The sequence below is a fragment of the Rhizobacter sp. SG703 genome (genome assembly GCF_012275445.1).
GTDB lineage: Bacteria > Pseudomonadota > Gammaproteobacteria > Burkholderiales > Burkholderiaceae_C > Rhizobacter.
Genome location: NZ_JAAZQK010000002.1, coordinates 451,872 through 564,278, shown reverse-complemented (window position 1 = coordinate 564,278; position 112,407 = coordinate 451,872). Strand labels below are relative to the sequence as shown.

Annotated in this window: 106 protein-coding genes (2 of these 106 running past the window's edge); 55 read left to right on the top strand and 51 right to left on the bottom strand. The window is 68.4% G+C overall.

Going from position 1 to position 112,407, the window contains the following annotated elements; genetic code table 11:
- Positions 1-718, top strand: the 3' portion of a protein-coding gene (locus tag FHT26_RS05530) for an alkaline phosphatase (RefSeq protein ID WP_168559143.1). The gene continues 1,280 nt to the left of window position 1, outside the view; 718 of the gene's 1,998 nt are visible here — the last part of the coding sequence; its start codon lies off the left edge, out of view; it ends in the stop codon at positions 716-718.
- A gap of 165 nt (positions 719-883) precedes the next feature.
- Here FHT26_RS05530 and FHT26_RS05525 read toward each other — a convergent pair whose 3' ends face one another.
- Positions 884-1,573, bottom strand: a complete 690-nt coding sequence (locus FHT26_RS05525) for a P-loop NTPase family protein (protein ID WP_168559142.1) — start codon at positions 1,571-1,573, stop codon at positions 884-886.
- A 222-nt stretch (positions 1,574-1,795) separates the two neighbouring features.
- Here FHT26_RS05525 and FHT26_RS05520 point away from each other — a divergent pair, with 222 nt between their 5' ends.
- Complete coding sequence (locus FHT26_RS05520) at positions 1,796-3,778, top strand: PhoX family protein (protein WP_168559141.1); 1,983 nt, start codon at positions 1,796-1,798, stop codon at positions 3,776-3,778.
- A 92-nt stretch (positions 3,779-3,870) separates the two neighbouring features.
- On the opposite strand, the gene polA is transcribed toward FHT26_RS05520, so the two are convergent.
- Positions 3,871-6,699 (bottom strand): DNA polymerase I, encoded by a 2,829-nt coding sequence (polA, locus tag FHT26_RS05515; RefSeq protein WP_168559140.1) that lies wholly within the window; start codon positions 6,697-6,699, stop codon positions 3,871-3,873.
- A 110-nt stretch (positions 6,700-6,809) separates the two neighbouring features.
- On the opposite strand from polA, the gene FHT26_RS05510 reads away from it, so the two are divergent.
- From FHT26_RS05510 to FHT26_RS05490, 5 genes are read left to right on the top strand one after another with little or no spacing between them, the layout of a single operon-like run.
- Positions 6,810-7,676, top strand: a complete 867-nt coding sequence (locus FHT26_RS05510) for a DNA ligase (protein WP_246867718.1) — start codon at positions 6,810-6,812, stop codon at positions 7,674-7,676.
- A gap of 58 nt (positions 7,677-7,734) precedes the next feature.
- Complete coding sequence (locus FHT26_RS05505) at positions 7,735-8,073, top strand: hypothetical protein (protein WP_168559139.1); 339 nt, start codon at positions 7,735-7,737, stop codon at positions 8,071-8,073.
- A gap of 2 nt (positions 8,074-8,075) precedes the next feature.
- Entirely contained in the window at positions 8,076-9,035 is a 960-nt protein-coding gene (locus tag FHT26_RS05500) for a homoserine kinase (RefSeq protein WP_168559138.1), read from the top strand.
- 36 nt (positions 9,036-9,071) lie between these two features.
- Positions 9,072-9,881, top strand: coding sequence for a BPSS1780 family membrane protein (locus FHT26_RS05495; protein ID WP_168559137.1), 810 nt, complete (start codon positions 9,072-9,074; stop codon positions 9,879-9,881).
- Positions 9,878-10,648 (top strand): SDR family oxidoreductase, encoded by a 771-nt coding sequence (locus FHT26_RS05490; RefSeq protein WP_168559136.1) that lies wholly within the window; start codon positions 9,878-9,880, stop codon positions 10,646-10,648. The genes FHT26_RS05495 and FHT26_RS05490 overlap by 4 nt, the downstream gene beginning before the upstream one ends.
- A gap of 535 nt (positions 10,649-11,183) precedes the next feature.
- Here FHT26_RS05490 and argH read toward each other — a convergent pair.
- Positions 11,184-12,590 (bottom strand): argininosuccinate lyase, encoded by a 1,407-nt coding sequence (argH, locus tag FHT26_RS05485; RefSeq protein WP_168559135.1) that lies wholly within the window; start codon positions 12,588-12,590, stop codon positions 11,184-11,186.
- Positions 12,591-12,722: 132 nt separating this feature from the next.
- Here argH and FHT26_RS29725 point away from each other — a divergent pair, with 132 nt between their 5' ends.
- From FHT26_RS29725 to FHT26_RS05475, 3 genes are read left to right on the top strand one after another with little or no spacing between them, the layout of a single operon-like run.
- Positions 12,723-13,862, top strand: a complete 1,140-nt coding sequence (locus FHT26_RS29725) for a sensor histidine kinase (protein ID WP_246867717.1) — start codon at positions 12,723-12,725, stop codon at positions 13,860-13,862.
- Positions 13,859-14,671: a LytR/AlgR family response regulator transcription factor gene (locus tag FHT26_RS29720; RefSeq protein WP_349238092.1), complete on the top strand. Its 813-nt coding sequence runs from the start codon at positions 13,859-13,861 to the stop codon at positions 14,669-14,671. Before FHT26_RS29725 ends, FHT26_RS29720 begins: the two co-directional genes overlap by 4 nt.
- Positions 14,668-16,020, top strand: a complete 1,353-nt coding sequence (locus FHT26_RS05475; protein WP_168559134.1) for a hypothetical protein — start codon at positions 14,668-14,670, stop codon at positions 16,018-16,020. The genes FHT26_RS29720 and FHT26_RS05475 overlap by 4 nt, the downstream gene beginning before the upstream one ends.
- 13 nt (positions 16,021-16,033) lie before the next feature.
- Here the strand turns inward: FHT26_RS05475 and FHT26_RS05470 are convergent, their stop codons facing one another.
- From FHT26_RS05470 to FHT26_RS05460, 3 genes are all read right to left on the bottom strand, one after another.
- The gene (locus FHT26_RS05470; RefSeq protein ID WP_168559133.1) at positions 16,034-16,876 is read right to left on the bottom strand and encodes a dioxygenase family protein; all 843 of its coding nucleotides are present in this window, start codon (positions 16,874-16,876) and stop codon (positions 16,034-16,036) included.
- Positions 16,877-16,951: 75 nt separating this feature from the next.
- Entirely contained in the window at positions 16,952-17,176 is a 225-nt protein-coding gene (locus tag FHT26_RS05465; protein WP_168559132.1) for a tautomerase family protein, read from the bottom strand.
- 6 nt (positions 17,177-17,182) lie between these two features.
- Positions 17,183-17,896: an SDR family NAD(P)-dependent oxidoreductase gene (locus FHT26_RS05460; protein WP_168559131.1), complete on the bottom strand. Its 714-nt coding sequence runs from the start codon at positions 17,894-17,896 to the stop codon at positions 17,183-17,185.
- 135 nt (positions 17,897-18,031) lie between these two features.
- Here FHT26_RS05460 and FHT26_RS05455 point away from each other — a divergent pair, with 135 nt between their 5' ends.
- Both FHT26_RS05455 and FHT26_RS05450 read left to right on the top strand, forming a co-directional pair.
- Positions 18,032-18,979 carry a LysR family transcriptional regulator gene (locus FHT26_RS05455; protein WP_168559130.1) on the top strand — a complete coding sequence of 316 codons (948 nt, stop codon included), beginning with the start codon at positions 18,032-18,034 and terminating at the stop codon, positions 18,977-18,979.
- Positions 18,976-21,534, top strand: coding sequence for an ABC transporter permease (locus tag FHT26_RS05450; protein ID WP_168559129.1), 2,559 nt, complete (start codon positions 18,976-18,978; stop codon positions 21,532-21,534). Before FHT26_RS05455 ends, FHT26_RS05450 begins: the two co-directional genes overlap by 4 nt.
- A gap of 93 nt (positions 21,535-21,627) precedes the next feature.
- Here the strand turns inward: FHT26_RS05450 and FHT26_RS30280 are convergent, their stop codons facing one another.
- From FHT26_RS30280 to FHT26_RS05370, 16 genes are all read right to left on the bottom strand, one after another.
- On the bottom strand, positions 21,628-23,178 hold the full coding sequence (locus tag FHT26_RS30280; RefSeq protein WP_168559128.1) for a methyl-accepting chemotaxis protein: 1,551 nt from the start codon (positions 23,176-23,178) through the stop codon (positions 21,628-21,630).
- A gap of 17 nt (positions 23,179-23,195) precedes the next feature.
- Complete coding sequence (locus FHT26_RS05440; RefSeq protein ID WP_168559127.1) at positions 23,196-23,714, bottom strand: chemotaxis protein CheW; 519 nt, start codon at positions 23,712-23,714, stop codon at positions 23,196-23,198.
- Between the two features lie 62 nt (positions 23,715-23,776).
- A complete protein-coding gene (locus FHT26_RS30275) occupies positions 23,777-25,324 on the bottom strand; it encodes a methyl-accepting chemotaxis protein (RefSeq protein WP_168559227.1) in 1,548 nt (515 codons plus the stop codon).
- A gap of 77 nt (positions 25,325-25,401) precedes the next feature.
- A complete protein-coding gene (locus FHT26_RS30270; RefSeq protein WP_168559126.1) occupies positions 25,402-27,336 on the bottom strand; it encodes a methyl-accepting chemotaxis protein in 1,935 nt (644 codons plus the stop codon).
- A gap of 45 nt (positions 27,337-27,381) precedes the next feature.
- Positions 27,382-27,897, bottom strand: a complete 516-nt coding sequence (locus FHT26_RS05425; protein WP_168559125.1) for a chemotaxis protein CheW — start codon at positions 27,895-27,897, stop codon at positions 27,382-27,384.
- A gap of 103 nt (positions 27,898-28,000) precedes the next feature.
- Positions 28,001-29,827: a methyl-accepting chemotaxis protein gene (locus tag FHT26_RS30265; RefSeq protein WP_168559124.1), complete on the bottom strand. Its 1,827-nt coding sequence runs from the start codon at positions 29,825-29,827 to the stop codon at positions 28,001-28,003.
- Entirely contained in the window at positions 29,824-31,371 is a 1,548-nt protein-coding gene (locus tag FHT26_RS30260; RefSeq protein ID WP_168559123.1) for a methyl-accepting chemotaxis protein, read from the bottom strand. Before FHT26_RS30260 ends, FHT26_RS30265 begins: the two co-directional genes overlap by 4 nt.
- 37 nt (positions 31,372-31,408) lie before the next feature.
- On the bottom strand, positions 31,409-31,861 hold the full coding sequence (locus FHT26_RS05410) for a cache domain-containing protein (protein WP_168559122.1): 453 nt from the start codon (positions 31,859-31,861) through the stop codon (positions 31,409-31,411).
- Between the two features lie 781 nt (positions 31,862-32,642).
- A complete protein-coding gene (locus FHT26_RS05405) occupies positions 32,643-34,433 on the bottom strand; it encodes a methyl-accepting chemotaxis protein (RefSeq protein WP_168559121.1) in 1,791 nt (596 codons plus the stop codon).
- A 10-nt stretch (positions 34,434-34,443) separates the two neighbouring features.
- Positions 34,444-36,246, bottom strand: a complete 1,803-nt coding sequence (locus tag FHT26_RS05400) for a methyl-accepting chemotaxis protein (protein WP_168559120.1) — start codon at positions 36,244-36,246, stop codon at positions 34,444-34,446.
- A 57-nt stretch (positions 36,247-36,303) separates the two neighbouring features.
- Positions 36,304-37,854: a methyl-accepting chemotaxis protein gene (locus tag FHT26_RS05395; protein WP_168559119.1), complete on the bottom strand. Its 1,551-nt coding sequence runs from the start codon at positions 37,852-37,854 to the stop codon at positions 36,304-36,306.
- 34 nt (positions 37,855-37,888) lie between these two features.
- Complete coding sequence (locus tag FHT26_RS30255) at positions 37,889-39,448, bottom strand: methyl-accepting chemotaxis protein (protein ID WP_168559118.1); 1,560 nt, start codon at positions 39,446-39,448, stop codon at positions 37,889-37,891.
- Between the two features lie 59 nt (positions 39,449-39,507).
- Positions 39,508-41,055, bottom strand: a complete 1,548-nt coding sequence (locus tag FHT26_RS05385; protein WP_168559117.1) for a methyl-accepting chemotaxis protein — start codon at positions 41,053-41,055, stop codon at positions 39,508-39,510.
- A 44-nt stretch (positions 41,056-41,099) separates the two neighbouring features.
- Complete coding sequence (locus tag FHT26_RS05380; RefSeq protein ID WP_168559116.1) at positions 41,100-43,247, bottom strand: chemotaxis protein CheA; 2,148 nt, start codon at positions 43,245-43,247, stop codon at positions 41,100-41,102.
- Between the two features lie 67 nt (positions 43,248-43,314).
- Positions 43,315-43,677 carry a response regulator gene (locus FHT26_RS05375; RefSeq protein WP_047511098.1) on the bottom strand — a complete coding sequence of 121 codons (363 nt, stop codon included), beginning with the start codon at positions 43,675-43,677 and terminating at the stop codon, positions 43,315-43,317.
- 60 nt (positions 43,678-43,737) lie between these two features.
- Positions 43,738-44,205 (bottom strand): hypothetical protein, encoded by a 468-nt coding sequence (locus tag FHT26_RS05370; RefSeq protein WP_246867716.1) that lies wholly within the window; start codon positions 44,203-44,205, stop codon positions 43,738-43,740.
- A gap of 201 nt (positions 44,206-44,406) precedes the next feature.
- On the opposite strand from FHT26_RS05370, the gene FHT26_RS05365 reads away from it, so the two are divergent.
- On the top strand, positions 44,407-45,561 hold the full coding sequence (locus FHT26_RS05365; RefSeq protein WP_168559115.1) for a hybrid sensor histidine kinase/response regulator: 1,155 nt from the start codon (positions 44,407-44,409) through the stop codon (positions 45,559-45,561).
- Positions 45,561-46,202: a response regulator gene (locus FHT26_RS05360; protein WP_168559114.1), complete on the top strand. Its 642-nt coding sequence runs from the start codon at positions 45,561-45,563 to the stop codon at positions 46,200-46,202. The genes FHT26_RS05365 and FHT26_RS05360 overlap by 1 nt, the downstream gene beginning before the upstream one ends.
- A gap of 537 nt (positions 46,203-46,739) precedes the next feature.
- Here FHT26_RS05360 and FHT26_RS05355 read toward each other — a convergent pair.
- From FHT26_RS05355 to motA, 4 genes are all read right to left on the bottom strand, one after another.
- A complete protein-coding gene (locus FHT26_RS05355; protein WP_168559113.1) occupies positions 46,740-47,369 on the bottom strand; it encodes a protein phosphatase CheZ in 630 nt (209 codons plus the stop codon).
- A gap of 37 nt (positions 47,370-47,406) precedes the next feature.
- A complete protein-coding gene (cheY, locus tag FHT26_RS05350; protein WP_168559112.1) occupies positions 47,407-47,799 on the bottom strand; it encodes a chemotaxis response regulator CheY in 393 nt (130 codons plus the stop codon).
- Between the two features lie 69 nt (positions 47,800-47,868).
- Entirely contained in the window at positions 47,869-48,819 is a 951-nt protein-coding gene (gene motB, locus FHT26_RS05345) for a flagellar motor protein MotB (RefSeq protein WP_168559111.1), read from the bottom strand.
- Between the two features lie 25 nt (positions 48,820-48,844).
- Complete coding sequence (motA, locus tag FHT26_RS05340) at positions 48,845-49,705, bottom strand: flagellar motor stator protein MotA (protein WP_168559110.1); 861 nt, start codon at positions 49,703-49,705, stop codon at positions 48,845-48,847.
- 273 nt (positions 49,706-49,978) lie between these two features.
- Here motA and FHT26_RS05335 point away from each other — a divergent pair, with 273 nt between their 5' ends.
- Positions 49,979-50,155, top strand: coding sequence for a hypothetical protein (locus FHT26_RS05335; RefSeq protein WP_168559109.1), 177 nt, complete (start codon positions 49,979-49,981; stop codon positions 50,153-50,155).
- Between the two features lie 385 nt (positions 50,156-50,540).
- Here the strand turns inward: FHT26_RS05335 and flhC are convergent, their stop codons facing one another.
- The 4 genes from flhC to FHT26_RS05315 all read right to left on the bottom strand — a co-directional run bounded on the left by flhC (position 50,541) and on the right by FHT26_RS05315 (position 55,168).
- Complete coding sequence (gene flhC, locus FHT26_RS05330; RefSeq protein WP_168559108.1) at positions 50,541-51,080, bottom strand: flagellar transcriptional regulator FlhC; 540 nt, start codon at positions 51,078-51,080, stop codon at positions 50,541-50,543.
- A 44-nt stretch (positions 51,081-51,124) separates the two neighbouring features.
- The gene (gene flhD / locus FHT26_RS05325) at positions 51,125-51,448 is read right to left on the bottom strand and encodes a flagellar transcriptional regulator FlhD (protein ID WP_073468943.1); all 324 of its coding nucleotides are present in this window, start codon (positions 51,446-51,448) and stop codon (positions 51,125-51,127) included.
- Between the two features lie 244 nt (positions 51,449-51,692).
- Complete coding sequence (locus FHT26_RS05320; RefSeq protein WP_168559107.1) at positions 51,693-53,195, bottom strand: class I SAM-dependent methyltransferase; 1,503 nt, start codon at positions 53,193-53,195, stop codon at positions 51,693-51,695.
- Positions 53,192-55,168: an O-linked N-acetylglucosamine transferase, SPINDLY family protein gene (locus tag FHT26_RS05315; protein WP_168559106.1), complete on the bottom strand. Its 1,977-nt coding sequence runs from the start codon at positions 55,166-55,168 to the stop codon at positions 53,192-53,194. The genes FHT26_RS05320 and FHT26_RS05315 overlap by 4 nt, the downstream gene beginning before the upstream one ends.
- Positions 55,169-55,614: 446 nt before the next feature.
- Here FHT26_RS05315 and FHT26_RS05310 point away from each other — a divergent pair, with 446 nt between their 5' ends.
- From FHT26_RS05310 to FHT26_RS05270, 9 genes are all read left to right on the top strand, one after another.
- Entirely contained in the window at positions 55,615-56,454 is an 840-nt protein-coding gene (locus tag FHT26_RS05310; RefSeq protein WP_168559105.1) for a flagellin domain-containing protein, read from the top strand.
- A 315-nt stretch (positions 56,455-56,769) separates the two neighbouring features.
- Positions 56,770-57,615 (top strand): flagellin domain-containing protein, encoded by an 846-nt coding sequence (locus FHT26_RS05305; RefSeq protein WP_168559104.1) that lies wholly within the window; start codon positions 56,770-56,772, stop codon positions 57,613-57,615.
- A gap of 181 nt (positions 57,616-57,796) precedes the next feature.
- Complete coding sequence (gene fliD, locus FHT26_RS05300; protein WP_168559103.1) at positions 57,797-59,212, top strand: flagellar filament capping protein FliD; 1,416 nt, start codon at positions 57,797-57,799, stop codon at positions 59,210-59,212.
- Between the two features lie 353 nt (positions 59,213-59,565).
- Positions 59,566-59,985 carry a flagellar export chaperone FliS gene (fliS, locus tag FHT26_RS05295; protein ID WP_168559102.1) on the top strand — a complete coding sequence of 140 codons (420 nt, stop codon included), beginning with the start codon at positions 59,566-59,568 and terminating at the stop codon, positions 59,983-59,985.
- A gap of 65 nt (positions 59,986-60,050) precedes the next feature.
- Positions 60,051-60,350: a flagellar protein FliT gene (locus FHT26_RS05290; RefSeq protein ID WP_056804615.1), complete on the top strand. Its 300-nt coding sequence runs from the start codon at positions 60,051-60,053 to the stop codon at positions 60,348-60,350.
- A 43-nt stretch (positions 60,351-60,393) separates the two neighbouring features.
- A complete protein-coding gene (locus FHT26_RS05285; RefSeq protein ID WP_246867738.1) occupies positions 60,394-61,140 on the top strand; it encodes a flagellar brake protein in 747 nt (248 codons plus the stop codon).
- Positions 61,141-61,185: 45 nt separating this feature from the next.
- On the top strand, positions 61,186-62,061 hold the full coding sequence (locus tag FHT26_RS05280) for an alpha/beta fold hydrolase (RefSeq protein ID WP_210427253.1): 876 nt from the start codon (positions 61,186-61,188) through the stop codon (positions 62,059-62,061).
- Positions 62,062-62,102: 41 nt separating this feature from the next.
- Positions 62,103-62,819 carry an alanyl-tRNA editing protein gene (locus FHT26_RS05275; RefSeq protein ID WP_168559101.1) on the top strand — a complete coding sequence of 239 codons (717 nt, stop codon included), beginning with the start codon at positions 62,103-62,105 and terminating at the stop codon, positions 62,817-62,819.
- The gene (locus FHT26_RS05270; RefSeq protein WP_168559100.1) at positions 62,816-64,891 is read left to right on the top strand and encodes a hybrid sensor histidine kinase/response regulator; all 2,076 of its coding nucleotides are present in this window, start codon (positions 62,816-62,818) and stop codon (positions 64,889-64,891) included. The genes FHT26_RS05275 and FHT26_RS05270 overlap by 4 nt, the downstream gene beginning before the upstream one ends.
- Before the next feature lie 43 nt (positions 64,892-64,934).
- On the opposite strand, the gene FHT26_RS05265 is transcribed toward FHT26_RS05270, so the two are convergent.
- The 5 genes from FHT26_RS05265 to FHT26_RS05245 are packed head-to-tail and all read right to left on the bottom strand — an operon-like array spanning position 64,935 to position 66,850.
- Positions 64,935-65,204 (bottom strand): DUF2277 domain-containing protein, encoded by a 270-nt coding sequence (locus FHT26_RS05265; RefSeq protein WP_168559099.1) that lies wholly within the window; start codon positions 65,202-65,204, stop codon positions 64,935-64,937.
- A gap of 10 nt (positions 65,205-65,214) precedes the next feature.
- Positions 65,215-65,481 (bottom strand): hypothetical protein, encoded by a 267-nt coding sequence (locus tag FHT26_RS05260; RefSeq protein WP_168559098.1) that lies wholly within the window; start codon positions 65,479-65,481, stop codon positions 65,215-65,217.
- Positions 65,481-65,981, bottom strand: coding sequence for a membrane protein insertion efficiency factor YidD (gene yidD / locus FHT26_RS05255; protein ID WP_168559097.1), 501 nt, complete (start codon positions 65,979-65,981; stop codon positions 65,481-65,483). The genes FHT26_RS05260 and yidD overlap by 1 nt, the downstream gene beginning before the upstream one ends.
- A 34-nt stretch (positions 65,982-66,015) precedes the next feature.
- On the bottom strand, positions 66,016-66,450 hold the full coding sequence (locus FHT26_RS05250; protein ID WP_246867715.1) for a GNAT family N-acetyltransferase: 435 nt from the start codon (positions 66,448-66,450) through the stop codon (positions 66,016-66,018).
- Positions 66,451-66,469: 19 nt separating this feature from the next.
- The gene (locus FHT26_RS05245; RefSeq protein WP_168559095.1) at positions 66,470-66,850 is read right to left on the bottom strand and encodes a nuclear transport factor 2 family protein; all 381 of its coding nucleotides are present in this window, start codon (positions 66,848-66,850) and stop codon (positions 66,470-66,472) included.
- 155 nt (positions 66,851-67,005) lie between these two features.
- Here FHT26_RS05245 and FHT26_RS05240 point away from each other — a divergent pair, with 155 nt between their 5' ends.
- The gene (locus FHT26_RS05240; RefSeq protein ID WP_168559094.1) at positions 67,006-68,286 is read left to right on the top strand and encodes an ATP citrate lyase citrate-binding domain-containing protein; all 1,281 of its coding nucleotides are present in this window, start codon (positions 67,006-67,008) and stop codon (positions 68,284-68,286) included.
- A gap of 15 nt (positions 68,287-68,301) precedes the next feature.
- Positions 68,302-71,016, top strand: a complete 2,715-nt coding sequence (locus tag FHT26_RS05235) for a CoA-binding protein (RefSeq protein WP_246867714.1) — start codon at positions 68,302-68,304, stop codon at positions 71,014-71,016.
- Between the two features lie 16 nt (positions 71,017-71,032).
- Here FHT26_RS05235 and FHT26_RS05230 read toward each other — a convergent pair whose 3' ends face one another.
- Genes FHT26_RS05230 through FHT26_RS05205 form a run of 6 tightly spaced genes read right to left on the bottom strand, consistent with a single transcriptional unit; the run spans position 71,033 to position 73,658 of the window.
- On the bottom strand, positions 71,033-71,401 hold the full coding sequence (locus FHT26_RS05230; RefSeq protein WP_168559222.1) for a VOC family protein: 369 nt from the start codon (positions 71,399-71,401) through the stop codon (positions 71,033-71,035).
- 24 nt (positions 71,402-71,425) lie between these two features.
- A complete protein-coding gene (locus FHT26_RS05225) occupies positions 71,426-71,800 on the bottom strand; it encodes an SRPBCC family protein (protein WP_349238090.1) in 375 nt (124 codons plus the stop codon).
- Positions 71,716-72,318 carry a GNAT family N-acetyltransferase gene (locus FHT26_RS29665; protein ID WP_246867713.1) on the bottom strand — a complete coding sequence of 201 codons (603 nt, stop codon included), beginning with the start codon at positions 72,316-72,318 and terminating at the stop codon, positions 71,716-71,718. Before FHT26_RS29665 ends, FHT26_RS05225 begins: the two co-directional genes overlap by 85 nt.
- Positions 72,319-72,334: 16 nt before the next feature.
- Positions 72,335-72,973 (bottom strand): pyridoxamine 5'-phosphate oxidase family protein, encoded by a 639-nt coding sequence (locus FHT26_RS05215; RefSeq protein WP_168559092.1) that lies wholly within the window; start codon positions 72,971-72,973, stop codon positions 72,335-72,337.
- Between the two features lie 40 nt (positions 72,974-73,013).
- Positions 73,014-73,256, bottom strand: a complete 243-nt coding sequence (locus FHT26_RS05210; protein WP_210427251.1) for a hypothetical protein — start codon at positions 73,254-73,256, stop codon at positions 73,014-73,016.
- Between the two features lie 42 nt (positions 73,257-73,298).
- Complete coding sequence (locus tag FHT26_RS05205) at positions 73,299-73,658, bottom strand: hypothetical protein (RefSeq protein ID WP_168559091.1); 360 nt, start codon at positions 73,656-73,658, stop codon at positions 73,299-73,301.
- A gap of 144 nt (positions 73,659-73,802) precedes the next feature.
- On the opposite strand from FHT26_RS05205, the gene FHT26_RS05200 reads away from it, so the two are divergent.
- The 5 genes from FHT26_RS05200 to FHT26_RS05180 all read left to right on the top strand — a co-directional run bounded on the left by FHT26_RS05200 (position 73,803) and on the right by FHT26_RS05180 (position 80,113).
- The gene (locus FHT26_RS05200; RefSeq protein WP_246867712.1) at positions 73,803-76,958 is read left to right on the top strand and encodes an error-prone DNA polymerase; all 3,156 of its coding nucleotides are present in this window, start codon (positions 73,803-73,805) and stop codon (positions 76,956-76,958) included.
- A 107-nt stretch (positions 76,959-77,065) separates the two neighbouring features.
- Positions 77,066-77,866, top strand: a complete 801-nt coding sequence (yaaA, locus tag FHT26_RS05195) for a peroxide stress protein YaaA (protein ID WP_168559089.1) — start codon at positions 77,066-77,068, stop codon at positions 77,864-77,866.
- Positions 77,867-77,877: 11 nt separating this feature from the next.
- Positions 77,878-78,738: a 2OG-Fe(II) oxygenase gene (locus FHT26_RS05190; RefSeq protein WP_168559088.1), complete on the top strand. Its 861-nt coding sequence runs from the start codon at positions 77,878-77,880 to the stop codon at positions 78,736-78,738.
- 86 nt (positions 78,739-78,824) lie between these two features.
- Positions 78,825-79,847, top strand: coding sequence for a CaiB/BaiF CoA transferase family protein (locus tag FHT26_RS05185; RefSeq protein ID WP_168559087.1), 1,023 nt, complete (start codon positions 78,825-78,827; stop codon positions 79,845-79,847).
- A 77-nt stretch (positions 79,848-79,924) separates the two neighbouring features.
- A complete protein-coding gene (locus tag FHT26_RS05180) occupies positions 79,925-80,113 on the top strand; it encodes a hypothetical protein (protein WP_168559086.1) in 189 nt (62 codons plus the stop codon).
- Between the two features lie 193 nt (positions 80,114-80,306).
- On the opposite strand, the gene FHT26_RS05175 is transcribed toward FHT26_RS05180, so the two are convergent.
- Both FHT26_RS05175 and FHT26_RS05170 read right to left on the bottom strand, forming a co-directional pair.
- Positions 80,307-80,849, bottom strand: a complete 543-nt coding sequence (locus FHT26_RS05175; RefSeq protein WP_168559085.1) for a hypothetical protein — start codon at positions 80,847-80,849, stop codon at positions 80,307-80,309.
- A 145-nt stretch (positions 80,850-80,994) separates the two neighbouring features.
- Positions 80,995-82,497: a DEAD/DEAH box helicase gene (locus tag FHT26_RS05170; RefSeq protein ID WP_168559084.1), complete on the bottom strand. Its 1,503-nt coding sequence runs from the start codon at positions 82,495-82,497 to the stop codon at positions 80,995-80,997.
- A gap of 312 nt (positions 82,498-82,809) precedes the next feature.
- On the opposite strand from FHT26_RS05170, the gene ettA reads away from it, so the two are divergent.
- Complete coding sequence (ettA, locus tag FHT26_RS05165) at positions 82,810-84,474, top strand: energy-dependent translational throttle protein EttA (RefSeq protein WP_168559083.1); 1,665 nt, start codon at positions 82,810-82,812, stop codon at positions 84,472-84,474.
- A 148-nt stretch (positions 84,475-84,622) separates the two neighbouring features.
- On the opposite strand, the gene FHT26_RS05160 is transcribed toward ettA, so the two are convergent.
- The gene (locus tag FHT26_RS05160) at positions 84,623-85,045 is read right to left on the bottom strand and encodes a hypothetical protein (protein ID WP_168559082.1); all 423 of its coding nucleotides are present in this window, start codon (positions 85,043-85,045) and stop codon (positions 84,623-84,625) included.
- 85 nt (positions 85,046-85,130) lie between these two features.
- Positions 85,131-85,457 (bottom strand): flagellar hook-basal body complex protein FliE, encoded by a 327-nt coding sequence (gene fliE / locus FHT26_RS05155; RefSeq protein ID WP_168559081.1) that lies wholly within the window; start codon positions 85,455-85,457, stop codon positions 85,131-85,133.
- A gap of 146 nt (positions 85,458-85,603) precedes the next feature.
- Between fliE and fliF the strand changes: the two genes are divergently transcribed.
- The 13 genes from fliF (at position 85,604) to fliR (ending at position 96,790) form a co-directional block, all read left to right on the top strand.
- Positions 85,604-87,295: a flagellar basal-body MS-ring/collar protein FliF gene (gene fliF / locus FHT26_RS05150; protein ID WP_168559080.1), complete on the top strand. Its 1,692-nt coding sequence runs from the start codon at positions 85,604-85,606 to the stop codon at positions 87,293-87,295.
- Between the two features lie 33 nt (positions 87,296-87,328).
- Positions 87,329-88,324, top strand: a complete 996-nt coding sequence (gene fliG, locus FHT26_RS05145; protein ID WP_168559079.1) for a flagellar motor switch protein FliG — start codon at positions 87,329-87,331, stop codon at positions 88,322-88,324.
- Positions 88,308-89,087 (top strand): FliH/SctL family protein, encoded by a 780-nt coding sequence (locus tag FHT26_RS05140; RefSeq protein ID WP_168559078.1) that lies wholly within the window; start codon positions 88,308-88,310, stop codon positions 89,085-89,087. The genes fliG and FHT26_RS05140 overlap by 17 nt, the downstream gene beginning before the upstream one ends.
- Positions 89,084-90,523, top strand: coding sequence for a flagellar protein export ATPase FliI (gene fliI / locus FHT26_RS05135; RefSeq protein WP_168559077.1), 1,440 nt, complete (start codon positions 89,084-89,086; stop codon positions 90,521-90,523). The genes FHT26_RS05140 and fliI overlap by 4 nt, the downstream gene beginning before the upstream one ends.
- Before the next feature lie 25 nt (positions 90,524-90,548).
- Positions 90,549-91,025, top strand: coding sequence for a flagellar export protein FliJ (gene fliJ, locus FHT26_RS05130; RefSeq protein WP_168559076.1), 477 nt, complete (start codon positions 90,549-90,551; stop codon positions 91,023-91,025).
- 62 nt (positions 91,026-91,087) lie between these two features.
- The gene (locus FHT26_RS05125; RefSeq protein WP_168559075.1) at positions 91,088-92,323 is read left to right on the top strand and encodes a flagellar hook-length control protein FliK; all 1,236 of its coding nucleotides are present in this window, start codon (positions 91,088-91,090) and stop codon (positions 92,321-92,323) included.
- A gap of 136 nt (positions 92,324-92,459) precedes the next feature.
- Entirely contained in the window at positions 92,460-93,068 is a 609-nt protein-coding gene (locus tag FHT26_RS05120; protein WP_168559074.1) for a flagellar basal body-associated FliL family protein, read from the top strand.
- 34 nt (positions 93,069-93,102) lie between these two features.
- Entirely contained in the window at positions 93,103-94,107 is a 1,005-nt protein-coding gene (gene fliM, locus FHT26_RS05115) for a flagellar motor switch protein FliM (protein ID WP_047500482.1), read from the top strand.
- Between the two features lie 28 nt (positions 94,108-94,135).
- Positions 94,136-94,534 (top strand): flagellar motor switch protein FliN, encoded by a 399-nt coding sequence (gene fliN / locus FHT26_RS05110; protein WP_369820469.1) that lies wholly within the window; start codon positions 94,136-94,138, stop codon positions 94,532-94,534.
- Positions 94,535-94,537: 3 nt separating this feature from the next.
- Positions 94,538-94,891, top strand: coding sequence for a FliO/MopB family protein (locus tag FHT26_RS05105; RefSeq protein WP_168559073.1), 354 nt, complete (start codon positions 94,538-94,540; stop codon positions 94,889-94,891).
- Between the two features lie 22 nt (positions 94,892-94,913).
- A complete protein-coding gene (gene fliP, locus FHT26_RS05100) occupies positions 94,914-95,672 on the top strand; it encodes a flagellar type III secretion system pore protein FliP (protein WP_490362772.1) in 759 nt (252 codons plus the stop codon).
- A gap of 13 nt (positions 95,673-95,685) precedes the next feature.
- Complete coding sequence (gene fliQ / locus FHT26_RS05095) at positions 95,686-95,955, top strand: flagellar biosynthesis protein FliQ (RefSeq protein WP_056802470.1); 270 nt, start codon at positions 95,686-95,688, stop codon at positions 95,953-95,955.
- A 73-nt stretch (positions 95,956-96,028) separates the two neighbouring features.
- Positions 96,029-96,790: a flagellar biosynthetic protein FliR gene (fliR, locus tag FHT26_RS05090; RefSeq protein ID WP_168559072.1), complete on the top strand. Its 762-nt coding sequence runs from the start codon at positions 96,029-96,031 to the stop codon at positions 96,788-96,790.
- 176 nt (positions 96,791-96,966) lie between these two features.
- On the opposite strand, the gene FHT26_RS05085 is transcribed toward fliR, so the two are convergent.
- Positions 96,967-98,220 carry a hypothetical protein gene (locus tag FHT26_RS05085; protein WP_168559071.1) on the bottom strand — a complete coding sequence of 418 codons (1,254 nt, stop codon included), beginning with the start codon at positions 98,218-98,220 and terminating at the stop codon, positions 96,967-96,969.
- Positions 98,221-98,477: 257 nt separating this feature from the next.
- Between FHT26_RS05085 and flhB the strand changes: the two genes are divergently transcribed.
- The gene (gene flhB, locus FHT26_RS05080) at positions 98,478-99,647 is read left to right on the top strand and encodes a flagellar biosynthesis protein FlhB (protein ID WP_168559070.1); all 1,170 of its coding nucleotides are present in this window, start codon (positions 98,478-98,480) and stop codon (positions 99,645-99,647) included.
- Positions 99,644-101,725 carry a flagellar biosynthesis protein FlhA gene (gene flhA, locus FHT26_RS05075; RefSeq protein WP_168559069.1) on the top strand — a complete coding sequence of 694 codons (2,082 nt, stop codon included), beginning with the start codon at positions 99,644-99,646 and terminating at the stop codon, positions 101,723-101,725. The genes flhB and flhA overlap by 4 nt, the downstream gene beginning before the upstream one ends.
- A 37-nt stretch (positions 101,726-101,762) precedes the next feature.
- Here flhA and FHT26_RS05070 read toward each other — a convergent pair whose 3' ends face one another.
- On the bottom strand, positions 101,763-102,659 hold the full coding sequence (locus tag FHT26_RS05070; protein ID WP_168559068.1) for a hypothetical protein: 897 nt from the start codon (positions 102,657-102,659) through the stop codon (positions 101,763-101,765).
- 458 nt (positions 102,660-103,117) lie between these two features.
- On the opposite strand from FHT26_RS05070, the gene flhF reads away from it, so the two are divergent.
- The 4 genes from flhF (at position 103,118) to FHT26_RS05050 (ending at position 107,766) form a co-directional block, all read left to right on the top strand.
- Positions 103,118-104,806, top strand: a complete 1,689-nt coding sequence (gene flhF, locus FHT26_RS05065) for a flagellar biosynthesis GTPase FlhF (protein WP_168559067.1) — start codon at positions 103,118-103,120, stop codon at positions 104,804-104,806.
- A gap of 65 nt (positions 104,807-104,871) precedes the next feature.
- A complete protein-coding gene (locus tag FHT26_RS05060; RefSeq protein ID WP_168559066.1) occupies positions 104,872-105,654 on the top strand; it encodes a flagellar biosynthesis protein in 783 nt (260 codons plus the stop codon).
- A gap of 20 nt (positions 105,655-105,674) precedes the next feature.
- Positions 105,675-106,388, top strand: a complete 714-nt coding sequence (locus FHT26_RS05055) for an RNA polymerase sigma factor FliA (protein ID WP_168559065.1) — start codon at positions 105,675-105,677, stop codon at positions 106,386-106,388.
- Positions 106,389-106,407: 19 nt separating this feature from the next.
- Positions 106,408-107,766, top strand: coding sequence for a methyl-accepting chemotaxis protein (locus tag FHT26_RS05050; RefSeq protein ID WP_168559064.1), 1,359 nt, complete (start codon positions 106,408-106,410; stop codon positions 107,764-107,766).
- On the opposite strand, the gene FHT26_RS05045 is transcribed toward FHT26_RS05050, so the two are convergent.
- Positions 107,756-108,550: a hypothetical protein gene (locus FHT26_RS05045; RefSeq protein WP_168559063.1), complete on the bottom strand. Its 795-nt coding sequence runs from the start codon at positions 108,548-108,550 to the stop codon at positions 107,756-107,758. The two genes, FHT26_RS05050 and FHT26_RS05045, sit on opposite strands and share 11 nt — an antisense overlap.
- A 276-nt stretch (positions 108,551-108,826) precedes the next feature.
- Between FHT26_RS05045 and FHT26_RS05040 the strand changes: the two genes are divergently transcribed.
- On the top strand, positions 108,827-109,576 hold the full coding sequence (locus FHT26_RS05040; RefSeq protein ID WP_168559062.1) for a class I SAM-dependent methyltransferase: 750 nt from the start codon (positions 108,827-108,829) through the stop codon (positions 109,574-109,576).
- 33 nt (positions 109,577-109,609) lie between these two features.
- Here the strand turns inward: FHT26_RS05040 and FHT26_RS05035 are convergent, their stop codons facing one another.
- The 3 genes from FHT26_RS05035 to flgA all read right to left on the bottom strand — a co-directional run bounded on the left by FHT26_RS05035 (position 109,610) and on the right by flgA (position 111,245).
- Positions 109,610-110,002 carry a hypothetical protein gene (locus tag FHT26_RS05035; RefSeq protein ID WP_168559061.1) on the bottom strand — a complete coding sequence of 131 codons (393 nt, stop codon included), beginning with the start codon at positions 110,000-110,002 and terminating at the stop codon, positions 109,610-109,612.
- A gap of 66 nt (positions 110,003-110,068) precedes the next feature.
- Positions 110,069-110,392: a flagellar biosynthesis anti-sigma factor FlgM gene (gene flgM, locus FHT26_RS05030; protein WP_210427250.1), complete on the bottom strand. Its 324-nt coding sequence runs from the start codon at positions 110,390-110,392 to the stop codon at positions 110,069-110,071.
- 115 nt (positions 110,393-110,507) lie between these two features.
- Entirely contained in the window at positions 110,508-111,245 is a 738-nt protein-coding gene (gene flgA, locus FHT26_RS05025) for a flagellar basal body P-ring formation chaperone FlgA (RefSeq protein WP_349238089.1), read from the bottom strand.
- Between the two features lie 161 nt (positions 111,246-111,406).
- Here flgA and flgB point away from each other — a divergent pair, with 161 nt between their 5' ends.
- The 3 genes in view from flgB to FHT26_RS05010 are tightly spaced (at most 25 nt apart) and all read left to right on the top strand, a layout consistent with a single transcriptional unit that may run on beyond the window.
- Positions 111,407-111,820, top strand: coding sequence for a flagellar basal body rod protein FlgB (flgB, locus tag FHT26_RS05020; RefSeq protein WP_168559060.1), 414 nt, complete (start codon positions 111,407-111,409; stop codon positions 111,818-111,820).
- Positions 111,820-112,242 (top strand): flagellar basal body rod protein FlgC, encoded by a 423-nt coding sequence (gene flgC / locus FHT26_RS05015; protein WP_168559059.1) that lies wholly within the window; start codon positions 111,820-111,822, stop codon positions 112,240-112,242. Before flgB ends, flgC begins: the two co-directional genes overlap by 1 nt.
- A gap of 25 nt (positions 112,243-112,267) precedes the next feature.
- Positions 112,268-112,407, top strand: the start of a protein-coding gene (locus FHT26_RS05010) for a flagellar hook assembly protein FlgD (RefSeq protein WP_168559058.1). 514 nt of this gene lie beyond the right edge of the window; the window shows 140 of its 654 coding nt (coding positions 1-140); the start codon lies at positions 112,268-112,270; its stop codon lies beyond the right edge, outside the window.

The following is a 112,407-nucleotide window of genomic DNA, read 5'->3' as shown; positions in this document are numbered from 1 at the left end:
TGCCGCCGCGCTGCAGGTGCTGTCGCGCCAGAAGAACGGCTTCGTCGCGCTGATCGAGGGCGCGTCGATCGACAAGCAGGCGCACTTGATGGACACCGACCGCTGGCTGCTGGAGGTGATCGAGTTCGACCGCGCGGTGCAGGTGGCGAAGGACTTCGCCGCGAGGCACCCGGACACGCTGGTCATCGTGACGGCCGACCATGAATGCTCCGGCGCGGCGATCATCGGCGCGTCGACCAAGCCGGTGGCCGCGATCCGCGCCGCCGCCGCGCCGGCCGAAGGCGCCAGCGCGCCGAGCGCCGCGACCTTGCGCGACCCGGTCGTCGGCATCTACCAGGCCGCGAAGTTCCCGAAATACACGATCGCCGCCGACGGCTATCCGCAGAGCACCGACGTCGACTACAAGATGCTGATCGGCTACGGCGCGAACGCCGACCGCTACGAGAGCTGGCTCGCGAACGCGACGCCGACGCAGGACACGCAGCAGCCGTTCGTCGGCCAGGCGCCGCAGAGCGGCTACCCGGCGAACCCGGGCGTGCGCAACGCGGCCAACGGCTTCCTGGTGACCGGCCAGGTGCCGGGCGACCAGGCGGTGCACACCGCGACCGACGTGCCGCTGTCGGCCCTCGGCCGCGGCGCGTCGCTGTTCGGCGGCGTGATGGACAACACCGACATCTTCTTCAAGATCGCGCAGGCGGCGACCCGCGGGGTGAAGTAGTCGACTCCGTTCGCCCTGAGCTTGTCGAAGGGCTGCTCGCACGGCACCAGGGCTTCGACAGGCTCAGCCCGAACGGCAAGACTCCGTTCGCCCTGAGCTTGTCGAAGGGTTGCGCGCACGGCACCGGGGCTTCGACAGGCTCAGCCCGAACGGAGGGGGCAGTCCTCAGACCTCGACGTCGTCGACTTCCCGATAGACGTCCCGCATCCACATCTTCAGCCGCTGCCGGTCCATCAGCCCCAGCGTGCCGTCGGCCTCGCCCTCGCGCGCACTCCAGAAGCTGACGCTCGCCGCGTCGATCTTCTGGATCACGTTGTCGTGCAGCTTGCGCAGCGTCACCACCTTGGCGCCGAACGACAGCGCGCGCGCCTGCTCGCCGGACTGCTCCAGCACCGAGAAGTCGCTGCCGCGGATGTGGTTGCGCACCAGCACGTACTTGAAGCTCGGGCCGAAGCGGTCGAGCAGCTTCTTCAGCAGGTCCACCGAATCCTTGCCGGCGTCCATCACGTGCCAGTAGAAGACCTGCGAGTTCGTCTCGTCCAGCAGGTTCAGCACGCCCGATTCGTCCATCCAGCGCACCAGCGGGTCGTGCGTCTGCGCGGCCAGGTCGACCAGCACGCGGCGGTCGGGCTGGTCCACCGCGGCCTCGACGATCGCGTCCAGCGCCTCGTAGCGGTCGACCAGCACCGGCGATGCGTAGCCGGCATAGAAGCGCATCAGCGCGCCGTGCGACCGGTCGGTGTCGAAGCCGAGGAACGGCATCTGGCGGTCGATCAGGTACTGGGCCAGCACCCGTGCCATCAGCGACTTGCCCACGCCGCCCTTTTCGCCGCCGATGAAGTGGATCTTGCTCATGCCAAGGCTTCTCCGTGTTTGGTGGTCGGGCGACAGTATGAACGCAAGCGCGCAAGCGGCCTTCCGGCGCGCCGCGGCAAGGTGTTTCGAGGCGTCATGCGACTGTCATGCGGATGTCATGCCGCTTTCACCGAGCCTGCTTAACCTGCCGCACGCCAAGACACACCTCGACACGCTCCGCCATGCGCGGCGACGTGCAACCCTCACTCTCAAGGAAGCCTGATGAGCCACCCAACCGTCGACGCGCGTCGCCGTCTCCTGAAGCTGTTGTCCGGAGCGCCGTTGCTGCCCGTGACGAGTTCCGCCGCATTCGCCGGCCTGCTGGCCGCCTGCGGTGGCAGCGACGACGGCCCGGCGCCTGCCGCGCCGGCCGCCACCGTGACCTCGGTCGAGTTCACCGCGATGGCCGCGCCCGCAGTTGCCAGCGTGGACGCACCCACCGCCGCCGAACTGGCGGCGATGGGAACGACGACCGTCGGCTCCAAACTGGTCGCCAGCTACAGCGACGGCACGAAGCAGACCTTCTCGCTGAAGTACGAGCCCTTCTTCATCACCGGCGACATGGTGCCGGACGGCAAGGGCGGCACCATCCTCGCCGGCGGCTACGTTGACATGGCCGGCCAGCCGATCCGCGACACCTCGGTGGTGGGCAAGGAGCGCCAGTTCTTCTCCGATTCGCCGGACGGCAGCTCGCTGCTGACGGTGCCGAACCCGACCGTGGCCGGCATCAAGGGCAAGGCGGTCTTCGCCGTCGTGCAGTTCGAATACACCACCGCCGGCCAGGACGGCGTCAGCACCTACGGCACGCTGCCGTCGCCGATCGCGGTGCTGACGCTCGACCAGGACCAGGCCACCGGCAAGCTGAGCCTGGTGAAGTACCACAACGTCGACACCTCGTCGGTGCACGGCCTGTGGATCACCTGCGGCGCCAGCCTGTCGCCGTGGGGCACCCACCTGTCGAGCGAGGAGTACGAGCCCGACGCGCCGTTCGCCAGCACGACCGCGCAGTTCCTCGCGTTCAGCAAGAACGCCTTCGGCGACCCGGCCAAGGCCAACCCGTACCACTACGGCCACCTGCCGGAAGTGACCGTCAACCCCGACGGCACCGGCACCATCAAGAAGCACTACTGCCTGGGCCGCATCTCGCACGAGCTGATCCAGGTGATGCCGGACCAGCGCACCGCGATCATGGGTGACGACTACACCAACGGCGGCTTCTTCATGTTCGTCGCCGACAAGGCGAAGGACCTGTCGGCCGGCACGCTGTACGTCGCGAAGGTCGGCGCCGGCTTCTCGATCGACCCGGCCGCCGCCGGCGCGCCGCTGACCTGGATCAAGCTCGGCCACGCGACCAGCGCCGAGATCGAGGCCCTGGCCAACACGCTGAAGCCGTCGGACATCATGGCCGTCAGCAAGACCGACCCGGCCGACGCGAGCTACACGAAGGTGTTCTGCGACGGCAAGGCCAACTGGGTCAAGCTGGTGCCGGGCATGGAAAAGGCCGCGGCCTTCCTCGAGACCCACCGCTACGCCAACCTGGTCGGCGCGAGCATGGTCTTCACGAAGATGGAAGGCACGACGGTCAACGCGAAGGACAAGATCGGCTATTCGGCGTTGCAGAACATCCAGGCCTCGATGGTGAAGGGCGATGCGGCGTGGCGCGAGGAGATGGGCGTGAGCCTCGACAAGAAGCTGGTGGCCGGCGGCATCATGGCGCACACGCTGGCCGGCGGCCAGAAGGACACCGCGGGCGCGGCGATCGACAGCGAGTGGGTGCCGGTGCAGACCAAGGCGCTGCTGGTGGGCGAGGACCTCGCCAAGGCTGACAGCCTGGGCAACACGAGCAACCCCGACAAGATCGGCAACCCGGACAACATCAAGTTCTCCGAGAAGATGCGCACGCTGTTCATCGGCGAAGACAGCTCGACGCACGTCAACAACTTCCTGTGGGCCTACAACGTCGACACGAAGAAGCTGTCGCGCGTGCTGTCGGTGCCGGCGGGTGGCGAGTCGACCGGCCTGCACGCGGTCGACGACATCAACGGCTGGACCTACATCATGAGCAACTTCCAGCACCCCGGCGAGTTCATCAGCGGCATGCCGGCCACGCTGAAGACGGGCGTGGATCCGGTGGTGAAGGCGAACTACAAGGACAAGTTCGGCGCTGCGGTCGGCTACCTGACGGGGCTGCCGGAACTCGGCTGATTCGACTGATCAGGGAGGAACCGGCCGCGCAGGCGGCCGGTGCTGGCCAGAAGAGGGAAGGGGCCGCGGGCGTGATGCCTGCGGCCCCTTTTTCAATGCGCCTGGTCCCAGTTCCGCCCGATCCCCACCTCGGCCACCAGCGGCACCTTCAGCGTCGCCACGCCGGCCATCAGCCTCGGCACCTCGGCCTTCACCCAGTCGAGCTCGGTCTCCGGCACCTCGAGCACCAGTTCGTCGTGCACCTGCATCACCAGCTTCGTCGCGCGCTTGCCGGCCAGCAGCGCGTTCTGCACCGCGACCATCGCGAGCTTGATCAGGTCGGCCGCGGTGCCCTGCATCGGCGCGTTGATCGCCTGCCGCTCGGCGCCGGCGCGCCGCGGCCCGCTGCCGCCGTTGATCTCGGGCAGGTAGATGCGGCGGCCGAACAGCGTCTCGACGTAGCCCTTGTCCTTGGCCGATGCGCGCGTCTCGTCCATGTAGCGCTTGACGCTCGGGTAGCGCGCGAAGTAGCGCTCGATGTAGTTGGTCGCCGCGCTGCGCTCGATGCCCAGGCTCGACGCCAGCCCGAACGCGCCCATGCCGTAGATCAGCCCGAAGTTGATCGTCTTCGCATAGCGCCGCTGCTCGCTGGTGACCGCCGCCGGCTCGATGCCGAACACCTCGGCCGCGGTCGCGCGGTGCACGTCCATGCCTTCGGCGAAGGCCTTCAGCAGGCTCTCGTCGCCGCTGATGTCGGCCATGATGCGCAGTTCGATCTGCGAATAGTCGGCGCTCAGGATCACATGCCCCGGCGGCGCGATGAAGGCCTCGCGCACGCGCCGGCCCTCGGCGGTGCGGATCGGGATGTTCTGCAGGTTCGGGTCGGTGCTCGCGAGCCGCCCCGTCACCGCCACCGACTGCGCATAGTTGGTGTGCACGCGGTGCGTCTCGGGGTTCACCATCAGCGGCAGCTTGTCGGTGTAGGTGCCCTTCAGCTTCGCGAGGCTGCGGTGCTCCAGCAGCTTGGCCGGCAGCGGGTAGTCCTCGGCCAGCTTGTCCAGCACTTCCTCGTCGGTGCTCGGCGCGCCGCTCGCGGTCTTCTTGACGACCGGCAGCCCGAGCTTGGTGAACAGGATCTCGCCGATCTGCTTCGGCGAGCCCATGTTGAACGGCTGGCCCGCGAGCTCGTGCGCCTCCTGCTCGAGCGCCAGCATGCGCTCGCCCAGCTGCTGGCTCTGCGCCGACAGCACCAGCGCATCGATCAGCACGCCGTTGCGCTCGATCTGCTGCAGCGCGATCGCGGTCGGCATCTCGATGTCCTGGTAGACGCGGCGCAGCCCCTCCTCAGCCTGGATCTGCGGCCACAGCACCTGGTGCACCTGCAGCGTCATCTCGCTGTCTTCGCCGGAATAGCGCGCGGCACGTTCGATGTCGACCTGCCCGAACGGGATCTGGCTCGCCCCCTTGCCGCACAGGTCTTCGTAGCTCAGCCCCTTGCGGCCCAGGTGGCGCTCGGCGAGGCTTTCCAGGCTGTGCGGCCGGTGCGCTTCCAGCACGTAGCTTTGCAGCAGCGTGTCGTGAACGAAGCCGCGCGCGGTGACGCCGGCGTTCTGCAGCACGTGGATGTCGTACTTGATGTTCTGGCCGAGCTTCGGGGCCGCGGCGTCTTCGAGCCACGGGCGCAGCCGCGCCAGCACCTCGTCGACCGGCAGCTGCTCAGGCGCGCCGGCATAGCCGTGGCGCAGCGGCACGTAGGCCGCCTCGCCCGGCTGCACCGCGAACGAGATGCCGACCAGCTGCGCGCGCATCGGGTCGAGCGAATCGGTCTCGGTGTCGAGCGCGGCCAGCGGCGCGGCCCGCAGGCGCGCGATCCAGGCGTCGAGCGCGTCGAAGCTGGTGATGGTGTCGTAGCGGCCATCGGCGGGCGGCTCGGCCGGGGCCGCGGCGTCGGGCTCGTCCGGGGCGCCGTCGCCGAACAGGTCGGCAGTGCCGTTGTCGGCCGGCGGCTTGGGCGGCCTGGTCGCCTTGATCGGCGCCGGCGGCGGCGCGGCGACCGCGGCTTCGAGCTCGCGCTTCCAGCTCTTGAAACCATAACGGCCGTAGAAGTCGAGCAGCCCGGCGTCGTCGCTCGGCTTCAGCGCCAGTCCGGCCAGGTCGGGCCAGCCGGCGAGGTGCTCGGCCAGTTCGCAGTCGTCGCGCACCGTCACCAGCTTGCGGCCCATCGGCAGCCAGTCGAGCGCCTTGCGCAGGTTCTCGCCGGCCACGCCCTTGATGCCGGCGGCGGCGTCCATCACGCCCTGCAGCGAGCCGTATTCGGCGATCCACTTGGCGGCGGTCTTCGGGCCGACCTTCTCGACGCCCGGCACGTTGTCGACGGCGTCGCCCATCAGCGCCAGGTAGTCGACGATGCGGTCCGGCGGCACGCCGAACTTGGCCATCACGCCGGGCACGTCGAGCTTCTCGCTGCTCATCGTGTTGATCAGCGAGACCCGCTCGTTGACGAGCTGGGCCAGGTCCTTGTCGCCGGTGGAGATCACGACGCGGTGGCCGCGCTCGGCCGCCACCCGCGCCAGCGTGCCGATCACGTCGTCGGCCTCGACGCCGGGCACCATCAGCACCGGCCAGCCGAGCAGCTTCACCACCTCGTGGATCGGCTCGATCTGCTGTGCGAGCGGCTCCGGCATCGGCGCGCGCTGGGCCTTGTACTCCGGGTACCAGTCGTCGCGGAAGGTCTTGCCCTTCGCGTCGAACACGCAGGCGGCGTGGCCGGCCTTCACGTCGATCAGCGCGCGCTTGAGCATGGCCACCATGCCGTGCAGCGCGCCGGTCGGGAAGCCTTCGGCGCTGCGCAGGTCGGGCAGCGCGTGGTAGGCGCGGTAGAGGTAGCTGGAGCCGTCGACCAGCAGCAGCGTGCCGGCATCGTTGGGAAGGGTGTCGTCCATCGGGCGATTGTGGCGGATGGCGTGGGCGATGGAACTCGTCGCGCCCGCCGGTTACCCATGCAAGTGTCCTGTCGCCACCGTGGCAGCAGGGCGGAAAGACGAGGTTCCCCATGCCGCCACCCATTGGCCTGACCGTGCTGGTCATGTCCCTCCATGCTTGCAGTCCGCTGGCCACTGTCGCGCAGGCCGCGGCGGTTGTTCGAGGCAGCCCCTCGGTGATGCTGGCCCAGCCCTACCGAAGCGGCGCTCTCCAGCCGGCGCTGCACTGGGTCAGCGAGAAATACGACGGCGTGCGCGGCTACTGGGACGGCCAGCGCCTGCTGACGCGTCACGGCCACCCGATCCGCGTGCCGGCGTGGTTCACCTCCGGCTGGCCGCAGCGCGCGATGGACGGCGAGCTGTGGGCCGGCCGCGGCCGCTTCACCGCGGCGGCGTCGGCGGTGGCCGCCGAAGTGCCCGACGACGCCGCGTGGCGCCAGATGCGCTTCATGGTGTTCGACCTGCCCGACGAGCCGGCCGATTTCGACCACCGGCGCGAAGCGATCCTGCCGCTGGTGCGCACCGTCGGCACGCCGTGGATCGAGGCGGTGGTGCACGGCCGCGTGGCCGACGAGGCCGAGCTGCACCGGCTGATGCGCCGCGTGGTCGCGGTCAACGGCGAAGGCCTGGTGCTGCACCGCGGCGACGCGCTCTACCAGCGCAACCGCAGCGATGCGTTGCTGAAGCTGAAGCCGCAGGACGATGCCGAAGCCCGCGTCGTCGGCCACGAGCCGGGCGAGGGCAAGTACGCCGGGCTGGTCGGCGCGCTGCTGGTCGAGCTGCCCGACGGCCGGCGCCTGCGGCTCGGCAGCGGGCTGAAGGACGCCGACCGCCGCCGGCCGCCGCCGATCGGCGCCACCGTGACCTACCGTTACCGCGGGTTTCACGAGAGCGGGCTGCCGCGTTTCGCCACCTTCCTGCGGGTGCGGCCGGACTGAACAGGTCTTGACCCTGGGGGGGGCGCCGCAGGCGGCAGCGCTGCCTACAATGCGCCCCATGAAGCTGCTGCCCGCGCTGGCCTGCCTGGCCCTGACGTCCGCCTCCCTGGCGCTCCATGCCGAACCCGTGCCGGCCCCGAAGCCGATCCCCGCCCCGGTCGAGGACTTCGACACCGCCGAGCCTCAGGTCGATCGCCTGGTCCACGAAGACCAAGGCGCGCGCATCGAAGAACTCCGCGTGCGCGGCGAAACGAAGCGCATCGTCGTGAAGACCAAGGCCCCGCTGAAGGGCGAGTACGAGATCCTGCCGGACAACGCCGCCAAGGGCGTGCCGCAGGCGCCCAACGGCTCGCGCGGCGTTGCCGGCCAGCGCGTCTGGCAAGTTCTCGCCTTCTGACGATGGCTGTCTTCACCGAGGTCTCGTTCGAAACCGCCGCCGCGCTGGTGGCCCGCCTGCAGATCGGCGAGCTGACGACGCTGAAGGGCATCGCCGCCGGCATCGAGAACACCAACTACTTCGCCGACACCACGCAGGGCCGCTACGTGCTGACGGTGTTCGAGCGGCTGAGCTTCGAGCAGCTGCCGTTCTACCTGCACCTGATGAAGCACCTGGCGCGCCACGGCATCGCGGTGCCCGAACCGCAGGCCGATGCCGCCGGCGAGATCCTGCACCAGCTCGGCGGCAAGCCGGCGGCGGTGGTCGACCGCCTGCGCGGCAGCCACCAGCTCGCGCCCGACGAGCTGCACTGCCGCAGCGTCGGCGCCGCGCTCGCGCAGATGCACCTGGCCGGCGCTGATTTCGCGATGCAACAGCCCAACCTGCGCGGTCTCGCGTGGTGGACGGAGACGGTGCCGGTGGTGCTGCCCTTCCTGAGCGACGCGCAGCGCGAGCTGATCGAGACCGAGCTCGCGTTCCAGCAGCAGGTGGCGGTGTCGCCGGCGTATGCGGCGCTGCCGCGCGGGCCGATCCATGCCGACCTGTTCCGCGACAACGTGATGTTCGAGGGCCATGCCCTGACCGGCTTCTTCGACTTCTACTTCGCCGGCGTCGATGCGCTGCTGTTCGACATCGCGGTGTGCCTGAACGACTGGTGCATCGACCTCGACACCGGGCGGCTGGCCGAAGACCGCGCCCGCGCCTTCGTCGAGTCCTACGACGCGGTGCGGCCGCTCGGCTCCGGCGAGCGGCGGCTGATGCCGGCGCTGCTGCGCGCCGCGGCGCTGCGCTTCTGGATCTCCCGCCTGTGGGACCTGCACCTGCCGCGAGATGCGTCGGTGCTGCAGGCTCATGACCCCAGCCACTTCGAGCGCGTGCTGCGCCAGCGCGTCGAGAACGCCTGGCACCCGGCGATGGCTTAGCGCCGTCAACATCGTGCCCACGACCTCCCCGACCCGATGAAATTCCAGCATGTTCCCGCCAGCCGCGGCGCCCTGTGGGTGCGCCAGGGCCTGGCCGCCTTCGCGACGCGGCCGTTGGCCTTCTCGGGCCTGCTCGGCCTGTCGTTGTTCGCGAGCTTCGCGATCGCCTTCGTGCCGGTGCTCGGGCCCTTCCTGCTGCTCGGGATGTTCCCGCTGCTGTCGCTCGGCTTCATGATCGCGACGCGCATGACGCTGGCCGGCCAGGTGCCGCTGCCCACCGTCTTCATCGCGCCGCTGCGGGTCGACCGCGCGCGCCGGCGGGCACAGTTGTGGCTCTACGCCGGCTACGCGCTGGCGGCCTTCCTGATCTGGCTGCTGACCTACACCATCGCCGGCTCGCGCATCCTCGAGCTGCAGCAACTGCTGTACAGCGCCGGCACCACGCCGGAGATGATCGACGCCCGCCTGTCCGACGGCAGCCTGCAGCTCGGCATGCTGGTGCTGTTCGTGCTGAGTTCGGTGCTCAGCGTCGTCTGGTGGCATGCGCCGGGGCTGGTGCACTGGGGCGGCATGAGCGCGTCGAAGTCGCTGTTCTTCAGCCTGGTGGCCTGCTGGCGCAACCGCGGCGCGTTCGTCATCTACCTGCTCGTGTGGTTCGGCGTGGTGCTGGCGGCCGTCATCCTGGTGAGCCTCGTGTCGACGCTGCTCGGCCAGGTCGAGGTTGGCAAGGTGCTGATGCTGCCGTTGTGGCTGGTGGTCATGAGCGCCTTCTACGCATCGCTGTTCTTCACTTTCGCCGACAGCTTCGAGCTGCCGTCGACGGACACCGGGAGTCCTCCGCCATGAACGCCTTCGCCGCCTCCTCTTCGAAGATCGCCCTCGTCACCGGCGCCGGCACCGGCATCGGCCGCGCCTGTGCGCTGGCGCTGTTGCGCGAAGGCTGGGGTGTCGTGCTGGCCGGCCGGCGTGCCGAGCCGCTGCAGGAGACGCTGGCGCAGGCCGGCGAGCGGGCCGCGAACGCGCTGGCGGTGCCCACCGATGTCGGCGATCCGGCGTCGGTGGCGGCCTTGTTCGCGGCGACCCGCGAGCGCTTCGGCCGGCTCGACCTGCTGTTCAACAACGCTGGCGCCGGCACGCCGGCCGTGCCGCTCGAAGACCTGACGTACGAGCAGTGGAAGGCAGTGGTCGACGTGAACCTGACCGGCGCCTTCCTGTGCACGCAGCAGGCCTTCCGGATGATGAAGGCGCAGGCGCCGCAGGGTGGTCGCATCGTCAACAACGGCTCGATCTCGGCGCACGCGCCGCGGCCGTTCTCGGCGCCGTACACGGCGACCAAGCATGCGATCAGCGGGCTGACCAAGGCGAGCTCGCTGGACGGCCGGCCGTTCAACATCGCGGTCGGCCAGATCGACATCGGCAACGCCGCCACCGACATGACCGAGCGCATGACGCGCGGCGTTCCGCAGGCCAACGGCAGCACGATGGTCGAGCCGCGGATGGACGTGCAGCATGTGGCGGATGCCCTGCTGCACATGGCGAGCTTGCCGCTCGAAGCCAATGTGCTCAGCATGACGGTGATGGCGACGCAGATGCCCTTTGTGGGACGGGGGTGAGCCTCATCCCGGCGGGGGACTCGCTGCGCGAGGGCTCCTCTGCGGAGTGAAGCTTCTTCACTGCGAGAGGCTGCTGCCGGGTCTCGCCCCGGCGGGCGAGTCACTTTCATTTGAGCCCAAATGAAAGTAACCAAAGCAAAGGGCTTTCAACCCGAACACCATACGGTTCGTTCTGCACGCTGCGGACAACACGGCCACGCCGCTAGACCTCCACCTTGGTTGGGATTGTTGTGCGTTCTTCCCGTCCAGCTCGCTGCGCATCGCCTGGACCCCGGATTGGTATTCGGGCTACGGCTACGGCAACCCGAAGCGGGGCGTGTGAGGAAAAAGGAAGGGCAACAATCCCAAGCAAGGTGGGAGAGCAGCGGCGTGGCCGTGTTGTCCGCAGCGAGCAGAACGAACCGTAGGGTGTGTGTTGAGGCGCTTTGCTTTGGTTACTTTCATTTGAGCCAGCAAATGAAAGTGACTCGCCCGCCGGGGCGAGACCCGGCAATGCCACGCAGTGAACCAAACCTCGCCCGCAGCGAAGAGAGCCTCACGCAGTGAAGGGAAGCCTCTTCCGGTGCCGCGCCAACTGCGCCCGCACCTGGTCCGGCGCAGTCCCTCCCAGCACATTGCGTGCGTTCAGCGAGCCGCGCAAGCTCAGAACGTCGAACACGTCGTCCGCGATCGCCGCATGGAAGCCCTGCAGCACATCCAGCGGCAGGTCGCTCAGGTCGCGCTCTTCGGTCAGCGCGAACTTCACCGCATGCGCCACCACCTCGTGCGCATCGCGGAACGGCACGCCCTTCTTGACCAGGTAGTCGGCCAGGTCGGTCGCGGTCGCATACCCCTTCAGCGCCGCACGCTCCATCGCCTCGGGCTTCACGACGATGCCGGCCACCATCTCGGCCATGATGCGCAGCGTGTCGCGCACCGTGTCGACGGTGTCGAACAGCGGTTCCTTGTCTTCCTGGTTGTCCTTGTTGTAGGTCAGCGGCTGGCCCTTCATCAGCGTCAGCAGGCCCATCAGGTGGCCGACCACGCGGCCGCTCTTGCCGCGCGCCAGTTCGGCGACGTCGGGGTTGCGCTTCTGCGGCATGATCGACGAGCCGGTGCAGTAACGGTCGGCCAGGTTGATGAAGCCGAAGTTCTGGCTCATCCACAGCACGATCTCTTCGGCCAGCCGCGACACATGCATCATCGTGATGCTCGCGAACGACGCGAACTCGATCGCGAAGTCGCGGTCGCTGACCGCGTCGAGGCTGTTCTGGCACACGCCGTCGAAGCCCAGCGTCTTCGCGACGCGCTCGCGGTCCAGCGGATAGCTGGTGCCGGCCAGCGCGGCCGCCCCCAGCGGCAGCAGGTTCACCCGCTTGCGCACGTCGGCCAGGCGCTCGGCGTCGCGCGCGAACATCTCCACATAGGCCAGCAGGTGGTGCGCGAAGCTCACCGGCTGCGCCACCTGCATGTGCGTGAAGCCCGGCAGGATGGTCTCGACATGCCGCTCGGCCACGCCGACCAGCGCCTGCTGCATCGCCGCCAGCAGCGGCAGCAGCCCGTCGATCTCGTCGCGCAGCCACAGCCGCACGTCGGTCGCGACCTGGTCGTTGCGCGAGCGGCCGGTGTGCAGCCGCTTGCCGGCGTCGCCGACCAGCTGCGTCAGCCGCGCCTCGACATTCAGGTGCACGTCTTCCAGGTCGAGCTTCCAGTCGAACGCGCCGGATTCGATCTCCTGCGTGATCTGCGCCATGCCGCGCCGGATGTCGGCCAGGTCCTGCGCCGCGATCACCGACTGCGCCGCCAGCATCTCGGCATGCGCCAGGCTGCCGGCGATGTCGGCCTTCCACAGGCGCTTGTCGAAGGTCACGCTCGAGGTGTAGCGCTTGACCAGGTCGCTCATCGGCTCGGAGAACAGGGCCGACCAGGCTTCGGATTTCTTGTCGAGTTGATTGGCGGACATCGTCGGGGCGCTCGGGACGGGGCGTCGTGTAACGCTTGGTAGGCTCGGTTGCCGGGCGCCGCCAGTTGGCGACAATGCGCTGGTGGCCGCAGGCACCGGGGGAGCCCGGGATTCTATTCGGCCCCAGCTGCCATGCCCGAACCCCACGCGACCACCTCTGCCTTCGCCCCCACGCCCAGCCGCCCGGCGCCGCTGTGGCCCGACTCCACCCGCTCCGGCGACCCGCACGAGCGCGGCAGCAGCATCTTCAATTCCACCAACTTCGGCGCGGTGCCGCTCGCGCGCCAGCCGCTCGGGCCGGTGTCGGCCTTCGACGTCTGCCACGTCGGCGTCGTGCTGCGCGCGTTGTTCTTCGTGCATGCCGTCGTCGCGATCGGCGTCAGCTTTGCCGTGGCCACGCTGGCAGCCTGGCTGAACCTGCTCGCGCAGGGCGCCGGCATCGCGCTGCCGGCGGTGCTGCTGTGGCTGGTGTCGGCGTGCCTGCTGAAGCGCTGGCTCGCCAGGCTGCCGGCGGCCGGCCAATGGGTCGCCGCGGCCGCCCTCGGCGGCCTGAGCGGCGGGTTCGGCTGGGGGCTGCTGGTGGCGGTCGACATCCGGCTGCAGGAGACGATGCACCCGGTGGCGCCGGTGCTGGCCGGCGCCGCGCTGGCGACCGCGCTGTTCTACTGGCTGACGCTGCGGGCCCGCGCCCGGCTGCCGGCCGACACCGCGGCCCGGCTGGCCGAGCTTCAATCGCGCATCCGCCCGCACTTCCTGTTCAACACCCTCAACACCGCGATCGCGCTGGCGCGGCTCGACCCGGCCCGCACCGAGCACCTGCTCGAAGACCTGGCCGAGCTGTTCCGCGTGGCGCTGAGCGCGAGCGACGAATCGGTCAGCCTGGCCGAAGAGGTCGCGCTCGCGCAGCGCTACCTGGCGATCGAGCAGATCCGCTTCGGCGACCGGCTGCAGCTCAGCTGGGACCTCGACGAAGACGCCGGCGCCGCGCGCGTGCCGCCGCTGCTGCTGCAGCCGCTGGTCGAGAACGCGGTGCGCCACGGCGTCGAGCCGTCGCCCGACGGCGGCGTCATCCGCATCCGCACCCGCGTCAAGCGCGCGCATGCGGTGGTCAGCATCGCGAACACCGTGCCGCGCTCCGGTTCGCGCCCCGGCAACGGCATGGCGCTGCGCAATGTGCGCGAGCGCCTGAAGCTGATGCACGATGTCGCCGCGCAGTTCGAGACCCAGCTCGAGCGCGATGTGTTCCGCGTCCAGATCGTGGTGCCGCTGTGAGCCTGGACTCTCCCTCCGCCGTGCCCGCGCTGCGCGTGCTGCTGGTCGACGACGAGCCGCTCGCGCGGCTGCGCCTGCGCGGCCTGGTCGGCGAGTGCGCCGAGCCGCGCGCCGAGGTGGTCGGCGAGGCCGGCAGCGCCCAGCAGGCGCTCGACTGGCTGGCCACGAACGACTGCGACCTGCTGCTGCTCGACATCCACATGCCCGGCCCCGACGGGCGCCAGCTGGCGGCGCAGCTGCGGCGCCGCAGCGACCCGCCGGCCATCGTGTTCGTCACCGCGCATGCCGAACATGCGCTGCAGGCCTTCGAGCTCGACGCCGCCGACTACCTGACCAAGCCGGTGCGTCGCGAGCGGCTGCAGGCGGCGCTGCAGCGTGTCGCGCAGCGCCTGAGCCTGCAGGCCTCGCGGGCCGCGCCGGCTGCGGCGCCGGCCGTGCCGGACGACGAGCCGGTGATCCTCGTGAACGACCTGGGCCGCAAGCTGCGCGTGCCGGTCTCGGAAGTGCTGTACCTGAAAGCGGAGTTGAAGTACGTGACCCTGCGAACCGCCACCCACACCCATGTGCTCGACGACGCACTGACCGACCTGGAGCAGCGCCTGGGCGATCGCTTCCTGCGCATCCACCGCAACGCGCTGGTCGCGCGCCGGGCGCTGCGCGCGCTGGAGCGGCGCACGCTGCCGGGCGAAGACGGCGAAGAGGCGACCGAAGGCTGGGTGGTGCGCGTCGCGCCGGTCGACGACTGGCTGGTCGTGTCGCGCCGCCAGGTCGCGGCCGTCAAGGAAGCCATCGCCGAGGGCGGGGTATGACGCCGCCGAGCAATGCGACGCGCGCGACGGTCGGTTCTGCGGTCGTCGTGCTGCTGCTGGCGCTGGTCTGGCAAGGCACGCCGGACGCGCCGGTGCCGCATGCCGCGGTCGTGGCCGAGGCGGTCGAACCCGCCGTCTCCGCGCCGGCGATCCCGATGCCCGGCCCGCCGCTGATGGACGGCTTCGCCGCGGTCTACGGCGAGGCCGCGTCGGCCGCCGCCGCAGCCGCCAGCGCGCCGCTCGCGGCCGACGAGATCGAGGTCTGCGGCATCGGCCGCGTGAAGGCCAAGGGTGGCCAGCCGCTCGACCGGACCTTCTTCGCGACGGCCGGCGACGCCGCCCACCAGCGCGTGGTGGCGGCGCTGGCGCAGCAGCCGGACGAACTGGCGCGTGCCGCCGCGCTGCTGCTGCAACGCGACGAGGGCCCGTCGCATGCCAACGCGCCGCAGGCCTGCGAAGGCGCCGACTGCGCCGCGCCGGCCGAGCCGCAGGAATCCGACCCGCAGCGCCAGGCGCGCGCCGGCGCCAACGCCACGCAGCGCGACGCGCTTGCACAGATGGCCGTCGCGACCCGCTCGCCGGCCGTCTACACGCTGGCCTGGCGCGCGTGCCGGGCGAACCCCGGCGGGGCCTGCCAGATGCTGTCGACCCGCCAGCTCGCAACGCTCGACCCGACGAATGCCGACGCCTGGCTGGAGGTCGCCTCCGAAGCCGACCAGCGTGGCGAGACCGGCCTCGTCGACGAAGCCCTGTACCGCGCGTCGAAGGCCAGCACGGTCGACCTGCGCTGGGGCCAGGTCAGCGCGCTCGCGCTGCGCAGCCTGCCGCCGGGCACGCCGGCCATCGAACGCCGCGCGGTGATGGAGCGCGCGGCCGGCATCGAGTCGGCGCTGGCGATGCCGGGGCTGAAGACACTGATGCAGCACTGCGATGCGACCGCGGTGCGCGACGGCAACCGCCTGCAGGTGTGCGCCGACCTGGCCGAGCTGATGTCGAAGCGCTCGACCTCGCTGCTCGACATGGCCATCGGCCAGGCGCTGGGGGCGCGCGTCGGCTGGCCGTCGGAGCGGCTGCAGGCGCTGCGCCAGGAGCGCGATGCAATGGTGCAGGCGATGAAGCCGATGGCGATCGCGACCGGCTCCGAATGGTCGTGCGCGCAGATCGAGCGCGAGACCCGGTGGACGCTCGACCGCGGCCAGTTCGGCGAGATCGGCGCGGCGCGCATGCTGATCGCCCGCACCGGGCAGAACGTTGCCGCGCTGGCGAAACAGTACAACGACGACCGCGCCGCTGCGTCGGCCCGCGCGGCGAGCAGCCCGGCCTCGGGCGTCGTCGCGCTCGCGCCCTGAGGCGCAGGGCCGGTCAGGCGGCGAGCTGCTGCTTCAGCAACTCGGCCGACGGCCCGAACGCATAGGCGTCCATCCCCAGGCAGCCGTAGGTCACCGCGTCGTGCAGCCGCTGCGGCGCATGCGCGCGGCCGCCGACGCCGGCCGCCACGTACCACGGCAACAGGTGCTCGTCGGTCGGGTGCATGTCGACCGCCGACGGGGCCTGCCGGCGGTAGTCGAACAGCGCGTCCCAGTCGGTGGCCGCGCTGCGTTCGAGCATCCAGCGCCGGAAGCCCGCACTCTCGGCCACCTCGACGGCATCGACCGCCGGGCGGCCGCCGCTGAAGATGCGGCGCAGGTTGTGCGTGATGCTGCCGCTGCCCATCACCAGCACGCCTTCGTCGGCCAGCGAGGCCAGCAGTTCGCCGAGCGTGAACTGTTGCGCCGGCGGCAGGTTCGGCACCCACGCGAGCGGCAGCACCGGGATGTCGGCCTGCGGTCGCATGAAGCGCAGCATGCTCCAGATGCCGTGGTCCAGGCCGCCTTCGTCGCTGTGGTGCACCGGCAGGCCGGCCGCGCGCAGCCGGGCCTCGACCTGCGTCGCCAGTTCGGGGGCGCCGGGCGGGTTGTACTGCAGCTGGTACAGCGCATCGGGGAAGCCGCCGAAGTCGTGCACCGCCTGGTGCGTGGCCGCGCCGAGCAGCACCGGCTCGCGCGCGACGCTGTGCGCCGACACCGCGAGGATGGCCTTCGGCCGCGGGTGGTGGGCGTCGAGCGCCGCGCCCAGGCGCTGCAGGAACGGGCCGGTGCTGCCGGGTTCCAGCGCCAGCATCGGCGAGCCGTGGGACAGGAAGATCGCGGGCAGGGTGGTGTTCATGCCCAAAATTACAGCACCCTGCGCGCCCGGCGCCGTTCGGCGGATTTGCACGCAGGGTTCACCACGGTTGCTGGCCTACACCGGCTTGCCGCGAGTCTTCGCCTCGTCCCGGCGTCGTTCGGTGACGGTGCGCCCTGCCACGCCCCAGTTGTCGGTCTCCACCTCGTCGATGATCACGAAGGTCGTCGCTGGGTCCTTGCCCAGCACGCGGACCATCATCTCGGTGGCGTCGGCGATCAACTGCTGCTTCTGCTGCGGCGTGACGCCTTCACGGGTGACTTCGATGCGGATGAACGGCATCGCGGTTCACCAGTGGCCGGCGGACTGCCCGCCGTCGACGTGCAGGATCTCGCCCGTCACGAACGTCGCCTTCTCGAGGAACAGCACCGCGTCGACGACGTCGCTGATCTCGCCCATGCGGCCCACCGGGTGCAGGCCGCTCAGCGCGGCATGGTGCTCCGGCGGGTGCATCGGCGTCTTGATGATGCCGGGTGACACCGCGTTGACGCGGATGCCGCGCGCCGCGTACTCGATCGCGAGCGCCCGCGTCGCGGCGTTCAGCCCGCCCTTGGTGATCGACGCCAGCACCGCCGGCACACCGTTGATCGGCTGGTCGACGATGCTGGTCGTGATCTGCACGATGTGGCCCGAGCCCTGCGCTTCCATGCGCTGCACCGCGCGCTGCGTCACGTGGAAGAAGCCGGCCAGGTTGGTCGCGATGTTGGCCGACCAGTCGTCCGCGGTGAACTGCGTGAACGGCTTCGCGGTGAAGATGCCGGCGTTGTTGACCAGCGTGTCGAGGCGGCCGAAACGGTCGACGCCGTCGCGGAACAGGCGCTCGGCGGTCGCCGGGTCGGCGATGTCGCCGGCGACCGCGAGGATGCCGGGGTCGTCGCTCGCGCGGATCGAGCGCGAGTTGGCGACCACGCGCCAGCCGGCCTCGCGGTAGGCCTTGACCAGTGCGGCGCCGATGCCGCTGGATGCGCCGGTGATGACGGCGACGTGGGGTTCGGGTTTCATGGTGACGGGATTCCTCGGACGTTGAAGGGAAAGAACAGGCCTTCACTCTAGGAACCGGGCACCTTCCGATAAAGACGGTTCGCTTAACATCTGGCGCTACACCGTGTAATCAATGCGGCCGCTGGGTGCGATGACATGAAACGGCAGTTCGACGACGTGATGCTGGGCAGCATCGAGCTGTTCTGCCTCGCGGCCGAGCACCAGGGGTTCACCGCCGCCGCGGCGATCGCCGGCGTGACGCCGGCCGCGGTCAGCCGCTCGATCGGCCGGCTCGAAGAGCGGCTCGGCGTGCGGCTCTTCGTGCGGACGACGCGCCAGATCCGGCTGACCGATGCGGGGCGTTCCTACTTCGAGCGATGCCGCGCCGCACTCGACCAGCTGGTCGATGCCGAGCGCGAGGCCGGCGGCCAGCAGGCACGCGCCTCCGGCCTGCTGCGCATCAGCGTGCCGACGACCTACGGGCACCACCGGCTGCTGCCGATGCTGCCGGCGTTCCTGCAGGCCCATCCGGACGTGAAGCTCGAGCTGCACGTCAGCAACCGCAACATCGATTTCGGCGACGAAGGTTTCGATCTCGCGATCCGCGTGCGCGCGCCCGACGACTCGACGCTGATCTGCCGGCACCTGGAAGACGCGGAGCTGGTGCTCGTCGCGTCGCCCGGCTACCTCGCGCGAAACGGTACGCCATCGACGCTGGCCGAGCTGGCCGAACACGACTGCATCCAGTTCGAACTGCCGAGCACCGGGCGCCCGATCCCGTGGCTGTTCCGCGAGGACGGGCGGGACGTCGAGCGGCTCACCGCCGGCCGCACCACCTGCGCCGACGACGTGCTGGCCGGCGTGACGCTCGCGCGCCATGGCGCGGGGGTCTTCCAGGCCTACCGCTTCGTCGTCGACGCCGACCTGACCGCCGGCCGCTTGACCGAGCTGCTCGCACCGTACGGCGGACGCTCGCGGCCGTACAACCTGCTGTACCCGCATGCGCGGCATGTCCCGCTGAAAGTGCGGGCCTTCGTCGACCACTTGCTCGCGCACAAGCGCCAATGGGACCATGCGGTCCCGCTCCGAAAGATTGCCCGATGACGTCCGCTCCTTCGCCTGCCGCCGCCCGCCCCGCCTCGGCCTGGACCCTCGCGTGGCGGCAGGCCGCGCGCGACTTCCGTGCCGGCGAGCTGCGGCTGCTGCTGGTCGCGGTGATGCTCGCGGTGGCGGCGCTCAGCGCGGTCGGCTTCTTCGCCGACCGGCTGAACGCAGGCCTCGCGCGCGACGCCCGCCAGATGTTGGGCGGCGATGCGATCGTCGCGAGCGACCAGCCGGCACCGGCCGACATCGCCGAACGCGCCCGCGGCCTCGGGCTGGCGCTCGCGCAGACCGCCACCTTCCCGAGCATGGGCCGCGCGCCCGACGACAAGGGCGGCGCGTCGCGGCTGGTGGCCGTCAAGAGCGTGACCAGCGGCTACCCGCTGCGCGGCCGGCTGACGCTTTCCGACACGCCCGGCGGCGCGCAGCGCAGCGTCGCCAGCGCGCCGGCCGCCGGCACCGTGTGGGTCGATGCCGGCGTGCTCGATGCGCTGCAGCTGAAGGTCGGCGATGCGCTGCTGCTCGGCGATGCCCGTCTGCGCATCGCATCGGTCATCGTGATCGAGCCCGACCGCGGCGCCGGCTTCATCAGCTTCGCGCCGCGCGTGATGCTGAACGAGGCCGACCTGCCCGCCACCGGGCTCGTGCAGCCGGCGAGCCGCGTCACCTACCGGCTCGCGGTGGCGGCCCCCGACGGCCGCGAGGCTGCGCTGCGCGAGTTCGTCGGCTGGACCGAGGCGCAGGTCAAGGCGCGCCAGTTGCGCGGCATGCGCATCGAATCGCTCGAGACCGGCCGCCCCGAGATGCGCCAGACGCTGGACCGCGCGCAGAAGTTCCTGAACCTGGTCGCGCTGCTGGCCGCGTTGCTGGCGGCCGTCGCGGTCGGCATCGCGGCGCGCGACTTCGCCGACCGCCACCTCGACGACTGCGCGATGCTGCGCGTGCTCGGCCAGCCGCAGCGCACGATCGCGGCGCAGTACCTGCTGGAGTTCGGCATCGTCGGCGTGCTGGCCAGCGTGGCCGGCGTGCTGCTCGGCTTCGCGGTGCACTACGTGTTCGTCTGGCTGCTGGCCGGCCTGGTCGACAGCGCGCTGCCGGCGGCGAGCGCGTGGCCGGCGCTGTTCGGCATCGGCGTCGGCTTCACGCTGCTGATGGGCTTCGGGCTGCCGCCGGTGCTGCAGCTGGCCCAGGTGCCGCCGCTGCGCGTGATCCGCCGCGATGTCGGCGCGCTGAAGCCGGCGTCGATCGCGGTGTTGGCCGCCGGCGCGATCGGGTTCGCGGCGCTGCTGCTCGCGGTGTCGTCCGACCTGACGCTCGGGCTGATCGCGGTCGGCGGCTTTGCCGGCGCGATCGCGGTGTTCGCGGCGCTGTCGTGGATCGCGGTGCAGCTGCTGCGCCGCGCGGTGCCCGAATCGCGCGCGCCGCGCTGGCTGGTGCTGGCGACGCGGCAGATCGCCGCGCGCCCGGCCTTCGCGGTGCTGCAGGTGTCGGCGCTCAGCGTCGGGCTGCTGGCGCTGATGCTGCTGGTGCTGCTGCGCACCGACCTGATCTCCAGCTGGCGCGCGGCGACGCCGGCCGATGCGCCGAACCGCTTCGTGATCAACATCCAGCCGGAGCAGGCCGACGCCTTCCAGGCGCGGCTCAAGGCCGCCGGCGTCGCGCGCTACGACTGGTTCCCGATGATCCGCGGCCGGCTGGTCGCGGTGAACGGCAAGCCGACCAGCGCCGACGACCTGCAGGAAGAGCGCGCCAAGCGCCTGCTCGACCGCGAGTTCAACCTGAGCCACGACGCGACGCTGCCGGAGCACAACACCGTGACGGCCGGCCGCTGGACGCCCGACGAGGCCGGCGGCCTGAGTGTCGAAGAGGGGTTGGCCGAGACGCTGCACCTGAAGCTCGGCGACACGTTGCGCTTCGACATCGCCGGCATCGCGGCCGAAGGCCGCATCACCAGCCTGCGCAAGGTCGACTGGGGCTCGATGCGGGCCAACTTCTTCGTGATGTTCCCGAGCGCGCAGATGCCCGACCTGCCGGCCACCTACCTGACGGCCTTCCGCGCGCCGGTGACGCCGGGTTTCGACAACGCGCTGAGCCGCGAATTCCCGAACATCACCGCGGTCGACGTGTCGGCCTCGCTCGGCCAGGTCCAGCAGGTGCTCGACCAGGTGATCCGCGCGGTGGAGTTCCTGTTCGGCTTCACGCTGGCGGCCGGCCTGGTGGTGCTGTTCGCCGCGGTGACGGCCACGCGCGAGGCGCGCGCCCGCGAGTTCGCGGTGATGCGTGCGCTCGGCGCGAGCGCGCGGCTGCTCGGCCAGGTGCAACGCGCCGAGCTGCTGGGTGTCGGCGCGCTGGCCGGCTTCCTCGCGTCGGTGGCGGCGGTGGCGGTCGGTTGGGCGCTCGCGAAGTACGTGTTCCAGTTCAGCTGGAACGCGTCGCCCTGGGTGCCGCTCGGCGGCAGCCTGGCCGGCGCGTTGCTCGCGCTGGCGGCCGGCTGGTGGGGTTTGCGCGAGGTGGTGTCGCGCCCGGTGATCGAGACGCTGCGCCGCGCCGCGGAGTGAGGCGCCACCCCGCTCGGGCTGAGCTTGTCGAAGCCTGGGTGCGATGCGAGCCGGCCCTTCGACAGGCTCAGGGCAAACGGTTGTCAGGCGGCCTCAGGCGAGCCGGAACGCCGACACCGCGCCGGCCAGCACGCGCGCCTGGTCCTTCAGGCTCTCGGCCGCCGCGGCACTCTCTTCGACGAGCGCCGAATTCTGCTGCGTCATCTGGTCGAGCTGGGTCACCGCGGCGTTGACGCTGCCGATGCCGTCGCTCTGTTCGGACGACGCGGCGGTGATCTCGCCGATGATGTCCGAGACGCGCTGCACCGAGCCGACGATCTCGCCCATCGTCTTGCCCGCATCGGCCACCAGGCGCGAGCCGGCATCGACGCGGTCGACGCTCGCACCGATCAGCCCCTTGATCTCTTTGGCCGCCTGCGCGCTGCGCTGCGCCAGGCTGCGCACTTCGCTCGCGACGACCGCGAAGCCGCGGCCCTGCTCGCCGGCACGCGCCGCCTCGACCGCCGCGTTCAGTGCGAGGATGTTGGTCTGGAACGCGATGCCGTCGATCACGCCGACGATGTCGTTGATCTTCTTCGAGCTGGCGTTGATCTCGTCCATCGTCGAGACCACCTGCGAGACCACCGCGCCGCCGCGCGCGGCGACCTCGGCGGCCGACGCGGCCAGCTGGTTCGCCTGCAGCGCCGAATCGGCGCTCTGCTTGACGGTGCCGGTCAGTTGCACCATCGACGACGCGGCCTGCTGCAGGTTGCTCGCGGTCTGTTCGGTGCGCACGCTCAGGTCCTGGTTGCCGGTCGCGATCTCGGCACTGGCGGTCGCGATGTTGTCGGTCGATTGCTTGACCTGCGAGACCAGCGTGCGCAACGCGTTCTGCATGCCGTCCATCGCCTGCAGCAGCCGGCCGATCTCGTCGTCGCTGCGCGGCGCCGCCGCCTGCGATAGGTCGCCCTGCGCGATGCGCAGTGCCAGCTGGCTCGCATGCGCGATCGACGCATTGATGCTGCGCACCGTCAGCACCGTCAGCGGCAGCAGCACCGCGAGCGCCGCCAGCACGCCGCCGGCCAGCAGCGCCGACTGGGTGCCGATCGCGCGTTCGACCGCCGCCTGCCCGGCCGCCACGTGCTCGCGCGACGCATCGGACAGCACGCCCAGCGTCTTCTCGACCGCCTCGATGTTGTCCTTCAGCTGCCCCGCATAGGCGCCGGCCACTGCGCCGTCGATGGTCGCGCGTTCCAGCTGGTCGATCACCGGCAGCATGCCGTCGTGGTAGGCCTTCAACTGCTCGAGCGCCGCGGCGACGGTCTGGGCCTGTTCGGCGTCCAGCCGCTTGCCCAGGCCGTCCAGCCGAGCCAGCGTTTCGGCATGCGCCTTCGTCCACGAGGCCTTGTTGTCGGTGACCTCGTTGACGTTGTTGAAGTTGATGATCATCTCCTTCTCGAAGCGCCGCAGCCGGCCGAGCGCCGTACGCAGCTCGCCGATGTCCGAGGCCATGCCGAAGTCGTCGGCCACCAGCGTGCGCACCGTGCCGCGCGTGCCGTGCAGCGCGGCCCAGCCGATGCCGCCGATCAGGCCGAGCAGCAGCAGCGAGAAGCAGGTCGCGAAGTAGAGCCGCGAGCGGATCGAGAGGCGGGAGAGATAGCGCATGGGTCCGCGCCGCCGGGTCAGTGCGTGCTGTCGATCAGGCCCATCTCGGCGCTGGCCATCAGTTCCTCGATGTCCATCAGGATGAGCATGCGGTCGTTGACGCTGGAGATGCCGGTGATGAAGCTGGTGTCGACGGCGGAGGCCATCTCGGGGGCGGGCTTGATGGAGTCGCGCGAGAGTTCGAGCACGTCGCTGACGGAGTCGACGACGGCGCCGACGACGCGGCCGCGCACGTTGAGCACGATGACGACGGTGAAGCTGTTGTAGTCGTTGGAGTCGCAGCCGAGCTTCAGGCGCAGGTCGACGATGGGGACGATGACGCCGCGCAGGTTGACCACGCCCTTGATGAAGGCGGGGGCGTTGGCGATGCGGGTGGGGGCTTCGTAGGAGCGGATCTCCTGGACCTTCAGGATGTCGATGCCGTATTCCTCGGCGCCGAGGCGGAAGGTCAGGAACTCGCCACCGGACTGGGTGGCGGCGGAAGCGCGGGCGGCTTCGTGCCGGGCCACGTGGGAAGCTTCGTGGATCATGTCCATGGGGGAGTCCTGTGCAGAGCTGGTGAACGTTGGGGCTGGGCTGATGCGGTGCCCGTACCGGTCTATCGACCGGCCGCCGGCAAACTGAAGGTCGACACCACCGACGCCAGGCGCTGGGCCTGGTCGCGCAGGCTTTCGGCGGCGGCGGCGCTTTCCTCGACCAGCGCGGCGTTCTGCTGCGTCATCTGGTCGAGCTGGGTGACGGCGGTGTTGATCTGGCCGATGCCATCGCTCTGTTCGGACGACGCGGCGGTGATCTCGCCGATGATGTCCGAGACACGCTGCACCGAGCCGACGATCTCCTGCATCGTCTGGCCGGCGTCGGCCACCAGGCGCGAACCGGCGTCCACCCGCTCGACGCTGGCGCCGATCAGGCTCTTGATCTCCTTGGCCGCCTCGGCGCTGCGCTGGGCCAGGCTGCGCACCTCGCTCGCGACCACCGCGAAGCCGCGGCCCTGTTCGCCGGCACGGGCTGCTTCCACCGCGGCGTTCAGCGCCAGGATGTTGGTCTGGAACGCGATGCCGTCGATCGTGCCGATGATGTCGCTGATCTTCTTCGACGACGCATTGATCTCGTTCATCGTCGTGACGACCTGCGCGACGACCGAGCCGCCGCGCGCGGCGACTTCGGCCGCCGACGACGCCAGCTGGTTGGCCTGGCGGGCCGAATCGGCGCTCTGCCGGACGGTGCCGGTCAGCTGTTCCATCGACGACGCGGCCTGCTGCAGGTTGCTCGCGGTCTGTTCGGTGCGGGCGCTCAGGTCCTGGTTGCCGGTCGCGATCTCGGTGCTGGCGGTCGAGATGCTGTCGGTGCTCTGGCGCACCTGGCCGACCAGGCGGCCGAGCGATTCCTGCATCGCCTTCAGCGACTGCAGCAGCTCGGCGGCCTCGTCCTGGCCGTGCACCTGGATGTGCTGCGTCAGGTCGCCGGCACTGATGGCCTGGGCAATCCGCTGCGCCTGCGCGATCGGCTGGGTGACCGAGCGCGTCACGCGCCAGGCCAGCAGCGCGGCCAGCAGCATCGCGCCGACGCCGCCCAGGCCGAGCGCGAGCATGCCGACGAAGCCGGCGCGGTCCGCGCGCTCCTTGGTCGCGGTCATGCTGTCGCGCTGGCCCTGGACCAGCTTCTCGACGGTGTCGCTGTAGGCCTTGGCGGCCGGGAACAGCTTGTCCATCACCTCGGCGGTCACGTCCTCGCCGCCTTCCTTGCGCTTGAGCAGGCCGTTGCGCAGGCCCTGGTAGGCGTCGCGCTGCACGTTCACCGCCTCCAGCAGCCGCTTGTCGGCGTCGGAGGTCGCGACCTCCTGCATGCGCTTCAGGCGCTCGGTCTGCGTGGCCACGACCTCCTTCATCTCGGCGCGCACGCGGGTCTTGATCTGTTCGTCGTTCGCGAAGAACACCACCCAGTTGCGGGCGGTGTTGGCTTCGATCGCGCGGGCCCAGCGCTCCGACAGCGACAGCTTCTCGGCGTCGAGCGTGCCGAGTTCCTCCGACAGCGTGCGCATCGTCGAGATGCGGTCGAGGCCGAAACCGACGGCGGCGGCGCACAGCAGTGCGATCGAACCGAACCCGACCGCGAGACGCGGCCCCAGGCGCATGGCAGACAACATCACGAACTTCTCCTTCTTGTGAACCGCCTCCCGGGCGGCATGTCGATCGTTCGGAGGGCCGACCTGGCCGTGGTGGCTCAGGTCGGCTGGAGACGGAAACTGCCGACCGCCTGCGCGAGCCGGGCGGCCTGGTCCTTCAGGCTTTCGGCGGCGGCGGTGGACTGCTCGACCAGCGCGGCGTTCTGCTGCGTCATCTGGTCGAGCTGGGTGACGGACTGGTTGACCTGGCCGATGCCGTCGCTCTGTTCGGACGACGCGGCGGTGATCTCGCCGATGATGTCCGAGACACGCTGCACCGAGCCGACGATCTCGCTCATCGTCGTGCCGGCATCGGCGACCAGCCGCGAGCCGGCCTCGACGCGGTCGACGCTGGCGCCGATCAGCGCCTTGATCTCCTTGGCCGCCTCGGCGCTGCGTTGCGCGAGGCTGCGCACCTCGCTCGCGACGACCGCGAAGCCGCGGCCCTGCTCGCCGGCGCGGGCCGCTTCCACCGCGGCGTTCAGCGCCAGGATGTTGGTCTGGAAAGCGATGCCGTCGATCGTGCCGATGATGTCGGCGATCTTCTTCGAGCTGGCGTTGATCTCGTCCATCGTCGTGACGACCTGCGCGACGACCGAGCCGCCGCGCGCGGCGACCTCGGCGGCCGACGACGCGAGCTGGTTGGCTTGGCGGGCCGAGTCGGCGCTCTGCTTGACGGTGCCGGTGATCTGCTCCATCGACGACGCGGCGCGCTGCAGGTTGCTCGCGGTCTGCTCGGTGCGGGCGCTCAGGTCCTGGTTGCCGGTCGCGATCTCGACGCTCGCGGTCGTGATCGAATCGACCGAGCTGCGCACCGAGCCGATCATCTGCTGGAAGCGCTGGCGCATGCCTTCGACATTGCGGATCAGTTCGCCGATCTCGTCGCGCTGGTCGCTGTGGCAGGGCTGCGTCAGGTCGCCGGCGGCCAGCACCGTGACGGCGCGCGACAGGTCCTGCAGCGGCCGGCCGACCCAGCGGCGCATCATCAGGAACATCCCGCCGCCGAGCAGCAGCGCTGCGAGGCCGAGCAGCGTCGCGAACGGCACGATGGTGGCCCAGTGGGTCTTCATCGCCTCGCTGTCCGACACCTCGGACACCACCCACTGGTTGCCGGCCTTGGCCTTGCGCAGCACCGCCCAGTGGTCGTCGTGTTTCGTCTCCAGAATGGCGCCGCCGTCTTTCGCCCAGCCGCCGGGGGCGGCCTCCAGCCGCGCCAGCAGCGCCTTCGCGTCCGGGTAGGTCTCCAGCACCTTCTTGCCCTTGGCACTCGGGTGCACGACGAAGATCGCCTCGTCCGGCGACTTCTTCGGGTCGATCACGTAGACGCCGCCGCTGTCGAAGAAGCGGATGTTGCTCGCGAGCTTGTCGATCGCCGCCTGGAACGCGGTGGTGTCGAAGCCGATGTACAGGATGCCGATCACCTTGCCGCTCGCGTCCTTGATCGGCTCGTAGCGGGCCATGTAGGGCGTGCCGAACAGCACCGCGCGGCCGGTGTAGGTCTGGCCGGCCATCATCAGCGCATGCGCCGGATGGCTGCTGCCGAGCATCGTGCCGATCGCGCGCTCGCCGTTCTCCTTCTTCACCGAGGTGGTGACGCGCTGGAAATCGTCGCCCTTGCGGGCGAACACGGTGGCGGTGCCGCCGCTTTGCTGCGCGAATTCATCGACCTGCGCGAAGTTGCCGTTCAGCACCGTGTCGCCGACCTTCAGCGTGGTGCTCGCCTCGTCCAGCGTGAACGGCTGCTTGAACTCGTTCTTGAAGTTGACGAAGAACTTCTCGACCAGCACGCGCGAGGTCATGTCGAACGCGTCGATCGAATCGGCGACCGATTGCGTCTTGTCGGCGACCCAGGTGACGATGCGCTCGCGCGAGCGGTCGGCGGCGACCAGGCTCATCGTGGCGCAGATCGCGAACAGCACCACCGACAGGCTCAGCGCCCCGATGATGGAAACCTTGCGCGCGACCGAGCCGCGGCTGTGAAGCGCCGTGTTCATGAAAACCTTGGAGAGACCGGGAACGGGAAATCGGGGAAAGGGATGTCAGGGGCTGTCGATCAGGCCCATCTCGGCGCTGGCCATCAGTTCCTCGATGTCCATCAGGATGAGCATGCGGTCGTTGACGCTGGAGATGCCGGTGATGAAGCTGGTGTCGACGGCGGAGGCCATCTCGGGGGCGGGCTTGATGGAGTCGCGCGAGAGCTCGAGCACGTCGCTGACGGAGTCGACGACGGCGCCGACGACGCGGCCGCGCACGTTGAGCACGATGACGACGGTGAAGCTGTTGTAGTCGTTGGAGTCGCAGCCGAGCTTCAGGCGCAGGTCGACGATGGGGACGATGACGCCGCGCAGGTTGACCACGCCCTTGATGAAGGCGGGGGCGTTGGCGATTCGGGTGGGGGCTTCGTAGGAGCGGATCTCCTGGACCTTCAGGATGTCGATGCCGTATTCCTCGGCGCCGAGGCGGAAGGTCAGGAACTCGCCACCGGACTGGGTGGCGGCGGAAGCGCGGGCGGCTTCGTGCCGGGCCACGTGGGAAGCTTCGTGGATCATGTCCATGGTGGGGTCCTGTCAGGGTCGGAGGTCTGCGTTGCCGTCACTATCGGCAAGGGCGGGGCGAACTGAAGGCTTCGACACGTTCAGTCCGAACGAGGTGGCCTGCTCAGAAGGTTTCCCAGTCGTCGTTGGGCGCGGTCGCGGCGAAGGCCGGGCCGGCGACCGGGGCGGGCGCCGGGCTCGGGGCGGCGGCTGCGACTTTCGTCACGGCCGGGGCCGCGGCAGGCTTCGCGGGGGTGCTCGGGGCTGCCGCCGACGGCTTCGGCCTGGCGACCGGCGCGGCGGCGGGCTTCGATGCCGCGGCCGGCTTCATGGCGGCGGGCGCCACCGGTGCCGGCGCCTTCGGCGCGGGCGCGGCCGGCAGGGCCTGCGCATCGAGCCGGAAGGTCGACACCACCGACGCCAGGCGCTGGGCCTGGTCGCGCAGGCTTTCGGCGGCGGCGGCGCTTTCCTCGACCAGCGCGGCGTTCTGCTGCGTCATCTGGTCGAGCTGGGTGACGGCGGTGTTGACCTGGCCGATGCCGTCGCTCTGCTCGGACGACGCGGCGGTGATCTCGCCGATGATGTCCGACACGCGCTGCACCGAGCCGACGATCTCGCTCATGGTCTTGCCGGCGTCGGCGACCAGGCGCGAACCGGAATCGACCTTCTCGACCGACGCGCCGATCAGCGCCTTGATCTCTTTCGCCGCCTGCGCGCTGCGCTGCGCGAGGCTGCGCACTTCGCCGGCCACCACCGCGAAGCCGCGGCCTTGTTCGCCGGCCCGGGCCGCTTCCACCGCGGCGTTCAGCGCCAGGATGTTGGTCTGGAACGCGATGCCGTCGATCACGCCGATGATGTCGCTGATCTTCTTCGAGCTGGCGTTGATCTCGTCCATCGTCATGACGACCTGCGAGACGACCGAGCCGCCGCGCGCGGCGACTTCGGCCGCCGACGACGCCAGCTGGTTGGCCTGGCGGGCCGAGTCGGCGCTCTGCTTGACGGTGCCGGTCAGCTGTTCCATCGACGACGCGGCCTGCTGCAGGTTGCTCGCGGTCTGCTCGGTGCGGGCGCTCAGGTCCTGGTTGCCGGTCGCGATCTCGGCGCTGGCGGTCGAGATGCTGTCGGTCGAGTTGCGCACCTGGCCGACCAGCGTGCGCAGCGACCCCTGCATGTCCGACAAGGCCTGCATCAGCTGCGTCGATTCGTCGCGGCCGATCAGCGTGATCTGGTTGGTCAGGTCGCCGCGCGCGATCGACGCGGCCAGCGCCTGCGCCTCGGTCATCGGGCGGCAGATGCTCTGCATGTTGATCAGCGTGGCCGGCACGACGATCAGAATCGCGATGCCCAGCGCCACCGCGAACAGCGTGATGGTCTGGCGCGTCATCGCCTCGCGCGCGGCCTCGGCGTGCGCACCTTCGGTGCCCAGCGTCTTCTGCAGTTCGGCCACCGTCTTCTCGGCGGCGCCGATCGCTTCCTTCGCGCGGCCCATCACCCGGTTGGCCACCGTGGCCGAGTCGTAGCCGCTGTTCTCCAGCTGCTTGATCACCGGGGCCATCGCGGTCGCGTAGGCGGCGAGTTCGGTTTCCATCCGGGTGGCCAGCGCCGTGCCTTCGTCCGGTGTTCCCGCCTGCAGCGTCTTCAGCTGGGCGACGACGCGTTCGCGCGCGGCCGTCCACTGCCCGCTGAAGCGCGTGACTTCCTCCGCTTTCTCGTAATTGACGATCATTTCCTTCTCGGCCAGGCGCATCTCGCCGAGCGCGGTGCGCAGCGAGGCCAGTGTGTTGCTGTCGGCAAACGAGTTGGTCATGAAGGCGGTGCTGAGGCTTTGCAGCCGCAGCAGCCCGGTCAGGCCGGCGCCGCCGACCAGCGCGAGCAGCGCGAGCACGATGGCGATCGCGCCGATCATGCGGGTGCGGATCGTGAATTGACGCATCAGGTGGGTGAAGTTCATGAGCGCTCTCCGGCGAGCTGGAAGTTGTTGACGATGCTGCGCAGCCGCGCCGCCTGGTCTTTCAGGCTTTCCGCGGCGGCTGCGGACTCCTCCACCAGTGCCGCGTTCTGCTGCGTCATCTGGTCGAGCTGGGTGACGGATCCGTTCACCTGGCCGATGCCGGCGCTCTGCTCGGCGGCGGCGGCGGTGATCTCGCTGATGATGTCGGTGACGCGCTGCACCGAGCCGACGATCTCGTTCATCGTCTGGCCGGCATCGGCGACCAGGCGCGAACCGGCTTCGACGCGCTCGACGCTGGCGCCGATCAGGCCCTTGATTTCCTTCGCGGCCTGTGCACTGCGCTGCGCCAGGCTGCGCACCTCGCTGGCGACGACCGCGAAGCCGCGGCCCTGCTCGCCGGCACGCGCCGCTTCGACCGCGGCGTTCAGCGCGAGGATGTTGGTCTGGAACGCGATGCCGTCGATCACGCCGATGATGTCGCCGATCTTGCGCGAGCTGGCGTTGATCTCGTCCATCGTCGAGACGACCTGCGCGACGACCGAGCCGCCGCGCGCGGCGACTTCGGCGGCCGACGACGCCAGCTGGTTCGCCTGGCGGGCCGAGTCGGCGCTCTGGTTGACGGTGCCGGTGAGCTGCTCCATCGACGAGGCGGTCTGCTGCAGGTTGCTGGCCGCCTGTTCGGTGCGGTGGCTCAGGTCCTGGTTGCCGGTCGCGATCTCGGCGCTGGCGTTCTCGATCGACGACGACGATTCCAGCACCGTCGCGAGCGAGCGGCTGAGCTGCCGGGTCATGCGGTCGAGGGCGCGCATCAGGTCGCCGAGTTCGTCGCTGCGGTCGGTGCGCGCGTCGATCGCGAGCTTGCCGTCGGCCACCTGGTCGGCGACGCGGGCGGCGCGGCTCAGCTCGCCGACGATGCGGCGCTGCATCAGCCAGGCCACGCCGACCGTCGCGGCGGCGGCCAGCAGGCCGAGCGCGGCCAGCAGCAGGCTGGTGCGGCGCGAGCGGGTGGCCGACGCGTCCATCGACGCGGACGACTGCTGGTCCATGCGGGCGACCATGCCGCCCATGCCCTTGGCCAGCGCGCCGAAGGTCTCGTCGGCGCCCTGCATCGCGGCGATGCCGGTGTTCGGGTCGACCGACGACAGGTCGATCGCCGAATCGGCCTGGCCACGGTACTTGTCGATCTGCGCGGTGGCGGCCTTGATCTCGGCGGCCAGGTCGGCGTCGGCGTGATCGGCATCCGCCAGGCCGCCCAGCGTGCGCTTCAGCCCGCCCAGCTGGTTGGCCAGCGATTCGCGGGCCGCCTTGATCTTCGGCTCGTCGAGCGAGCCGATCAGCGCGACGGTGCGGTAGACGCCGGCGTGGATCTGGCCGAGCTGGTCCTGCACGCTGGTGATGGTGCGGAAGGACTCCAGGTCGCCGCGGAAGTCTTCGCTGTTCTTGCTCGCTTCGGCGCTCAACAGCGCGGTGTTCACCGAGGCCATCGAGAACACCACGACGGCGGTCAGCACGGGGGCTGCGAGCAGCTTGAGTCCGAGTTTCATGGCGGGCTTCCGGTCGTGCAGGTGGGACGGACGAGGCTTACTTGTAGATGCCGCCGCAGACGGCCACGTCGTCGAGCCGCTCGCAGTACGCGCGCTTCGGCTCGATCTTCTTGCTGACCGGGTTGGTGAACTTGTAGTCTTGCCAGAACGTGCCCTTGGACTGGGCGAGCTCGACGCGTTCCTTCACGAAGGGCTTGCCGTCGACGTCTTTCAGCTCGAGCAGGTTCTTGCCGATCATTTTTTCGTTCGCGCCATGGGCGCGTACGACGCCGTCGAGCCCGTAGACGACCAGGTAGAGGTCGCGGTCGGTGAACTGGCCGGCCTTGTTGTTGATCTCGGCGTAGGCCTTGTCCTTGCCGCTCGCCTTGATGTAGGCGACGCCCTTCTTGACCATCGCGGAGGCTTCGTCGGCGGTGGCATTGCCGTCCTTGGCGAACGCGGGGAGGGCGGCTGCGCCCAGCAGGGCGCACAGGAACAGGTGCTTGGTCATCGGAATCCTCGGCAGACGGGGCGCTCGCAGGCGCCGTGGCAGAACTGCATCCGCGGGCGAGGCGGATGCGCTAGTGCCGTTATCGGCACGAGGGCGGTCCGGCTGTACCGGTTCGACGCGATTCTGTGATCGGATGCGGAGCGGGTGTCTTGGCAAAAGAAGGAGCTTGGGGGGGTATCTCTTTGCGCTCGCTGCGCGAGGGCTCCTCTGCGGAGTGAAGCTTCTTCACTGCGAGAGGCTGCTGCCGGGTCTCGCCCCGGCGGGCGAGTCACTTTCATTTGAGCCCAAATGAAAGTAACCAAAGCAAAGGGCTTTCAACCCGAACACCATACGGTTCGTTCTGCACGCTGCGGACAACACGGCCACGCCGCTAGACCTCCACCTTGGTTGGGATTGTTGTGCGTTCTTCCCGTCCAGCTCGCTGCGCATCGCCTGGACCCCGGATTGGTATTCGGGCTACGGCTACGGCAACCCGAAGCGGGGCGTGTGAGGAAAAAGGAAGGGCAACAATCCCAAGCAAGGTGGGAGAGTAGCGGCGTGGCCGTGTTGTCCGCAGCGAGCCAGAACGAACCGTATGGTGTGTGTTGAGGCGCTTTGCTTTGGTTACTTTCATTTGAGCCAGCAAATGAAAGTGACTCGCCCGCCGGGGCGAGACCCGGCAATGCCACGCATTGAACCAGACCTCGCCCGCAGCGAAGACAGCCCTCGCGCAGCGAGTCCCCACCGGGAAGAGGTCAGCCCGGCACGCGGAGGTTTTCCACGAACCGTCCCGTTCGACGGGTCAGAACGTTTCCCAGTCGTCGGACCCCGCCGTCGCGGCGGCCAGCGCCGGCCGCGGGGCCGGGGCCGGGGCCGGGGCCGGAGCCATCACCGGCTCGACCGGCACTGCCACCGGCCTGGCCGCCCCCGCCCCCGGGGCTTTCGCAACCGGCTTCGGCTTCGGCACCGGCCGAGCCGCGGCGGCGATCACCGTTTTCGCGGCCTGGAACACCGGCGCCGGTGTCGGCGCCGGCACGCCGACATGCCCCGTCGACAGCTTGAACACCGCGACGTTCGCCAGCAGCTGGGCCGCCTGCAGCTTCAGGCTCTCGGCCGCCGCGGCGCTTTCCTCGACCAGCGCCGCGTTCTGCTGCGTCGCCTGGTCCATCTGCGTGACCGCCTCGCCGACCTGGCTGACGCCGGCCGACTGCTCGACACTCGCCGACGTGATCTCGCCCATGATGTCGGTCACCCGGCGGATCGACGCCACCACCTCGGCCATCGTCGTGCCGGCTTCGTCGACCAGCGCGGTGCCTTGCTCGACGCGCTCGACGCTGGTCGAGATCAGCGTCTTGATCTCCTTGGCGGCGTCGGCGCTGCGCTGCGCGAGGCTGCGCACTTCGCTCGCGACCACCGCGAAGCCGCGGCCCTGTTCGCCGGCCCGGGCCGCTTCCACCGCGGCGTTCAGCGCCAGGATGTTGGTCTGGAACGCGATGCCGTCGATCGTGCCGATGATGTCGGCGATGCGGCGCGACGAGTCGTTGATGCCCTTCATCGTGTCGACGACGCGGTTGACGACCTCGCCGCCCGAGACGGCGACGTTCGACGCGCTCATCGCCAGCTGGTTGGCCTGGCGCGCGTTGTCGGCGTTCTGCTTGACGGTGCTCGACAGCTGCTCCATCGACGCGGCCGTCTCTTCGAGCGCGCTCGCCTGCTGTTCGGTGCGGCTGCTCAGGTCGTTGTTGCCCTGCGCGATCTGCGCACTGGCGGTCGCCACGCCGTCGGCGTTCTGGCGCACGCCGCCGACGATGCCGCGCAGCTTGTCCTGCATGTCGCCGAGCGCCTTCAGCAGCTGGCCCATCTCGTCGCTGCCGCTCGACGGGATCGGCTGGCTCAGGTCGCCGTCGGCGATGCGGTTCGCATCGGCCACCGCACGCGCCGCGGCCCGCGCGAGGCCGCCCGACACGAACCAGGCGATCGACAGGCCGATCGCGGTCATCGCGACCAGGCCGGCGATCAGCATCGTGCGCGACGACTCGTAGGTCTTCGCACCCTCGGCGGCCGCGGCCACGCTGCCGGCGGTGTTCAGCTCGATCAGCTTGGCGAGCAGCGCGCGGGCGTCGGTGTACGACTGGCCGGCCGACCCGTTCACCAGCTTCTTGACGCCGGCGGTGTCCATCTCCTTGGCCATCCGCAGCAGCTCGGGGCTGATCGCCTGGTAGCTCTTCCACTGCTGCGCGAACTGCTCGTACATCGCCTTTTCTTCCGGCGAATTGATCATCGCCTGGTAGGCGGCGCGGTGCGCTTCGAAGTTGCCTTCCACCTTCTTCAGCGAGGCCTCGATCGGCTCCACCTCGAGCGAGGTGTCGATCAGCGCGAGCCGCAGGCGCACCGCGCGGTACGACGCCAGGTCGCTGTTGATGTCGCCGAGCATGCGCACGCTGGGCAGCCAGTTGGTCGCGATGTCCGCGGCGTTCGCGTTGACGTGGCCGAGGCGCGAGATCGCGAGCAGGCTTTGCAGCAGCGCGATCGCGAGGACCAGGCCGAAGCCACCGATCAGTTTGGTGCGGATGCTGAGGTTGTTCAGGTTCATGGCAGGAGCTTCAGAAGGTTTCCCAGTCGTCGCCGGGGGCGACGGTGGCGGCCGGTTTGCTGGCGGCCGGGGCGGGTTTCAGTTCGGCGGGCGCCGCAGCGGCCGCAGGCGCCGGTGCAGGGCTTGGTGTCGGGCGGATGGGTGCAGCGGTCTTGGCGGCTGCCGGCTTGGACGCGGCAGGCTTGTGGGCCGGCACGGCCGGTCTGGCGGACGCCACGGGCGGCGCCGCGACCGGCTGCGCCAGCAGGCTGTCGCCCGCTTCCAGTCGGAAGGTCGCCACCACCGACGCCAGGCGTTTCGCCTGGTCGCGCAGGCTTTCGGCGGCGGCGGCGCTTTCCTCGACCAGCGCGGCGTTCTGCTGCGTCATCTGGTCGAGCTGGGTGACGGCGGTGTTGACCTGGCCGATGCCGTCGCTCTGCTCGGACGACGCGGCGGTGATCTCGCCGATGATGTCCGACACGCGCTGCACCGAGCCGACGATCTCCTGCATCGTCTGGCCGGCATCGGCGACCAGCCGCGAGCCGGCTTCGACGCGATCGACGCTGGCGCCGATCAGCGCCTTGATCTCCTTGGCCGCCTCGGCGCTGCGCTGCGCGAGGCTGCGCACCTCGCTCGCGACGACCGCGAAGCCGCGGCCCTGTTCGCCGGCGCGCGCCGCTTCCACCGCGGCGTTCAGCGCCAGGATGTTGGTCTGGAACGCGATGCCGTCGATCACGCCGATGATGTCGTTGATCTTCTTCGACGACGCATTGATCTCGTCCATCGTCGAGACGACCTGCGCGACGACCGAGCCGCCGCGCGCGGCGACTTCGGCGGCCGACGAGGCCAGCTGGTTGGCCTGGCGGGCCGAATCGGCGCTCTGCTTGACGGTGCCGGTCAACTGGTCCATCGACGACGCAGCCTGCTGCAGGTTCGATGCGGTCTGTTCGGTGCGGGCGCTCAGGTCCTGGTTGCCGGTCGCGATCTCGCCCGACGCGGTCGAGATGCTGTCGGTGCTCTGGCGCACCTGGCTGACCGTCGTGCGCAGCGAGCGCACCATCTGCGACAGCGAGTCGAGCAGGCTGCCCGGCACCGAATGGCTCAGGTCGACCGACAGGTTGCCGCGCGCGACCTCGCTCATCACCGCCATCGCCTCGCTCGGCTCGCCGCCGATCTGGCGCAGCACGCTGCGCGCGATCACGACGCCGAGCGCGCCGATGCCGGCCAGGATCAGCAGCGTGATCAGCAGGCCCTGCACCGCGGTGTCGCGCACCTGGACGTCCACATCGTCCATGTACAGCCCCGAGCCGACCAGCCAGCCCCAGTTCTTCAGCTGCATCACGTACATCAGCTTGGGCACCGGCTGGGTCGTGCCGGGGCGCGGGAATTCGGTCATCAGCCAGGCGCGGCCGTCCTTGCTGGCACGCAGCGCGTCGATCTCGCCCTGGATGATGTCCAGGCCGTTGCCGTCCTTGACCTTGCCGATCATCGGCTGGCCGTCCCACTCGGGCTTCAGCGGGTGCATCACCGCGGCGCCGTCCATCGAGAAGAGGTAGAGGTAGTCCTTGGCGTCGGCGCCGTAGCGGGCCACGCGGATGGCGTCCCGGGCTGCCTTCTGCGCGTCGTCCTTGCTCATCGTGCCGGCGGCGGCCTTGGCCTCGAAGCCGGCGGCGATGCTGTAAGCCGCTTCGACTGCCGTCACCAGCTGGCCCTTGCGCCCTTCGACGATCTGGCTGCGCATGCGCAGGCTGGACGCGACGGTCAGCAGGATGAGCGCCAGGATCGACGCGCCGACCAGCAGGCCGATCTTGCGTTTGAAGGACAGGTTGAGCATGGGGAACCTCCGGTGGAGCAGGTCAGGTTCAGGGCAGAACGATTCGTGAACGGGCGATCAATGCGCGACGAGCCGGAAGGTGCCGACCGCCTGCGCCAGGCGCGCAGCCTGGTCCTTCAGGCTTTCGGCGGCGGCGGCGCTTTCCTCGACCAGCGCGGCGTTCTGCTGCGTCATCTGGTCGAGCTGGGTGACGGCGGTGTTGATCTGGCCGATGCCGTCGCTCTGTTCGGACGACGCGGCGGTGATCTCGCCGATGATGTCCGAGACGCGCTGCACCGAGCCGACGATCTCGCTCATCGTCGTGCCGGCATCGGCCACCAGCCGCGAGCCGGCTTCGACGCGATCGACGCTGGCGCCGATCAGCGCCTTGATCTCCTTGGCCGCCTCGGCGCTGCGCTGCGCGAGGCTGCGCACCTCGCTCGCGACGACCGCGAAGCCGCGGCCCTGCTCGCCGGCGCGCGCCGCTTCCACCGCGGCGTTCAGCGCCAGGATGTTGGTCTGGAACGCGATGCCGTCGATCACGCCGATGATGTCGTTGATCTTCTTCGAGCTGGCGTTGATCTCGTCCATCGTCGTGACGACCTGCGAGACGACCGAGCCGCCGCGCGCGGCGACTTCGGCGGCCGACGAGGCCAGCTGGTTGGCCTGGCGGGCCGAATCGGCGCTCTGCTTGACGGTGCCGGTCAGTTGCTCCATCGACGACGCGGTTTGCTGCAGGTTGCTCGCGGTCTGCTCGGTGCGGGCGCTCAGGTCCTGGTTGCCGGTCGCGATCTCGGTGCTGGCGGTGCGGATGCTGTCGCTGGCGGAGTGCACCTGCTGCACGACGCGGCCGAGCGCAGCCGTCATCGTCTGCAGCGCGCGCATCAGGTCGCCCATTTCGTCGCCGCGGTTCACCGCCGGGCGCGGGCTCAGGTCGCCGCCGGCGATCGAATCGGCCAGCGCGATCGCCTCGCCGAGCGGGCGGCGGATCGAGCCGACCAGCGCGAAGGTGCCGAACAGCGCGCCGACGATGATCAGCGCGACCACGCCGGCCGCCAGCGTCACCGTCTTGCGGCGTTCGGCCGACAGCCGCTCGCGCGTGGCCTGCGCGGCCTGCTCCTGCAGCGCGACGAAGCCGCGCAGCGACTGCATGTAGGTGTCGACGGCCTGCGCGAAGCCGCCCATCGCCAGCGTGCGGGCGCCTTCCAGGTCGCCGCCTTCCTTCTTCTTCGTGATCTCGGCCGAGGTGTCGAGCACGATCTTGCGGTCGGCGGCGATCTTCGCCATCTGCTGCGTCTCGGCCTCGGTCTGCGGCATCTCCTTCAGCTGCTTCTGCAGCTCGGTGATCTGCGCGATCGCCTTGTCGTTGGTGCCCTTGAACGCGGTGCGCACCGAGTCGTCGCTCGCGATCGCGCCGGCTTGGGCGCGCGCGACGGCCGCCTCGGTCAGGCTGGCCCAGCGGGCCGCGGTGCGGATCTTGGTGTCCGACAGTGCCAGCGCTTCGTCGGACAGCGCCTGCACCTGGGCCGAACGCCACGCGGTGAAGGCGACCAGCACCAGCAGCGAGACGATGAAGGCGCTCACGGCGAACCAGATGCGGGTGCCGATGCGGAGATCTTGGATGCGCATGATGTTCTGCAATCAGTGGAAGGGGTGGAGCGGCTCAGTGCCGGGCTTCGAGGCGGAATGCGCCGACGGCCTGCGACAGGCGCTGCGCCTGGTCGCGCAGGCTTTCGGCGGCGGCGGCGCTTTCCTCGACCAGCGCCGAGTTCTGCTGCGTCATCTGGTCGAGCTGCGTCACCGTGGTGTTGATCTGGCCGATGCCGTCGCTCTGCTCGGACGACGCAGCGGTGATCTCGCCGATGATGTCGCTGACGCGCTGCACCGAGCCGACGATCTCGTTCATCGTCGTGCCGGCATCGGCCACCAGCCGCGAACCGGCTTCGACGCGGTCGACGCTGGCGCCGATCAGGCCCTTGATTTCCTTCGCGGCCTGCGCGCTGCGCTGCGCCAGGCTGCGCACTTCGCTCGCGACCACCGCGAAGCCGCGGCCCTGTTCGCCGGCGCGCGCCGCTTCGACGGCCGCGTTCAGCGCGAGGATGTTGGTCTGGAACGCGATGCCGTCGATCGTGCCGATGATGTCGTTGATCTTCTTCGAGCTGGCATTGATCTCGTCCATCGTCGTGACGACCTGCGCGACGACCGCGCCGCCGCGGGCCGCGACCTCGGCGGCCGACGAGGCCAGCTGGTTGGCCTGGCGGGCCGAATCGGCGCTCTGCTTGACGGTGCCGGTCAGTTGCTCCATCGACGACGCGGCCTGCTGCAGGTTGCTCGCGGTCTGTTCGGTGCGGTGGCTCAGGTCCTGGTTGCCGGTCGCGATCTCGGCGCTGGCGGTCGTGATGCTGTCGGTGCTGCTGCGCACCTCGCCGACCAGCCGGCGCAGCGAGGCCTGCATCTCGGCCAGCGCGCGCGCCAGCTCGCCGGCTTCGCCGCCCGCCTCGATCGACACCGCCTGCGACAGGTCGCCGCCGGCAATCGCGCGGGCATGCCGCACCGCTTCGCCGATCGGCACGGCGATCGAGCGCGTCAGCCACCAGCCGAAGCCGCCGGCCACGCCGACGCACACCAGCACCAGCACGCCGACCACGGTGGCCGCGAGGTTGGTGCCGGACTCTGCGTGTTCCTGCGCGGCGCCGGCGCGGGCCGTGGCCAGCGCGGCGAGTTCGTCGACGGCGGCCTGGTAGGCCTTGTGGGTCTTCTCGTAGTCGCCGGCCAGCAGCCCTTCGAGCGCGACGAAGTCGCCGCTGTTCTTCAGCGCGTCGAGCTGCGGATCGAACGCGAGCGCGACCTTGCGTGCGTTCACCGCCTTGTCGAACAGCGCCTTCGTCTCGGGATCCGACACCAGCGACTCGATCTTCCCGATCGTCTCGGCGTTCGCGGCCAGCGTGGACTTCGACTGCTTCGTCAGCTCGTCGGAGAATTCGCCCGTCCCGAGCCGCGCATTGGTGGTCGCGCGCAGCGTGTTCATCGCGGCCTGCGCATTCCATTCGCGCGCCAGCTGCGTCATCTGCCATTCGGTGGCCGACAGGCGCTTCAGCGTCGACGTGGTCTGCTTCAGCTTGATCGCGCCATAGCCGGTGGCCAGCACCATCAGCAGCACCAGCAGGCTGAAGACCAGCCCGAGCCGGGTGCCGATGCGGGCGTTGCGGAAACTGAACTGCATGCAGCGCTCCTATTGAGAACGAACAGGGCGCTTCGGGGGCGCTCTTCAGGTCATCTTTTTCAGGCGGTCAGCCGGAACACCGACACCACGCCCGACAGCCGCAGCGCCTGCTCCTTCAGCGACTCGGCGGCCGCGGCCGACTGCTCCACCAGCGCGGCGTTCTGCTGCGTCATCTGGTCGAGCTGCGTCACCGCGGTGTTGACCTGGCCGATGCCGTCGCTCTGCTCCGACGCCGCCGACGTGATCTCGCCGATGATGTCGGTGACGCGGCGCACGCTGTTGACGATCTCGGTCATCGACTGGCCGGCATCCGCCACCAGGCGCGAACCGGAGTCGACCTTGTCGACCGATGCATCGATCAGGCTCTTGATCTCCTTGGCCGCCTGCGCGCTGCGCTGCGCCAGGCTGCGCACTTCGCTGGCCACCACCGCGAAGCCGCGGCCCTGTTCGCCGGCACGGGCTGCTTCCACCGCGGCGTTCAGCGCCAGGATGTTGGTCTGGAACGCGATGCCGTCGATCACGCCGATGATGTCGGCGATCTTCTTCGAGCTCGCATGGATGTCGTTCATCGTCGAGACGACCTGCGACACCACCTCGCCGCCCTTGCCTGCGGCGCCTTGCGCCGACGAGGCCAGCTGGTTGGCGGTGCGGGCCGAGTCGGCGGTCTGCTTGACGGTGCCGGTCAGGTGGCCCATCGACGACGCGGTCTGCTGCAGGTTCGACGCGGTCTGCTCGGTGCGCGCGCTCAGGTCCTGGTTGCCGGTCGCGACCTCGCCGCTCGCCACCTGGATGCTGTCGGCCGACTGGCGCACCTGCGTGACCATGTCGCGCAGGCTGGCGTTCATCTTGCCGAGCGAGCGCATCAGGCCGGCGATCTCGTCGCGGCCCTCGGCCGTGACCCGGCGCGACAGGTCGCCGCCGGTCACCGCGTCGGCCAGGCGGGCCGCCTCGGCCACCGGCACGGTGATCGAGCGCGTCAGCAGCCAGGCGAACACGGCGCCGAACACCAGTGCCAGGCAGCCGGTCACGCCGATCAGCAGGCGGCCGCGTGCGGCGTCGGCGTCGATCTGCTTCGCCATCACGTCGATGTTCTTCCTCTGGTGGTCCACGTAGGCGGTCATCGCGGCGATGTACGCCGGCGAGGCAACCTGGAAGCTGCTCTCATAGATGCGCGTGGCTTCCTCGGCGTTGCCGGCGCGCTTGGCCGCCATCAACCCGTCGCGGGCCGCGAGGTAGGTCTTGCGCGCCTCGCCGATGCGGTCGAGCAGCAGCTGCTCTTCGGACGTGGTCGGGAAGGCCTTCAGCGCCTGGATGATCTCGTTGGCGCGCACCGTCGAGGCCTTGGCCTCTTCGGAGAACAGCGCTTCGAGCGTGCCGTCGGCATTCTTGGCAATCGCCTTGCCGCGCGTGGCGCCGATCGACACGTTGCGCGCCCATTCGGTCGCCAGCCGCTCCTTCGCGAGCGGCTCGGCCATCATCTGCTGGGTGGCCTGGGCGATGGTGCTCAGGCGCCACACGCCCACCACCATGATCAGGCACAGCAACGCGAGGGTGACGGCGAAACCGCCTCCCAGGCGCGCGCCGACTCGAACGTCATTCAACTTCATCGTCGAGCTCCGGAAAAGGTTGGGAGAAGAATGAACGGCGAAGCTCAGTGGCGCGAACGGCGCACCAGGCTGCCGACGTCCAGGATCAGCGCCACGCGGCCGTCGCCCATGATGGTGGCGCCCGACACGTCGTTGACCTTGCGGTAGTTGGCCTCGAGGTTCTTCACGACGACCTGCTGCTGCCCGAGCAGCTCGTCGACCAGCAGCGCGACGCGCCCGCCTTCGGCCTCGACCACCACCATGATCCCGCTGACGTGCTCGAAGTCGAAGCGCGGCACGTTGAAGACGTGCTCCATCTCCAGCACCGGCATGTACTCGTCGCGCACCTCGACCACGCGGCCGGAGCCGCCGATCGTCTTGACCATGTCGGGCTGCACCTGGAACGATTCGATCACCGACGACAGCGGGAGGATGTAGACCTCTTCGCCGACGCCCACCGACATGCCGTCCATGATGGCCAGCGTCAGCGGCAGGCGCACCGAGACGCGCATGCCGTAGCCTTCGGCCGAATCGATCTCGACGGTGCCGCCCAGCGCGGTGATGTTCTTCTTGACCACGTCCATGCCGACGCCGCGGCCGGACACGTCGGTGACCACGTCGGCGGTCGAGAAGCCGGGCGCGAAGATCAGGCCCCACACCTCTTGGTCCGTCATCGAGTCCGGTGCCGGGATGCCGCGCTCGCGGGCCTTCTTCAGCAGCTTGTCGCGCGACAGGCCGCGGCCGTCGTCGCGCACCTCGATGACGATCGAGCCGCCCTGGTGGGACGCGCTCAGCGTGATGGTGCCGGTCTCGGGCTTGCCCTTGGCGACGCGGTCGGCCGGGGTCTCGATGCCGTGGTCGCAGCTGTTGCGCACCAGGTGGGTCAGCGGGTCGGTGATCTTCTCGACCAGGCCCTTGTCCAGTTCGGTGGCTTCGCCGAGCGTCACGAAGTCGACCTTCTTGCCGAGCTTGGCGGCCAGGTCGCGCAGCATGCGCGGGAAGCGGCTGAACACCATCGACATCGGGATCATGCGGATCGACATCACCGATTCCTGCAGATCGCGGGTGTTGCGGTCCAGGTCGGCCAGGCCGGAGGCCAGCTGCTGGTACAGCGCCGGGTCGAGCCCCTGGCTGTTCTGGGCCAGCATGGCCTGGGTGATCACGAGTTCGCCGACCAGGTTGATCAGCTGGTCGACCTTCTCGACCGACACGCGCAGCGTCGACGCCTCGACCGCGGCGGCCGGCGCCTTCTCGGCCTTGGGTGCGGGCTTCGCGACCGGCTTGGCGGACTCGACCGGCGTGCCGGCGTCGCCGGCCGGTGCCGCATCGGCGGCCGGTGCCGCGACGGTGTTCGGTGCGCCCGGGGCGTCGTCGAAGAAGCCGTAGCCGAGCTCGGCCTCGCTCGGCGCGGCGGCCGCCGGCGCGCCCGGCGCGCCGTCGTGGAAGCCGTAGCCCGGGCCGAGCGGCAGCAGCGAGACCTGCTCGCGCGCCACGTGGAAGGTGAACAGGTCCAGCAGGTCGCTGTCGCTGCTGGTCGTGCAGATCTTGAAACGGCGCATGCCGTCGGCCGACATGCCGTTGTCCAGCGGCTCGATGGTGCCGAGGTCGGTGATTTCCTTGAAGAGCTCGACCAGGTTGTCGGCGTCCGCCAGGTTCTTCAGCGGACCGACGCGCAGCTCGAGCACGCGCGCATGGTTGGGTGCCGACGGCGCGGGCATCGTCGACGCCGGCGCGGCGGCCTTCGGCTTCTCGGCCGGGGCGGCGGGCGCCGCGACCACGACGGGCGGCGCTTCGCCGGCCACCATCGCGCGGATGTTGAACAGCAGCTCGGTGGTGTCCAGCTCGTCGCCGCCGTTGCCCTGGTGGCGTGCCAGCTGGGCGCGCAGCGCGTCGCCCGATTGCAGCAGCACGTCGACCATCGGCGCGGTCGGGGTCAGTTCATGGCGGCGCAGCTTGTCCAGCAGCGTCTCCATCTGGTGCGTCAGCTCGGCGACGTCGGAGAAACCGAAGGTCGCGGCGCCGCCCTTGATCGAGTGCGCGCAACGGAAGATCGCGTTGAGCTCCTCGTCGTCGGCCGACTCGATGTCGAGGTCGAGCAGCAGCTTCTCCATGCGGTCGAGGTTCTCGCCCGCTTCTTCGAAGAAGACCTGATAGAACTGGCTCAGGTCGATGCCGGCGCTCAGCTGAGAGCCTTCGGAGGTCATCTCGCCCATGGCGTGCTCCTGGATGGATGTCGTTATGTTGTCGGTGCGGGAAGGAGTCGTTCGCTCGAGCCGGGGCTCAGCGCACGACCTTCTTGATGACTTCGATCAGCTTGGCCGGATCGAAGGGCTTGACCAGCCAGCCGGTGGCACCGGCGCTGCGGCCCGCCTGCTTCATCTGGTCGCTCGACTCGGTCGTCAGGATCAGGATCGGCGTGCTCTTGAACTTCGGGTTGTCGCGCAGCTTCTTCGTCAGGCTGATGCCGTCCATGCGGGGCATGTTCTGGTCGGTCAGCACGAGGTCGAAGTCGCGACCGCTGGTCTTCTCGTACGCGTCCTGGCCGTCGACGGCCTCGACGACGTTGTAGCCGGCGCTCTTCAGCGTGAAGGACACCATCTGGCGCATGGAGGCCGAATCGTCGACCGCGAGGATGGAATGCATGGGTTTCTCCGGATTTCTCGAAAACTGTTTCGGTAGGTGGACTGGAGTCTTGAGGGCGGCCTAGAACAACTCGATGGATCCGACGTCCATCTCGGCCTGGGTCACCGGGTTGGGTCGCAACGGGGCTTCCTCGACCACGGTCTCACCGTCTTCGTCATCCGCGAAGGCCTCGCGGGCCAGCCGGTCGACGCAGCTGCGCAACCGGCGGTTGGTGTGGTGGATCAGCTGGGAGGCCATGTCCTGGAACTGCAGCGCGGTGACCGCGCCGCCCAGGTCCTGCATGACGCCGCTGAACACTTCGTCGCTTTCTTCCCCCGAGTGGGGGCGTTCGCGCAGGGTGCGGATCTGCTCCGAGGCGCCGTAGAAGCGCTGCATCAGCGTGTCGCAGGCGTCGGCCAGCAGGGCCTGAAGGCGTTCCAGGTCGTTGGTGGCCGACATCAGGTGGTCCTGCAGGTCGGCGGCGGCGAGCAATGCCATGCCCGCGGGGGCGGGTGGCATGCCGGCATCGTTGGCGTCGTTCATCTGCATCCAAAATCTCCGCTCGAAAGTGAGGGATCGGGCGCTGCGCAGGGGAGCTCCTGCGCAAGGCGTGATATCTGTCAGGCATTTTCGGCAGGGGGCGGGAAAGCATTAGCCCAATCACCGGCGAAAAGTGCCGCCAATTCGAAGGGCTGCCGCGAGCGTGCGAAGTTGGCACCCGCGCGCCGGTTGCTTGGCATACTGCGGACCATGTCACCGCCTCTGTCCGAGCAGCGCCTGCGACTCCTGCACCTGGAGGATTCCGAGCTCGACCACCACCTGACGCTGGCCCACCTGCGCCGCGGCGGGCTCGACGTCGACGCGATCCGGGTCGATTCGGAGCTGGAGTTCCTGCAGGCGCTGGAGCCGTCGCAGGAGTGGGACATCATCGTGTCCGACTACAACCTGCCGGGCTTTTCGGGCCTGGTGGCGCTCGACCTGCTGAAGGCGAGCGGGCGCAGCATCCCGTTCATCCTGGTGTCGGGCGAGATCGGCGAAGACACCGCGGTCGAGGCGATGCGCAACGGCGCCAGCGACTACCTGCTGAAGAACAACCTGGCGCGGCTGGTGCCGGCGCTGCTGCATGCGGTCGAGGCGCACGAGCTGCTGCTGGCGCGCCAGCGCGCCGACCGCGAGCTCGGCGAGCAGAAGCAGCGGGTGCACGAGCTTGCGCAGCACTTGCAGACCAGCGTCGAATCGGAGCGGGCGGCGATCGCGCGCGAGATCCACGACGACGTCGGCGGTTCGTTGACCGCGCTGAAGTTCGACCTGGCCTGGATTGCGCGGCATTCCGATTCGCCCGAGGTGCTGGCGCGGGTCAATTCGGCGCTCGAGACGGTGAGCCATGCGATCGAGGCGAGCCAGCGGGTGATGCACAACCTGCGCCCGGCGATCCTGGAGCAGGGCCTGGTGGCCGCGCTGCAGTGGATGGCGAGCCGTTTCGAGAAGCGCACCGGCGTGACCTGCGAGTTCCGCAGCCGCTACGACCACCTGACCTTGCCGGCCGGCGTGCCGCTGGTGGCGTACCGCACCGCGCAGGAGGCGCTGACCAACGTGACCAAGCATGCGCACGCGAGCCATGTGCAGATCGACCTGACGCTGGCCGGCGGGGTGCTGTCGCTCGAGATCAGCGACAACGGCCGCGGCCTGAACCAGGACGACCTCGCGAAGGCGCGCTCGTTCGGCATCCGCGGGCTGCACGAGCGGGCCGGCACGGTGGGCGGATGGGTGGACCTGAGCAGCGGGCCGGCGGGGACGACGCTGATCCTGTCGGTGCCGCTCGAGATGACATCGGAAGAGCTGGACTTCGAGATCGCCGAGGAGCCGTCGGCGCCATACGACCCGACGGTGTGGGGGAACATCTGATGATCAAAGTGATCCTGTGCGACGACCATGCGCTGATCCGGCGCGGCATCCGCGACACCTTGTCGGACGCCCCGGACATCGAGGTGATCGGCGAGGCCGGCGACTACACCGAGCTGCGCTCGCTGCTGCGCACGACCGGCGGCTGCGACGTGCTGGTGCTCGACATCAACCTGCCGGGCCGCAGCGGCCTGGACGTGCTGCACGTGTTGAAGGACGAGGGTTCGACGATGCGGGTGCTGGTGGTGTCGATGTACCCCGAGGACCAGTACGCGATCCGCGCCTTGCGGGCGGGCGCGTTCGGCTATGTGAACAAGGGCGGCGACCCGGCGACCATCGTGGCCGCGGTGCGCACCGTGGGGCAGGGCCGCAAGTACGTGACGCCCGAGATCGCGCAGATGCTGGTCGAGAGCCTGACGACGCCGACCAGCGAGGCGGCGCACGAGAAGCTGTCCGACCGGGAATTGCAGACCCTGGTGATGATCGCGTCGGGCAAGCGGCTGTCGGACATCGCGGAGGAGCTGATGCTCAGTCCGAAGACGGTGAGCGTCTATCGCGCGCGGGTGCTCGAGAAGCTGGGGCTGTCGAACAACTCCGAGATGACGGTTTATGCGATCCGCAACGGGCTTGTTGGCAGCGAGTGAACACTGCGTTGGGGCTTCTATTCACTGCGTGAGGCTGCGCCGGGTCTCGCCCCGGCGGGCGAGTCACTTTCATTTGTCTTGCCAAATGAAAGTAACCAAAGCAAAGGCGCCTGAACCCGAACACCATACGGTTCGTTCTGGCTCGCTGCGGACAACACGGCCACGCCGCTGCACATCGTGGCTTGGTTGGGATTGTTGTGCGTTCTTTTCCCAAGCAGCTCGCTGCGCATCGCCTGGACCCCGGATTGGTATTCGGGCTACGGCTACGGCAACCCGAAGCGGGGCGTGTGAGGAAAAAGGAAGGGCAACAATCCCAAGCAAGGTGGGAGAGCAGCGGCGTGGCCGTGTTGTCCGCAGCGAGCAGAACGAACCGTATGGTGTGTGTTGAGGCGCTTTGCTTTGGTTACTTTCATTTGAGCCAGCAAATGAAAGTGACTCGCCCGCCGGGGCGAGACCCGGCAATGCCACGCAGTGAACCAGACCTCGCCCGCAGCGAAGACAGCCCTCGCGCGCAGCGAGTCCCCACCGGGACGAGGTTCAGAACCCGAGGCTCGCCAGCAGGTCGTCGACTTCGCCTTGGTTGGCCACCACGTCGGTCCGCCCTTCCGGATTCACCACCGGCCCGTTGAGAATCGACGACTCCACCTTCTGCACTTGCTCCGGCGGTGCCGCCTGCACCAGCAGCTTGACCAGGCTGTCTTCCAGGTCGGACGCCAGTGCGACGACCTTGGCCACCACCTGGCCGGTCAGGTCATGGAAATCCTGCGCCATCATGATGTCGGTCAGGTGCACGTCGATGCGCGCCGTGGCGGCCTCGACGTCACCGACGAAATTCATCACCGAACCCGAGGCCACCGCCTTCACCGGGTCGGCCACGATGGCGGCCGCCAGGCGGCGCGTCTCGGAGGCGATGTTCGCGTGCTCCAGCTTGGCCTGGTCGACCGAATTCAGCACCTTGTTCGCCGCCGCGCCGGTCTTCTCGGCGATGTAGTTCAGGCGGCTGCGCGCGTCGGGCAGGTTGTCGGCTGCGGTCCGCAGCTTGGGCATCACGCCCAGCTGCATCAGCGTGTCGTGCAACTGGCGCGTGATCACGCCGAGCTGCTGGAAAACCTCGGGCGACGCCGCAGGCACCGTCGGGGCCAGCGTGGCCATCGTGTCCATCTTCATGATGAGTTCCCTTGTGAATCGGGGGGCTGGTCCGGCATCAGGCCGCAGTGGCCAGCTTCTGCATGATCTTCTGGACTTTTTCTTCCAGCGTGGCCTTCGTGAAGGGCTTGACGATGTAGCCGGCCGCGCCGTCTTGCGCCGCCCGCACGATGTCTTCCTTGCGTGCCTCGGCGGTCACCATCAGCACCGGAATGTGCTTCAGGCTCGCATCGGCCTTCACCGCCGTCAGCAGCTCGAAGCCGTTCATGTTCGGCATGTTGATGTCGCTGACGACGAAGTCGAACTTCGCGTTCTTCAGCATGTTCAGCGCCACCGCGCCATCCTCGGCCTCTTCGGCGTTGTTGTAGCCGATCTCCTTCAGCAGACCGCGCACGATGCGGCGCATGGTCGAGAAGTCGTCGACGATCAGGAATTTCAAATCGGTGCTCATGAGAGTCCTCGCTGGGTCGCTTGGGGCGGTGGGTACGGGGCGGAGCCTGGAAACGGCTGCTTGCGGCAGTTATCGGGCAGTGGCGGCGGAAGTTGAGGGCGGCGTCGTCGCCGCCTCGGCGGCCGGTGCCTCGGGCTCCGGCATCAAGGGCGTGGTCTGGAAGAAACGGTCCTCCGCCTCGCGGTTCATCACGATGATGCTGATGCGCCGGTTGGTCGGGCTCAACGGGTCGTTGCGGTCGAACAGCGCGCTCGACGCGAGGCCCTGCACCCGCAGCATGCGGTCTTCGGGCAACCCGCCCAGCAGCAGCTCGCGACGCGACGCATTGGCACGGTCCGACGACAACTCCCAGTTGCTGTAGCCGCGCTCGCCGCCACCGAACGGCGCGGCGTCGGTATGGCCTTCGAGCGTCAGCCGGTTCGGCACCTCGGCCAGCACGCCGCCGATCTCCTGCAGCAGCTCGCGCATGTAGGGTTTGACCATCGCGCTGCCGCTGTCGAACATCGGTCGGTTCTGGTCGTCGACGATCTGGATGCGCAGGCCGTCGGGCGTCATGTCCAGCCGGATCTGCGACTTGAGCGCGGCCAGCTTCGGGTTGCCGGCCAGCACGTCCTCGACATGCTGCTTCAGCGCCTGCAGGCGCTGCGCCTCGGCCTGGCGCTGCTCGGCCTTGACCGCGGAGAGGTTGATGGTGCTGCGCGACGCGTTGTCGCCGCGCTTGACCTGCCCGCCGCTGCGGGTCAGGTCGGTGCCGCCGCCCTTGATCACGTGCGACGAATCGCCCGAGCCGCTGCCGCCGCTCAGCAGCGCCACCTTCAGCGGCGCCTGGAAATAGTCGGCGATGCCTTTCTTGTCGCCCTCGGTGGTCGAGCCGAGCAGCCACATCAGCAGGAAGAACGCCATCATCGCCGTGACGAAGTCGGCATAGGCGATCTTCCACGCGCCGCCATGGGCGCCGTGACCGCCCTTCTTGATGCGCTTGATGATGATCGGCTGCAGCTTCTTCGAATCGCCGGCCATTACGGAGCGTCCTTCTTCTTGGAGGTCACTTCTTTCCCTTCACATGGCCTTCGAGCTCGGCGAAGGTCGGGCGGTCGGCCGAATACAGCACCTTGCGGCCGAACTCCACTGCCACCTGCGGCGCATAGCCTTGCATGCTCGCGAGCAGCGTGGTCTTGATGCACTGCAGCTCCTTGCCGTTCTCGTCGTTCTTCTGTTCCATCAGCCCGGCCAGCGGCTCCGCGACCGCATAGGCCAGCAGGATGCCGAGGAAGGTGCCGACCAGCGCCGAGCCGATCATGCCGCCGAGGATCGCCGGCGGCTGGCCGACCGAGCCCATCGTGTTCACGACGCCGAGCACCGCGGCGACGATGCCGAACGCCGGCAGTGCGCCGGCCAGCCGGGCGATCGCCGCGGCGGGCGCATGCGCTTCGTGGTGGTGGGTATCGATCTCGCTGTCCATCAGGCTTTCGATCTCGTGGGCGTTCAGGTTGCCCGAGACCATCATGCGCAGGTAGTCGGTGATGAACTCGACCACGTGGTGGTCGTTGCCCACCGTCGCGTACTTCTTGAAGAGGGCCGATTCGTGCGGACGCTCGACGTCGTTCTCGATCGACATCAGGCCTTCCTTGCGCGCCTTCTGCAGGATGTCGTAGAGCAGCGCGAGCAGCTCCATGTAGCGGGCTTTCGAATACTTGGAGCCCTTCAGCAGCGTCGGCAGCGCGGCCAGCGTCGCCTTCAGCACCTTCGGCTGGTTGTTCACGACGAAGGCACCCAGCGCGCCGCCCAGGATGGCCATCAGCTCGGTCGGCAGCGCGTGGATGATCACGCTCATGTTGCCGCCGTGCAGGACGTAGGCGCCGAAGATGCACCCGAGGGCAACCGCGTAACCGATGAGGACGAACATGATCCAGGGTGTTCCGTGTGGGTGGGGTGCACGCCCGTGTCCGGCGCATGTCTCGGACCGTTATCGGCCCTGACCCCAGTCACTTGAGTGTCGGGGGGGTGGGGGGGCGGCAATCGCTCGAACAGCGCTGGAAAAAATGATGCTTCTCGCTGCGCGAGGGGGCCTCTGCGGAGTGGAGCTTCTTCACTGCGTGAGGCTGCTGCCGGGTCTCGCCCCGGCGGGCGAGTCACTTTCATTTGTCTTGCCAAATGAAAGTAACCAAAGCAAAGGCGCTTGAACCCGAACACCATACGGTTCGTTCTGCACGCTGCGGACAACACGGCCACGCCGCTAGACCTCCACCGTGGTTGGGATTGTTGTGCGTTCTTCCCGTCCAGCTCGCTGCGCATCGCCTGGACCCCGGATTGGTATTCGGGCTACGGCTACGGCAACCCGAAGCGGGGCGTGTGAGGAAAAAGGAAGGGCAACAATCCCAAGCAAGGTGGGAGAGCAGCGGCGTGGCCGTGTTGTCCGCAGCGAGCCAGAACGAACCGTATGGTGTGTGTTGAGGCGCTTTGCTTTGGTTACTTTCATTTGAGCCAGCAAATGAAAGTGACTCGCCCGCCGGGGCGAGACCCGGCAATGCCACCCGAAGCGAGACCCGGCATGCCACGCAGGGCAAAACCTGCCAACCAAAAGAAAACGGGCCCCGTGGGACCCGTTGAAAGCACTTTTCAGCGCCAGGAGGAGATCAGGAAAACAAAAGTCGCTAACTCACACTACCCAGGGAAAAACAGAAAACGTTGAGAAGGTTATCGACGGTCCGCCGCTCGACTTGAGGGGCATCTGCCGTCTTTCAGTGCATCTGGATGCCGCCGCTGGCCTTGCCCTTGCCGGCGCGCGCCGGCGGGTTGCACAGGCCGCACACGTAATGCTTGGAAATCTCGTGCGGGTGGCTGACGAAATGGCCGCCGCACTTCGAGCACTTGGTCATCGTCAGCATGCCGTTGTCGACGAACTTGACCAGGCGCCAGGCGCGGGTCACCGAAAGCAGCGCTTCCAGGCCCTGCGCCTGGGTCTGCTCGGAGTACAGCTGGTAGGCCTTGATGACGGTGTCGATCTCGTCCATCACGGCCACCTTGTTCAGGTATTCGTGGATGTTCAGGAACAGCGAAGCATGGATGTTCGGTTGCCAGGTCATGAACCAGTCGGTGGAGAAGGGCAGCTGGCCCTTGCTCGGCGACTTGCCGGAAACTTCCTTGTAGAGGCGCAGCAGGCGCTCGTAGGACAGGTCGGTTTCCGATTCCAGCACCTGCAGGCGCGCGCCCAGGTTGATCAGCGTGATGGCGCGTTCGATCTGCTTGGCTTCGGTCAGGATGCTCTTGGTGCGGCTCATGTCTCTCTCCTTGATTCTTGGTGTGGTCGCGGCGGTCGCTGGCGTCAGGCGGCTTCGTGGTGGCGGCCGGCCATCAGGATGCTGGCGTGCAGGCGGCTCGTCGTGTCGTTCGACGCGGTCTTGCCATGGTTGGTCAGCAGGCCCCAGACCAGGTCGTCGTCCATGCGGAAGCGGCACAGCAGCGTGTTGCTCGCCGCCACCTTCATCATCTGGGCCGGGGTCAGCAGGCCGATCAGCGAGGCGCTTTCGTCGCTGATGCCCAGGCGGTACAGGGCTTGCTCGCGGTCGCTGCGGATCAGGCTCTGCGCCAGCATCAGGTACGACAGGTTGGCTTCACGGATCTCGGTCAGGATTTGGTCGGCGTTCATGTCTCGTTCCTTGGTGTGTGTTGCGGTTTGCTTGCGACTTGTCTCAACGTGGAACGGATTGTGAAGAAGCGATCTGGACCCAAACATCAGGTCAGTTCTGTGGCTTGAGTCCAGCTTCTTCCATCACCCTTGTCAGGCAAATTCCTACACGCCTGCCAGGGAAGCTGATGCGCGAGCGCAAGTGCTTGTCGCAGAACAAAAAAAAGACCGCCGAGGCGGTCTTTTCCATCCCTGGAGGGGTCTTTCAGGCCGAGATGGCTGCCAGATCCTCCGCATAGCTGTCGGACATGTCGTCCGGCAGCGCGAAATCGGCCCGCATCACCCGCGCGGTGGTGCGCTCGCGCAGCGAGGTTTCGACCTTGGCCAGCACGACCCGCATGAAGGCGGCGCGCTCCTTCGGGCATTCACGCAGCGCGTCGTCGAGGTAGTGGAACTGCGCCAGCTGGAAGCGGTGCTCGAACCAGCCGAGGTACCAGAACCAGTCGGTGTAGTAGAGCCACGACTTCTCGTTCAGCGCGCGCAGGTGGGTCGGGTCCTGCCAGGCGGTTGCGGCGTGCTCGTACGGCACCTCGATGATGAACTGGCCGCCGGTCTTCAGCAGCGCGAGGCAGTTGCCCATCAGCATCGGCAGGTCGGGCACGTGCTCGAGCACGTTGTTCGCGAAGATGGTGTCGATGCTGCCGGCGTCCAGCTGCATCTCGCCGCCGTACGACGAACTCGCGCGGTGCGGCCACTGCACCGGCTGGCCGAGGTCGAGCACCAGGTCGGGCTGCGCGCGCTCGAGGATGTCGACGTTCAGCCAGCCCGGCTTGTAATCCTTGCCCGAGCCGAGGTTGATGCGCGACGGCTGCCACGGCGTCTGCGGCCGGCGCTCCTGGTGCACGCGCGCATAGCCGGCGGCGAACGCGAGGATGTCGGCATAGGCCTCGATCGGCTCGGCCGCCTCGAAGCGCTGCAGTTGCGCGCGCGCCTGCTCGTAGAACGCCGGCGTGCCGACATGCTGCCCGAACACCGCCTCCAGGCTGGACTCGTCGAACCAGCTCACGCAGTCCTCGAAGGCCTCGTGCGGGCGGGTCTGCGCCCGGCGTTCCGACAGCACCGGCGTGCCCAGCGACAGGCAGTGCGACACGCGCGCCTGCTCGAAACGGCTGGTCGGGTAGAAGTGCAGGTTCACGACGGCCTTGGCCTGCAGGATCACCTGGTCGCGCTCGGGCCCGTACAGCGGGTGGTCGAACTTCGCGACGCGCCGGCCGGTGGCCTCGATGCGCTTGAGCATGTCGAGCCGGCGCGGGTTCATGCTGCCGATGAACAGCAGGTCGATCGGGCGCTCTTCCAGCGGCATGGGCTGCGCCGGCTTCAGGTACGGGGCGAACAGCAGCGGGAACACCGGCACGTCGTCGGCGTGGGCGGTGTAGGCGGCGATGTTGTCGGCGTCGTACTCGACGACCGCCGAGCCGGCCAGCAGCTTCAGGTAGTCGTCGCCGACCGGCGCGCCGCCGCGGCCCAGTTGTTCCAGGTTCACGAACACGCAGGTGTGGCGCTCGCGCAGCGCGGCGTCGAAGCCGAGGTGCGCTCCGAACACGAAGTTGACCGCGTCATGGCGCAGCCGGTTCTTCGCGAGGCTCACCTCGGCGCCCATGCGGCGGAACTGGTGGCGGAAGTAGCGCGCCTGGTCCAGGAAGCCGAGCGAATGCACGTAGCCCCCGGGCTGGACGATGCACAGGTGGATGGCGGGCAGGCCGTTCATGCGGTGGCTCCTTCGAGGTGTTCGCTGGCCAGCACGATGTGCCGGGCCGGCTTGCCTTGCGACCAGCGTTCGGCCATGGCGCGCAGCAGGCGACCGAAGTCGCGGGTCCAGGTGTCGCTGTCGAACAGCGCTGCGCTGTCGCGGGCGGCCACCAGGTGGTCGCGCAGGGCCTGCCGTGCGGCGGCGTCGCCGGCAAGGTCGACGATGCGGGCTTCGTAGTCGGCCAGCGTGCTGCAGGCCAGTTGCGGCAGGCCGACGGCGTCGAGCAGGCTGGCGGCCACGCGCGATGCGAAGGCCTGGCCGGCGTAGGTGACGACCGGCACGCCGGCCCACAGCGCGTCGCTGGCGGTGGTGTGGCCATTGCAGGGCCAGGCATCGATGAACAGGTCGGCCAGCGCGAGGCGGCTCAGGTGTTCGCGCAGCCCGACCTTCGGGCCGAACACCAGGCGCTGCGGGTCGATGCCGCGCGCCTCGGCCTCGGCCCGCAGCAGGGCCGGCGCATGCTCGTTCCACTGCAGCAGCCACAGCACCGAATCCGGAACCTGGTGCAGCAGCCGGCACCAGACGTCGAACACCTCGGGCGACAGCTTGAACGGTTGGTTGAAGCCGCACAGCACCAAGGCGTCCTCCGGCAGGCCGGCCTGGGCGCGGGTGTACGGGCCGGGCAGCGGCCGCTGGCGGTCGTTCGGCTGGTAGCAGCCGGGCATCAGCGCCAGCTTCTCGCTGTAGTGCGCGGCATGTTCGAGCGGCGAGACGATGGGGTCGCCGATGAAATAGTCGATCGCGTCGGCGCCGGTGGTGCCGGGGAAGCCGAGGAAGGTGGCCTGCACCGGGGCAGGGCGGTGGCCGAAGATCTTCAGCCGGCCATCGCGGGTGTGGCCCTTCAGGTCGACCAGCACGTCGATCCGATCGTTGCGGATCTGCTGCGCCACTTCGAGGTCGCTGCGCTTGCTGACGTCTTCGAAGCGGTCGGCCGCGCGGCGCAGGCGCTGGCGCATGTCGCTGCCGTCTTCCGGGCCGTGCGAGTACAGCGTGATGTCGAACTGGCCTCGGTCGAGCTTCTCGAACACCTCGGCCATCAGGATCGCGGTGGCATGGTGGTGGAAGTCGGCCGAGACGAAGCCGACGCGCAACCGCTCGGGCAGCGGGCGCGGCGCGACCGGCGCGAACGGCTTGATCGCGCGGGTGTGGAAACGCCAGCAGGAGCGGGCGACGCGCAGCTGGGCCTGCGGGTCGGCGGTCAGCGTGACCTGCGCGAACACGGCGGCCCAGCGCACCGCGTCGTTCGGCAGCGATGCGGCCATGCGCTCCAGGGCCGCGAGGTCCTCCCGTGCATGGTCCCAGCGGCACAGCTCGCGCTCGATGAAGGTCAGCACGCTTTGCGCAGCCAGGTCGCCCGGGCCCAGGCCGAGCACGAGCGAGGTGCGCAGGCATTCGGTGGCCTCGGCCTTCATGCCCAGCGAGTTGAACGCCAGCCCGAGCCGGAAGTGCGACAGCGCATGGTCGATGTTGCCCGCGAGCGCCTGGAACAGCGCGCCGATGGCGGCCTGGTGCTGGTTCGAATTGAAGAGCGCCATGCCGAGCGCCTGGTAGTACTCGGTGGTGCGCGGCGTCTGCTCGGGCTGCTGCTGCAGGCACAGGGCCGCCTCGGCATCGCGGTGCTGCGCCCCCAGGCATTCGGCGGCGAGCAGCCGGGCCACCGGATCGTCCGGCTTCATGTCGAGCGCGGCGCGGGCCGTCTGCAGGGCCTTGTCCAGCGTGCCGTTCTGCAACTGCGCGCGCGCCAGGTTCACCAGGTAGACATGGTCTTGCGGCTCGCGCTCGGCGGCGCGCTGGAAGGCGCGCTCGGCACGCGTCCACTCGCCGGCCTTCGCAAGCGCCAGGCCTTCTTCCCAGTCGTGCTTCGCGTTGCGCATGAACGGCGGCACCGGGGCGGCGCGTGGCTTCGAGGGCTTGTGGGGCTTGGTCTGCATCGTGATGGCGCGCGTGGCACGCCCCGTGGAAGGATGCGGAAATTCTAGGAATCCGCCTCGCGCCGGTCTTGCGGAGAAGGGCGGCAGACGCCCGCCAGTTCTGCGCTTGCGGGGCGCGCGACACATCTCGAAACGTCCGTTCGACCCCTCAAGTTCCGGCCGCAAGTGCAGATAGAAGCCGGGTTCTCACCCCTCTGTTCGAGGGATCCCGTCGAAATTTTGGAGGCCGGGTCTCAAGTCTCGAAAGTGGCGGTCCGATAAAGCCTCCATCGGCGACGCAACTACGGCGCCGGGGTCCGGAGCCAAGAGGGCCGGGCGCAGCAAGCCGCGCAACCCCAGGGACGCGCGGTCGTTTAGGCAGAGAGGATCACGGTAGACACCCATCTGCCGAGGCAATGCCGGCGCTCATGCCGGGTCTCAGTTCAACCGTTATTGGAGATTTTCAAATGGTCATGTCAGTCAATACCAACGTTACTTCGCTGAACGCTCAACGCAACCTGTCGAGCACCCAGAACCAGCTGTCGATCTCGATGCAGCGCCTGTCTTCCGGCCTGCGCGTCAACAGCGCCAAGGACGACGCCGCCGGCCTCTCGATCTCGGAGCGCATGGGCGCCCAGGTCCGCGGCATGAACGTCGCGATCCGCAATGCCAACGACGGCATCTCGCTGTCGCAGACCGCTGAAGGCGCGCTGGGCAAGGTCGGCGACTCGCTGCAACGCATGCGTGAACTCGCCGTGCAGGCCCGCAACGGCACCAACGGCGACAGCGACAAGGATTCGCTGGACAAGGAATTCCAGCAGCTGTCGTCGGAAATCACCCGCGTGCTGGGCGGCACCACCTTCAACGGCATCACCATCATCGGTGCCAGCGCCGGCGCGAAGACCTTCCAGATCGGCGCCAACACCACCACCAACGACACGATCGTGGTGACGACGACCGACATGACGGCCGATGCCAGCATCACCGACGCCACCGGCGCCAAGATCGACAGCACGCAATCCGCCGACAACATCGCTTCGACGATCGACAAGATCGACGACGCGATCGACAAGATCAACAGCGAGCGCGCCATGTACGGTGCGGTGCAGAACCGCTTCGACTCGGTGATCTCCAACCTGCAGACCTCGGTGGAGAACCAGTCGGCCGCCAAGAGCCGCATCACCGATGCCGACTTCGCGTCTGAAACGTCGAACCTGTCGCGTGCCCAGATCCTGCAGCAGGCCGGCACGGCGATGGTGGCGCAGGCCAACCAGCTGCCGCAGCAAGTGCTGTCGCTGCTGAAGTAAGCCCCCCGGCTCGCTTCCGAAGGCCCCGCCCGGGACACCGGGCGGGGCTTTCTCGTTCTGGAATCGAATAGGCGGGTCGAACACCCTCATTTCGCGGTTTAGCGCGGGTTCAGTTCTCGGAACAATGACTTCCACGGATCTCTCGCCAGGGATCCGCGGTCCGGATCCACTGGAGGACGCTGACGCGGCGATGTGCGAGAGCACATCTTTCGATCAGTGCACGACGGTGAGTCGCGCCGGTTCGCTTGCGGGTCGCACCGCAGACGAAAGAGCCGGCGCATTCGCCGGGAGTCATTGATTCTTGAGGAGTGCAACATGCCACAAACCATCAACACGAACATCGTTTCGCTGAATGCGCAGCGAAACCTGAACATGTCCCAATCGGCGCTCGCGGTCTCGATGCAGCGCCTGTCGTCGGGCCTTCGCGTCAATTCCGCGAAGGATGACGCCGCCGGCCTGGCCATCGCCGAGCGCATGAATGCCCAGGTGCGCGGCATGAACGTCGCCGTGCGCAATGCCAATGACGGCATCTCGATGGCGCAGACGGCTGAAGGTGCGTTGTCCAAGGTGGGCGACGCGCTGCAACGGATGCGCGAGCTGACGGTCCAGGCCCGCAACTCGACCAACAGCGGCAGCGACAAGGACTCGCTGAACAAGGAATTCCGGCAGCTGTCCGACGAAATCACCCGGGTGCTGGGCGGCACGACCTTCAACGGCCAGCCGATCCTCGCGTCCACCGGCACGCAGACCTTCCAGGTCGGCGCCAACACCACGGTCAACGACACGATCAACATCACCACGGTCGACCTGACCGTCGACGCGTCGATCGTTGCGGTCACCGGCGCCACGGTCGTCATCGACAGCACGCAGTCTCCCGACAACCTGGCCTCCACGATCGACTTCATCGACGACGCGCTCGACCTCGTCAACGACACCCGCGCCACCTACGGTGCGAGCCAGTCGCGCTTCGACTCGGTGATCTCCAACCTGCAGACGGCGGTGGAAAACCAGTCGGCCGCCCGCAGCCGCATCATGGATGCCGACTTCGCGGCGGAAACCGCGTCGCTCAGCCGGGCGCAGATCCTGCAACAGGCCGGCAACGCGATGGTGGCCCAGGCCAACCAGCTTCCGCAGCAGGTGCTGCAGTTGCTCAAGGGTTGATGACCCGCCCGCCGGGCGCGGCTCGAAAGAGTGAAAAAAGTCGCGTCCGGGGCCTCAAGTTGCCGACCGTGAATCCGATACACGCGATATCGGATTCCCCTTTTGGGGGGCCATCTTCTTTTAGGACTGTGGCAGCGAGGCTTCCTCTGCTTGCCGTCCACTTTTCCGAAAGGTCACGGTCATGGCATCAGTTACATCAGCGGGGATAGGCAGCGGCCTCGACGTCGAATCGATCATCACGAAGTTGATGGCGGTCGAAAAGCTGCCGGTCACGCAATTGCAGACCGAAGCGACGAAGGTCCAGACCAAGATCTCGGCCTACGGATCGATCCAGTCGTCGGTGTCAAGCTTCCGCGACGCCGCGCTCGCGCTGACCCGCTCCGGCACCTGGGGTGCCACGGCGGCGACCTCGGCCGACACCTCGGCCGTCACCGTGTCGGGCGGCTCCAACGCGTCGGCCGGCAACTATGCCGTCAGCGTGCAGAAACTGGCTGCCGCGCAATCGGTGGCGAGCACCAGCTTCGCGTCCAGCAGTGCGGTCGTCGGCGAAGGTTCGCTGACCATCGACACCGGCAGCTGGGACATCGGCGAGCCGGGCTTCAAGGCCCGCGCGACCATCAGCGCGATGAACATCGCGATCAGCTCGACCGACACGCTGGCCGACGTGCGCGACAAGATCAATGCGGCCGGCGGCAGCGTGGCCGCCTCCATCGTCACCGACTCGAGCGGCGCACGGCTGGTGCTGTCGTCGAAGGCGACCGGGGTCGACAACGGCTTTCGCGTGACGGCCAGCGGCGCGGGGCCGTCGGCCTTCACCTACGACACGACCGACGAGACCGCGCCGATGAAGCGCACGCAGACCGCGGCCGACGCCGAGGCGACGATCAACGGCTTGAAGATCACTTCGGCCAGCAACACGCTGAACGACGTGGTGCAGGGCCTGACGATGAACCTGCAGAAGGTCACCACCGCCGACGTGCAGGTGAGCGTCGCGCAGGACAACGCCTCGATCAAGAGTGCGATCACGAACTTCACGGCCGCCTACAACGGACTGGCTTCGCTGCTGAAGACGCAGACCAAGTACGACGATGCGACCAAGACGGCCGGCACGCTGCAGGGCGACAGCACCGCGGTGTCGCTGCAGCGCCAGCTGCGCACGATGCTGACCGGGACCGGCACGGCGTCGAGCGCATTCCCGACGCTGTCGTCGATCGGACTGGAGATGCAGACCGACGGCACGCTGAAGGTCAGCGACACCAAGCTGACCAGCGCACTGGGCAACCTGACCGAGATGAAGAAGGCGTTCGCCAACAGCGACACGGTCGATTCGTCCAAAGACGGCTTTGCGCAGAAGCTGCGTGCGCTGGGCGACCAGGTGCTGGGCACCAACGGCTCGCTGGCCGCCCGCACCACCGGGCTGAACAGCACGCTGAAGGACAACCAGGAGCGGCAGGACGACATCACCGACCGGATGACGGCAACCGAGAAGCGCCTGCGTGCCCAGTACACCGCGCTCGACACGAAGATGGCCGGGCTGAACACGCTCAGCACGTACATCTCGCAGCAGATCGCCAATTGGAACAAGAGCACCGGCTGATCTTGTCCGTCAGCGCTTGCGCCATTCCATTCAGGCGCACCTCTTCCGTCCGGGCTGAGCCCTCCCCTCCGTCCGGGCTGAGCCCTCCCCCCGTTCGGGCTGAGCCTGTCGAAGCCTGCGCACACAAGCCGTCCGGGCTGAGCTTGTCGAAGCCCTGCGCGCTGCGGCCCAACCCTTCGACACGAGCCTTCGACAAGCTCGGTCCCCGCTCAGGGTGAACGGGCTTGGCAGGCTGCAACATCGCTTCACACTTGAGGTTGAAATGGACCCTGTTTCACCCGCTACGCGCAGCCTAAAGGCGGCGCGAGGCGGGCCGATAAACAGTGCATCCAGTCACGCACAAGGCCTACAACATGTTCGGATCCGACTACTCCGCATCGCCCTTCGGCGGCGGCCGCAATGCCTACCATGCCGTGCAGGTCGGCACCGGGGTCGACGGCGCTTCGCCGCACCAGTTGATCTCGATGCTGTTCGACGGGCTGATCGATTGCATCGCCCAGGCGCGTGGCGCGATGCGCGCGAAGAAGATCGAAGAGAAGGGCCGTGCGATCAGCCGCGCGGTGCGCATCGTCGACGAAGGCCTGAAGGCCGGCCTGAACCTGAAGGACGGCGGTGAACTGGCGGCGCGCCTGAACGACCTGTATGCCTACCTGGCGCTGCGCCTGACCCAGGCCAACCGGCACAACGACGAGGCGGCCCTCGACGAATGCGCTCAACTGATCGAACCCCTGCGCAGCGCCTGGGCCGAGATCGCCATCAAGACCGCCGCCTGACCGACGGACCGCACACCATGAAGCATTTCCAGATCGACCGGTCGAACGACAACGGAGACCACCCCATGAACAAGGCCCTGCTGAACTACTACGAAGCCATCGAGCGCGCCAGCCAGGACATGCTCGAAGCCGCCCGCGTCGGCAACTGGGACCACGTGGTCAAGCTTGAAGGCGCTTGCGCCGTGCTGATCTCGCAACTGAAGCACGCCGCGTCGCAGCGCCCGCTGGATTCGGAAGAAGCCCAGTTGAAATCGCGCATCATGCAGCGCATCCTCGTCAACGACGCCGAGATCCGCCACCTGGCCGAACCCTGGCTCGAAGACCTGGACGCGATCCTGGCCGGCAAGCCGAAGACCGTCCACTGACCGCGAGGGTCTGTCCCCCTGACCGGAGCCGAACTTGGACACGATGCCGATGCCGCTGGACGCGCTGTCCGCCGCCCATGGCGGGCTGGATGATTTCCGCATCTCCGCCGTGCCCGAGGTGCTGGCGATGCTCAAGCGGCTGCAGGACGGCAACGTGATCGTCCACCTGAACGGCAGCGACGGCGCGACCTACACCACCACGCTGTGGTCGATGGACGCGCTGCGCGGCGTGATCAGCTTCAGTGCCGAAGCCGAGAGCAACCAGGTGCAGTCGCTGGTCGAGTCGGCCGATGCCGTCGCGGTCGCCTACCTGGACAGCATCAAGCTGCAGTTCGATGCGATCGGGCTGGTGGTGGTGCACAACGGCCGCAACGCGGTGCTCAACTGCGCGATGCCGCGCGAGCTGTTCCGCTTCCAGCGCCGCAGCGGCTTCCGGGTGCGGCCGCTGCTGCGCAGCACCCCGATGGCGCGCATGCGCCACCCGGCCATCCACGAGATGCCGCTCGCGCTGCGCGTGCTCGACGTGAGCATCGGCGGCTGCGCGCTGTTCCTGCCCGACGACGTGCCGCCGCTGCCGCCCGGCGTGGTGCTGAACGGCGTGCAGATGGACCTCGACGTCGACACGCGGATCCACGTCGCGCTGCGCCTGCAGCACGTGACCTCGATCAACCCCGATTCGCGCGGCGTGCGCCTCGGCTGCGAGATCGTCAACCCCGCCAGCGACGTCACGCGCGCGCTGCAGCGCTACATCGACCAGACGCAAAAGCGCCAGCGCCTCTTGAACGGATAGCCGCCGCTTGGCCGCTCGGCCGGGCGTGGCAAGATCGCTCCCTGGTTGAACAACGAAGGCCAGCGCGTGCGCATCCAGATCGAGCCCGGTGTCAGGCTGTTCGTCGACGTCGAAGGCCCCGGCCTCGTCCCCGACGGCAACGGCGTGCGGGAGAAGCCCAGCCTCGTGCTGCTGCACGGCGGCCCCGGTTTCGACCACGTGGCTTTCAAGCCGCTCTTCTCCCGCCTGGCCGACCTGGTCCAGGTCGTCTACTACGACCACCGCGGCCACGGCATGAGCGACCGCCGCCCGCCGTCGGAATGGACGCTCGACACCTGGGCCGACGACGTGGTGCGGCTGTGCGACGCGCTCGGCATCGTCAAGCCGATCGTGCTCGGCCAGTCGTTCGGCGGCTTCGTCGCGCAGCGCTACATCGCGCGCCATCCGGCGCATGCGGCCAAGGTGATCCTGTCCAGCACCGCCGGCAGCATGGCGATGCCGCGCAAGCTCGCGATGTTCGAGCAGCTCGGCGGCGCCGAGGCGCGCACGGTGGCCGAGCGCTTCTGGGCCGATCCGAACGACGAGAACAACGCCGTCTACCAGCGCGTCTGCAAGCCGCTGTACAACCCGAGCCTGGTCGGCCGGGTCGAGAGCGCGCCGTGGCGCTTCACTGCGCCGGAGATCCTGCAGGCCTTCATCCGCGGCGAGCAGCGGCAGATGAACCTGCTGCCCGGGCTGGCCGTCGCCCAATGCCCGGTGCTGGTGCTGGCCGGCGAGCTCGACCCGGTGTGCCCGCTGGCCGACGCGCAGGACATCGCCGCGGCGCTGCCCGCGGCCTGGCGGCAGTTCCATGCGTTCCCCGGCATCGGCCATGGCGCCTGGCGCGAGAAGCCGAACGAGGCCTTCGACGTGCTGCGCCGCTTCATCACCGAACCCGCTTGATCGACAGGATGGCTGCGATGACCGAACCGAAGACAGAACCGATGACGGAAGAACTGTTCCGCGAAGACGCCGCGCTCGACGACTGCGAGGCCCGCATCGTCGCGCTCGGCGAGACCGGCGTGCAACTCGACCGCACGGTGTTCTACCCGCTCGGCGGCGGGCAGGCCGGCGACCGCGGCGAGCTGCGGCTGGCCGACGGCCGTGTGCTGCAGATCGCCGACACCCGCAAGGGCGCCGCGCCCGGCGAGATCGTCCACGTGCCGGCGCCGGGGCAGGAGGAGCTGCTCGCGGTCCTCGCGGTCGGCCAGCCGGTCACCGCCCGCATCGACCGCGCCCGCCGCGCGCGCCACATGCGCTTCCACACCGCGACCCACCTGTTGTGCGCGCTGGTGCCGCACCCGGTCGACGGCTGCTCGATCACCGCCGATTCGGCCCGGCTCGATTTCCACATGACCGACCCGCTCGACAAGGAGGCGCTGACCGCCGGCCTGGCCCGGCTGGTGGCCGGCGCGCACCCGGTGCGCCACCGCTGGATCAGCGAGGCCGAACTCGACGCCAACCCCGGCCTGGTGCGCAGCATGAGCGTGCAGCCGCCGCGTGGGCTGGGGCGGGTGCGGGTGCTGGAGATCGAGGGCGTCGACCTGCAGCCCTGCGGCGGCACGCACGTCGCGAACACCGCCGACATCGGCGCGGTGGTCGTCACGAAGATCGAGAAGAAGTCCGCCCAGACGCGGCGGGTGGTGCTGGGGTTCGCATGAGCCCGCCGGGCGGGCCGAGCGACGGGCCGTCCCAAGCCGGCCCGCATCCCCTCGGGGGATCGACCGATGTACCCGTCGGGCGAGGGGCTGTCGACCAGCGCGAGCTGCGCTGGTCGCAGACGCGCTGGGGGGAGCGGCCGCCGTCGCTGCCGATGCTCGATCCGGTGCTGATGGGCGTGCTGCTGGAGCACATCAACACCCGCGTCGCGGTGATCGGCCGCGACGCGCGCTACCTGTACGCCAACCTCGAAGCGCTGCGCTTCATGGGGCTGCCCGCCGAGCGGGTGATCGGCCGCCACATGTCCGAGGTGCTCGACGACGGCGTGTACCGCAGTTTCGTGCCGATCTTCGAGCGGCTGTTCGCCGGCGAGTCGCTGCATCTGCAGGGCTGGGTCAACTACCAGCTGCAGGGCCGGCGCTACCGCGAGCAGGTGCTGGTGCCGTACACGCCCGGCGGCGGGCCGGTGCAGGCGGTGGTGGTCTGCGGGCTCGACCACACCGACCTGCGGCTCGGCGAAGAGGAACTCGCGCTGCGCCAGGAGCAGCTGCGCGCCAGCGAGGCGCTGAAGTCGGCGATCGTCGACCATGCGCTGGCCGCGCTGATCTCGACCGACGCCGACGGCCGCATCGTCGAATTCAACCCGTCGGCCGAGACGATCTTCGGGCGCCGGCGTGCCGAGGTGGTCGGCCGGCCGGTCAGCGAGGTGATCGTGCCCGAGCGCCACCGCGCAGCGCATGAGGCGGGGCTGCGCCGCATGCAGGCCGGCGGCCCGGCGCAGGTGCTGGGCAAGCGCATGGAGCTGCATGCGCTGCGCGCCGACGGCAGCGAGTTCCCGATCGAGATGGTGCTGTGGCGCAGCGATGTCGGCGGCACCGCGTTCTACACCGCGTCGATCGCCGACGTGTCCGAGCGCCACGATGCGGCGCGCCAGATCGAGCGCCAGCGCGAGGCGCTGCGCCAGAGCGAGCGCCTGACCGCGATGGGCAGCCTGCTGGCCGGCGTCGCGCACGAGCTGAACAACCCGCTCGCGATCGTGATGGGCCGCGCCACGCTGCTCGAGGAAAAGTGCGAGGACCGACGCGACCTGCAGCACGACGTGCAGCGCATCCGCGAGGCGGCCGAACGCTGCGGGCGCATCGTGCGCACCTTCCTGAACATGGCGCGCAGCCGGCCGTCGCAGCGCGGCGCGGTGGCCTTGAACGACCTGGTGCGCGCGGCGGCCGACCTGCTGGGCTACACCTACCGCAGCCACAACGTCGCGCTGCAGCTCGACCTGGCGCCGCAGCTGCCGAGCGTGATGGGCGACGGCGACCAGATCTCGCAGATCGTGCTGAACCTGATGGTCAATGCGCAGCAGGCGCTGACGCTGACGGTCGGGGAGCGCCGCGTGCACGTCAGCAGCGGCGTCGAGCAGCGCCGTACCGACCGCGAGCCGCGGGTGTGGCTGCGCGTCGTCGACACCGGACCGGGCGTCGCGCCCGAGGTGCGTGCGCGGCTGTTCGAGACCTTCTTCACCACCAAGCCGGAAGGACTGGGCACCGGGCTGGGCCTGTCGGTGTCGCGCTCGGTGGCGCGCGAGCACGGCGGCGAGCTGGTGCTCGAATCGACGGCGCAGGGCGCGTCGTTCCGCTTGAGCCTGCCGCTGAGCGGCGAGGCCGAGCCGCCCGCCGAGGAGCCGGTGGCGCCGCCGGCCGAGGTGCCGGCGTTGGCGCAGGTGCTGGTGGTCGACGACGAGCCCGAGCTGGCCGAGCTGCTGCGCGACATGCTGGAGCGTGCCGGCTATGCGGTCGCGACGGCGCTGTCGGGCGCGGTGGCGCTGGAGCTGCTGGACGCGGCGCGTTTCGACGCGGTGGTGTCCGACCTGCGGATGCCCGACATGGACGGCGCGGCGCTGTGGCGGGCCGCGTCGGCGCGGCAGCCGGAGCTGGCGCAGCGTTTCCTGTTCGTCACCGGCGACACGCTGTCGCCCGATGCCAGCGAGTTCCTGAAGGCGACGCGCTGCGCCGGGCTGGACAAGCCGTTCTCCAAGCCCGACCTGCTGGCGAAAGTGGCCGAGATGTTGAAACCGTAGCCGGTTGCCCATCCGGGCTACCACCGACTCACGCTCAAGTGCCTCAAGTGCCAAAGCGCGCGGCGCTTCGTTCGCGCGCCTTCGCGGCCTCGACCTCGCGGTCACGCGGTTCGGCGCTGGTCACCATCGAATCGATCAGCCGGCGCGCCGACGCGGCGACCTCGGCCACCGCACGCTCGAACGCCGCTTCATTGGCCTTCGACGGCACCGTGAAGCCGCTCAGCTTGCGCACGAACTGCAGCGACGCATCGCGGATCTCCAGCTCGGTGGCCGGCGGCTCGAAGTTGAACAAGGTCTTGATGTTGCGGCACATCGGGTGTCTCCTAGCGAAGTTTCCAGGCCAGCAGCAGGCCGACCGCAGCCGGCACGGCGAAGTTGAGCAGCAGGATCGGCAGTTCTTCGCCCACCGAATAGCCCGCGCGGGCCACGCCCACCCACATGTTGACGGCGCAGATCAGCAGCCATAGCGCGAGGAAGCCGGCGCCGGCCCAGGTCACCGCGGCCGGGTAGTGGGCGACGAACAGGCGGGCCAGCACCAGCATCGACGCGAGCAGCAGCAGGCCGGCGGTCAGGAACAGGGCGGTGCGCATCAAGGCTCCTTCGGCGGTGCGGGGGTGGGTGGTGGCGTCAAGTGCGGTGGCGCCTTGCGCCGATTCTGCCGCGCGAGGATCCGCTCGCGGGCGGCGTCGGCGGAGGAGTTCCGGCTGCAGCGTTTGCGACGGTCGAAGCAATCCAGGCAGTCCGCCGCATCGCAGGCGCACTCGGCGACATCGCAGGCATCGAAGGGGTTGCAATCGGCTCCGCCACAATCGAAGTCGCACAGGCCCGATTGCGGGTGCAGCCCCGGCTTGTTGCGTACCGCCCGCAATTCCTCGTGGCTCAGCGCACAGGCATCGAGCCGGCCACCGAGCACGTCCAGGCCGTTCCACAGCCCATGGCGGCGGATCGCCCGCGCACCGAGCGCCGAACAGCCACGCCGGCCCGTCTGCACCGAATGCGCACAACGGAAACCCTTGTGCGGCGAGACGAAGCGCTGGTACAGGCCGATCGTCGCGAGGGCGGCCTGCGCCGGCCACTGGTCCGGACGCATCGCTCAGGCCCCGACGATCGCGAGCGAGAACCCGTCATTCGGCATCGATGTGTCCCTTGGCGAACGCTGCCGCCTGGTCGTCGAAGATCGCCATCGCGGTGCGCATCCGCCGGAAGCCGAATCGGCGGTAGAACGGCTCCCTGCCGGGCACGGCGTACAGGATGATCTTGCGGTGCCCGGCGCACATCGCGAGCAGCCGCGACACCACCTCGGCGCCCGCGCCGCGCCCCTGCCGGTCGGGGTGGACGGCGACGTCGCACAGGTAGGCGCAGTCGGCGCCGTCGGACAGCACCCGCCCGGCGGCCACCAGCCGGCCGTCGGCGTCGCGCGCGAAGCAGCTGAAGCGGCTGTTGGTGAACACCGTCTGCAGCAGCGCGGCGCTCTTGCTGCCCAGTGCCGCGGCGCGGTACAGCGCCTCCAGTTCATCCCAGCCGATGCCGTGCCAGCTGGTGGTCCAGGTCAATGCCAATCGAAGTGCTCCGGGGGATTCAGGAGGGTGCCGGGCGCGGCACGCGTTGCGCCGGATCATAGAAGAAGGTCTCCTCGGCAATGCGCTCGCCCTCCCAGCGCTGCCACGCGAGTTCCTCCATGTGCGTCGTGCTGCCGTCGAGCCATTCGAAATCGAAGATCCAGCGGATCACGACGTGGTCGCCGTTCACCAGCACCGGCCGCACGCACTGCGAGCGCACCGACCGCGCGCGCGCCATCACCTTGCGTTCGCCGGCCACGTGCGCATCGCGGCCGGTGCGCGGTGGCGCCTGGTTCTCCTGCATCGTCGAGTGCTCGGTGTAGAACGCCTCGCAGGCCTGCGCATGCGCGTTGCTCTGGACCATCGCAATGAAGCGCTCCAGCGTGTCGGGCGTCGGCATCGTCGTTCTCCAGGGCGGGCCGGGCAGGCCAGGGCAGGACAGGCGGACATTGTGCGTCGAACAGCCCGAATGAACGTCGGATGACAGCACTTCGACAGCGCACCTGCCGATCATCGCGGCCACGTTGCGGCACCAGCGACGACAAGGAGACACCGATGCAGATCACCGGCATGTTCCACGGCGCGCGCCTGCTGCAGTTCGTCGGCTTCCCGGCCACCGAGGTGCTCGGCCCCGGCGCCAGCGAGGAAGAGATCAAGTCGCTGATCGACCGCCACGGGCAGGTGTTCGTGAAACCGATGTTCAAGGGCGGCATCGGCCAGAAGGGCAAGGCCGGGCTGCTGGGCCGGGCGAGCGACCTGCGCACCGCGCTGGCCGAGAAGGAGCGCCTGTATTTCGCCGAGCATGCGGTGGGCCACCAGCGGGCCAAGGCCAACGGCGTCACCTTCGAGGCCGGCGTGCCGGCGCGGCACGAGGTCTATTTCTCGATCACCGATTCGACGCGCTTCCGGGCGCCGACGATGACGCTGACGCACCGCGGCGGCATCGACATCGAGGAGGTCGAGCGCCGCGACCTCGCGGTCGTGCCCTTCGATCCGCTGACCGGCCTGAAGGCCTTCGTCGTCGCCAATGCGCTCAGCGAGATCGGCGCGCCGCGCGAGATCATCTCGCCGCTGGTGCAGCAGCTGCCGAAGCTGTGGGAGCTGTTCCACGACTTCGGCATGACCACGCTCGAGCTGAACCCGATCCGCCTGCGCGAGGACGCGAAGGGCCGGCTGCTGCCGGTGGCCTGCGACTTCAAGTGCGGCTTCGACCGCGACGACCCGCGCTGGGCGCGGCTCGGGCTGCCGGCGCACCTGTTCACTGCCGACCATTCCGATTTCGAGCAGGAGATCAACCAGCTGCGCACGCACCAGGGCCAGAGCGACGTCTACGTCGTCAACGACGCGGGCACCATCCTCGCGCCCACCTTCGGCGGCGGCGCCAATTCGCTGGTCACCGAGATGCTCGGCGATGCGGCCATCATCTCGTCCGACTTCGGCGGCAACCCGCCGTACGAGAAGATGAAAGAGGTCGCGCGCATCTGCTTCCGGCACTGGCTGAAGCAGGCCAACGTGCTGTTCATCATCGGCGGCAAGTCGAACAACACCGACATCCACGAGACGCTGCGCGCGATCGCCGACGCGCTGCGCGAGCACGTCGGGCTGCACGGCGCGACGCCGCTGTACGTGGTGCTCGGGCGCGGCGGGCCGAACCTGGTGCGCGGCATGGCCGCGCTGCGCGACACCTGCGACCAGCTCGGGCTGCCGTACCGGATGTTCGGCTTCGATTCGGACATCAGCCAGGTGATCGCCTATGCGAAGCAGGCCGATGCCTGGATGAAGGCCGGCGGCCGCGCGCAGCTCGCGGCCGGCCTGGGCCTGTCGGAAACCGCCTGACGAGAGAGGACCCCCATGCAGATGAATCCATTGCAGAAACAAGGCGTCGGCGATTTCAGGTACTACGTCGGCATCAGCTCGCTCGCGCAGATCGCGACGCGCGACGACCGCGTCTGCGTGCTCAACATCCTCGGCGCCGAATCGAGCGACGTGACGCCGGTCGGCCATGCCTGGTCGGGCGGCAACGTGGTGTTCGGCACCGCGCCCGGCAAGGGCGGGCAGGTGCTCGCCACCGCGGCCGGCGACATCCCGGTCTACAACAACGTGCGCGACGGGCTGCAGGCCGGCCACCGCTTCAACTGCGGCGTGGTCTACCTGCCGCCGGCGGCCGCGCGCGACGGGGTGGCCGAGCTGATCCGCGTGAACCCGCAGCTGAAGAAGGTGTTCGTCGTCACCGAGAAGATCGCGGTGCACGATGCGCGCGAGATCCGCGCGATGGGCCAGCAGGCCGGCGTCGACATCTTCGGTGCCAACGGGCTGGGCGTGGCCGATGCCTGGAACCGGGTGCGCATCGGCGGGGCGCTCGGCGGCGACGCCCCGGGCGACACGCTGCGCCCGGGCTCGATCGCGATCTTCTCGAACTCCGGCGGCTTCTCGACGACCATCGCGCAGTACCTGCGCATGAGCGGCTGGGGCACGACCACCGTGATCTCCAGCGGCAAGGACGTCTACATCCACTATGCCGCGCCGGAGTTCGCGTTCGCGCTCGCCAACGACGCGCGCAGCAAGGCCGCGGTGCTGTACTGCGAGCCGGGCGGCACCTACGAGCTCGACGCCCGGTTCACGAAGCCGGTCGTGGCCTGCGTGGTCGGCCGCTGGAAGAGCCGGCTGACCCGCGCGGTCGGCCATGCCGGCGCGATGGCCGGCTGCGAGGACGACGCCCGCGCGAAGGAGCGCTGGTTCATGGACAAGTTCGGCGTCGACGGCATCTTCACGCCCGAGGAGCCGCGCTTCTCGGCGCGCGGCGCGCTGGTCACCAACATCGCGCACATCCCGGGCGCGCTGATGGCGGTGATGCGGGCCAACGCGACCCTGCCCGATTTCGAGCCCGAGGGCAGCCTGGTGCTGAAGCCGTGGTTCGCCTCCGATGCCGGGCTCGCGCTGCCGGCCTCGCTCGCGCTGCAGGTGGTGGCGCCGGCCGCGCCCTATGGCGCGCAGGTCGAGCAGGTGAACCGGCAGGTCGGCGGCACCCTGCCGCGGCAGGCGATGAAGGATGCGTCCGGCGCGTCGCAGATGGACGCGCAGACGCAGCTCGGCAGCCTGTACGGCGTCTCGATGCTGCAGGCGGCGACGCTGGCCTTCGAGTCGCTCGTCAAGCTCGCGCTGCTGCACGAGGTCGGCGACGAGAACGACCGGCGCCTGGTCGCGACCGCGGTGGCCGCGCACGTCAACCTGCATGGCACGCCGGCGCTGGCCGCGGCGCAGGCCGCGCGCGAGGCCGGCAACGCGCCGAATGCGGTGATCGCGGCGGCCGTCGCGATCGTCGGACCGCGTTGCCAGCAGGGCGCGCGCGAGGCGGCCCGGTTGCTGATCGACCGCTTCGCCGCGGCCGGCCTGAAAGACCCGCAGGACGAGCGCTTCGACCTCGGCAAGGTCGACATCCTCGGCTGCGAGGGGCTGGTCGGTGCGGCCCCGGATGCGCGTGGCCAGGCGCTGCTGGCCGCGCTCGATGCGCGTGGCGCCAAATCCGTGCTGCTGCGCTGGCTGCGTGCGCTGCCCGGCCATCCGACCGCTGATGCGGTGCTCGCCGCCACCACGACGACGCTGGCCTGGACGCCGTTGATGGCCAAGCGCGTGTCTCGCCTAACCGCCGAGAACCTGCCGTGGTGGATGGCCTTGTTCGGCACGCTGATCGGCGCGTCGGCGCCGGACACGCGGCACCACGACGGGCACTTCTGCGGCTTCGACGATGCGCAGCTGCTCGGCCGCTGTTCGCTTGCCGAGACCGCGTTCGCGGCGCTGATCGGGCTGCCGCCGGTCGACGACGACCTGTTCGTGTTCCAGACGCTGTTCGGCCTGCTGCTGACGAATGGCCCGGGGGCGATCTCGGCGCAGGGCGCGAAGGGGGCGGTGTCGGCCGACGGGCCCGAGGCGGCGCAGCGCGTGCAGCTGAACAAGGCGCTGATGGGCTTCCTGACCCACACCGGCTATGCGCACGGCGGCAACGGCCACGAAGGCATCGCGTTCCTGAACGAGCAGTTCCGCGACACCCGCCTCGCCGACCCGGGCGATCCGGAGCACGGCATCGACCTGGCGGCGCTCGCGTGGCGCACCGCGCAGCGCTATGCGAGCTACAAGGCCGAACGCCGCAGCATCGGCAGCACCGACATCGCGAAGTTGCCGGGCGTGAACCACCCGGTCTTCAAGGACAAGCCAGTCAACCACGATCCGCGCGAAGTCTTCATCGCGCAGCTGTTCGAGCAGCGCGGCGAGCACAACGTGTTCCACGCGTATTACCGCGCGCTGGTGCAGGCGCTGTTCGACGCCGGCGTGTCGCGCAATGTCTGTTGCGTCAACGTCGATGCGGTGATCGCGTCGCTGCTGCTGAAGATGCTGTGGAAGCGGCTGCGGCGCGGCGAGGTGGCCGAACGCGACCTGGAGACGGCGGCATTCACGGTCTTCCTGGTGCCGCGCATGCTCGGCTGCGCCGCCGAGATCGACGACCACCTGAACCGCGGGCGCAACATGGACACGCGCACGCCGGCGTCGTCGTGCCGGTTCGTGGCTTGAGCGTGCGGGTGCCCGGCTACGCCTGCGGGTTGTGGCAGACCGCCTCGAAGTTGTGCCCGTCCGGGCCGATCACGAAGGCGCCGTAGTAGTTCGGGTGGTAGTGCGGGCGCAGGCCGGGGGCGCCGTTGTCCTTCGCGCCGGCGGCCAGCGCGGCGGCATGGAAGCGGCGCACCTGCTCGCGGTCTTGCGCGGCGAACGCGAGGTGGATCGGCCCTGGCGGCGCACCGAAGCTGCCGAACCAGAACTGGCCCTTGCCGTCGCGGCCGATCATGGCCCAGCCGTCGGCTTCCTTCACGATGCCGATGCCCAGCGGTTCCAGCGACGCGGTGAGGAAGCTGCGCATCGTGGCGAAGTCGCTGACGTTGAAGCCGATGTGGTCGAAGATCATCGAGGCCTTCCTTTCAGCCGCTCAAACAGGAGGGGGCTCATTGTGGCGCGATGACTCGGCGGATTCCAGCGCCGCCTTCATCGCCTGCAGGCCCTGCTCGATCATCTCGGCGATCGCCGGGGCCATCGCATGGGGCAGCAGGTCGGCGATCCACACCAGGCGGCAGGCGCCTTCGTCATCGGCTTCGTCGAAGACCTGCACCGACGCATTGTGGTGCGTGAGCCGGCCGCCGACCGCGCTCCAGACCAGCCGGCGCGCGGTGTCGTCCAGGTCGACGATCAGCTCGCGGGCCACCACGCCGTTCGCGAAGGTCACGACGCGGGCACCGTCTTCCAGCCGGCAATCGGTGACGAAGCCGGGGACCAGCCGGGTGTGCAGCGCGCCGACATCGCGCACCGCATTCCACAGCTGCCCGGCGGGGACGTTGATCGAGACTTGCTTGCGGATCGAGGCCATCGTGATCTCCGGTTGACGAACCCAGCGTAGGGGCGATGGCGGGTCAGCGGTGGCCGTTTCCGGACACGTTCATCCGCCGGATGCCGCAGCAGCGCGCGCAGCGCCTCGTTCATGTGGCCCTGGCCCCAGGCGGCCCGGGCGAGCGCATAGCCGACCTCGGCGCGGCGGCAGGTGGCGCTCAGGTTGAACAGCGTGCACACGCCGATCAGCGCGCCGTCGTCCCGCCGCTCGAGGCCGAGGCGCAGGTGGGTGCCGGCGGCCCGCTCGGCGCGGTCGCGCCCGAGCATCGCGTGCGCCTGGTCGAGGCTCGTCCAGGCGGGGACGCTCCAGTAGCGCATAGCCTCGGGGTCGCCGAAGATCGCCAGCAGCGTGGCCGCGTCGTCGTCGTGCAAGGGGCGCAGCAGCAGCCGCTCGGTGCGCAGCGTGACCGAGGCGGGGGAAGGGGGCGGGGTCGTCATCGTGAAGCCGACGGTGTCAGTACAGCGTGCCGCGCTGCCGCTCGGGCAACGCGCGGTCATAGGCGTCGCCGTCGATCGCATCGTCGGTGAGCGCGGCCAGCATCGCGCCGGCCGACGGCACCGTGCTGCGGGCATCGGAGGCGGGCGGTGCCCACAGCTTCGAGCGCTGCAGCGCGCGGGCGCACTGGAACAGCACCGTCTCGATGTGCACGACGATCACGCAGGTCGGCGGGCGGCCGTCCATCGCGAGCCGCTGGAGCAGCGCAGGGTCGACGCTGAGGTGGGCGCGGCCGTTGACGCGCAGCGTCTCTCCGACGCCGGGGATCATGAACAGCAGCGCGACGCGCGGGTCGGCGACGATGTTGCGCAGGCTGTCGATGCGGTTGTTGCCGCGCCGCTCGGGCAGCAGCAGCGTGTGCTCGTCCTGCACGGTGACGAGCGGGGCCGGGTCGCCGCGCGGCGAGGCGTCGAGCCCGCCCGGGCCGCTGGTGGCGAGCACCGCGAACGGCGCGGCTTCGAGCCAGCGGCGGTACACCGGGTGCAGCGACGGCACCTCCTTGCGGATCGACGCTTCGCCGACCGGGGCGAACAGCGTTTCGAGTGTCGCCAGGTTGCCGACGGTGAACGCCGCGGGAGAAGGGTTCGGATCTGACATGGTCGGTGGCGCCTCGGCCATGGTGGAGGCGTGCGGTGGGCTACGCCGCATGGTGCCATCGCAGGCCGTGCGGTGGGTGTCGCGGTGCAAACAGGAAATGCAACACCCGGCGACGGCTGGTGCCGGGGACGGTACGCAGCGGCCCGTCCTGCGCGGTGCAGGCGTCGAGGTGGACGCGCACGGCAACCAGTTGCGCCAGGAAGTCGACCGGCGCTTGAACGAACAGCACGCCTTCCTTCTCGGACCAGGCGCGCAGCGCCGGACCGCAGGCACCAGCGCGCAACCGGCTTCCTCGAACCGGTTCCTCTCGATCACGACCGGACGATCATGCGGGTGTGCCTGCATCGATTGCGTTGGAGGGCGCCGGCTTCGGCCGGCAGTCACGCTTCTTCTCGAGCCAGTAGACGACGTTGCCGGTCACGACGATGCTGCCGGAGATCACGGTGGAGGCGGCCAGCACCGCGGCCTGGCCCACCAGCTGGACGACGCAGTGGTTGCCGCTGCACGATGAGATCGTGTTGACCTCCGTCACGTCGAGCACCATCTGGCGCGCCGTGATCTGGCAGGCCTCGTCGTAGACGTGGATGGTGCGCGGGTAGGCGCAGCCGAACGACGCGGCGGCGGCCGCCGCTGCGAGGGACAGCGTGCGAAGCGGCCGCAGGGGCCGGCAGAAGGCGTGGGGCATCGGGGCGATCTCGTCGGGAGGGGCAGCGATTCTGCCGCGTGCCTGACTCCACGAGCAGCTTGGTGGGCGGTCCATCTGTCCTGAACACGTTTGCAGTCCGGCGGGCGCTTCATATACTGTATGAACATACAGTCCCTCTCAGAGATGCTTCCGTCCTACGCCGAGCTGCACTGCCGCAGCAACTTCAGCTTCCTCACCGGCGCCTCGCACCCCGAGGAGCTGGTGAACCGTGCGGCCGACCTCGGCTACGCGGCGCTCGCGATCACCGACGAATGCTCGCTGTCCGGCGTCGTGCGCGCGCATGTCGAAGCGCAGCGCCGCCAGCTGCACCTGATCATCGGCAGCGAGATCCGGCTCACGCTGCCGGCCGACGGCGCCCCGCATGCGCGGCTCGTGCTGCTCGCGAAGACGCGCCGCGGCTACGGCAACCTGTCGCACTGGATCACCGTCGCGCGGCGCCGTGCCGACAAGGGGCATTACCGCGCCCACCCGTCCGACCTCGAAGGCGGCGTGCCCGATGCGCCGACGCTGGCTGGCCTGCCCGACTGCCTCGCGCTGCTGGTGCCCGAGGCCTCGCAGCCGTTCGAGACGGTGTTCGCGCATGCGATGTGGCTGAAGACCTGGTTCCACGAGCGGGCCGCGCTGGTCGTCGAGCGCCTGCACCGACCCGGCGACGACGAACTGCTCGCCACCGTGGCGGACGTCGCCCGGCGGGTCGGCCTGCCAGTGGTCGCGGCCGGCGACGTGCTGATGCACCTGCGCTCGCGCAAGTCGCTGCAGGACACGCTGACCGCCACGCGGCTGAAGCTGCCGCTCGCCGAATGCGGGCTGCAGCTCGCGCCGAATGCCGAGCAGTACCTGCGCTCGCGCGGCCGGCTGGCCGGCCTCTACGAGCCGGCGTGGCTCGACAACACGCTGGTGCTGGCCGCGCAATGCACTTTCTCGCTGGCCGAGCTGAAGTACGAATACCCGCGCGAGGTCGTGCCCGAGGGCAGCACGCCGATCGCCCACCTGCGCCGGCTCACCTACGCCGGCGTGCCGAAGCGCTTTCCGAACGGGCTGAAGCCCGAGTGGGCCAGGCAGATCGAGGACGAACTCGCGCTGATCGAGCAGCTCGGCTACGAGGCCTACTTCCTGACGGTGGCCGACATCGTGCGCTGGGCGCGCGATCGCAACATCCTGTGCCAGGGCCGCGGCAGCGCGGCCAACTCGCTGGTGTGCTACTGCCTCGAAGTGACCGAGGTCGATCCGGGGCGGGCGACGCTGCTGTTCGGCCGCTTCATCAGCGCCGAGCGCAACGAGCCGCCCGACATCGACATCGACTTCGAGCACCAGCGCCGCGAGGAGGTCATCCAGTACATCTACGGCAAGTACGGCCGCCACCGCGCGGCGCTCACCGCGGTGATCATCAGCTACCGCCCGCGCAGCGCGGTGCGCGATGTCGGCCGCGCGCTCGGCATCGACCTGCAGCGCATCGATGCGCTGTCGAAGAGCCAGCAGTGGTTCGACGGCCGCGGCATCAGCGCCGACCGGCTGCGCGAGAACGGCTTCGACCCCGACTCGCTGGTAGTGCGCCAATGGGCCGAACTCACCGGCATGCTGGTGGGTTTTCCGCGCCACCTGAGCCAGCACCCGGGCGGCTTCGTGATCGCGCGCGACCAGATCGAGCAACTGGTGCCGGTCGAGAACGCCGCGATGGACCAGCGCAGCGTCGTGCAGTGGGACAAGGACGACCTCGACGCGCTCGGGCTCATCAAGGTCGACATCCTCGCGCTCGGCATGCTCAGCGCGCTGCGCCGCGCGCTCGAGTTCATCGGCCACAAGAAGGGCCATCCGTTCCGCATGCAGGACATCGCCGAGGGCGATGAGGCCACCTACGACATGATCTGCAAGGCCGACACCATCGGCGTGTTCCAGATCGAAAGCCGGGCGCAGATGAGCATGCTGCCGCGCCTGCAGCCGCGCAAGTACTACGACCTGGTGGTCGAGGTGGCGATCGTGCGGCCCGGGCCGATCCAGGGCGGCATGGTCCACCCCTACCTGAAGAACCGCAACCTGCCGATCAAGGAGATCGACTGCCCCGAGAAGCTCTGGCCCGCACTGGAGCGCACGAAGGGCGTGCCGATCTTCCAGGAGCAGGTGATGCAGATCGCGATGCTGGCCGCCGACTTCACGCAGGGCGAAGCCGACCAGCTGCGCCGTGCGATGGCGGCCTGGAAGCGCAAGGGCGGGCTCGGGCCCTTCCATGAACGGCTGGTCGGCCGCATGGTCGCCAACGGCTACACGCTCGACTACGCCGAGCGCATCTTCAAGCAGATGGAGGGCTTCGGCGAGTACGGCTTTCCCGAAAGCCATGCGGCCGGCTTCGCGCTGCTCGCCTACAACAGCAGCTGGATCAAGCGCCACCACCCCGATGCCTTCCTGGCCGCGTTGCTGAACAGCCTGCCGATGGGCTTCTACGGCCCGGCGCAGCTGGTGCGCGATGCGCGCGAGCACGGGGTCGAGGTGCGCCCGGTGGATGTCGACTGCAGCGAATGGGACTGCGCGCTGGAGTGGCCGCTGGACGAGCCGCGCACGCACGGCGACGGGCTGCGGCCGGTGCGGCTGGGGCTGAACCGCGTCGGCGGCCTGTCGGAGGCCGCGGCCCGGCGCATTGCCACGGCCCGCGAGCACGGCCCCTTCGCGAGCCCCGAAGACCTGGCGCGGCGCGCCGGGCTGAATGCGCACGAGCTGCAGTCGCTGGCGCAGGCCGATGCACTGCGCAGCCTGAGCGGCCACCGCCACCAGGCGGCCTGGGCGGTGGCCGGCGTCGACACCCGGCCCACCGCGATGCTGAGCCGCACCCGCGTCGACGAGCCCGCGCTGCAGCTGCCCGAGCCGGCCGAGGCCGACGAGACGCTGGCCGACTACCAGGCGCTCGGGCTGACGCTGAAGCGCCACCCGCTCGCGCTGCTGCGCCCGCAGCTCGAAGCCTTCCAGGTGCAGACCGCGGCGGTGCTGCGCGGCTACCCCGACGGCCGGCTGGCGCGCGCGAGCGGGCTGGTCACGCACCGGCAGCGGCCGCAGACCGCCAAGGGCACCATCTTCGTCACGCTCGAAGACGAGACCGGCGCGGTCAACATCATCGTCTGGCCGCGGGTGTTCGAAACCCAGCGCCAGGCCCTGCTCGGTTCGCGGCTGCTGACGGTCTACGGCCAGTGGCAGCGCCAGGGCGACGTGATGCACCTGCTGGCGGTCAAGATGATCGACCACACATCGCTGCTCGGCGGCCTGGTGGCGAGAAGTCGCGATTTCCGCTGAAGTCCTTTGACGCGCCTGCAGTGGCGGCACACCTGGAAACCAGATGTTGCGCGCCGATTCGATAGAGTTCGGGGTTTCCGTTTCTTCCTGCACCGCGCATCGGCTTCATGCTGTTCCTGCTCTCGCCCGCCAAGACCCTCGACTACGACACGCCGTTGCGCACCGCGCACGAGCCGACGATGCCGTCCTTCCTGCCGCGATCGGCCGAGCTGATCCAGGTGCTGAAGACGCGGTCGGTCGCCGACATCGCTGCGCTGATGCACCTCTCCGAATCGCTGTCGGCCCTCAATGTCGAGCGCTATGCGGCCTGGAGCCCGCGCTTCACCGACGCCAACAGCCGCCCGGCCGCGCTGGCGTTCGACGGCGACGTCTACGACGGCCTGAAGGCCCCGACGCTGAGCGACACCGACCTGGCCTGGGCGCAGCAGCACCTGTGCATCCTGTCGGGCCTGTACGGCGTGCTGCGCCCGCTCGACCGCATGCAGCCCTACCGGCTCGAGATGGGCACGCCGCTGCCCACCGCGCGCGGCGCCACGCTGTACGACTACTGGGGCGACACGCTGGCCGAGCACCTGAACGACCGCCTCGCGGCCGATGCCAGCCCGGTGGTCGTCAACCTCGCGTCGAACGAATACTTCCGCGCTGTGCGCCGCAAGGTGCTGAAGGCGCGCGTCGTCGACTGCGTGTTCGAGGACTGGAAGAACGGCCAGTACAAGGTCATCAGCTTCTTCGCGAAGCGCGCCCGCGGGCTGATGGCCCGCCACGCGGTGAAGAAGCGGCTGGCCACGCCGAAGGGGCTGGAAAAATTCAACGCCGACGGTTACCGTTTCGATCCCGCCGAGTCGCAACCCGACCGGCTGGTCTTTCGTCGCCGCCTGCCCGAGGGCGGGCCGGTCGCGTCCAACTGAGCTGAGCCACCATGAACAGCACGACCAAGCAGAACATCACGCCCGAACTGCGGCAATGGATCGTCGACCAGGCCAAGGCCGGCCGCAGCCCGGACGACGTCCTGAAGTCCATGATCGACAGCGGCTGGACCGAAGACGTCGCGATCGATGCGCTGGAGAACACGCTGCAGGGATTCCTGAAGGACCACGCGAAGGCGAACGGCCTGCCGGTACCGGTTCCAGTGCCTGAGCCCGACCTGCTCGATGCGCCGGGCTCGGTGGTGGTCGACGGCCATGAAATCAAGATCGTGATGGCGATGCGCAACCCGCGCGTCGTCGTGTTCGGCGGGCTGATGACCGAGGCCGAGTGCGACGAACTGGTCGCGCTGGCGCGCCAGCGGCTGGCCCGCTCAGAGACGGTGGTCACGACCACCGGCGCGAGCGAGGTCAACGTCGCGCGCACCAGCGAGGGCATGTTCTTCGGCCGCGCCGAGAACCCGATCTGCGCGCGCGTCGAGGAGCGCATCGCGAAGCTGCTGAACTGGCCGCTCGACAATGGCGAGGGCCTGCAGATCCTGCGCTACCAGCCGGGGGCGGAGTACAAGCCGCACTACGACTACTTCGACCCGGCGCAGCCGGGCACGCCGACCATCCTGAAGCGCGGCGGCCAGCGTGTCGGCACGCTGGTGGTCTACCTGAATTCACCGAAGCGCGGTGGCGCCACCACCTTTCCCGACGTGCACCTGGAGGTGTCGCCGGTCAAGGGCAATGCGGTGTTCTTCAGCTACGACCGGCCGCACCCGATGACGCGCACGCTGCATGGCGGCGCGCCGGTGCTCGAAGGCGAAAAATGGGTCGCCACCAAGTGGATGCGCGAAGGCAAGTTTGAATAGCCCCCCGTCGCTTCGCTCCTGCTTTCCAAGGGGCGCCACCCAGCGACCCGGCAAAGCCGGATCCGCGGGCGTTGCCTGATCGATCGATGCGCCCGCCGCTGCTTGGAGTTCAGGTCGTCGACATGAGTCGGCTGCTGCCCGGCCCGCTGGCCGCGCTGGAGCTGCAGCGCCTGGGTGCATCGGTGTTGAAGATCGAAGGACCGCCCGGCCAGCAGGACGGCGCGCGAGAGCTGTGGCGCACCGACGCCGAACGCGCGGCCGGCGAGCCGGCGCTGATGTTTCGCCGCCTGAACGAAGGCAAGGCGCTGCGCACGCTCGACCTGCGCGACGACGCCGATCGCGCTGCGCTGCTCGACGAGGTCACCGGGGCCGACGTGCTGATCGAAGGCTTCCGGCCCGGTGCGATGGACCGGCTCGGGCTCGGCTGGCCGGTGCTGTCGGCGCGCAACCCGCGGCTCGTGATGTGCTCGATCAGCGGCTACGGCCAGACCGGGCCATGGGCAGAACGGGCCGGCCACGACATCAACTACATCGCGATGGCCGGCGTGCTGGATCAGCTGGCCACACCCGACGGCGAACTGGTCGCACCGAACTTCCAGATCGGCGACCTGATGGGCGGGACGCAGGCGGCGGTGGCCGGGATCCTCGCGGCCCTGCTCGCGGTGCAGCGCGGCGGCAGCGGGCGCCATGTCGACATCTCGATGACCCATGAAGTCCGCCGCCACCACGTGCTGGCCGACCTGGTGGTCGCGCAGACCGGCCGCGCGCCGCAGCCGGGCAGCGACCTGCTGTCGGGCGGCGCGCCGTGCTACGGCGTCTACCGCACGGCCGATGGACGGCACCTGGCGGTCGGTGCGCTCGAACTGCCGTTCTGGCAGCGCCTGTGCGTCGCGATCGAGCGCCCCGACTGGTCGGACCGGCACTGGTCGCTCGGGCTGCAGATCGGCAGCCCGGAGTCGCTGGCCCTGCGCGATGCGTTGGCCGACCTGGTGTTTACCCGCACGCTGTCCGCTTGGTGGGCGCTGCTCGCACCGGTCGATTGCTGCGTCACGCCCGTGCTGAGACTTGATGAAAGTCACGCTCACGAACTGTTCGTAAATAAACGCTGATGTTTCGTCAACGAACCGGCGCAGGCTCCCGTTGTGCCCGTCGAGCGTGTTGCTCGACCTTTGCAAAGGAGCCCCCCATGAACAAACTCATCGCCGCGCTGATCGCCGCCACCTTCTCGCTGGGCGCGTTCGCCCAAGCTGCTTCGGCTCCGGCCGCTGCCGCACCGGCCGCCAAGGAAGCTGCTCCGGCCGCTTCCGAGAAAAAGGTTGCCAAGAAGTCGACGAAGAAGGCCAAGAAGGCCAAGGCTGAAAAGAAGGCCGCCTGAGATCCAGGCAGCTTTCAGGGCGTCAGCGCCCCAAGGCACAGGAAACCCGGCTCAGGCCGGGTTTTTTGTGGGCACTTGAACCCCTCGGCAAAGGGTACCTTGCCGATCCCCCGAGGGGATTGCGGGCCGGCTTGGGGCGGCCCGGCGCTCGGCCCGCTCGCGGCCTCGATCGTCGCGATCTCTTGCTTGACGATCAGGCGCGCAAGCGCGGCTTGGCGGCCTCCACCGCGGTGGCGAACGGCCGGCTCAGCGCGATCCGTTGCCATTTGCGCTCGTCCCAGGTCTGCGGACCGACCAGCGTCCAGCGGGCAATCGTGTCTTGCAGTTCCACGCGCGGCACCCTGCCGAAGATCGGCAGCGCGGGTTTCAGCAGGCGCAGCCCGCGGCGAAGGCGCCCGGGCAGCGGGGCATGGGACTCATGCGCCCAGAAAATGCACCGCTTCTCGGCCCAGAAGGCCAGCCGCTCGAAGTGCACGCGGCCGGCGAATCCGGTGTTGGCCGGCAGCAGCAGGAACTCGTCGGGCAGCTCCACCACCGAGTACGACAGGTCGCCAAGGTGCTCACCGCTGCCGTGCTGCACGAAGATCACGCGCTGTACGTCGGCGGCCTTGAAGCGGTCGACTTCGGCATCGTCGTGAAAAACGACGATGTCCGGCCCTTGCCAGGCCGTGTGCCAGGTGCTGTCCATGGGGTTGTCTCTCGAGTCGAATGGGCGGGCGTCGACGGTACGCCCCATGTCGGCTCGATATGTATCCAGACGCGTCAGGCAGCAAGCCCTGGCGTCGCGATCCCCGCGATAGCCGGAACAACTGGATACAAATCCGGCTGTCTGTGAGTGCCGACTCCCTCGGCAACTGTCAGACAGCCGTGATTCGGGGGGCTCAGCGCTTCGGCTGGGTCAGGCGCGGGGCCGGCTTGGCGCCATCGCGGCGCGGGCCGTTGCCGGGTTGCGACGGACGCGGACCGCTCGGCCGCGCCGCCGACGTTGCCGGCGCCTGCCCACCACCGGTGCGGGCGTGGCCGCCACCGCCACCACCACCGCCGCTGGAGCGCGCCGGGGCCGAACCGCCACCACCGCCACCACCGCGGCTGTCACGCCCGCGGCCACCACCGCCGTGTCCGCCACCGCCGCCAGCACCGCGGCCGCCACCGCCGCCGCCGGCATGCCGGTGACCGCCGCGGCCGGCGCCTTCGCCGATGACCATGCGCCCGAGCACGATCGGCTCGGGGCGCTCACCCGGGCTGGGCTCGAAGCCCGGCACGATCTCTTTCGGGATCTCGCGCTTGATCAGCTTCTCGATGTCGCGCAGGAAGCCGTTCTCGTCGACGCACACCAGCGAGACCGCCTCGCCCTGCGCGCCGGCGCGGCCGGTGCGGCCGATGCGGTGCACGTAGTCTTCCGGCACGTTCGGCAGCTCGAAGTTGACGACGTGCGGCAACTGGTCGATGTCGATGCCGCGCGCCGCGATGTCGGTGGCCACCAGCACCTGCAGGTCGCCGGTCTTGAAGTCGGCCAGCGCCTTGGTGCGCGCGCTCTGGCTCTTGTTGCCGTGGATCGCCATCGCGCTGATGTCCTGCTTCAGCAGATGCTCGACCAGCCGGTTCGCGCCGTGCTTCATGCGCGTGAAGACCAGCACCTGGTGCCAGTCGTTCGACTTGATCAGGTGCGTCAGAAGCTCCTTCTTCATCTCGCGGCCGACAGGATGGACCTTCTGCGCGATCGCGTCGTTGGTCTGGTTGCGGCGCGCCACTTCGATCAACGCCGGCTTGTTCAGCAGGCGGTCGGCCAGCGTCTTGATCTCGTCGCTGAAGGTGGCCGAGAACAGCAGGCTCTGCTTCTGCGCCGGCACGATCGCCAGCACCTTCTTGATGTCGTGGATGAAGCCCATGTCGAGCATGCGGTCGGCCTCGTCGAGCACGAAGATCTCGACGTGGCTCAGGTCGAGCGTGCGCTGCTGGTGATGGTCGAGCAGGCGGCCGGGCGTGGCCACCAGGATGTCGACGCCCTTGCGCAGACGGTCGATCTGCGGCTGCATGCCGACGCCGCCGAACATCACCATCGACGTCAGCGGCAGGTACTTGCCGTAGGTGCGCACGCTTTCTTCGACCTGCGCCGCGAGTTCGCGGGTGGGCGTGAGGATCAGCGCGCGGATCGGCAGCTTGCCGCGCGCATCGCGCACCGCCGGCTTGGTCGACAGGCGCTGCAGCATCGGCAGCGTGAAGCCGGCGGTCTTGCCGGTGCCGGTCTGGGCGCCGGCGAGCAGGTCGCCGCCGGACAACACGGCCGGGATGGCCTGTGCCTGGATGGGCGTGGGAACGGTATAGCCCTGTTCGTGAACGGCACGCAGCAGGGGCTCGGACAGGCCGAGGGTGTCAAAAGACATGGGGATCCATCAGGAGATCGGCCCGTCGCCGAGATCTTCGGCGCCAGTCGCAGGCAGACGGTGAGGCGAGCGCGAGGCTCAGGTCAGGGATGACGGCAGCGAAGTGACTGGTGTCTGCGCTGGTGGCGGCATTCTACCTGCTGAACGCGTTTTCATCGGTTGAACTGCGGGGTCGGCGCGGGCTTGATCCGCGCACCCGCGCAAGCCGGTCCGCGGAGCGGCGACAATACCGCCCTGGCGCCGCGTTCTGCGGCCGGCCATTCCAGCTCGCAGCTCCACCCCAGCTCTTCCCGCTCTCCAGGACCACACGCCATGGCTCAGTACGTATTCACGATGAACCGCGTGGGCAAGATCGTCCCGCCCAAGCGCCAGATCCTCAAGGACATCTCCCTCAGCTTCTTCCCCGGCGCCAAGATCGGCGTGCTCGGCCTGAACGGTTCCGGCAAGAGCACGCTGCTGAAGATCATGGCCGGCATCGACAAGGACATCGAAGGCGAGGCCACGCCGATGCCCAACCTGCGCATCGGCTACCTGCCGCAGGAACCGGTGATGGCGCCCGACCAGACGGTGCGCCAGGCGGTCGAAGAAGGCCTGGGCGGTTCGCTCGCCGCGAAGAAGCGCCTCGACGAGGTGTACGCCGAATACGCCGAGCCCGATGCCGATTTCGACGCACTGGCCGCCGAGCAGGCCGAGCTCGAAGCCATCATCGCCGCCGCCGGCAGCGAGAACACCGACCTGCAGCTCGAGATCGCGGCCGATGCGCTGCGCCTGCCGCCCTGGGAGGCGGTGGTCGGCAAGCTGTCGGGTGGCGAGAAGCGCCGCGTCGCGCTGTGCCGCCTGCTGCTGTCCAAGCCCGACATGCTGCTGCTCGACGAACCCACCAACCACCTGGACGCCGAATCGGTCGATTGGCTGGAGCAGTTCCTGAGCCGCTTCAGCGGCACCGTGGTGGCCATCACCCACGATCGCTACTTCCTCGACAACGCGGCCGAATGGATTCTGGAACTCGACCGCGGCCGCGGCATTCCGTACAAGGGCAACTACAGCACCTGGCTCGACCAGAAGGAACAGCGCCTCGAGCAGGAACAGAAGACCGAGGACGCGCGCACGAAGGCGATGAAGAAGGAACTGGAGTGGGTGCGCCAGAACCCGAAGGGCCGCCAGGCCAAGAGCAAGGCGCGCCTGGCCCGCTTCGAGGAACTGTCCGACGTCGACTACCAGAAGCGCAACGAGACCAACGAGATCTTCATTCCGGTGGCCGACCGCCTGGGCCACGAGGTGATCGAGTTCACCAACGTCAGCAAGAGCTTCGGCGACCGCGTGCTCATCGACGACCTGAGCTTCAAGGTGCCGGCCGGCGCGATCGTCGGCATCATCGGCCCGAACGGTGCCGGCAAGTCGACGCTGTTCCGCATGATCGCCGGCAAGGAACAGCCGGACTCGGGCAGCGTGAAGATCGGCCCGACCACGAAGATGGCCTTCGTCGACCAGAGCCGCGAATCGCTCGAAGCCGACAAGACGGTGTGGCAGGACGTGTCGGGCGGGCTCGACAACATCGTCGTCGGCAAGTTCGTGATGCCGTCGCGCGCCTACATCGGCCGCTTCAACTTCAAGGGCAACGACCAGCAGAAGCTGGTGGGCAGCCTGTCGGGCGGCGAGCGCGGGCGGCTGCACCTGGCGAAGACGCTGGCGCAGGGCGGCAACGTGCTGATGCTCGACGAACCGTCGAACGACCTCGATGTGGAAACGCTGCGCGCGCTCGAAGACGCGCTGCTCGAATTCGCCGGCAGCATCATGGTGATCAGCCACGACCGCTGGTTCCTGGACCGCATCGCGACGCACATCCTCGCCTGCGAAGGCGATTCGAAATGGGTGTTCTTCGACGGCAACTACCAGGAGTACGAGGCCGACAAGAAGCGCCGACTGGGCGAAGAAGGCGCCAAACCGAAGCGCTTGCGCTACAAAGCGTTGAAGTAGGCCGCGAGCGCGAAGCGCCTCGCGACTATCGAGCAACACCCGCGGAACCGGCTTTGCCGGGCCGCTGGGAGGCGCCCCTTGGGGGCCGAGCCCGGACATGAACAGTCCTGCGGCCTGCAAGGCAGGAGCGAGAGCGACTGGGGGCGCGTCAGAACGCTCGTTGACAGGTGGCCAGCTTGTCCTTCGCCGGCATCGACAGCATCCGGTTCACCTCGGAGTTGTAGGTGCTGCGGTAGCCGTCGCTCTTGCGCACCGACGACAGGTCCGACTTGGTCTTGGCCGCCAGCTGCACGAGCATGTCCTGCCCGGGCTTCATGCTCTTCGGGTCGACCGGCATGCAGACGAACAGCACGGCATCGATGCCGGCCACCATCTGCTCGACGGCATCGTCGGCATGGGCCGGCAGGCAGGTCACGAGGGCGGCAGCCAGCAGCCCCGGAATAACGAACGCGGATTTCAAACAGCAGCCCAACGGTGAGACGCCGCGCGGCAGCACCTTGTGGTGCGCGGCAGCGTCGGATATCAGGCCGCCATTGTCCCGAACTTCGGGCACTTGCGCCTTCGGGTACACGCGAATGGGGGGTCTTGCCGGGCTGTCGATTCCGTCACGACAAGCACGTCACGACAGAACACTACAGCGGCACGCTGACAACGCGTTACACCGACATGTTCATGATGTCGGAGTAAGCCTGCACCAGCCGGTTGCGCACCTGCAGCGTGGCCTGGAAGCCGATCTGCGATTTCTGCATCGAGACCATCGTCTCCTCCAGGCTCACCGTCGGGTTGCCCAGCGACACCTGGCGCTGCAACTCGTCCGATTTCAGCTGTGAATCGCTGACCCCGCGCAGCGCCTGCGCCAGCGCCTGCTGGAAGCCCGCGCCCTCGGTGGCCTTGCTGCCGTTGACCAGCGGCGTGCCGTTCGGGTTCAGCCCCGCACGGGCCGCAGCCTGGGCAAAGTTGAAGGGCTTGAGGGTGACGTCCATGGGATCGGACTGTAGACAAGACCCCGGAGTCGGATGGGGCGAACTGCAGGCCGTTTCCCCGGCTGTTCAACGCAATTGAAACCTCAAGTTTCCAAATAATCGCTTCCGTCAGCCGGCCTTTGCCGTCTCAGCACCAAGCGAACAACATGGACAACGCGGTCACCCTTGCCAACCCCAGCCAGCTCCCGGCGCCGGCGGGTTTCGGCGCGCGCCTCGCCGCGCTGCCGGCGAAGAGCAAGGCCAGCCTGGGCCTCGGCATCGCCGCACTGGTGGCGGTGCTCGCCGCGATCACGCTGTGGAGCAGCCAGGGCGACTACAAGGTGCTGTACGCCAACCTGTCCGAGAAGGACGGCGGCGCGATCATCGCCCAGCTGTCGCAGATGAACGTGCCGTACCGCTATTCGGACGGCGGCGGCGCGATCCTGGTGCCATCGGCCCAGGTCCACGACCTGCGCCTGAAGCTGGCGTCGGCCGGCCTGCCGAAGGGCTCGATCGTCGGCTTCGAGCTGATGGACGGCGCCAAGTTCGGCCAGACCCAGTTCCAGGAACGCCTGACCTTCCAGCGCGGCCTCGAAGGCGAGCTGACCCGCTCGATCACCGCGATGTCGGCGGTGCAGAACGCCCGCGTGCACCTGGCGCTGCCGAACCAGAACGGCTTCTTCCGCGAACAGCAGAAGCCGAGCGCGTCGGTGATGCTGACGCTGCACCCCGGCCGCACGCTCGACCGCTCGCAGATCGCCGGCATCGTGCACCTGGTGTCGTCCAGCGTGCCCGAGATGAACCCGAAAGCCGTCAGCGTGCTCGACCAGACCGGCACGCTGCTGTCGGCCGCCAACGACGCGACCAACGGCGCCGGCCTCGACGCGCAGCAACTGCAGTACGTGAACCAGATCGAGGCCAGCTACAACAAGCGCATCCTCGACATCCTCGAGCCGGTGATCGGCCGCGACAACCTGCGCGCGCAGGTCACCGCCGACATCGACTTCTCGCAGGTCGAATCCACCGCCGAGGAGTTCAAGCCGAACCAGGGCGAGAACGCCCAGGCCAGCGTGCGCAGCCAGCAGAGCAGCGAGCAGATGGGCCAGAGCGGCGCGGGCGCCACCGGCATCCCCGGCGCCGCGTCGAACCAGCCGCCGGTGCCGGCGACCGCCCCGGTGACGGGCGCCGCCCAGCCGCTGCAGACCGCGCAGAACGGCGCCGCGAGCAACACCAACAGCCGCAAGGAAGCCGTCACCAACTACGAGGTCGACAAGACCGTGCGGGTGACGCGCAACGCGACCGGCACCGTCAAGCGCCTGAACGCCGCCGTGGTCGTCAACCACCGCAGCGTGACCGACGCCAAGGGCAAGACCACCACCGTGCCGCTGACGCCCGACGAGATCGAGAAGCTGAACGTGCTGGTGCGCGAGAGCATCGGCTTCAAGCAGGAGCGCGGCGATTCGGTGAAGGTGATCAACGCGCCGTTCCGCATCGAGAAGATCGAGCCCGACACCACGCCGATCTGGAAGCAGCCGCAGACGCTGGACATGCTGCGCGCCGCCGCGGTGCCGGCCTCGCTGGCCCTGGTCGCGATGGTGATCGTGTTCGGCCTGATCCGCCCGGCGCTGAAGGCCGCGCTGCCGCAGCCGGTGCCGCCGGCCGATGCGCGCGGCACCACGCTGGATGCGGTGGTCGACGACGCCGAATCGCTGCCGAAGCTCGGCAAAGAAAGCCAGGTGCCGATGCTCGAGTCGCCGCGCATCAGCCCGACGCTGATCGCCGCCCGCGCCTATGCCAAGGACAACCCCGCTGCCGTGGCCAGCATCGTGCGCGACTGGGTCAGCGGCGAAGCCGCCTGACCGTCGCCGACCACAAGAACCACGGAACAGACGATGGACACCAAGGGACTGGAAGACGCGGCAATCTTGATGATGTCGCTCGGCGAGGAGGAAGCCTCCGAGGTGTTCAAGCACCTGACGCCGAAAGAGGTGCAAGGCCTCGGCGAGACGATCGCGAAGATGAAGACCATTCCGCGCGACCGCGTGGAGATGGTGCTGGAGCGCTTCGCCAACCAGGCCCAGGAGCAGAGCCTGCTGGTCACCGACACCGACGAGTACGTGAAGAGCGTGCTGCGCAAGGCGCTCGGCGACGACAAGGCCAACCTGCTGATCGACCGCATCCTGCAGGGCGGCGACACCAGCGGCATCGAGAGCCTGAAGTGGATGGACGCCAGCTCGGTGGCCGAGCTGCTGCGCAACGAGCACCCGCAGATCGTCGCGGCGATCCTGGTGCACCTGGATTTCGACCAGGCCTCGTCGGTGCTGAAGTGCTTCACCGAGCGCCAGCGCAACGAGGTGGTGGTGCGCATCGCGACGCTCGACGGCATCCAGCCGTCGGCGCTGAAGGACCTGAACGACGTGATGAGCAAGGTGCTGGCCGGCGGCGACAAACTGCGCAAGGCCTCGCTCGGCGGCGTGAAGACCGCGGCCGAGATGATCAACCTGCTGGGCGGCAGCATCGAGACCGCGGTGCTCGACTACGTGCGCGAGGCCGACAACGAGCTGGCCCAGAAGATCATGGACAACATGTTCACGTTCGACGACCTGGAGAAGGTCGACGACAAGGGCATCCAGATGGTGCTGAAGGAAGTGCAGTCCGAATCGCTGGTGATCGCGCTGAAGGGCGCGACGCCGGAGATGCGCGAGAAGGTGTTCCGCAACATGTCGACCCGCGCCGCCGAGACGCTGCGCGAAGACCTGGAATCGCGCGGCCCGGTGCGCGTCAGCGAGGTCGAGGCCGAGCAGAAGGAAATGCTGAAGATCGTGCGTCGCCTGAGCGATGAAGGCCAGATCGTGCTCGGAGGCGGCGGCGATGACCAGTTCCTCTAAGCCGACCGGCCCGCGGCAGGTGCCGCCGCCGGCAGGCTCGAAGCCGGCCAACAGCTACAGCCGCTTCATCCCGCGCGAGGAACTGAACTCGTTCGCTGCCTGGACGCCTGGCTCGCTGTCCGGCGGCAACGAGGCGCCGAACCCCGGCGTGCACCGGCCCGAGCCGCCGGCCCCGCCGGCGCCGAACCCGGTCGACGAACTGATGGCGCAGCTCAAGCAGGTGCGCCAGACCGGCTACCAGGACGGCTACCGCGACGGCCTGGTCGCGCTCGACGGCTTCAAGCAGAGCTACGCGGCGCAGGTCACCGCGCAGGTCGGCGCGCTCGTGCAGGGTTTCGGCCAGCAGCTCGACGACCTGCAGCAGGACATGGCCCGCGCGCTGGCCGTCACCGCGACGCAACTCGCCAAGCAGATGGTGCGCAGCGAGCTGAGCGTGCGGCCCGAGCTGGTGGCAGTGGTCGCGACCGAGGCGATCGACACGCTGCTGCTGAGTGCCCGCCACATCACCGTGCGCGTGCACCCGGACGACCATGCGCTGGTCGCGCAGGGCGCGGCCGACGTGCTGGCCGCGCGCGGCGCACGGCTGCTGTCCGATGCCGAGGTGCTGCGCGGCGGCTGCCTGGTCGAGTCCGACATCGGCGTGATCGACGCGACGCTCGAGGCGCGCTGGCGCCGGGTCGCCGCGTCGCTCGGCTGCGAACAGGAATGGGAAGGCGACGAAGCACCGTTGCCCGAGATCGACGAGAACGGTGAGCCCGCATGATCACGTCGAAACAGGAATCCAGCGCGGTCGCCACCGCCGACAGATCCGCGAACGAGAAGTGGCAGCGCTACCTCGGCGACCTGAAGAGCTTCTCGGCCGATGCGATGCCGCTGGAGACCCAGGGCACGCTGGTGCGCGTGGCCGGGCTCGTGCTCGAGGCCGCCGGCCTGCGCGTGCCGGTCGGCTCGGTCTGCGAGGTGCGCATGGACGGCCAGCCGCCGGTGCTGGCCGAGGTGGTCGGCTTCTCGGGCGACCGTGCCTACCTGATGCCCACCGGCGAGATCCACGGGCTGGCAAGCGGCGCGCGCGTCGTGCCGCGGCCGTCGCCGATCGTGCCGCTGCTGCTCGGTGCGGTCCAGCACCAATGGCGGCGCAGCGAAGACCGCACGCTGCACCTGCCGATGGGCGACGGGCTGCTCGGCCGCGTCGTCGATTCGCAGGGCATGCCGATGGACCGCAAGGGGCCGCTCGGCAGCGTGCACAACGAGCCGCTGGTGCGCCGCCCGATCAACGCGATGGACCGCGACCCGATCCGCCAGCCGTTGGACACCGGGGTGCGCGCGATCAACGCGATGCTGACCGTCGGCCGCGGCCAGCGCATCGGGCTGTTCGCCGGCACCGGCGTCGGCAAGTCGGTGCTGCTCGGCATGATGGCGCGCTACACCGCGGCCGACGTGATCGTGGTCGGCCTGATCGGCGAACGCGGCCGTGAAGTGAAGGAATTCATCGAGGACATCCTCGGCGAGGAAGGCCTGCGTCGCTCGGTGGTGGTGGCCGCGCCGGCCGATGCGCCGCCGCTCACACGGCTGCAGGGCGCGAGCTACGCGACCGCGATCGCCGAGCACTTCCGCGACCGCGGCCAGCACGTGCTGCTGCTGATGGATTCGCTGACCCGCTTCGCGATGGCGCAGCGCGAGATCGCGCTGGCGATCGGCGAGCCGCCGGCCACCAAGGGCTACCCGCCGAGCTGCTTCGCGAAGCTGCCTCAGCTGGTGGAGCGCAGCGGCAACGGCATCCACGGCGTCGGCTCGATCACCGCGTTCTACACCGTGCTGAGCGAAGGCGACGACCAGCAGGATCCGATCGCCGATGCGGCGCGCGGCATCCTCGACGGCCACATCGTGCTGTCGCGCGAGCTGGCCGAGGCCGGGCACTACCCGGCGATCGACATCGAGCGCTCGATCTCGCGGGTGATGAACAACGTCAGCCCGCAGGAGCACATCGACGCGGCGCGGCGCTTCCGCCAGCTGAGCGCGAAGTACACGAAGGCGCGCGACCTGATCCAGCTGGGCGCGTATTCGCCCGGCCACGACGGCGAGCTCGATGCCGCCGTCAAGCTGCACGGCCCGATGGTCGAGCTGCTGCAGCAGGGCATGAACAAACCGGCCAGCTTGAACAACAGCGTGCGCGACCTGCGCAAGTTGTTCGGCACCTGATCACGGCGATTGAAGGAGTATCCCGATGAACAATGATCGTTCGATTGAACCGTTGATGGCGCTGCTGGGTCAGGCCGAGCGCGAGCGCGATGCGGCGATGGCCGAATCGCGCCGCGCGACCGATGCGCAGGCCGCGGCCTCGGCCCAGGCCGAGCAGCTGGTGACTTATCGCGGCGAGTACGAAGCGCGTTTTCGCGAGCAGTTCAGCCGCAGCAGTTCGATGGACCTGATGCAGTGCTACCAGGGCTTCATGCAGCGGCTGACCTTGGCGATCGACCAGCAGCAGCGCGTGGTGATCCATGCGCAGGGAAGGGTCGAACGCATGCTGCAGCTGCTGCACGAGCAGGAGATGCGCGTCGCGTCGGTGCGCAAGCTGCTGGAGCGCCGGCTGCAGGAGATGCGCCTGCTGGCCGACCGCCGCGAGCAGAAGCAGACCGACGAGTTCGCTGCGCGGGCCGCCTGGAACCGGCTGAGCCAGGCCGGCGCGTCGCCCGTGGTCTGAGCGCCGCTGCGCCGATCCGCTTCTTTCCGATCCACCGCTGAATCCACCGCCCAGGCACTTTCATGTCCGCTGCCGTGTCGTCGTCCCTGCCGATCTTTTCCGCGAACAACCCGCTGGCGGTCGCGCCGGCCCCTGCGCCGTCGCCCGAAGCGCCGCATGCCAACGCGTTCTCGCAGATGCTGAAGCAGCGCCAGCAGGCGCAGGCGACGCCGGCCGCTGCCGCGCCGGCACCCGCCGCGCCGCGCGTGCCGACGACGAAGCCCGGCACGTCGCCGGCGCCTGCCGCACCGAAGGCTGCTCAAGCGCCCGCCACTGCCGCGGCGGAGCGCGCGCAGCGCGGGCAGAAGACCGACGCCCCGGCCGACGCCGAGGCCACGACCGAGGCCGACACCGCGCCGGAAGCCGATACGACCGAGGCCGCGTCGTCCGACAGCGCTGCGTCGCCGGCCGGGCTCGACCCGTCTCTCGGCAGCTGGCTGGCCGGGCTGAACCTGCCGGCCGCGAGCACGCAGGCCGGCGGCAAGCTGGGCCGCGGCCAGGCGGAGGCTGGCGAGGCGGAATCCGGCGACGCGCCGGGCGGCAAGCCCGGCGGTGAAGGCGGCGCCCGTGGCGCGCGCCGGCTCGGTGGCGATGCTCCCGGCGCACGCGCCGATCGCGCGGCGCCACTGCAGGGCGCCGACGCACCGGCGGCCAAGCTGCTTGCCGAGGCGGCCGACAAGAGCGCGTCGTTCCGCGAGGTGGCGGCCCAGGTGCACGGCGCTGCCGACAGCGCGCGCACCGATGCCGCACCGGCCAGTGGCGCGCTGCTGGCCGCCGGGCTGGCCGCGACCGCGCCGAGCGCGCCGGCCGAGGCGCCGACCGTCGTCGCGCTGCCGACGCCGGTGGATGCGCCGGATTTCACGCAAGCGCTGGGCGTGCAGGTCAGCCTGCTGGCCGCCGACGGCGTGCAGCAGGCCGAACTGCACCTGAACCCGGCCGAGATGGGGCCGATCTCGGTGCAGATCGCGATCGACGGCAGCCAGGCGCAGGTCGATTTCGGTGCCGACATGGCGAGCACCCGCCAGCTGATCGAGAGTGGGCTGCCCGAATTGGCGTCCGCGCTGCGCGATGCCGGCTTCACGCTGACCGGTGGCGGTGTGTCGCAACAGGCGCGCCAGGGCGCGTCGGATGGCCGTGGCGATTCGGGCGAGCGCGGCGGTTCGCGTTCGCGTGCGACCGGCGGCGCCGAGGCGGCCGAGGCAGCGCCCCGGCGCATCACGACCCGCGTGTCGGCCGGTGGCGTCGACCTCTACGCCTGAGTTGCCGAACGGCGCGGTTTTCCCCCGCTTTTCGCGCTTTAGGAATTTCCCCGGCTTTCCATAATTTCCCCATTGCAACCCGCGAGTGCGGCGCCGTCGTGGCGCTGTCGAACGGGAGGCCATCGAGGGAAATTCCATGTCCACTGCCGTCGCCGACGCCCCCGCCGGTGCAGCCCCGAAGGGCAAGAAGAAGCTGATCATCATCGTGGCCGCCGTGCTCGCGCTGGTGGTCGGCGGTGGCGGCGCCGTCGTGGTCATGAAGAAGAAGGCCGCCGCGGCCGCCGCCGCGGCCGAGGAGGAAGACGGCGAGGACGCTGCCGCCGCCACGCCCGAGAAGCATGCCAAGGACGAGCACAAGGGCGTCCCCACCTTCGTGCCGCTGGATGTGTTCGTCGTCAACCTGGCCGACAAGGACGCCGAGCGCTTCGCGCAGATCGGCGTCACGCTGGAAGTCGACGACCCGAAATTCGCCGAGCAGCTGAAGGTGTACATGCCGGCGATCCGCAGCGGCATCCTGATGGTGATGTCGCACAAGACCTCGCAGCAGCTGCTCGACGGCGACGGCAAGATCCAGCTCGCGAAGGAAGTGATGCGCGAAGCCGTGCTGCCGCTGGGCATCGAAGTCGATGCCGATGACGCCGACGGCGACGACGCCCCGAAGTCGAAGAAGGGCAAGAAGAAGCGCAAGGCCGCGGTGCACAACCCGGTCACGCACGTGCACTACTCCACCTTCATCATCCAGTGATGCAGGCCACTGTCGTCACGACCGGGCCCACGCCATGAACCAGCAGATCCTTTCGCAAGACGAAGTCGATGCGCTGTTGCAAGGCATCACCGGGGAGAGCCAGAAGCTGGAAGAGGAAGAGGTCCAGCACGGCAGCATCCGCAATTACGACATTGCCAGCCAGGAGCGGATCGTTCGGGGGCGCATGCCCACGATGGAGATCATCAACGAGCGCTTCGCCCGCAACATCCGCATCGGGCTGTTCAACTTCATCCGCAAGAGCCCGGAGATCTCGATCGGCGGCATCAAGGTGCAGAAGTACAGCGCCTTCCTGCGCGAGATCGTCGTGCCGACCAACTTCAACATCGTCTCGGTGCGCCCGCTGCGCGGCAGCGGCCTGGTGGTGTGCGACCCGACGCTGGTGTTCGCCGTCATCGATTCGCTGTTCGGCGGGGCGGGCAAGTTCCACACCCGCATCGAAGGCCGCGATTTCTCGCCGACCGAGCAGCGCATCATCACGCGCCTGGTCGACGTGGTGACCGAGGAATACAAGAAGGCCTGGCACGGCATCTACCCGCTCGAGCTCGAATACCAGCGCTCGGAGATGCAGCCGCAGTTCGCCAACATCGCGACGCCGAGCGAGATCGTCGTGGCCACCAGCTTCACGCTGGAGATCGGCGACACCACCGGCACGATCCATTTCTGCATCCCGTACTCGACGCTGGAGCCGATCCGCGACGTGCTGTATTCGACCATCCAGGGCGACAGCAACGAGCCGGACAAGCGCTGGGTCAACCTGCTGAAGCAGCAGATCCAGTCGGCCGAGGTCGAGCTGGTGGCCGAGCTTGCGCAGGCGCCGGCCACCGTGGAGCAGCTGCTGTCGTTCAAGCCCGGCGATTTCATCGAGCTCGACCTGCAGGCCGGCATCCAGGCCAAGGTGTCGGGCGTGCCGGTGTTCGACTGCCACTACGGAACCTCCAACGGCAAGTACGCCTTGAAGATCGATCAACTGTTGACCGGCTCGTCGATGAGCTGGTTGGGGGAAAACAATGTCAGCTGACAACGCAGCGCCGTCCGAAGAGGACGCGATGGCCGCCGAGTGGGCCGCCGCACTCGCCGAAACCAAGCCCGAGACTGCCTCCGAGGTGCAGAACGCCGCCGAGCAGGTGTCGCCGGTGGCGTTCACGAACTTCGCGTCCGGCGCGGGACCGTCGGCGCCGAACGACATCAACATGATCCTGGACATCCCGGTGCAGCTCACCGTGGAACTGGGTCGCACCCGCATCCCGATCAAGCACATCCTGCAGCTGGCGCAGGGCTCGGTGGTCGAGCTCGACGCGCTGGCCGGCGAGCCGATGGACGTGCTGGTCAACGGCTACCTGATCGCGCAGGGCGAGGTCGTGGTGGTGAACGACAAGTTCGGCATCCGGCTGACCGACATCGTGACCCCCAGCGAGCGCATGCGCCGCCTGAGCAAGGGTGCCTGAGCGATGTCGCCTGCGATCACGTCGTTCATGTGGTTCGTCGCGATCATCGCGATGATCCCGGTGGCCCTGTGGCTGCTGAAGCGCACGCCGATGGGCGGTGCCGGGGGGCTGGGCGTGATGCGCAGCGTGGCCGCGCTGCCGCTGTCGTCGAGCCAGCGCCTGGTGGCCGTCGAAGTGGGCCAGGGCGACGAGCGCCGCTGGCTGGTGCTGGGCGTCACGCCGCAGAACATCACGGTGCTGCACAACATGGCGCCGCAGGCCGAAGCGGCGCCGCCGCAGATGCCGGCGGTCCATCCGGCCTTCGCGCAGATTCTTTCCCGCCTGCGCCGCGACCAAGGATCGACCGGTGAACGCTGAGCGCTTTTTTTCTTCGGCCCGCGTGCGCCGCATCGGCACGATCGCTGCCTTGACGGTGTTGTCGGCCGTTCCTGCAGTGGCTTTAGCCCAGGCTGCACCGGCCGGCAACGGTGCGCTGCCGCTGCTGGTGGGGCAGGGCGCGGGCGGCACCAGCTACTCGGTGCCGATCCAGACGCTGCTGTTCTTCACCGCGCTGTCGTTCCTGCCGGCCGTGCTGCTGATGATGACCGGCTTCACCCGCATCGTGATCGTGCTGAGCCTGCTGCGCCAGGCGATGGGCACGCAATCGGCGCCGCCGAACCAGGTGGTGATCGGGCTGAGCCTGTTCCTGACCTTCTTCGTGATGAGCCCGACGCTCGACAAGGTCTACACCGACGCCTACCAGCCGTATTCCGAAAACAAGATCGCCTTCGACGAGGCGCTGAAGCGTGGCGAGGTGCCGATGCGCGCCTTCATGCTGAAGCAGACGCGCCAGGCCGACCTGATGCTGTTCTCGAAGCTGGCCAAGGTCGACCCGGCGGTGAAGGCGGCCGACGTGCCCTTCAAGGTGCTGGTGCCGGCCTTCGTGACCAGCGAGCTGAAGAGCGCGTTCCAGATCGGCTTCCTGATCTTCATCCCGTTCCTGGTGATCGACATGATCGTCGCCAGCGTGCTGATGAGCCTGGGGATGATGATGCTGAGCCCGGTGCTGGTGGCACTGCCGTTCAAGCTGATGCTGTTCGTGCTGGCCGATGGCTGGAACCTGTTGCTGGGGTCGCTGGCCGCCAGCTTCGCCACCTGACGAGACGACGACGATGGATTCGCAACAAGTCTTCACGCTGGGCCAGCAAGGGCTCTACCTGCTGCTGATGGTCTCGGCCCCGGTGCTGCTGGTGGTGCTGGGCGTCGGCCTGCTGGTCAGCATCTTCCAGGCAGCCACGCAGATCCACGAGCAGACGCTGTCGTTCGTGCCGAAGATCGTCGCGGCGGTCGCGGTGCTGATGGTCGCCGGGCCGTGGATGCTGAACACGCTGGTCGAGTACGTGCAGCGCACGCTGACCTCGATCCCGACGGTGGTCGGTTGAAAAAACCCGTTCGCCCTGAGCAGGGACCGAGCCTGTCGAGGGCCCGCGTCGAAGGGTTGGTGCCGAAGAAATCATGCTGACCTTCACCGACGCCCAACTCGCCGCCTGGCTGACGCCGCTGCTGTGGCCGTTCATCCGCGTGCTGGCCTTGTTCAGCAGCGCGCCGCTGCTGTCGCAGAAGAACGTGCCGGTGCGGGTGCGGGTCGGCCTGGCCTTCCTGATCACGATCAGCGCGCAGGCCTCGCTGCCGGCGATGCCGGTGATTCCGCTCGACTCGCCGCTGCTCTACGCGGCGGTGCTGCAGCAGGTGCTGATCGGCATCACGCTCGGGTTTTCGGCGCGCATCGTGTTCGCCGCGATCGAGTTCGCCGGCGAGCTGGTCGGGCTGCAGATGGGGCTGAACTTCGCCGGCTTCTTCGACCCGATGAGCGGCGCCGAAGGCAACGCGGTGGGCCGCTTCTTCGGCATCATCGTCGGCTGGCTGTTCATCATCATCAACGGCCACCTGCTGATGATCGCCGCGATGGTGCAGAGCTTCCAGGCCTTCCCGGTCACGGCCGAGCCGTTCAGCTTCCTGCACGTGCTGCAGCCGCAGCTGTGGGGCACCGAGGTGTTCAAGCTCGGGCTGTGGATCGCGCTGCCGATGATCACGATGCTGCTGTTCGTGAACCTGGTGATGGGCGTGATCTCGCGCATCGCCCAGCAGATGAACATCTTCGCGGTCGGTTTCCCGATCACGCTCGGCGTCGGCCTGGTGGGCGTGCTGCTGACGCTGCCGATGATGCAGGCGCCGTTCACGATGGCGCTGGAGCAGATGCTGAGTCGGTTTCAGTAACCGCGTTGGGTTTCGTGCCCGGCTCTTCTGTGAAGAAGGGCGGTCAAGCAAAAAAGCTGTACCGGTGCGGACCGGCCACCGAACCGCGGGCGGCGAACCATGGTGATTCGCCGCCGCCGTTCTCCCGTCAAGCTTGTGGCGCCAATTTCAGATGGACGCCAATTTTCGAGGAGTGACTAAATTGTGCCGTCTTTTTTATTATTTTTGTCCCGTGGAGACAGATTCATAATGCGGCTGAGAAGCCTACCCTTCTTTGGCCTGTTCTGCTCGTTGGTTTTCTCCATTGGGCTGCCATCCTCACTAAACAAATTGGCATTGGGAGGTAGGACGGAGAGAAGAGCCTTCAAACTGTGAGTGTATCCATCGGCATCCCCCTCTTTCAATGATCTCTTCAAGTCCTTGAATTTCGTATTGAGAGATTTCTTGTTGTCCTTGGTGTGTGCTCCATTTTTGATGTAATTGCGGATCCCTTCTGTAAAGGCAACAGTCCTTGTTGATTTTGAAATATTTGCGTTGAATGCCATCCTTCCGCTCGGTTGCTCCATGAATCCGACTTGAGCGATAATTTTCTCCCTGATGCTGCGAGTTGTTGAATTTGCGGGTGCCACATATCTTTGGTCCGGATGATTGGATTTGACATCGGCGATCGCATTGGGGCCAGCGAAATCGCGGATGATGTTGATTGCGTCATTCGGGAGGTGGTGTTTGTCGCGGAAGATCGATTCTTCCAACCACCACAAGACCATCGCTTTGTGATGAGCCGGATATTCCTCTGCACGCAACGGATCAACAAACCCGGCGACATGCGACATCAGTTCATCGGCCTTGGCTGGTGAAAGATCTTGCACACAAATTGCCATGTTTTCTTGAAATTTGAGTTCTAGGTCTTGGCCTAGTGGCAGATAGAAGCCAGGTTCGCGCTGTTTGTGGCCCGCGCAATGGGGAAGACGTTCCCATTTGAAAACGGTTTTTCCATTGGGGACGGCGCTCGAAGGGCCGGAAAATATCTGACTCAATCTCGCAATGATAAATACAAATGCGTTTGGATCAACCTCCCGCAGTGCGTTGCTGGCGCCGTCAATCAGCCTGCTGACTGTTTGCTTCATTGCCGGTGGGGCCGAAATCTTTAAAATATTCCATTGCGATTGGATATCGCTCAAATATTTTGCCACTGTCGGCGGAAATGGAAATGTTTTGTTGACACAGATCGTTACTTCGCCACAGGTGCGGTATAGCAGGGGTTGAAATTCTCTAATGGCTTGGTGATGCTCATCCGGCATCTTCTCCTCTTCTAGGCTTAGCAGCTGGTCAAGTGTTTTGATTGCTGATTCTCTGGCGCATTCTTTCCGCCTTATTTTCTCTATATTTCCTGCTGTTGCCGTTTGTCGGGAAAATTTTGGTCGAGGGTTGTTTTTGACGTTTCCTGTCATGAGTTCTCTCTTCAAGATGTTGAACTGTGGGCCGATCTGAGTGACGCCGTCATCCCATTGGTTCAACAAAGGAGAAATCCATCTGCCTCCGTGTCTTCTGTTCGTCCTGTCGATGATGCGATCGCCTTCACAAGGGCGCTTGAGCAGATGCCGAGCAGATTTCGGTGAGAAGAACTGGCCCCCTTTCCCCCCTCTGATCCGCCTCAAGTTCCGCCCCCACCCCGGAACAATCGCGGGAGCGCATCACCGCCCCCGCCATGTCCGACCAAGACCGCAACCTACCCGCCACGCAGCGACGACTCGACAAGGCCCGGTCCGAGGGCCAGGTCGCGCGCTCGCGCGATCTGTCGCACTTCGCGGCGGTCGCGGTCGGCGGCGCCGCGCTGGTGGCGGTGGCGCCGATGCTGTCGCGCTGGCTGCAGCAACTGCTCGCGTCCGGGCTGCAGTTCAACGCGGTGATGGCCAAGAACCCCGAGGCGATGGGCGAGCGCCTGGCCGAGTTGACGCACAAACTGCTGTGGGTCGTGCTGCCGCTGGGCCTGCTGATGATGGTGGTCGGCATCGCGGTGGCCGTCGCGGCTGGCGGCTGGGTCTGGACGCTGAAGCCGCTGTCGCCCAAGTTCGACAAGTTCAACCCGATCACCGGCATGGGCAAGCTGTTCTCGAAGCAGCAGCTGATCGAGGCGATCAAGGGCGCCGTGCTGGCGCTGATCCTCGGCACCATCGGGGCGATGTACCTGCGCTCGCACGTCGAGATGTTCGCCGGCGCGCTGTCGATGCCGCTGCCGCAGGCGCTGTCGCACGTGGGCAGCACCATCGTCGGCGGCATGCTGCTGGTGCTGCTGGCGCTGGCCGTCTTTGCCGCCGTCGATGTGCCGCTGCAACGCCAGCTGCACGCGATGCGCCTGAAGATGAGCCACCAGGAAGTCAAGCAGGAGCACAAGGAAGTCGAAGGCAACATGGAGATCAAGGCCAAGATCCGCGCCCGCATGCGCGAGATGGCCAACCGTCGCATGTTGGCCGCGGTGCCCACCGCCGACCTGGTCGTGATGAACCCGACCCACTACGCCGTCGCGCTGAAGTACGACGAAGGCAAGATGGGCGCGCCCCGCGTGGTCGCCAAGGGCGCCGACCTGATGGCGATGCGCATCCGCGACACCGCGAAGGAATCGAAGGTGCCGGTGCTGCAGGCGCCGGTGCTGGCCCGTGCGCTGTATGCGCACGCCGAGGTCGACCGCGAGATCCCGGCCGCGTTGTTCGCCGCCGTCGCCCAGGTGCTCGCCTACGTCTACCAGCTGCGTGCCGCGCTCAGCGGCCGCGTGGCGCTGCCGGGCGCGCTGCCCGAACTGAACGTGCCGGACGAACTCGATCCGCACAACCCGAAGAGCGGCAAGCACGGCCTGAAGGCCGCCGAGGACACTGAATGAACCCGCTGATCCGACAACTCCAGGGCTGGCTCGGCCCGCATGCCAAGGCGATCAAGGCGCTGATGGCACCGGTCTTCATCATCATGGTGCTGTCCATGATGGTGCTGCCGCTGCCGGCCTTCGCGCTCGACCTGCTGTTCACCTTCAACATCGCGATGGCGCTGATGGTGATGATGGTCGCGGCCTACATGGTGCGGCCGCTCGATTTCTCGGCCTTCCCGACGGTGATCCTGCTGACCACGCTGCTGCGCCTGTCGCTGAACATCGCCTCCACCCGCGTCGTGCTGCTGCAGGGCCACACCGGGCCGGGCGCGGCCGGCAAGGTGATCGAATCCTTCGGCCATTTCCTGATCGGCGGCAACTTCGCGGTCGGCCTGATCGTGTTCGCGATCCTGGTGGTGATCAACTTCGTCGTGGTGACCAAGGGTGCCGAGCGCATCGCCGAGGTCGGCGCGCGCTTCACGCTGGATGCGATGCCTGGCAAGCAGATGGCGATCGACGCCGACCTGAACGCCGGCCTGATCGACGAGAAGGAGGCCAAGCGCCGCCGCCTCGAAGTGGGCAACGAGGCGGAGTTCTTCGGCTCGATGGACGGTGCCAGCAAGTTCGTGCGCGGCGACGCGATGGCCGGCCTGCTGATCCTGTTCATCAACATCATCGGCGGCTTCATCATCGGCGTGGCCCAGCACGACCTGTCGGCCTCGCAGGCGGCCGACAGCTACATCCTGCTGGCCATCGGCGATGCGCTGGTGGCCCAGGTGCCGGCGCTGCTGATCTCGGTGGCGGCGGCGATGGTGGTGTCGCGCGTCGGCAAGGAAGAAGACGTCGGCACGCAGGTCGCGAGCCAGGTCTTCAACTCGCCGCGCGTGCTGGCCATCACCGCCGGCGTGATCGGCCTGCTGGGCATCATCCCCGGCATGCCGCACCTGGTGTTCCTGCTGATTTCCGGCGGCATGGGCTATGCCGCATGGTGGATGAACGAGCGCAACAAGCGCGTCAGGAACACGCCGCCGCCGGCCGCGCCGGTGGCCGAGCCGAACGCCGAAGCGAGTTGGGACGACCTGCAGCCGGTCGACACGCTGGGCCTGGAAGTGGGCTACCGGCTGATCACGCTGGTCGACAAGAACCGCGAAGGCGACCTGCTGCAGCGCATCAAGGGCGTGCGCCGCAAGTTCGCGCAGGACGTCGGCTTCCTGCCGCCGCCGGTGCACATCCGCGACAACCTGGAGCTCAAGCCCAGCATGTACCGGCTGACGCTGCGCGGCGCGGTGGTCGGCGAGGGCGAGGCCTTCCCGGGCATGCTGCTGGCGATCAACCCGGGCGGCGCGACCACCCAGCTGATCGGCACCCGCACCACCGACCCGGCCTTCGGCCTGCCGGCGGTGTGGATCGAGGAGCGCCAGCGCGAATCGGCGCAGATGAACGGCTTCACGGTGGTGGACTGCTCCACCGTCGTCGCGACCCACCTGTCGCACCTGATGCAGCTGCATGCGGCCAAGCTGCTCGGCCGCGTCGAGACGCAGCAACTGGTGGAGCATGTGACCAAGCTGGCGCCGAAGCTGATGGAAGACGTGATCCCGAAGATGGTGGGCATCGCGAGCCTGCAGAAGGTGCTGCAGCTGCTGCTGGAAGAGGGCGTGCACATCCGCGACATGCGCTCGATCGTCGAGAGCCTGGCCGAGCATGCGGCGGTGGCGAGCGAGCCGGGCGAACTGGCGCGGCGCATCCGCATCAGCCTGGCGCCGGCCATCGTGCAGCAGATCTACGGCCCGGTGAAGGAGCTCGAGGTGATCGCGCTGGAGCCGGAGCTGGAGCGCCTGGTGACGCAGGCGCTGAACTCGCCGCACGGCGCGGTGCTCGACCCGGGCGTCGCCGACACGCTGACGCGCAGCGCCGCGGCGTCGGCCAAGCGCCAGGAAGACCTGGGCCACCCGGCCTGTTTGCTGGTGCCGGACATGATCCGCGCGCCGATGGCCCGGCTGCTGAAGCGCGCTGCGCCAAGGTTGCGGGTGCTGGGGCACAGCGAGATCCCGGAGACGCATTCGATCCGGATCGGGTCAATCATCGGGGCGAACTGACGCCGGCATGGGCTGCCGGCGGCGGTCTTGCCGGCTGTCAGATCTTGCTGGAATCTTCCTCGCTTGAAGAAAGCTCCGTGACCGTTGAATCGGCAAGGAGTGCCTTCAGCTGGCCGGCGATGGTCTTTCGAGCAGATGTTGTCGGGGCGTCAAGGTACGCTCGAGTCAGCTCCGTGAATTGCTTCTTGTCGTCGTCTGAATCAATTGAATTCGCGGCAATTTTCATCTGCTCTTTGAATTGAGAGTCTTTTGGGTGGTATTTGTATTTGATGGCAGCAAGTTTGATCGGCTTCGCGAGAGGGTTGGTGAATGGGTGAAAGAATACTACATCGTTCATCCGTTCGTCAGGTTTCCCGCCCAGCTTGTATAAGTCCATCAAAACGGCTTTTATTTCGTGAACCGAGGGGTAGCCATCCAGGCTATTGATAATTACATTTGCCCTGTTTTTTGTTACTTTATCCTCGAGTTCTGAAGTGATCGCTCGCAGGTTTTTCTGAAGTTCGCGCAGGTTGCACTTTTCCCCGTACACCGTGTTGTTGAACGTCATCGAGAACTCGTAGGCTTGCTGACGGAGTTCATCAAGATGCCGGCGCTCTTTTTCCGGATCGATGGACAGGTCTGCGGAAGACAGTATGTCGCCCAGCAATTGGCTTGCGTGTGGTGAATCCTGTGAGGACTCCGTCTGAAGGGCTACCTCCTTGCGCTTTATTTTCTTTATTGTTTCGTCCAGCTTTGACATGATTTCTTCTGGGCTTTCGTCGCGCTGATAAAAATCTGTCAGGGAAATATTTCCTTGAGCAGGCGCGCGAAAAAATCTCTGGACTGAACGCCTGGCCAGGTTCGTCGCGCGGGAAGCCCTCTCTCTGAAGCTTCTTGTGGTGCCGGAAACGGCAGTTCCAAATCGCCTTGCGTTGCGTTCAATCTTGCGTTGCATGGATGAGAACATGTTTTTCCTTGAGGTGATCTGCCTTCCCCCTAGGGAAAGTCAGCTACAGATGTCGTGAACTTCGTAGGTGACGCTGCCAACGATGTCGTTCCCGGCAAGAGCCTTCTGTCTCGGGACTGGCTGTTTGGCAACGCCAGCAAGTTGCTGAGCGTGTCGGTTGATGGCGGGATGGTGCCTTGCTGACGCGCCAGCGCCGCGGAACAGGGAGGCTTTCCCCCCTCTCATCCTCCTCAAGTTCCCGCTCCTCCCCGGAACAATGACGGCATGCATCCCGAGCATCCGTCCATGCCCCTCGCCCAGCCGCCCGCCCCGCCGTCCCCTCGGTACGAAACATCCCAAATGAAGGGGTTTCTCGCGGCTCATCCCCGGACCACTCCGGTCGGCCCGCTCGCACACTGGATGCCATTGCTTGCCACTGGTTCCTGCTCGATCTCCTGGAGCTTCCGATGAACGTCAAACGCTTCACCGCCCGCACGTCGCGCGACGCCCTGACCCTGGTCCGCCAGGCGTTCGGCGAAGACGCCGTCGTGCTCTCGACCAAGCCCTGCGCCGAAGGCGTCGAGGTGCTGGCCATGGCGCCGGAAAGCGTTCAACAGATCGAGCGCCTGTCGGCCGCCGGTCCGATCCCGCCGTCGCCTCCGGTCGCGAAGCGCACCGCCGCACCCCGCGCCCCGGCCGCCCGCCCGGCACCGGCTCCGCAACCGGCACCGGCCCCGGCGATGGAAGTCACCGACGACGTCGCCCGCCTGTCGATGAGCACGCTGTCGTTCCAGGACTACGTGCGTGAACGCATGCTGAAGCGCCGCCAGGCCGCGTTGCAACAGCAGCATGGCCGCGACAACGAACCCAGCTTCATGCCCGACGACGACCTGCCGCTGCCGACCGCGCTCGAGCAGCGCCTGGCCGAACGGCAGGCGATGCACCCGGCGCCGGTGCAGCATGCGCCGATGCAGGCCGTCGGTGGCCGCAGCGCCGCGCTGCGCGAACCGCCGGTGCTGCGCGAGGAAATCCGCGTACAGCAACAGCAGGCCGCCGCGGCCGCCGCGCAAGCCCAGGCCCAGGCGCAAGCCCACGCCCAGGCGCTGGCCGATGCCCGTGCACAAGCCGCGCACACCCCCGCCCCGGTGCCCGCCGCGCCGGTCGTCTCGCTCGCCGATGCTCGCTCCAACGTCAACGCCTCGGCCCGCCGCGACCAGCAGGACATGATGAACGAGCTGCGCTCGATGAAGGGCCTGATCGAAGAGCGCTTCGGCGCGCTGGCCTTCATGGAAAAGCTGCAGCGCCAGCCCGCGCAGGCGATGCTGATCCAGAAGCTGCTCGACAGCGGCTTCTCGCCGGCGCTGATCCGCAAGCTGGCCGAGAGCCTGCCGAACGATGTCGGCGACGAGACCGCATGGGCCGCCAACATCCTCGAGCGCAACTTGATCACCGGCGAGAACGACGCTGCGCTCGAAGACCAGGGCGGCGTCTACGCGCTGATCGGCTCCACCGGCGTCGGCAAGACCACCAGCGCCGCGAAGATCGCCGCCGCCTTCGCGACCAAGCACGGTGCCGCCAACCTCGGCCTGATCACGCTCGACGCGTACCGCGTCGGCGCCCACGAACAGCTGCGCGCCTACGGCCGCATCCTCGGCGTGCCGGTGCACACCGCGCACGACCGCGCGTCGCTCGAAGACCTGCTGGAACTGCTGGCGGCCAAGAAGATGGTGCTGATCGACACCGCCGGCATGGCGCAGCGCGACAGCCGCACCCGCGAACTGCTCGACATGCTGGCCCACCGCTCGATCCAGAAGCTGCTGGTCGTCAACGCCGCCGCGCAGGGCGAGACCATCGAGGACGTGATGGTGTCGTACCGCGCCGCCGCCTGCAAAGGCATCGTGCTGTCGAAGCTGGACGAAGCCGTCAAGCTGGCCCCGGCGCTCGACGCGCTGATCCGCCACAAGCTGAAGGTCGTCGGCGTCGCCAACGGCCAGCGCGTCCCCGAAGACTGGCACCGCCTGTCGGCCCACGCGCTGGTGCATCGCGCGCTGCGTGCCAACACCGGCAGCGCCTACCGCATGGATGCCGACGACGTGAACCTGATCTTCACGGCGCGCCAGCCGGCGCTGCGCACGCGCGGATCTCTCCACGCCTGATGCGCCACGCCTGATATCGCCCGACGTCCACAAGAACAGCCCCCTAGCCTCGTCCTCAGCGCCCCATGCACGACGCCTACGACTCCTCGTTCCCGCAAGACCAGGCCCACGGCCTGCGCCAGCTGTTCGGCCAGACGCGCGTGCGTTTCGTGCCGGTGGTGGCGAACCCGAACATGGCGTTCGGCGGCGTGATGCTGGAGCGCCTGTGCACCGCCTTCGGCGAGCTCGGGGCGCACGTGCTGGTGATCGATGCGTCCGACCGCGCGCCGGCCCCGGCCGAGCTGACGGCCGTCGGCCTGACCGGCTGCGTCGAGTCGCTGTCGCACCAGGTCTCGTACCTGGCCGCGCGCGGTCTGCCGATCCGCTACGTGGATGCGCATGGCAGCACCGCCGCCTTCCTGCACGCCGCGGCCGACGCGGCGCCCTATGCCGACGTGGTGCTGGTGCATGCCACCGAGACCGACCTGTGCCGGTTGTTCATGCGCAGCGAGGCCCGCCCGCTGCTGCTGGCCGACGACCGCCCGGCCAGCGTGACCCATGCCTACGCCGCGATGAAGCTGCTGACGCAGCGCGCCGGCCTGATGGTGCACGACCTGCTGCTCGGCGCCGCCCCCCATTCGCCGCGCGCCGAACGCATCGCGCAGCAGATCGCTTCCTGTGCCGATGGCTTCCTGGGCGCCGTGCTGCGCGACTGGATGCACATCGATCCCGCATCCGACGTCAACGACCCGCCCACCCCGGCCCTGCGCCGCTGGGCCCGCGACGTGCTGCAGCCTGCCGCAGCCGAAACCGCCCATGCCACCGGCTACCCGGTGTACCGCGAGTTTCCGCAGCAGGCCCTGAACTGAATATCCCCGGAGCTGACCCCATGTACACCGCCAAAGGCCAACTCGACGTCAACTCGATGCTCAAGCAATACAGCTCGCTGGTGCGCCGCCTGGCCCACCAGATGATTGCGAAGCTGCCTGCCAACGTCGAGATCGACGACCTGATCCAGGTCGGCATGATCGGGTTGACCGACGCGCTGAGCCGCTTCGATGCGGCCCAGGGTGTGCAGTTCGAGACCTTCGCGACGCAGCGCATCCGCGGCGCGATGCTCGACGAGCTGCGCGGCAACGACTACCTGTCGCGCGGTACGCGCAAGCAGCAGCGCACCATCGAATCGGCGGTGCACAAGCTGGAGCAGAAGCTCGGCCGCGCGCCGGCCGAAAGCGAGATCGCCCGCGAGATGGGCATCACGCTGCCGGAATACCAGGAACTCCTTGGCAAGGTGCGCGGCACCCAGCTGGTCTACCTGGAAGACATGTCGGGCGACGATGGCGACAATGATTTCCTCGACCGGCACGTGGCCGACGAAGGGCTCAACCCGCTCGCGCAGCTGCAGGACCAGCGCATGCGCCAGGCCCTGGTCGACGGCATCAAGACGCTGCCGGAGCGCGAGCAGTACGTGATGAGCATGTACTACGAGCACGACATGAACCTGAAGGAAATCGCGGCGGTGCTGAAGGTGACCGAATCGCGCGTCTGCCAGCTGCACAGCCAGTCCATCGCCCGCCTGCGCGTCAAGCTGCGCGAGTGGTGATCACCGAGACCGAGACGCCATGTTTGCAATGTTCAGGAAGGGTCGCGAGCAGTCGCCCAACGCGCCGGTCGAGCCCGTCGTGACTGCAGCCGCCGGCGAGCCCGACCTGCGGGCCGCGGTGCAGTCGATCGGCAAGCAGGCGTCGAGCGTCGGCCGCGATGCCGCCGAGGTGCGCGGGCTGCTCGACGACGCCAGCAAGGTGTCGGCACGCCAGGCGCAGGCCGTGACCGCGCTGGCCGGCCAGCTCGGCGAGGTGACGCGGGCGCAGCAGGCGATCGGCGACGTGACGGCCGGCAGCCTCGAGGCGGTCGGTCGGGCGCGCGAGGCGGTCGAGGCGGTCGGCACCGAGGTGGCCGGCATCGTCGACACGCTGCGCGAGGTGGCCGCGGCCGCCAGCGAGATCACGCAGATCGCGCTGCAGACGCGGCTGGTGGCGTTCAACGCCTCGGTCGAGGCCAAGCGTGCCGGCGAGGCCGGGCGTGGGTTCGGCGTGGTGGCCGATGCGGTGAAGGACCTGGCCTCGAAGGTCGAGGGTTCGTCGAAGGCGATCATGAGCACCGTGGGCGTGCTCGACACGCGCATCGAGGCTTTGTCGCGTGAGATCCAGGCCAAGCCGGGCGAGGTCAAGCAAGGCGGTTTCCACAAGGCGCTGGCCGACGTGGAGGCCGGTGTCGCGAGCATCACCGCCGCGGCGACGCAAAGCCGCGAGATCTGCGGCGGCGTCAACGTGCAGATGGGCGCGATGCAGTCGGAGATCCAGCAGACCACGGCGGCGCTCGACAACGCGATGCGCCGCAGCGAGGCTTTCCTGAAGGTGTCGGAGCACCTGATCGAGCTGGTGGCCGAATGCGGCATCGAGACCGAAGACACGCCGTTCATCCAGGCCGCGATGGAAGCGGCCGCGCAGATCGGCAAGCTGCTCGAGGATTCGCTGCGCACCGGGACGATCTCGGCGGCTGACTTGTTCGACGAAGGCTATCGGCCGTTGCCGGGCACGAACCCGGCGCAGCACGCGACGAAGTTCATCGAGTTGGCGGACCGGCTGTTCCCGCAGGTGCAGGAGCGCGTGCTGACGCTGAGTTCGAAGGTGGTGTTCTGCATCGCGGTCGACCGCAACGGCTATGTGGCCACGCACAACAAGAAGTACTGCCACCCGCAGCGCGGCGACTTGGCCTGGGACACGGCCAACAGCCGCTACCGCCGGATCTTCAATGACCGCACCGGGCTGGCGTCGGCGCGCAACCAGCGCCCGTTCCTGCTGCAGACCTACCGCCGCGACATGGGCGGCGGCCAGTTCGTGCTGTTGAAGGAAGCCGCCGCACCGATCACGGTGCAGGGGCGGCATTGGGGCGGGATGCGGGTCGCGTTCAATTTCTGACCGGTAGCGCCTCTCCCGTCAGCTTTTCGTACAACTCAGGCAACAAATGGGCCCGCAGCGCATTTCGGGAGTCTTTCCCGAATTGCCTTGCCGCACGTGCCAGGAGCCCGGCGTGCCGATCGTTGTTGAATTCTCCGGATGCCACCGCCACGCTCCAGCTATCGCCGTCGATCGCCCACCGGATTTCGAGTCCCGCCTCTTTGAGGTCCGCAAGGGTCTTTTGATAGGATTTGCGGTGCCGATCGTCCGGGGTCGCCGATTCAGACGAGCGGGAGAATAGCCTCCGGGCGAGGAGCAGTTCCTCCGGCGCCGCCCGCTCGAATTTGAATTCGTCCGCCGGAGAGAGGTTTGGGGCATGGCTTGGCTCAGCCCGACCGACGGATTGAGAGTCCGCTTGCGGAACCAAGTTCTTTTCGGATATTCCTGTGCTGGCCGTGCTCGAAGAGTTTCCGTGGCTTTCGGTGTCAGTGTCGTTGCCGGACGTCTCCCGCTCGTGTTTGCCAGCTTCCATGGACTTTTTCAGGCGGTTGATTTCAATTTGATCCAGCGCGTCATTCACCGATTCTTTGCATGCGGTCAATATATCGTTGTTGAGCTTCTCGTCGTCGGTTTTGTGGTTCTTTGGATTTTTGGTTTCTGCAGGACTTGATGATTTTGCTTTCTTGCGACTTTCCTTTATTGCCTTTCCTCTCTCAGGCAATGAGCTTTCTTCACGAAGGGGGTTGTACTGCTCTGGTCGCAGAATTTCCCTTAGGTGTGAGATCGCCTGTTTAAAGAAATTCATTTTGAAAATCACCTTGAATAAAGTTTAAAGAAGGCCACGAGATAGAATTTCATCTTCTCTTTGTACGGATCTTTGGTTGAACGCTGAATCGCTGGCCATCGCCTTGGTAACCTGTCGGGGGATATCGATCCATGCGAGGTCCATCATTCAGGGGGCAGCGTCTCGTCTCATCTGCATGACAAGCATCTGTGGTGTTCATCACGCCGGGTCATTACCGCCACCGGGTTCTCGCCCGGCCATCTATTGTTTTGCTTGCACGAAGGAGATGTCCGCCGCATGACCTGGCCACTGCCCGCTCTGCTCGCCTGGGCTGCCGCTTGGGCTCTCTTCCTGGGTCTGCAGCGCGTGGCAGCGCCACTCGGCGTGGCGCTGTTGCTGGCAACTGCGCTCGGCGGCTTGCTCGCACTGCTGCCGATCGTGGCGGCCACGCGCTGGCGGCGCATCTTTGTCGCGTTGGGTTTTCCGCTGTCGTTGCTGGCTTCCGGACTCGCCGGGGCGCTGCCGACCTGGACGTGGCTGCTGCCGCTGGGCGCGCTGCTGGCCCTCTACCCCGTTCACGCGTGGCGCGATGCGCCCGTGTTCCCGACGCCGCGCGGTGCGCTGCGCGGGCTGTCGGCGTTAATGCCGCTGCCGGATGGCGCAAGGGTGCTCGATGCCGGTTGCGGGTTGGGCGACGGGTTGCGCGAATTGCACGCGGCCTATCCGCACGCGATGCTCGACGGGATCGAGTGGAGCTGGCCGGTGCGGCTGCTGTGCGGCCTGCGCTGTCGTCTGCAGCGGACTCCCGCGCGAGTGACGCGCGGCGACATCTGGAAGGCCGATTGGTCCGGCTACGAGCTCGTCTACCTGTTCCAGCGCCCGGAGAGCATGCCGCGCGCCGTTGCGAAGGCGAGGCAGGAACTGCACCCGGGGGCGTGGATGGCAAGTCTGGAGTTCGAGGCGCAGGAGCTGCGCCCGGTGGCCCGGCACACCTGCCCGGATGGGCGGCCGGTGTGGCTGTATCAGGTGCCGTTCAAGGGGCGCTGACCCGGATTGGCATCCGGGTTACATCCGCCCCAGTCAAGCCTGGATGACGCCGCGGCTGCCGCGGTCGGCGGGGCCGATCGCCGAATACACCGCCGCCGGCCGCTCGCGCGGCATCAGCACGTCGATCGCCCGATCGAGCGCGGCGGTGGCACGCGCCAGCGATTCGCGCTGTGCCGCCACCAAGCCGCCGGCCAGCGCCAGGCGCTCGCGCAACGGGGTGGGCACCGGGCCGCTGCGGGCAGCGCGGGTGAAATGGTCGACCGCGCGCGCCAGCGAGCGGTGCAGTTCGGTCGCATGCAGGTCGATCGCCGCGCTGTCGCGCGTGCGCAGCGCTTCGCCGAGCGAGGCCAGCTGCGTCTCGACCGCGCCGAGGGTGGCCTCGAGTTCGGGCGAGGTTTCGTACGCGGGAATCACCGGCTGCTGCATGACGAACGGGTGGCCAGGGGCCGTTGAAGAAGACAAGAACCGAAAACAGGAACGCGACGCTCGCGATCAGTGGCCCAGCACTTCGCGGGCGTTGGCGATCAGCTTGTCGGCGATGGCTTCCGGATTGACCTTGAAGCTGCCGTTCTCGATCGCGTCGGACATGCGCTTGACCTTGTCGGCGTCGAAGTCGGCGTTGGCCGAGCCGGTGCCGGTCAGCGATGACGCCGCGCTCGACAGCGAGACGGTGGTGCTGGCTTCGGGGGCCGCGGCGCCGACGGCCGGGGTGGCCTGTTCGGCGGACTTGGCGGTCGTCCCCTGCTTTTGCGTGGTGCTGCCGACCGCCTGCGTGGGGGCCGCTGCTTCTGCGTGATTGCCGATCTTGATGCTCATGAAGGACTCCTTGGGTCGGGACACTGGGCCCGGCCTTTCAACATGCACGGTGTATCGGCCCGCCCGATGGCGACTTGAGGGCTTTCGCCTGGATTGTTGTGCCTGCGACGGTTTTTCACAATGCGAGTTCCAATTGGTGTTCCGCGACCGCGACACCCGTCACGAGACGGCCGCTTTCGGTGCGCACGCGCGCCGGCTGGCCCTCGATGCCAGCGGTCACTGCCTCGCCGGAGCCTGCCACTGCGTAGCCGTCGCCGACCGCCCGGATGCGCACGGTGTCGCCCGCAGCGAACCACTGCCGCGCCTTCAACGTGGCCTGGCGCACGCCCTGGCCGGCCGACACCGAACGGGCCAGCACGCGCCCGGTCAACGCCGAAGCGTCCGTCAGCGCCGGGCTGGCCTCTTCGGCGAGGTCGACTTCAGCTTCGCGGACGTCGGCGGCGGCCAGCACCTGGCCGGCCGGCAGCGCCTGGGTCATGACGAGCGCCTTGCCCCAGACCTTGACGGTCACCGGCAGATACACATTCCACAGCGTCGCGCCTTGGGTGCAGCGCAGCCCGACCCGGGTCTTGCCCCACAGCCGGGTGTTCGGCGTCAGATAAGCCTGGACCTGCTGGCAGGGCGCGAGGCGCAAGCGGGCGTCCAGCGGCCCGGCGGTCACCTCGACGCGGCCTGGCAGGTCGCTGCCGAGGTGGCCCTGCACAAAGCTGAGGGCCTGCTGCTCGAGCGATGACGACGTGGAGGGCGCAGAGGGCGCAGAGGGCGCCACCGGCCCGGCCGCGAACGCGGCGCGCCCCATCGCCATCAAGGCGATGAAAGCGACGAAGGCAACAAGGGCAGGGGCTTTGTTCACGCCTCGACTGTAGGAGCGCGCTGCCGCCGGCAAGCGCCCGAAATGGCGGACAAACCGGCCGCTATTCCCGCTTATGTTTCAGGAGGCGCTGCCCACAATCCTTTCACATCGCCCATGGCCTCGGCACCCACCGACGCCGCGGACCGAAAGGACACGCCGCCATGCTGAACAAACTGACCAACTCGCTCGATTTCCAGGGCTCGGCGCTTGCGCTGCGCTCGGAGCGCCAGCGTCTGATCGCCAGCAACATCGCGAACGCCGACACGCCGGGCTACGTGGCCCGCGACATGGACTTCGCCCAGGCGCTGCGCGAGGCCACCGGCAGCCAGCAGAACGCGGCAGTGCCCGCCACCACGCAGGCCGGCCACATCGGCATCGACAGCGGCCTGACCGGCGCGCGTGCCGAATCGAACCTGCTGTACGCCACCGCCAGCCAGACCAACCTCGACCGCAACACCGTCGACATGGACCGCGAGCGCGCCAACTTCGCCGACAACTCGGTGCACTACGAAGCAACGCTGCGCTTCATCAACGCCAACGTGCGCACGATGCTCGAAGCGATCAAGGGGCAATGATGAGCATGTTCCAGATCTTCAACGTCTCCGGCAGCGCGGTCAGCGCGCAGTCGCAGCGCCTGAACGTGGTGGCGTCCAACCTCGCCAACGTCGACACCGTGGCCGGCCCGGACGGCCAGGCCTACAAGGCGCGCCAGGTCACGTTCCAGACCGAGATGATGGGCCAGCTCGGCCAGCCCGGCGCCGCCGCGGCGGCCGGCGTCAAGGTCAGCACGATCACCGAAGACCAGACCCCCGGCCGCAAGGTGCACGACCCGAAGCACCCGCAGGCCGATGCCGAGGGCTACGTCACCTACAGCAACGTCAATGCGGTCGAGGAGATGGTCAACATGATCTCGGCCTCGCGCTCGTACCAGAACAACGTCGAGGTGATGAACACCGCGAAGACGCTGTTGATGAAGACCTTGCAGATGGGCCAGTGAGCCCGACTGAAACCGAGAGCACACCATGGCCGTCGACACCGTCACCAACAACTACACCGCGCTGAACACCAAGTCGACCACCGACCCGAGCGCGACCACCGCGGCCGAGAGCTCGGAGCGCTTCCTGAAGCTGCTGGTCGCGCAGATGCAGAACCAGGACCCGCT

Bases quoted from the DNA above. Each gene is read 5' to 3' on its own strand.
- FHT26_RS05525 (WP_168559142.1), bottom strand. From the start codon at position 1,573: ATGAGCAAGATCCACTTCATCGGCGGCGAAAAGGGCGGCGTGGGCAAG.
- FHT26_RS05520 (WP_168559141.1), top strand. From the start codon at position 1,796: ATGAGCCACCCAACCGTCGACGCGCGTCGCCGTCTCCTGAAGCTGTTG.
- polA (WP_168559140.1), bottom strand. From the start codon at position 6,699: ATGGACGACACCCTTCCCAACGATGCCGGCACGCTGCTGCTGGTCGAC.
- FHT26_RS05510 (WP_246867718.1), top strand. From the start codon at position 6,810: ATGCCGCCACCCATTGGCCTGACCGTGCTGGTCATGTCCCTCCATGCT.
- FHT26_RS05505 (WP_168559139.1), top strand. From the start codon at position 7,735: ATGAAGCTGCTGCCCGCGCTGGCCTGCCTGGCCCTGACGTCCGCCTCC.
- FHT26_RS05500 (WP_168559138.1), top strand. From the start codon at position 8,076: ATGGCTGTCTTCACCGAGGTCTCGTTCGAAACCGCCGCCGCGCTGGTG.
- FHT26_RS05495 (WP_168559137.1), top strand. From the start codon at position 9,072: ATGAAATTCCAGCATGTTCCCGCCAGCCGCGGCGCCCTGTGGGTGCGC.
- FHT26_RS05490 (WP_168559136.1), top strand. From the start codon at position 9,878: ATGAACGCCTTCGCCGCCTCCTCTTCGAAGATCGCCCTCGTCACCGGC.
- argH (WP_168559135.1), bottom strand. From the start codon at position 12,590: ATGTCCGCCAATCAACTCGACAAGAAATCCGAAGCCTGGTCGGCCCTG.
- FHT26_RS29725 (WP_246867717.1), top strand. From the start codon at position 12,723: ATGCCCGAACCCCACGCGACCACCTCTGCCTTCGCCCCCACGCCCAGC.
- FHT26_RS05475 (WP_168559134.1), top strand. From the start codon at position 14,668: ATGACGCCGCCGAGCAATGCGACGCGCGCGACGGTCGGTTCTGCGGTC.
- FHT26_RS05470 (WP_168559133.1), bottom strand. From the start codon at position 16,876: ATGAACACCACCCTGCCCGCGATCTTCCTGTCCCACGGCTCGCCGATG.
- FHT26_RS05465 (WP_168559132.1), bottom strand. From the start codon at position 17,176: ATGCCGTTCATCCGCATCGAAGTCACCCGTGAAGGCGTCACGCCGCAG.
- FHT26_RS05460 (WP_168559131.1), bottom strand. From the start codon at position 17,896: ATGAAACCCGAACCCCACGTCGCCGTCATCACCGGCGCATCCAGCGGC.
- FHT26_RS05455 (WP_168559130.1), top strand. From the start codon at position 18,032: ATGAAACGGCAGTTCGACGACGTGATGCTGGGCAGCATCGAGCTGTTC.
- FHT26_RS05450 (WP_168559129.1), top strand. From the start codon at position 18,976: ATGACGTCCGCTCCTTCGCCTGCCGCCGCCCGCCCCGCCTCGGCCTGG.
- FHT26_RS30280 (WP_168559128.1), bottom strand. From the start codon at position 23,178: ATGCGCTATCTCTCCCGCCTCTCGATCCGCTCGCGGCTCTACTTCGCG.
- FHT26_RS05440 (WP_168559127.1), bottom strand. From the start codon at position 23,714: ATGGACATGATCCACGAAGCTTCCCACGTGGCCCGGCACGAAGCCGCC.
- FHT26_RS30275 (WP_168559227.1), bottom strand. From the start codon at position 25,324: ATGTTGTCTGCCATGCGCCTGGGGCCGCGTCTCGCGGTCGGGTTCGGT.
- FHT26_RS30270 (WP_168559126.1), bottom strand. From the start codon at position 27,336: ATGAACACGGCGCTTCACAGCCGCGGCTCGGTCGCGCGCAAGGTTTCC.
- FHT26_RS05425 (WP_168559125.1), bottom strand. From the start codon at position 27,897: ATGGACATGATCCACGAAGCTTCCCACGTGGCCCGGCACGAAGCCGCC.
- FHT26_RS30265 (WP_168559124.1), bottom strand. From the start codon at position 29,827: ATGAACTTCACCCACCTGATGCGTCAATTCACGATCCGCACCCGCATG.
- FHT26_RS30260 (WP_168559123.1), bottom strand. From the start codon at position 31,371: ATGAAACTCGGACTCAAGCTGCTCGCAGCCCCCGTGCTGACCGCCGTC.
- FHT26_RS05410 (WP_168559122.1), bottom strand. From the start codon at position 31,861: ATGACCAAGCACCTGTTCCTGTGCGCCCTGCTGGGCGCAGCCGCCCTC.
- FHT26_RS05405 (WP_168559121.1), bottom strand. From the start codon at position 34,433: ATGAACCTGAACAACCTCAGCATCCGCACCAAACTGATCGGTGGCTTC.
- FHT26_RS05400 (WP_168559120.1), bottom strand. From the start codon at position 36,246: ATGCTCAACCTGTCCTTCAAACGCAAGATCGGCCTGCTGGTCGGCGCG.
- FHT26_RS05395 (WP_168559119.1), bottom strand. From the start codon at position 37,854: ATGCGCATCCAAGATCTCCGCATCGGCACCCGCATCTGGTTCGCCGTG.
- FHT26_RS30255 (WP_168559118.1), bottom strand. From the start codon at position 39,448: ATGCAGTTCAGTTTCCGCAACGCCCGCATCGGCACCCGGCTCGGGCTG.
- FHT26_RS05385 (WP_168559117.1), bottom strand. From the start codon at position 41,055: ATGAAGTTGAATGACGTTCGAGTCGGCGCGCGCCTGGGAGGCGGTTTC.
- FHT26_RS05380 (WP_168559116.1), bottom strand. From the start codon at position 43,247: ATGGGCGAGATGACCTCCGAAGGCTCTCAGCTGAGCGCCGGCATCGAC.
- FHT26_RS05375 (WP_047511098.1), bottom strand. From the start codon at position 43,677: ATGCATTCCATCCTCGCGGTCGACGATTCGGCCTCCATGCGCCAGATG.
- FHT26_RS05370 (WP_246867716.1), bottom strand. From the start codon at position 44,205: ATGCAGATGAACGACGCCAACGATGCCGGCATGCCACCCGCCCCCGCG.
- FHT26_RS05365 (WP_168559115.1), top strand. From the start codon at position 44,407: ATGTCACCGCCTCTGTCCGAGCAGCGCCTGCGACTCCTGCACCTGGAG.
- FHT26_RS05360 (WP_168559114.1), top strand. From the start codon at position 45,561: ATGATCAAAGTGATCCTGTGCGACGACCATGCGCTGATCCGGCGCGGC.
- FHT26_RS05355 (WP_168559113.1), bottom strand. From the start codon at position 47,369: ATGAAGATGGACACGATGGCCACGCTGGCCCCGACGGTGCCTGCGGCG.
- cheY (WP_168559112.1), bottom strand. From the start codon at position 47,799: ATGAGCACCGATTTGAAATTCCTGATCGTCGACGACTTCTCGACCATG.
- motB (WP_168559111.1), bottom strand. From the start codon at position 48,819: ATGGCCGGCGATTCGAAGAAGCTGCAGCCGATCATCATCAAGCGCATC.
- motA (WP_168559110.1), bottom strand. From the start codon at position 49,705: ATGTTCGTCCTCATCGGTTACGCGGTTGCCCTCGGGTGCATCTTCGGC.
- flhC (WP_168559108.1), bottom strand. From the start codon at position 51,080: ATGAGCCGCACCAAGAGCATCCTGACCGAAGCCAAGCAGATCGAACGC.
- flhD (WP_073468943.1), bottom strand. From the start codon at position 51,448: ATGAACGCCGACCAAATCCTGACCGAGATCCGTGAAGCCAACCTGTCG.
- FHT26_RS05320 (WP_168559107.1), bottom strand. From the start codon at position 53,195: ATGAACGGCCTGCCCGCCATCCACCTGTGCATCGTCCAGCCCGGGGGC.
- FHT26_RS05315 (WP_168559106.1), bottom strand. From the start codon at position 55,168: ATGCAGACCAAGCCCCACAAGCCCTCGAAGCCACGCGCCGCCCCGGTG.
- FHT26_RS05310 (WP_168559105.1), top strand. From the start codon at position 55,615: ATGGTCATGTCAGTCAATACCAACGTTACTTCGCTGAACGCTCAACGC.
- FHT26_RS05305 (WP_168559104.1), top strand. From the start codon at position 56,770: ATGCCACAAACCATCAACACGAACATCGTTTCGCTGAATGCGCAGCGA.
- fliD (WP_168559103.1), top strand. From the start codon at position 57,797: ATGGCATCAGTTACATCAGCGGGGATAGGCAGCGGCCTCGACGTCGAA.
- fliS (WP_168559102.1), top strand. From the start codon at position 59,566: ATGTTCGGATCCGACTACTCCGCATCGCCCTTCGGCGGCGGCCGCAAT.
- FHT26_RS05290 (WP_056804615.1), top strand. From the start codon at position 60,051: ATGAACAAGGCCCTGCTGAACTACTACGAAGCCATCGAGCGCGCCAGC.
- FHT26_RS05285 (WP_246867738.1), top strand. From the start codon at position 60,394: ATGCCGATGCCGCTGGACGCGCTGTCCGCCGCCCATGGCGGGCTGGAT.
- FHT26_RS05275 (WP_168559101.1), top strand. From the start codon at position 62,103: ATGACGGAAGAACTGTTCCGCGAAGACGCCGCGCTCGACGACTGCGAG.
- FHT26_RS05270 (WP_168559100.1), top strand. From the start codon at position 62,816: ATGAGCCCGCCGGGCGGGCCGAGCGACGGGCCGTCCCAAGCCGGCCCG.
- FHT26_RS05265 (WP_168559099.1), bottom strand. From the start codon at position 65,204: ATGTGCCGCAACATCAAGACCTTGTTCAACTTCGAGCCGCCGGCCACC.
- FHT26_RS05260 (WP_168559098.1), bottom strand. From the start codon at position 65,481: ATGCGCACCGCCCTGTTCCTGACCGCCGGCCTGCTGCTGCTCGCGTCG.
- yidD (WP_168559097.1), bottom strand. From the start codon at position 65,981: ATGCGTCCGGACCAGTGGCCGGCGCAGGCCGCCCTCGCGACGATCGGC.
- FHT26_RS05245 (WP_168559095.1), bottom strand. From the start codon at position 66,850: ATGCCGACGCCCGACACGCTGGAGCGCTTCATTGCGATGGTCCAGAGC.
- FHT26_RS05240 (WP_168559094.1), top strand. From the start codon at position 67,006: ATGCAGATCACCGGCATGTTCCACGGCGCGCGCCTGCTGCAGTTCGTC.
- FHT26_RS05235 (WP_246867714.1), top strand. From the start codon at position 68,302: ATGCAGATGAATCCATTGCAGAAACAAGGCGTCGGCGATTTCAGGTAC.
- FHT26_RS29665 (WP_246867713.1), bottom strand. From the start codon at position 72,318: ATGACGACCCCGCCCCCTTCCCCCGCCTCGGTCACGCTGCGCACCGAG.
- FHT26_RS05215 (WP_168559092.1), bottom strand. From the start codon at position 72,973: ATGTCAGATCCGAACCCTTCTCCCGCGGCGTTCACCGTCGGCAACCTG.
- FHT26_RS05205 (WP_168559091.1), bottom strand. From the start codon at position 73,658: ATGCCCCACGCCTTCTGCCGGCCCCTGCGGCCGCTTCGCACGCTGTCC.
- FHT26_RS05200 (WP_246867712.1), top strand. From the start codon at position 73,803: ATGCTTCCGTCCTACGCCGAGCTGCACTGCCGCAGCAACTTCAGCTTC.
- yaaA (WP_168559089.1), top strand. From the start codon at position 77,066: ATGCTGTTCCTGCTCTCGCCCGCCAAGACCCTCGACTACGACACGCCG.
- FHT26_RS05190 (WP_168559088.1), top strand. From the start codon at position 77,878: ATGAACAGCACGACCAAGCAGAACATCACGCCCGAACTGCGGCAATGG.
- FHT26_RS05185 (WP_168559087.1), top strand. From the start codon at position 78,825: ATGCGCCCGCCGCTGCTTGGAGTTCAGGTCGTCGACATGAGTCGGCTG.
- FHT26_RS05180 (WP_168559086.1), top strand. From the start codon at position 79,925: ATGAACAAACTCATCGCCGCGCTGATCGCCGCCACCTTCTCGCTGGGC.
- FHT26_RS05175 (WP_168559085.1), bottom strand. From the start codon at position 80,849: ATGGGGCGTACCGTCGACGCCCGCCCATTCGACTCGAGAGACAACCCC.
- FHT26_RS05170 (WP_168559084.1), bottom strand. From the start codon at position 82,497: ATGTCTTTTGACACCCTCGGCCTGTCCGAGCCCCTGCTGCGTGCCGTT.
- ettA (WP_168559083.1), top strand. From the start codon at position 82,810: ATGGCTCAGTACGTATTCACGATGAACCGCGTGGGCAAGATCGTCCCG.
- fliE (WP_168559081.1), bottom strand. From the start codon at position 85,457: ATGGACGTCACCCTCAAGCCCTTCAACTTTGCCCAGGCTGCGGCCCGT.
- fliF (WP_168559080.1), top strand. From the start codon at position 85,604: ATGGACAACGCGGTCACCCTTGCCAACCCCAGCCAGCTCCCGGCGCCG.
- fliG (WP_168559079.1), top strand. From the start codon at position 87,329: ATGGACACCAAGGGACTGGAAGACGCGGCAATCTTGATGATGTCGCTC.
- FHT26_RS05140 (WP_168559078.1), top strand. From the start codon at position 88,308: ATGACCAGTTCCTCTAAGCCGACCGGCCCGCGGCAGGTGCCGCCGCCG.
- fliI (WP_168559077.1), top strand. From the start codon at position 89,084: ATGATCACGTCGAAACAGGAATCCAGCGCGGTCGCCACCGCCGACAGA.
- fliJ (WP_168559076.1), top strand. From the start codon at position 90,549: ATGAACAATGATCGTTCGATTGAACCGTTGATGGCGCTGCTGGGTCAG.
- FHT26_RS05125 (WP_168559075.1), top strand. From the start codon at position 91,088: ATGTCCGCTGCCGTGTCGTCGTCCCTGCCGATCTTTTCCGCGAACAAC.
- FHT26_RS05120 (WP_168559074.1), top strand. From the start codon at position 92,460: ATGTCCACTGCCGTCGCCGACGCCCCCGCCGGTGCAGCCCCGAAGGGC.
- fliM (WP_047500482.1), top strand. From the start codon at position 93,103: ATGAACCAGCAGATCCTTTCGCAAGACGAAGTCGATGCGCTGTTGCAA.
- fliN (WP_369820469.1), top strand. From the start codon at position 94,136: ATGGCCGCCGAGTGGGCCGCCGCACTCGCCGAAACCAAGCCCGAGACT.
- FHT26_RS05105 (WP_168559073.1), top strand. From the start codon at position 94,538: ATGTCGCCTGCGATCACGTCGTTCATGTGGTTCGTCGCGATCATCGCG.
- fliQ (WP_056802470.1), top strand. From the start codon at position 95,686: ATGGATTCGCAACAAGTCTTCACGCTGGGCCAGCAAGGGCTCTACCTG.
- fliR (WP_168559072.1), top strand. From the start codon at position 96,029: ATGCTGACCTTCACCGACGCCCAACTCGCCGCCTGGCTGACGCCGCTG.
- FHT26_RS05085 (WP_168559071.1), bottom strand. From the start codon at position 98,220: ATGACAGGAAACGTCAAAAACAACCCTCGACCAAAATTTTCCCGACAA.
- flhB (WP_168559070.1), top strand. From the start codon at position 98,478: ATGTCCGACCAAGACCGCAACCTACCCGCCACGCAGCGACGACTCGAC.
- flhA (WP_168559069.1), top strand. From the start codon at position 99,644: ATGAACCCGCTGATCCGACAACTCCAGGGCTGGCTCGGCCCGCATGCC.
- FHT26_RS05070 (WP_168559068.1), bottom strand. From the start codon at position 102,659: ATGCAACGCAAGATTGAACGCAACGCAAGGCGATTTGGAACTGCCGTT.
- flhF (WP_168559067.1), top strand. From the start codon at position 103,118: ATGAACGTCAAACGCTTCACCGCCCGCACGTCGCGCGACGCCCTGACC.
- FHT26_RS05060 (WP_168559066.1), top strand. From the start codon at position 104,872: ATGCACGACGCCTACGACTCCTCGTTCCCGCAAGACCAGGCCCACGGC.
- FHT26_RS05055 (WP_168559065.1), top strand. From the start codon at position 105,675: ATGTACACCGCCAAAGGCCAACTCGACGTCAACTCGATGCTCAAGCAA.
- FHT26_RS05050 (WP_168559064.1), top strand. From the start codon at position 106,408: ATGTTTGCAATGTTCAGGAAGGGTCGCGAGCAGTCGCCCAACGCGCCG.
- FHT26_RS05045 (WP_168559063.1), bottom strand. From the start codon at position 108,550: ATGAATTTCTTTAAACAGGCGATCTCACACCTAAGGGAAATTCTGCGA.
- FHT26_RS05040 (WP_168559062.1), top strand. From the start codon at position 108,827: ATGACCTGGCCACTGCCCGCTCTGCTCGCCTGGGCTGCCGCTTGGGCT.
- FHT26_RS05035 (WP_168559061.1), bottom strand. From the start codon at position 110,002: ATGCAGCAGCCGGTGATTCCCGCGTACGAAACCTCGCCCGAACTCGAG.
- flgM (WP_210427250.1), bottom strand. From the start codon at position 110,392: ATGAGCATCAAGATCGGCAATCACGCAGAAGCAGCGGCCCCCACGCAG.
- flgB (WP_168559060.1), top strand. From the start codon at position 111,407: ATGCTGAACAAACTGACCAACTCGCTCGATTTCCAGGGCTCGGCGCTT.
- flgC (WP_168559059.1), top strand. From the start codon at position 111,820: ATGAGCATGTTCCAGATCTTCAACGTCTCCGGCAGCGCGGTCAGCGCG.